This window comes from Pseudoduganella rivuli, from assembly GCF_009674485.1.
Lineage (GTDB): Bacteria > Pseudomonadota > Gammaproteobacteria > Burkholderiales > Burkholderiaceae_D > Rugamonas > Rugamonas rivuli_B.
Window position 1 is genome coordinate 1 of record NZ_WKJJ01000009.1, and the last position, 115,343, is coordinate 115,343.

103 protein-coding genes and 1 other RNA gene (1 of these 104 running past the window's edge) are annotated in these 115,343 nt (G+C 62.2%); 52 read left to right on the forward strand and 52 right to left on the reverse strand.

Going from position 1 to position 115,343, the window contains the following annotated elements; all coding sequences use genetic code 11:
- Positions 1-121, forward strand: a 121-nt coding sequence (locus GJ700_RS15020) for a transposase (RefSeq protein ID WP_195763910.1), incomplete at its 5' end; no start/stop codon positions are given.
- Positions 122-212: 91 nt separating this feature from the next.
- Here GJ700_RS15020 and GJ700_RS15025 read toward each other — a convergent pair.
- The gene (locus GJ700_RS15025) at positions 213-1,454 is read right to left on the reverse strand and encodes a right-handed parallel beta-helix repeat-containing protein (protein ID WP_154375213.1); all 1,242 of its coding nucleotides are present in this window, start codon (positions 1,452-1,454) and stop codon (positions 213-215) included.
- Positions 1,455-1,677: 223 nt separating this feature from the next.
- Here GJ700_RS15025 and GJ700_RS15030 point away from each other — a divergent pair, with 223 nt between their 5' ends.
- The 7 genes from GJ700_RS15030 to yacG all read left to right on the forward strand — a co-directional run bounded on the left by GJ700_RS15030 (position 1,678) and on the right by yacG (position 8,655).
- On the forward strand, positions 1,678-2,955 hold the full coding sequence (locus GJ700_RS15030; protein ID WP_154375214.1) for an HlyC/CorC family transporter: 1,278 nt from the start codon (positions 1,678-1,680) through the stop codon (positions 2,953-2,955).
- A 123-nt stretch (positions 2,956-3,078) separates the two neighbouring features.
- Positions 3,079-4,812, forward strand: coding sequence for a type IV-A pilus assembly ATPase PilB (gene pilB, locus GJ700_RS15035; protein ID WP_154375216.1), 1,734 nt, complete (start codon positions 3,079-3,081; stop codon positions 4,810-4,812).
- A 9-nt stretch (positions 4,813-4,821) separates the two neighbouring features.
- Positions 4,822-6,045 (forward strand): type II secretion system F family protein, encoded by a 1,224-nt coding sequence (locus GJ700_RS15040; RefSeq protein WP_154375218.1) that lies wholly within the window; start codon positions 4,822-4,824, stop codon positions 6,043-6,045.
- Positions 6,046-6,147: 102 nt separating this feature from the next.
- The gene (locus tag GJ700_RS15045; protein ID WP_154375220.1) at positions 6,148-7,017 is read left to right on the forward strand and encodes a prepilin peptidase; all 870 of its coding nucleotides are present in this window, start codon (positions 6,148-6,150) and stop codon (positions 7,015-7,017) included.
- Between the two features lies 1 nt (position 7,018).
- Positions 7,019-7,651 (forward strand): dephospho-CoA kinase, encoded by a 633-nt coding sequence (gene coaE, locus GJ700_RS15050; RefSeq protein WP_371867964.1) that lies wholly within the window; start codon positions 7,019-7,021, stop codon positions 7,649-7,651.
- Between the two features lie 63 nt (positions 7,652-7,714).
- The gene (gene zapD / locus GJ700_RS15055; protein WP_154375224.1) at positions 7,715-8,470 is read left to right on the forward strand and encodes a cell division protein ZapD; all 756 of its coding nucleotides are present in this window, start codon (positions 7,715-7,717) and stop codon (positions 8,468-8,470) included.
- 11 nt (positions 8,471-8,481) lie between these two features.
- Positions 8,482-8,655: a DNA gyrase inhibitor YacG gene (gene yacG, locus GJ700_RS15060; protein ID WP_154375226.1), complete on the forward strand. Its 174-nt coding sequence runs from the start codon at positions 8,482-8,484 to the stop codon at positions 8,653-8,655.
- Between the two features lie 123 nt (positions 8,656-8,778).
- On the opposite strand, the gene GJ700_RS15065 is transcribed toward yacG, so the two are convergent.
- From GJ700_RS15065 to argJ, 3 genes are read right to left on the reverse strand one after another with little or no spacing between them, the layout of a single operon-like run.
- A complete protein-coding gene (locus GJ700_RS15065) occupies positions 8,779-9,186 on the reverse strand; it encodes an NUDIX domain-containing protein (RefSeq protein ID WP_154375228.1) in 408 nt (135 codons plus the stop codon).
- On the reverse strand, positions 9,183-10,055 hold the full coding sequence (locus GJ700_RS15070; RefSeq protein WP_154375229.1) for an ATP-binding protein: 873 nt from the start codon (positions 10,053-10,055) through the stop codon (positions 9,183-9,185). Before GJ700_RS15070 ends, GJ700_RS15065 begins: the two co-directional genes overlap by 4 nt.
- Before the next feature lie 10 nt (positions 10,056-10,065).
- Complete coding sequence (argJ, locus tag GJ700_RS15075; RefSeq protein ID WP_154375231.1) at positions 10,066-11,304, reverse strand: bifunctional glutamate N-acetyltransferase/amino-acid acetyltransferase ArgJ; 1,239 nt, start codon at positions 11,302-11,304, stop codon at positions 10,066-10,068.
- Between the two features lie 302 nt (positions 11,305-11,606).
- Here argJ and GJ700_RS15080 point away from each other — a divergent pair, with 302 nt between their 5' ends.
- From GJ700_RS15080 to GJ700_RS15100, 5 genes are all read left to right on the forward strand, one after another.
- Positions 11,607-12,821: a porin gene (locus GJ700_RS15080; RefSeq protein ID WP_154375233.1), complete on the forward strand. Its 1,215-nt coding sequence runs from the start codon at positions 11,607-11,609 to the stop codon at positions 12,819-12,821.
- A gap of 22 nt (positions 12,822-12,843) precedes the next feature.
- Positions 12,844-13,257: a type 2 periplasmic-binding domain-containing protein gene (locus tag GJ700_RS15085; protein ID WP_154375743.1), complete on the forward strand. Its 414-nt coding sequence runs from the start codon at positions 12,844-12,846 to the stop codon at positions 13,255-13,257.
- A 161-nt stretch (positions 13,258-13,418) separates the two neighbouring features.
- On the forward strand, positions 13,419-14,639 hold the full coding sequence (locus GJ700_RS15090; protein ID WP_154375235.1) for a hypothetical protein: 1,221 nt from the start codon (positions 13,419-13,421) through the stop codon (positions 14,637-14,639).
- 16 nt (positions 14,640-14,655) lie between these two features.
- Positions 14,656-15,063, forward strand: coding sequence for a type 2 periplasmic-binding domain-containing protein (locus tag GJ700_RS15095; protein ID WP_154375237.1), 408 nt, complete (start codon positions 14,656-14,658; stop codon positions 15,061-15,063).
- A 95-nt stretch (positions 15,064-15,158) separates the two neighbouring features.
- Positions 15,159-17,129 carry an ATP-binding protein gene (locus GJ700_RS15100; protein WP_154375239.1) on the forward strand — a complete coding sequence of 657 codons (1,971 nt, stop codon included), beginning with the start codon at positions 15,159-15,161 and terminating at the stop codon, positions 17,127-17,129.
- A 7-nt stretch (positions 17,130-17,136) separates the two neighbouring features.
- Here the strand turns inward: GJ700_RS15100 and GJ700_RS15105 are convergent, their stop codons facing one another.
- Together GJ700_RS15105 and GJ700_RS15110 are read right to left on the reverse strand one after the other, a co-directional pair.
- A complete protein-coding gene (locus GJ700_RS15105) occupies positions 17,137-17,481 on the reverse strand; it encodes an Hpt domain-containing protein (RefSeq protein ID WP_195763911.1) in 345 nt (114 codons plus the stop codon).
- Position 17,482: 1 nt separating this feature from the next.
- A complete protein-coding gene (locus GJ700_RS15110; protein ID WP_154375244.1) occupies positions 17,483-18,121 on the reverse strand; it encodes a response regulator in 639 nt (212 codons plus the stop codon).
- Between the two features lie 182 nt (positions 18,122-18,303).
- On the opposite strand from GJ700_RS15110, the gene GJ700_RS36110 reads away from it, so the two are divergent.
- Positions 18,304-19,218 carry an HDOD domain-containing protein gene (locus tag GJ700_RS36110; RefSeq protein ID WP_195763912.1) on the forward strand — a complete coding sequence of 305 codons (915 nt, stop codon included), beginning with the start codon at positions 18,304-18,306 and terminating at the stop codon, positions 19,216-19,218.
- Positions 19,219-19,258: 40 nt separating this feature from the next.
- On the opposite strand, the gene secA is transcribed toward GJ700_RS36110, so the two are convergent.
- Complete coding sequence (gene secA / locus GJ700_RS15120; RefSeq protein ID WP_154375249.1) at positions 19,259-22,027, reverse strand: preprotein translocase subunit SecA; 2,769 nt, start codon at positions 22,025-22,027, stop codon at positions 19,259-19,261.
- 205 nt (positions 22,028-22,232) lie between these two features.
- Here secA and GJ700_RS15125 point away from each other — a divergent pair, with 205 nt between their 5' ends.
- Positions 22,233-22,715 (forward strand): DciA family protein, encoded by a 483-nt coding sequence (locus GJ700_RS15125; RefSeq protein WP_154375251.1) that lies wholly within the window; start codon positions 22,233-22,235, stop codon positions 22,713-22,715.
- A gap of 9 nt (positions 22,716-22,724) precedes the next feature.
- Here the strand turns inward: GJ700_RS15125 and lpxC are convergent, their stop codons facing one another.
- Both lpxC and GJ700_RS15135 read right to left on the reverse strand, forming a co-directional pair.
- Positions 22,725-23,660 (reverse strand): UDP-3-O-acyl-N-acetylglucosamine deacetylase, encoded by a 936-nt coding sequence (lpxC, locus tag GJ700_RS15130; protein WP_154375253.1) that lies wholly within the window; start codon positions 23,658-23,660, stop codon positions 22,725-22,727.
- A 47-nt stretch (positions 23,661-23,707) separates the two neighbouring features.
- Complete coding sequence (locus GJ700_RS15135; RefSeq protein WP_154375255.1) at positions 23,708-24,550, reverse strand: DMT family transporter; 843 nt, start codon at positions 24,548-24,550, stop codon at positions 23,708-23,710.
- Positions 24,551-24,739: 189 nt separating this feature from the next.
- Here GJ700_RS15135 and GJ700_RS15140 point away from each other — a divergent pair, with 189 nt between their 5' ends.
- Both GJ700_RS15140 and GJ700_RS15145 read left to right on the forward strand, forming a co-directional pair.
- Positions 24,740-25,195, forward strand: a complete 456-nt coding sequence (locus GJ700_RS15140; RefSeq protein WP_154375257.1) for a zinc-ribbon domain-containing protein — start codon at positions 24,740-24,742, stop codon at positions 25,193-25,195.
- A gap of 54 nt (positions 25,196-25,249) precedes the next feature.
- A complete protein-coding gene (locus GJ700_RS15145; RefSeq protein ID WP_154375259.1) occupies positions 25,250-25,723 on the forward strand; it encodes an SET domain-containing protein in 474 nt (157 codons plus the stop codon).
- A 49-nt stretch (positions 25,724-25,772) separates the two neighbouring features.
- Here the strand turns inward: GJ700_RS15145 and GJ700_RS15150 are convergent, their stop codons facing one another.
- The 20 genes from GJ700_RS15150 to rnpB all read right to left on the reverse strand — a co-directional run bounded on the left by GJ700_RS15150 (position 25,773) and on the right by rnpB (position 49,795).
- Positions 25,773-26,276 carry a peroxiredoxin gene (locus tag GJ700_RS15150; protein ID WP_154375261.1) on the reverse strand — a complete coding sequence of 168 codons (504 nt, stop codon included), beginning with the start codon at positions 26,274-26,276 and terminating at the stop codon, positions 25,773-25,775.
- A 178-nt stretch (positions 26,277-26,454) separates the two neighbouring features.
- Complete coding sequence (gene ftsZ, locus GJ700_RS15155; RefSeq protein ID WP_154375263.1) at positions 26,455-27,666, reverse strand: cell division protein FtsZ; 1,212 nt, start codon at positions 27,664-27,666, stop codon at positions 26,455-26,457.
- Between the two features lie 191 nt (positions 27,667-27,857).
- Complete coding sequence (gene ftsA / locus GJ700_RS15160) at positions 27,858-29,090, reverse strand: cell division protein FtsA (RefSeq protein ID WP_154375265.1); 1,233 nt, start codon at positions 29,088-29,090, stop codon at positions 27,858-27,860.
- A 45-nt stretch (positions 29,091-29,135) separates the two neighbouring features.
- The gene (locus GJ700_RS15165; RefSeq protein WP_371867967.1) at positions 29,136-29,906 is read right to left on the reverse strand and encodes a cell division protein FtsQ/DivIB; all 771 of its coding nucleotides are present in this window, start codon (positions 29,904-29,906) and stop codon (positions 29,136-29,138) included.
- A gap of 6 nt (positions 29,907-29,912) precedes the next feature.
- Positions 29,913-30,917 (reverse strand): D-alanine--D-alanine ligase, encoded by a 1,005-nt coding sequence (locus GJ700_RS15170; protein WP_371867968.1) that lies wholly within the window; start codon positions 30,915-30,917, stop codon positions 29,913-29,915.
- 1 nt (position 30,918) lies between these two features.
- A complete protein-coding gene (murC, locus tag GJ700_RS15175; RefSeq protein ID WP_371867969.1) occupies positions 30,919-32,313 on the reverse strand; it encodes a UDP-N-acetylmuramate--L-alanine ligase in 1,395 nt (464 codons plus the stop codon).
- Positions 32,310-33,416, reverse strand: coding sequence for an undecaprenyldiphospho-muramoylpentapeptide beta-N-acetylglucosaminyltransferase (gene murG / locus GJ700_RS15180; protein WP_229507024.1), 1,107 nt, complete (start codon positions 33,414-33,416; stop codon positions 32,310-32,312). The genes murC and murG overlap by 4 nt, the downstream gene beginning before the upstream one ends.
- Positions 33,413-34,624 (reverse strand): putative lipid II flippase FtsW, encoded by a 1,212-nt coding sequence (gene ftsW / locus GJ700_RS15185; RefSeq protein WP_154375267.1) that lies wholly within the window; start codon positions 34,622-34,624, stop codon positions 33,413-33,415. Before ftsW ends, murG begins: the two co-directional genes overlap by 4 nt.
- Positions 34,625-34,627: 3 nt before the next feature.
- Positions 34,628-36,157, reverse strand: coding sequence for a UDP-N-acetylmuramoyl-L-alanine--D-glutamate ligase (murD, locus tag GJ700_RS15190; protein WP_154375269.1), 1,530 nt, complete (start codon positions 36,155-36,157; stop codon positions 34,628-34,630).
- Between the two features lie 14 nt (positions 36,158-36,171).
- Positions 36,172-37,341, reverse strand: coding sequence for a phospho-N-acetylmuramoyl-pentapeptide-transferase (gene mraY / locus GJ700_RS15195; protein ID WP_154375271.1), 1,170 nt, complete (start codon positions 37,339-37,341; stop codon positions 36,172-36,174).
- 2 nt (positions 37,342-37,343) lie between these two features.
- Positions 37,344-38,744, reverse strand: a complete 1,401-nt coding sequence (locus tag GJ700_RS15200; RefSeq protein ID WP_154375273.1) for a UDP-N-acetylmuramoyl-tripeptide--D-alanyl-D-alanine ligase — start codon at positions 38,742-38,744, stop codon at positions 37,344-37,346.
- Positions 38,744-40,291: a UDP-N-acetylmuramoyl-L-alanyl-D-glutamate--2,6-diaminopimelate ligase gene (locus GJ700_RS15205; protein ID WP_154375751.1), complete on the reverse strand. Its 1,548-nt coding sequence runs from the start codon at positions 40,289-40,291 to the stop codon at positions 38,744-38,746. Before GJ700_RS15205 ends, GJ700_RS15200 begins: the two co-directional genes overlap by 1 nt.
- Before the next feature lie 8 nt (positions 40,292-40,299).
- Positions 40,300-42,141, reverse strand: coding sequence for a peptidoglycan D,D-transpeptidase FtsI family protein (locus GJ700_RS15210; protein ID WP_371867970.1), 1,842 nt, complete (start codon positions 42,139-42,141; stop codon positions 40,300-40,302).
- A complete protein-coding gene (gene ftsL, locus GJ700_RS15215; RefSeq protein WP_154375275.1) occupies positions 42,138-42,410 on the reverse strand; it encodes a cell division protein FtsL in 273 nt (90 codons plus the stop codon). The genes GJ700_RS15210 and ftsL overlap by 4 nt, the downstream gene beginning before the upstream one ends.
- Positions 42,407-43,366 carry a 16S rRNA (cytosine(1402)-N(4))-methyltransferase RsmH gene (gene rsmH, locus GJ700_RS15220; protein WP_154375277.1) on the reverse strand — a complete coding sequence of 320 codons (960 nt, stop codon included), beginning with the start codon at positions 43,364-43,366 and terminating at the stop codon, positions 42,407-42,409. Before rsmH ends, ftsL begins: the two co-directional genes overlap by 4 nt.
- A gap of 10 nt (positions 43,367-43,376) precedes the next feature.
- Positions 43,377-43,805: a division/cell wall cluster transcriptional repressor MraZ gene (gene mraZ, locus GJ700_RS15225; RefSeq protein WP_170305550.1), complete on the reverse strand. Its 429-nt coding sequence runs from the start codon at positions 43,803-43,805 to the stop codon at positions 43,377-43,379.
- Positions 43,806-44,451: 646 nt separating this feature from the next.
- Entirely contained in the window at positions 44,452-46,743 is a 2,292-nt protein-coding gene (locus GJ700_RS15230) for a M9 family metallopeptidase (protein ID WP_154375282.1), read from the reverse strand.
- 260 nt (positions 46,744-47,003) lie between these two features.
- Positions 47,004-47,786, reverse strand: a complete 783-nt coding sequence (locus tag GJ700_RS15235) for an AraC family transcriptional regulator (RefSeq protein WP_371867972.1) — start codon at positions 47,784-47,786, stop codon at positions 47,004-47,006.
- Positions 47,787-47,947: 161 nt separating this feature from the next.
- Positions 47,948-49,453 (reverse strand): glycerol kinase GlpK, encoded by a 1,506-nt coding sequence (gene glpK, locus GJ700_RS15240; protein WP_154375286.1) that lies wholly within the window; start codon positions 49,451-49,453, stop codon positions 47,948-47,950.
- Between the two features lie 10 nt (positions 49,454-49,463).
- Positions 49,464-49,795, reverse strand: an RNA gene (gene rnpB / locus GJ700_RS15245) — RNase P RNA component class A.
- Between the two features lie 139 nt (positions 49,796-49,934).
- Between rnpB and GJ700_RS15250 the strand changes: the two genes are divergently transcribed.
- Positions 49,935-51,638 (forward strand): thiamine pyrophosphate-binding protein, encoded by a 1,704-nt coding sequence (locus tag GJ700_RS15250; RefSeq protein ID WP_154375287.1) that lies wholly within the window; start codon positions 49,935-49,937, stop codon positions 51,636-51,638.
- A 48-nt stretch (positions 51,639-51,686) separates the two neighbouring features.
- Here GJ700_RS15250 and GJ700_RS15255 read toward each other — a convergent pair whose 3' ends face one another.
- The 3 genes from GJ700_RS15255 to GJ700_RS15265 all read right to left on the reverse strand — a co-directional run bounded on the left by GJ700_RS15255 (position 51,687) and on the right by GJ700_RS15265 (position 54,081).
- Positions 51,687-52,265 (reverse strand): hypothetical protein, encoded by a 579-nt coding sequence (locus GJ700_RS15255; RefSeq protein ID WP_195763914.1) that lies wholly within the window; start codon positions 52,263-52,265, stop codon positions 51,687-51,689.
- Between the two features lie 81 nt (positions 52,266-52,346).
- Entirely contained in the window at positions 52,347-53,411 is a 1,065-nt protein-coding gene (locus tag GJ700_RS15260; RefSeq protein WP_154375289.1) for a porin, read from the reverse strand.
- Positions 53,412-53,799: 388 nt separating this feature from the next.
- Complete coding sequence (locus GJ700_RS15265) at positions 53,800-54,081, reverse strand: hypothetical protein (RefSeq protein WP_154375291.1); 282 nt, start codon at positions 54,079-54,081, stop codon at positions 53,800-53,802.
- A gap of 181 nt (positions 54,082-54,262) precedes the next feature.
- Between GJ700_RS15265 and GJ700_RS15270 the strand changes: the two genes are divergently transcribed.
- The 7 genes from GJ700_RS15270 to ggt all read left to right on the forward strand — a co-directional run bounded on the left by GJ700_RS15270 (position 54,263) and on the right by ggt (position 61,620).
- On the forward strand, positions 54,263-55,195 hold the full coding sequence (locus tag GJ700_RS15270; protein ID WP_308700684.1) for a MerR family transcriptional regulator: 933 nt from the start codon (positions 54,263-54,265) through the stop codon (positions 55,193-55,195).
- A gap of 136 nt (positions 55,196-55,331) precedes the next feature.
- Positions 55,332-56,447, forward strand: a complete 1,116-nt coding sequence (gene ftsY, locus GJ700_RS15275; RefSeq protein WP_154375756.1) for a signal recognition particle-docking protein FtsY — start codon at positions 55,332-55,334, stop codon at positions 56,445-56,447.
- A 5-nt stretch (positions 56,448-56,452) separates the two neighbouring features.
- Positions 56,453-57,100: a cell division ATP-binding protein FtsE gene (locus GJ700_RS15280; protein ID WP_154375296.1), complete on the forward strand. Its 648-nt coding sequence runs from the start codon at positions 56,453-56,455 to the stop codon at positions 57,098-57,100.
- On the forward strand, positions 57,097-58,011 hold the full coding sequence (gene ftsX, locus GJ700_RS15285; RefSeq protein ID WP_154375297.1) for a permease-like cell division protein FtsX: 915 nt from the start codon (positions 57,097-57,099) through the stop codon (positions 58,009-58,011). Before GJ700_RS15280 ends, ftsX begins: the two co-directional genes overlap by 4 nt.
- Before the next feature lie 337 nt (positions 58,012-58,348).
- Positions 58,349-59,248, forward strand: coding sequence for an RNA polymerase sigma factor RpoH (gene rpoH / locus GJ700_RS15290; protein ID WP_154375300.1), 900 nt, complete (start codon positions 58,349-58,351; stop codon positions 59,246-59,248).
- A gap of 170 nt (positions 59,249-59,418) precedes the next feature.
- A complete protein-coding gene (locus GJ700_RS15295; protein WP_154375302.1) occupies positions 59,419-59,850 on the forward strand; it encodes a hypothetical protein in 432 nt (143 codons plus the stop codon).
- Between the two features lie 18 nt (positions 59,851-59,868).
- A complete protein-coding gene (gene ggt, locus GJ700_RS15300; protein ID WP_154375304.1) occupies positions 59,869-61,620 on the forward strand; it encodes a gamma-glutamyltransferase in 1,752 nt (583 codons plus the stop codon).
- Positions 61,621-61,725: 105 nt separating this feature from the next.
- On the opposite strand, the gene GJ700_RS15305 is transcribed toward ggt, so the two are convergent.
- Both GJ700_RS15305 and GJ700_RS15310 read right to left on the reverse strand, forming a co-directional pair.
- Entirely contained in the window at positions 61,726-62,079 is a 354-nt protein-coding gene (locus GJ700_RS15305) for an antibiotic biosynthesis monooxygenase family protein (protein WP_154375306.1), read from the reverse strand.
- The gene (locus tag GJ700_RS15310) at positions 62,076-63,164 is read right to left on the reverse strand and encodes a cytochrome P450 family protein (protein WP_154375309.1); all 1,089 of its coding nucleotides are present in this window, start codon (positions 63,162-63,164) and stop codon (positions 62,076-62,078) included. The genes GJ700_RS15305 and GJ700_RS15310 overlap by 4 nt, the downstream gene beginning before the upstream one ends.
- A gap of 76 nt (positions 63,165-63,240) precedes the next feature.
- On the opposite strand from GJ700_RS15310, the gene GJ700_RS15315 reads away from it, so the two are divergent.
- The 4 genes from GJ700_RS15315 (at position 63,241) to GJ700_RS15330 (ending at position 67,859) form a co-directional block, all read left to right on the forward strand.
- Entirely contained in the window at positions 63,241-63,933 is a 693-nt protein-coding gene (locus tag GJ700_RS15315) for an ArsR/SmtB family transcription factor (protein ID WP_154375311.1), read from the forward strand.
- A gap of 76 nt (positions 63,934-64,009) precedes the next feature.
- On the forward strand, positions 64,010-64,684 hold the full coding sequence (gene lepB, locus GJ700_RS15320) for a signal peptidase I (RefSeq protein WP_154375313.1): 675 nt from the start codon (positions 64,010-64,012) through the stop codon (positions 64,682-64,684).
- A gap of 56 nt (positions 64,685-64,740) precedes the next feature.
- Positions 64,741-65,478 carry an ABC transporter ATP-binding protein gene (locus tag GJ700_RS15325; protein ID WP_154375315.1) on the forward strand — a complete coding sequence of 246 codons (738 nt, stop codon included), beginning with the start codon at positions 64,741-64,743 and terminating at the stop codon, positions 65,476-65,478.
- On the forward strand, positions 65,475-67,859 hold the full coding sequence (locus GJ700_RS15330) for a CPBP family intramembrane glutamic endopeptidase (RefSeq protein ID WP_154375317.1): 2,385 nt from the start codon (positions 65,475-65,477) through the stop codon (positions 67,857-67,859). The genes GJ700_RS15325 and GJ700_RS15330 overlap by 4 nt, the downstream gene beginning before the upstream one ends.
- Positions 67,860-68,091: 232 nt before the next feature.
- Here GJ700_RS15330 and GJ700_RS15335 read toward each other — a convergent pair whose 3' ends face one another.
- Both GJ700_RS15335 and garD read right to left on the reverse strand, forming a co-directional pair.
- Complete coding sequence (locus tag GJ700_RS15335) at positions 68,092-68,898, reverse strand: NAD-dependent epimerase/dehydratase family protein (RefSeq protein ID WP_154375319.1); 807 nt, start codon at positions 68,896-68,898, stop codon at positions 68,092-68,094.
- 67 nt (positions 68,899-68,965) lie between these two features.
- Positions 68,966-70,537, reverse strand: coding sequence for a galactarate dehydratase (gene garD, locus GJ700_RS15340; RefSeq protein ID WP_154375321.1), 1,572 nt, complete (start codon positions 70,535-70,537; stop codon positions 68,966-68,968).
- 184 nt (positions 70,538-70,721) lie between these two features.
- On the opposite strand from garD, the gene GJ700_RS15345 reads away from it, so the two are divergent.
- From GJ700_RS15345 to GJ700_RS15365, 5 genes are all read left to right on the forward strand, one after another.
- On the forward strand, positions 70,722-71,429 hold the full coding sequence (locus GJ700_RS15345; protein WP_154375322.1) for a FadR/GntR family transcriptional regulator: 708 nt from the start codon (positions 70,722-70,724) through the stop codon (positions 71,427-71,429).
- 212 nt (positions 71,430-71,641) lie between these two features.
- Positions 71,642-74,335, forward strand: coding sequence for a TonB-dependent receptor (locus GJ700_RS15350; protein ID WP_154375324.1), 2,694 nt, complete (start codon positions 71,642-71,644; stop codon positions 74,333-74,335).
- A 54-nt stretch (positions 74,336-74,389) separates the two neighbouring features.
- Complete coding sequence (locus tag GJ700_RS15355; RefSeq protein ID WP_154375326.1) at positions 74,390-75,181, forward strand: rhamnogalacturonan acetylesterase; 792 nt, start codon at positions 74,390-74,392, stop codon at positions 75,179-75,181.
- On the forward strand, positions 75,178-76,698 hold the full coding sequence (locus GJ700_RS15360) for a pectinesterase family protein (protein WP_154375328.1): 1,521 nt from the start codon (positions 75,178-75,180) through the stop codon (positions 76,696-76,698). Before GJ700_RS15355 ends, GJ700_RS15360 begins: the two co-directional genes overlap by 4 nt.
- 5 nt (positions 76,699-76,703) lie before the next feature.
- Positions 76,704-78,554 (forward strand): glycoside hydrolase family 28 protein, encoded by a 1,851-nt coding sequence (locus GJ700_RS15365; RefSeq protein ID WP_154375330.1) that lies wholly within the window; start codon positions 76,704-76,706, stop codon positions 78,552-78,554.
- Between the two features lie 5 nt (positions 78,555-78,559).
- On the opposite strand, the gene GJ700_RS15370 is transcribed toward GJ700_RS15365, so the two are convergent.
- The 5 genes from GJ700_RS15370 to GJ700_RS15390 form a co-directional block, all read right to left on the reverse strand.
- Positions 78,560-80,155 carry a glycoside hydrolase family 43 protein gene (locus GJ700_RS15370; protein ID WP_229507025.1) on the reverse strand — a complete coding sequence of 532 codons (1,596 nt, stop codon included), beginning with the start codon at positions 80,153-80,155 and terminating at the stop codon, positions 78,560-78,562.
- Positions 80,156-80,317: 162 nt separating this feature from the next.
- Positions 80,318-81,202 (reverse strand): SMP-30/gluconolactonase/LRE family protein, encoded by an 885-nt coding sequence (locus GJ700_RS15375; protein ID WP_154375334.1) that lies wholly within the window; start codon positions 81,200-81,202, stop codon positions 80,318-80,320.
- Positions 81,190-82,767, reverse strand: coding sequence for an aldehyde dehydrogenase (NADP(+)) (locus tag GJ700_RS15380; RefSeq protein ID WP_154375335.1), 1,578 nt, complete (start codon positions 82,765-82,767; stop codon positions 81,190-81,192). The genes GJ700_RS15375 and GJ700_RS15380 overlap by 13 nt, the downstream gene beginning before the upstream one ends.
- 37 nt (positions 82,768-82,804) lie before the next feature.
- Positions 82,805-83,716 carry a 5-dehydro-4-deoxyglucarate dehydratase gene (gene kdgD, locus GJ700_RS15385; RefSeq protein WP_154375337.1) on the reverse strand — a complete coding sequence of 304 codons (912 nt, stop codon included), beginning with the start codon at positions 83,714-83,716 and terminating at the stop codon, positions 82,805-82,807.
- A gap of 117 nt (positions 83,717-83,833) precedes the next feature.
- Positions 83,834-84,565, reverse strand: coding sequence for a FadR/GntR family transcriptional regulator (locus GJ700_RS15390; protein WP_154375339.1), 732 nt, complete (start codon positions 84,563-84,565; stop codon positions 83,834-83,836).
- A gap of 325 nt (positions 84,566-84,890) precedes the next feature.
- Between GJ700_RS15390 and GJ700_RS15395 the strand changes: the two genes are divergently transcribed.
- The 5 genes from GJ700_RS15395 (at position 84,891) to GJ700_RS15415 (ending at position 94,736) form a co-directional block, all read left to right on the forward strand.
- The gene (locus GJ700_RS15395; protein WP_154375341.1) at positions 84,891-86,777 is read left to right on the forward strand and encodes a TOL_0244 family TonB-dependent receptor; all 1,887 of its coding nucleotides are present in this window, start codon (positions 84,891-84,893) and stop codon (positions 86,775-86,777) included.
- Positions 86,774-87,313, forward strand: a complete 540-nt coding sequence (locus GJ700_RS15400) for a TOL_0243 family YfiR-like periplasmic protein (RefSeq protein ID WP_154375343.1) — start codon at positions 86,774-86,776, stop codon at positions 87,311-87,313. Before GJ700_RS15395 ends, GJ700_RS15400 begins: the two co-directional genes overlap by 4 nt.
- Positions 87,314-87,315: 2 nt before the next feature.
- Positions 87,316-90,321 (forward strand): sensor histidine kinase, YfiR-like protein-associated, encoded by a 3,006-nt coding sequence (locus tag GJ700_RS15405; RefSeq protein ID WP_154375345.1) that lies wholly within the window; start codon positions 87,316-87,318, stop codon positions 90,319-90,321.
- Between the two features lie 3 nt (positions 90,322-90,324).
- Positions 90,325-92,928 (forward strand): EAL domain-containing protein, encoded by a 2,604-nt coding sequence (locus GJ700_RS15410; RefSeq protein ID WP_154375347.1) that lies wholly within the window; start codon positions 90,325-90,327, stop codon positions 92,926-92,928.
- A 143-nt stretch (positions 92,929-93,071) separates the two neighbouring features.
- A complete protein-coding gene (locus GJ700_RS15415; RefSeq protein ID WP_154375348.1) occupies positions 93,072-94,736 on the forward strand; it encodes an alkaline phosphatase family protein in 1,665 nt (554 codons plus the stop codon).
- Positions 94,737-94,816: 80 nt separating this feature from the next.
- On the opposite strand, the gene GJ700_RS15420 is transcribed toward GJ700_RS15415, so the two are convergent.
- From GJ700_RS15420 to GJ700_RS15435, 4 genes are all read right to left on the reverse strand, one after another.
- Positions 94,817-95,401, reverse strand: a complete 585-nt coding sequence (locus tag GJ700_RS15420) for a TerD family protein (RefSeq protein ID WP_154375350.1) — start codon at positions 95,399-95,401, stop codon at positions 94,817-94,819.
- A gap of 11 nt (positions 95,402-95,412) precedes the next feature.
- On the reverse strand, positions 95,413-96,111 hold the full coding sequence (locus tag GJ700_RS15425) for a TIGR00266 family protein (RefSeq protein WP_154375352.1): 699 nt from the start codon (positions 96,109-96,111) through the stop codon (positions 95,413-95,415).
- A 12-nt stretch (positions 96,112-96,123) separates the two neighbouring features.
- Positions 96,124-96,699, reverse strand: a complete 576-nt coding sequence (locus tag GJ700_RS15430; RefSeq protein ID WP_154375354.1) for a TerD family protein — start codon at positions 96,697-96,699, stop codon at positions 96,124-96,126.
- Between the two features lie 159 nt (positions 96,700-96,858).
- A complete protein-coding gene (locus GJ700_RS15435) occupies positions 96,859-97,902 on the reverse strand; it encodes a DUF475 domain-containing protein (RefSeq protein ID WP_154375357.1) in 1,044 nt (347 codons plus the stop codon).
- Between the two features lie 101 nt (positions 97,903-98,003).
- Between GJ700_RS15435 and nhaR the strand changes: the two genes are divergently transcribed.
- Genes nhaR through GJ700_RS15460 form a run of 5 tightly spaced genes read left to right on the forward strand, consistent with a single transcriptional unit; the run spans position 98,004 to position 104,030 of the window.
- Positions 98,004-98,900, forward strand: coding sequence for a transcriptional activator NhaR (gene nhaR, locus GJ700_RS15440; RefSeq protein WP_154375359.1), 897 nt, complete (start codon positions 98,004-98,006; stop codon positions 98,898-98,900).
- A 59-nt stretch (positions 98,901-98,959) separates the two neighbouring features.
- On the forward strand, positions 98,960-99,958 hold the full coding sequence (locus GJ700_RS15445) for an HlyD family secretion protein (protein ID WP_154375361.1): 999 nt from the start codon (positions 98,960-98,962) through the stop codon (positions 99,956-99,958).
- A gap of 13 nt (positions 99,959-99,971) precedes the next feature.
- Positions 99,972-101,744, forward strand: a complete 1,773-nt coding sequence (locus GJ700_RS15450; protein WP_154375363.1) for an ATP-binding cassette domain-containing protein — start codon at positions 99,972-99,974, stop codon at positions 101,742-101,744.
- A complete protein-coding gene (locus GJ700_RS15455; RefSeq protein WP_154375365.1) occupies positions 101,741-102,865 on the forward strand; it encodes an ABC transporter permease in 1,125 nt (374 codons plus the stop codon). The genes GJ700_RS15450 and GJ700_RS15455 overlap by 4 nt, the downstream gene beginning before the upstream one ends.
- A 10-nt stretch (positions 102,866-102,875) precedes the next feature.
- Complete coding sequence (locus tag GJ700_RS15460) at positions 102,876-104,030, forward strand: ABC transporter permease (protein WP_154375367.1); 1,155 nt, start codon at positions 102,876-102,878, stop codon at positions 104,028-104,030.
- A 111-nt stretch (positions 104,031-104,141) separates the two neighbouring features.
- Here the strand turns inward: GJ700_RS15460 and GJ700_RS15465 are convergent, their stop codons facing one another.
- Positions 104,142-105,191 carry a pectate lyase family protein gene (locus tag GJ700_RS15465; RefSeq protein ID WP_229507026.1) on the reverse strand — a complete coding sequence of 350 codons (1,050 nt, stop codon included), beginning with the start codon at positions 105,189-105,191 and terminating at the stop codon, positions 104,142-104,144.
- Between the two features lie 270 nt (positions 105,192-105,461).
- Between GJ700_RS15465 and GJ700_RS15470 the strand changes: the two genes are divergently transcribed.
- From GJ700_RS15470 to GJ700_RS15505, 8 genes are all read left to right on the forward strand, one after another.
- On the forward strand, positions 105,462-106,805 hold the full coding sequence (locus tag GJ700_RS15470) for a hemolysin family protein (RefSeq protein WP_154375369.1): 1,344 nt from the start codon (positions 105,462-105,464) through the stop codon (positions 106,803-106,805).
- Between the two features lie 12 nt (positions 106,806-106,817).
- Entirely contained in the window at positions 106,818-107,195 is a 378-nt protein-coding gene (locus GJ700_RS15475) for a hypothetical protein (RefSeq protein ID WP_154375371.1), read from the forward strand.
- Positions 107,196-107,197: 2 nt separating this feature from the next.
- The gene (locus tag GJ700_RS15480) at positions 107,198-107,680 is read left to right on the forward strand and encodes a GNAT family N-acetyltransferase (RefSeq protein ID WP_154375373.1); all 483 of its coding nucleotides are present in this window, start codon (positions 107,198-107,200) and stop codon (positions 107,678-107,680) included.
- 17 nt (positions 107,681-107,697) lie between these two features.
- A complete protein-coding gene (locus GJ700_RS15485; RefSeq protein WP_154375375.1) occupies positions 107,698-108,069 on the forward strand; it encodes a VOC family protein in 372 nt (123 codons plus the stop codon).
- 12 nt (positions 108,070-108,081) lie between these two features.
- Positions 108,082-108,471 carry a GFA family protein gene (locus tag GJ700_RS15490; RefSeq protein WP_154375377.1) on the forward strand — a complete coding sequence of 130 codons (390 nt, stop codon included), beginning with the start codon at positions 108,082-108,084 and terminating at the stop codon, positions 108,469-108,471.
- The gene (locus GJ700_RS15495; protein WP_229507041.1) at positions 108,440-109,051 is read left to right on the forward strand and encodes a DUF4256 domain-containing protein; all 612 of its coding nucleotides are present in this window, start codon (positions 108,440-108,442) and stop codon (positions 109,049-109,051) included. The genes GJ700_RS15490 and GJ700_RS15495 overlap by 32 nt, the downstream gene beginning before the upstream one ends.
- 3 nt (positions 109,052-109,054) lie before the next feature.
- Positions 109,055-109,441, forward strand: coding sequence for a DUF5329 family protein (locus GJ700_RS15500; RefSeq protein ID WP_154375379.1), 387 nt, complete (start codon positions 109,055-109,057; stop codon positions 109,439-109,441).
- 159 nt (positions 109,442-109,600) lie between these two features.
- On the forward strand, positions 109,601-110,131 hold the full coding sequence (locus GJ700_RS15505; RefSeq protein WP_154375381.1) for a hypothetical protein: 531 nt from the start codon (positions 109,601-109,603) through the stop codon (positions 110,129-110,131).
- Here GJ700_RS15505 and GJ700_RS15510 read toward each other — a convergent pair.
- The 6 genes in view from GJ700_RS15510 to GJ700_RS15535 are tightly spaced (at most 56 nt apart) and all read right to left on the reverse strand, a layout consistent with a single transcriptional unit that may run on beyond the window.
- Positions 110,052-111,938: a putative bifunctional diguanylate cyclase/phosphodiesterase gene (locus GJ700_RS15510; RefSeq protein WP_154375383.1), complete on the reverse strand. Its 1,887-nt coding sequence runs from the start codon at positions 111,936-111,938 to the stop codon at positions 110,052-110,054. The two genes, GJ700_RS15505 and GJ700_RS15510, sit on opposite strands and share 80 nt — an antisense overlap.
- Positions 111,935-112,486 carry a heme NO-binding domain-containing protein gene (locus tag GJ700_RS15515; RefSeq protein WP_154375385.1) on the reverse strand — a complete coding sequence of 184 codons (552 nt, stop codon included), beginning with the start codon at positions 112,484-112,486 and terminating at the stop codon, positions 111,935-111,937. Before GJ700_RS15515 ends, GJ700_RS15510 begins: the two co-directional genes overlap by 4 nt.
- Before the next feature lie 56 nt (positions 112,487-112,542).
- On the reverse strand, positions 112,543-113,601 hold the full coding sequence (locus GJ700_RS15520) for an AI-2E family transporter (protein WP_154375387.1): 1,059 nt from the start codon (positions 113,599-113,601) through the stop codon (positions 112,543-112,545).
- A 36-nt stretch (positions 113,602-113,637) separates the two neighbouring features.
- The gene (locus tag GJ700_RS15525) at positions 113,638-114,228 is read right to left on the reverse strand and encodes an SCO family protein (protein WP_154375761.1); all 591 of its coding nucleotides are present in this window, start codon (positions 114,226-114,228) and stop codon (positions 113,638-113,640) included.
- Between the two features lie 2 nt (positions 114,229-114,230).
- Entirely contained in the window at positions 114,231-115,133 is a 903-nt protein-coding gene (gene cyoE, locus GJ700_RS15530) for a heme o synthase (RefSeq protein WP_154375389.1), read from the reverse strand.
- A protein-coding gene (locus tag GJ700_RS15535; RefSeq protein ID WP_154375391.1) for a COX15/CtaA family protein crosses the window boundary here: on the reverse strand, positions 115,133-115,343 show its 3' end. 959 nt of this gene lie beyond the right edge of the window; the window shows 211 of its 1,170 coding nt (coding positions 960-1,170); its start codon lies beyond the right edge, outside the window; it ends in the stop codon at positions 115,133-115,135. Before GJ700_RS15535 ends, cyoE begins: the two co-directional genes overlap by 1 nt.

A 115,343-nucleotide genomic window follows, 5' to 3' on the forward strand; every position in this document is an offset into this window, starting at 1 on the left:
TACCGGCCAGCTCGAGGGCATCAACAACAAGATAAAGGTAATGAAACGGATGGCCTATGGCTATCGCGACTCGGAATTCTTCTTCCTGAAGATCAAAGCAGCGTTTCCCGGCAATCCGTGAAGAACCAAAAATAAGCGTTTCCTTTAACAAAAAAGTGGCAGGGACGTGAATTCCAGTTGGAAGTCCCTGGCACTTTTTTCGGAAAGAAGCGCTACGGCTTCCTGGTTCCCGCGGATAACACGGTGACGGCCGGGGCGCCCGTCTGATAGGCGCCGATATCGAGCTTGACTGCCGGCGGCCGTGGCGCCGCGCTGGCCGTGTGCTGGTATTCCATCACGGGCCGCAATGCCACGCCGGTCGGCGGCACGATGGGTTCCGAACCGGCGCCCGTGATTTGCGGATTGGTCAGCGGGTGCAAGTCGTACGCGGCACGGTTCACGAATGCCACCTGGTCCGCCTTGTAATTGGTTTGCAAGGTGGCGGCCGCCTGGCTGGCCAGTGTCCCTCTTCCTGAAAACAGGTTGTTTTGGATGTGCGCCGGCTTCGTGATGCGGGGATGCACGTTGATAAAGATGCCGTTGGCGCCATCGTTGAGGAAGGTGTTGTTGACGATATACAGCGCATCGGCGGCGCCGCTGCTGGCTTCGCTGGCATACGACAGCAGGGTGCTGTTTTCATAAGCCGCCGGTTGCTGGATCACATTGCCGATCACGTACGCCGTGCCGCCATTCGGCAAATCAATTTCATAACTGGGCCGGCCCGCCGCCGTACTGCCCTGCTCGGTTGGAGCCAGGGTGGAAAAGCGGTTGTAAATCACCGTGTTGACCAGTGCGCGGGATTTCAGGTTGTGGCCGATCACCGCATCGTGCGAATAGTTATAGCGGAATACCAGGCTGGCAATGGCGCCGATATACACATTGTGGGTCTGGCCGCTGCCATCGCCGTTGTGGCCGAAGTCATTGTTTTCCAACACGATGTTGGAATTCGGGTTGGCGCCGCACAGGATGCCGTTTTCATTGTCGTGAATAAAGCTGTTACGCAGCGTGAAGTTCGTGCCTTCGATACGGAACGCGGCGCCATTCCTGTCCGGCACCTTGGCGCCAAAGATTTCCACGTTCTCCACCACCACGTTGCTGCCGCCGATCACCCACACGGCCTTCCCTTGCGCATTCTTGCCGGCCGCATCGATTTTCGGGCGGCCCCGCACGCCCCGTATCGTCAGGTTGCTGGTGGCGATGTAGCAGACATTGCCGCTATAGGTATTGGCGCCTTCGATTTCCACGATGTCGCCGGTACGCGCGGCCGCGAACGCGGCACACGGCGTTGCATACGTCTTGCCAGGGCCCGCTGCCAGTACGGCAGCCTGGACAGTGGCGATGGGCGCCAGTGCACACAGCACTGGCAAAAACCGGCCGACCACGCGGCCGTGGATTGTTTCGTGCAAGACACTCATTTCCATCTCCTCATCAGGGGAGATTTAATCTACGCCGAATTTTTCCACGGCCGCGCGCGCCTGCATGGCCCGGCACGGCGGTTCCTGCACGTGTCCAGTCAGCTTGCCGGGTAACACCAGTTGCCTTAAAATCCACGAACCCGCGCCTCGCGGCCACCGCTACGGGCCGGTTCCTGCCCCTGCCGATTGACCATTCCCATGCCTGCTTTTACACGGTGACCCATTGGATACCGTACCCATATGGGCGCAACTGACTGCGCTTGCTTTCCTGATTCTGTGTTCCGCGTTTTTCGCCATGGCGGAAACCGCCCTGATGGCCGCCAACCGGCACCGCCTGCGCCACAAGGCCAAGCGCGGCAGCCGGCGCGCCGTTGCCACGCTGTGGCTGCTGGAACGCACCAATAAACTGCTGTCGCTGGTATTGATCGCCAATACGCTGATCAACGCCACCGCCATCGCGCTGGTCACCGCCATCGTCATCCACACCTTTGGCTATGACGAGTGGCTGGTGGTCGGCTCCACGGCCGCCATGACGTTCCTGCTGGTGGTGTTTGCGGAAATCTCGCCCAAGATGATCGGCGCCACCTACGCGGAACAAATCGCGCTGCCCACCGCCATGCTGCTGCGCCCGCTGTTGTCGGCGGCCCGTCCGCTGCTGTGGTTCATCAACCTGTTCACCAGCACGGTGCTGCGGGTGTTCGGCATCCGCATGGGCACGCCGCTGCACGATGCGCGGCTGTCGCCGGACGAATTGCGCACGCTGTTGTTGGATGGCGGCAACGCCATGCCGCAAAAACACCGCAGCATCCTGCTCAACCTGTTCGACCTGGAAGCGATTTCCGTCGAAGACATCATGACGCCACGCGTGCACATCGAAGCGCTGAACCTGGCCGCCCCGGTCGAGGAAATCAAGCGCCAGCTGACCACGTGCTACCACAACAAATTGCCCGTCTATGAAGGCGAGATCAACCAGATCGCCGGTATCCTGCACGTGCGCAAAGCCATGGCGCTGCTGACGCAGGAAGACGAACTGACGGCGGACCACTTCCGCGCGCTGCTGACGGAGCCGTATTTCATTCCCCAGGATACGGGCGTGCTGACGCAATTACAGTATTTCCAGGAAAACAAGGAACGCCTGGGCATCATCGTCGACGAATACGGCGAAGTGCAGGGTCTCGTCACCCTGGACGACATCATTGAAGAGATGATTGGCGAATTCACCACATCCACGCCGGGCGCCGCACGGGCAGATTCGTTCGCGTGGAGCGCCCAGGGCGACTGCCTGTTGGAAGGTTCCGTGGCATTACGTGACATTAACAAGCGTCTGGGATTAAACTTTTCCCTGGATGGGCCGAAAACCCTGAACGGGATGCTGTTGGAATACTTGCAAGACATTCCGGAAGCGCCCATCAGCGTCAAAACGGGTGGGTGCGTGGTCGAGGTGGTACAAGTGCAGAACCAGTCGATCAAAGTCGTGAAATTGATACGTCCGCGCAGCTGAAACGTCGCCAGGCCGCGCGCACGGTTGGACCGCTCCTTTACAAAAATGATGCCTACAGGCATCATCGGCGGATGGCTTCGAGCCTGACTATCAATCTTGCAGTTTTCCTAACGGCGCGCTTTTATGGCTGCAGTCCAACCCAATCCGGCGTCCAGCCCGCCCTTGCCAGGGCTGGCGCGAGCATTGATGCAGGCGGGCCGCCTGACTCCAGTGCAGGCGGATGCGCTGCAAAAAAAAGCGCAAACGGACAAGCAGCCCTTCATTGACACGCTGCTGGCCAGCGGCTCGATCTCCCCCCGCGACCTGGCGGGCTTTTGCTCGGAAACCTTCGCCTACCCGATGATGGACCTGGCGGCCTTTGCCGTCGACCAGTTGCCGCAGAAAATCATCGAGCCCAAGCTGATGATGGCGCAGCGCGTGGTGGCGCTGTCGAAACGGGGCAACAAGATGGCGGTGGCGATTTCCGACCCCACCAATACCCAGGCGCTGGACCAGATCAAGTTCCAGACGGAGTCGACCGTCGAGCCGGTGATCGTGCCGCATGACAGCCTGCTGCAATTGCTGGCGTCGCTGGGCCGCAGCGCCGAGCAAAGCCTCAATGAACTGGCGGGCGACCAGGAAGACATCCAGTTCGCGGAAGAACAGGAAGCGCCGGCGGAAACCAGCGCCGACCCGGGCGCGACCGACGTGGAAGACGCGCCGATCGTGCGCTTCCTGAACAAGATGCTGATGGATGCCGTCAACCTGGGCGCATCGGATTTGCATTTCGAACCCTTTGAAAAGTTTTACCGCATCCGCTTCCGCGTCGACGGCGTCCTGCTCGAACATGCGCAGCCGCCGGTCTCCATCAAGGACAAGCTGGTATCGCGCATCAAGGTGCTGGCCAAGCTGGATATTTCAGAAAAGCGCGTGCCGCAGGATGGCCGCATGCGGCTGATCGTGTCACCGACGAAAACCATTGATTTGCGGGTGTCCACGCTGCCGACGCTGTTTGGCGAAAAAACCGTCATGCGTATCCTTGACGCCACACAGGCGCAAATGGGGATCGATTCGCTGGGCTATGATCCGGACCAGAAGCAATTGCTGCTCGACGCCATCCACCGCCCGTACGGCATGGTGCTGGTGACGGGTCCGACCGGCTCCGGCAAGACCGTGTCGCTGTACACGTGCCTGAACATCCTGAACCAGCCCGGTATCAATATCTCGACCGCGGAAGACCCGGCCGAGATCAACTTGCCGGGCGTGAACCAGGTGAACGTCAACGACCGCGCGGGCCTGACCTTCCCTGTCGCGCTGAAAGCGTTTTTGCGGCAAGACCCGGATATCATCATGGTGGGCGAGATCCGCGACCTGGAAACCGGCGATATTGCGATCAAGGCGGCACAGACCGGCCACATGGTATTTTCCACGTTGCACACCAATGACGCGCCGTCGACGTTGACGCGCCTGATGAACATGGGCGTGGCGCCGTTCAATATCGCGTCGTCCGTGATTTTAATTACCGCGCAGCGCCTGGCGCGGCGTTTATGCACCTGCAAGCAGCCGGTCGATATTTCACGCGACCTGTTATTGAAGGCCGGATTCAAGGAAGAGGAACTGGACGGCAGCTGGAAACCCTACGGCCCCGTCGGCTGTGAGCGCTGCAACGGCGGCGGCTACAAGGGCCGGGTCGGCATCTACCAGATCATGCCGATCACGCCGGCCATTGAAGCCATCATCCTGGCCCATGGCAATGCGATGCAAATCGCCGAACAGTCGGAAAAAGAAGGCGTCAAATCGCTGCGCCAGTCCGGCCTCGTCAAAGTCAAGAATGGCTTGACCAGCCTGGAAGAAGTGCTCGGCTGCACCAACGAGTAAGGAAAGTATATGGCCACATCGAGCAACGCGGGCGGACCGGTCAAGGAATCCGTGTACGCCTGGGAAGGCAAGGACAAGAGCGGCAAAACCGTGCGGGGCGAATTGCGCGCCGGCGGCGAAGCCGTGGTCAACGTGACCTTGCGGCGCCAGGGCATCATGGTCACCAAGGTCAAGAAAAAGACCTACCGGGCCGGCCAGAAAATCACGGACAAGGACATCACGCTGTTTACGCGCCAGCTGGCCACGATGATGAAGGCCGGCGTGCCACTGCTGCAATCGTTCGACATCGTGGGCAAGGGCCACTCGAATCCGTCCGTGGCGAAAATGATCATGGACTTGCGGGCCGATATTGAAACCGGCACCAGCCTGAACCAGGCGTTCCGCAAATTCCCCCTGTATTTCGACCCGCTGTTCTGCAACCTGGTGGGCGCCGGCGAACAGGCCGGTATCCTCGAAGATTTGCTGACGCGGCTGGCGATCTATAAGGAAAAAACCCTGGCCATGAAGGCCAAGATCAAATCGGCGCTGACCTACCCGGTGTCGATCCTGGGCGTGGCATTCATCGTCACGGCCGTCATCATGATCTGGGTGGTGCCCGCCTTCAAGGAAGTGTTCAAGAGCTTCGGCGCGGACTTGCCGGCGCCGACCTTGTTCGTGATGACCGTGTCGGAATACTTTGTCCAGTACTGGTGGCTGATCTTCGGCAGTATCTTCGGCGCGATTTACTTCTTCTTCCAGGCGTGGCGGCGCTCGCCCAAGGTACAGCGCGCCATGGACGTGCTGATGCTGAAGTTGCCGATTTTCGGCGAGGTGATCAGGAAGGCCACGGTGGCGCGCTGGACCCGGACCCTGTCGACCATGTTCGCGGCCGGTGTGCCGCTGGTGGAATCGCTGGATTCCGTCGGTGGCGCGTCCGGCAATATCGTGTACCTGGAAGCGACCAAGCGCATCCAGAACGAAGTCTCGACCGGCACCAGCCTGACGGTGGCCATGCAAAATGCCGACGTCTTCCCCACCATGGTCACGCAAATGGTGGCCATCGGCGAAGAATCCGGTGCGCTGGATTCGATGCTGGGCAAGGTGGCGGACTTTTATGAAGAAGAAGTCGACGAAGCCGTGGCTTCGCTGTCAAGCCTGATGGAACCGCTGATCATGGTGATCCTCGGCACCATCATTGGCGGCCTGGTGGTGGCCATGTACCTGCCAATCTTCAAACTGGGTTCGGTGGTGTAAGCCCGGTACTGCCTGTCCCGAACCGGCGGCCGTCGCTGACTGCCGCCGGTCTCCCGTATTTCCCTTAATATACGAAGAAAACCAACCAACGGAACCCTACCGATGCAGGAACTCTTGCTGTTTGCCCCGCCCGCCACCCTGATTGCCGCGCTTGCCGCGGGCATCTTTGGTCTATTGATCGGCAGCTTCCTGAATGTCGTCATCCATCGCCTGCCCATCATGGAACAGCGTGAAACCGACAACACCATTGCGGAAATCCGCGAAGAACCGCTGCCCCATACGGACCGCTACGACCTCGTGATGCCCCGCTCGGCCTGCCCCCATTGCGGGCACCAGATCACGGCGCTGGAAAATATCCCCGTCATCAGCTATGCGGTCCTGAAAGGAAAATGCAGCCAGTGCAAGGCCGGCATTTCCATCCGCTATCCGCTGGTCGAAGCGTTTACCGGGCTGGTGTCCGCCGGGCTGGTGTGGCACTTCGGCAGCGGCTGGACCGGCATGGCGGTACTGGTGTTCGCCTGGCTGCTGATCGCCATGACGTTTATCGACCTGGACACCATGATGCTGCCCGATGCGCTGACGTTGCCGCTGCTGTGGATCGGGCTGCTGCTGAACGTGAAAGGCCTGTTCGTGCCGCTGGACGAAGCCGTGATCGGCGCGGCGGCAGGCTATATGGCCCTGTGGAGCGTGTATTGGCTGTTCAAGCTGGCGACGGGCAAGGAAGGCATGGGCTATGGCGACTTCAAGCTGCTGGCCGCGCTGGGCGCGTGGATGGGCTGGACCATGCTGCCCATTATCATCATCCTGTCGGCGGTTTCCGGCGCCGTATTCGGCGTCATCCAGATGATCATGGCGCGCGCCGGATTCGGTTACAAGTTTCCGTTCGGCCCTTACCTGGCGGCGGCGGGCCTGATCGCCATTGTCTACAAGGCGCCGTTGCAGGCATTGCTGGCCGCCGTGCTGGGGCAATGACGTGAGCGCTTTCACCGTAGGGCTGACGGGCGGCATCGGCAGCGGCAAGAGCGTGGTGGCGCGCCTGTTTGCCGCGCGCGGCGCCACCATCGTCGACACCGACCAGATCGCCCACAGCATGACAGGACCCCATGGACCGGCCATGCCGGCCATCGTGGCCGAGTTCGGCGCGCAGTATGCGGACGCACACGGCGCGCTGGACCGCGCTAAAATGCGCGCGCTGGTATTTTCCGATCCGACGGCCAAGGCGCGGCTGGAAGCCATCCTGCATCCCCGCATCCGCGACGCGGCGCTGGCCGCCGCAGCAGCCGCCACAGGCGCTTACGTGATCTATGACGTGCCGCTGCTGGTGGAATCCGGTAACTGGAAGCAGCGCGTGTCGCGCGTGCTGGTGGTCGATTGCCCGGAAGCCGTGCAAGTGGCCCGCGTGATGGCCCGTAATGGCCTGGCGGAAGACCAGGTATTGGCCATCATGGCCAACCAGGCGACGCGGGCGCAACGTGCGGCGGCAGCGGACGATATCATCAATAATGGCGGAGAATTAAGTGCACTGGAGGAACAAGTTGCCCGTTTCCACGATTTATACCTGGCATTTTCAGCAGGAACGATAACAATACCGTCGCAACGTTTGTAATTTCGGCTAGCTTGGTTCAGAATCACGGAATTCTTTCAGGCCCATCTTTAGAGGGAAGTCATTTTGATTGTCTACGAATACCCTTTCAACGAGCGCATACGCACGTTGTTGCGGCTGGAAGACCTGTATGAGAAATTCAAATTCTTTGTGCACCAGGAACACCCGATGCAGCATCACGTCGCGCTGGCGACGATTTTCGACATGCTGGAAGTGGCTGGCCGCGCCGATTTAAAGTCCGATTTACTGCAAGAACTGGAACGCCAGCGTCAAAGTTTGCTGGGTTACCGCTCGAATCCCAATGTCCAGGCCGACATGCTGGATGCCGTGCTGTCCGAACTGGACGCGGTTTCCAGCGCGCTGGTGGCGGCACAGGGGAAAACCGGCCAGAATGTCCGGGACAATGAATGGCTGATGAGCATTCGCGGCCGCACGATTATTCCCGGCGGCGCCTGCGAATTTGATTTGCCGTCGTATTACGCGTGGCAGCAGCGTTCGGCGGAAGCCCGCTTTAACGATATTGCCGGCTGGTTTGGCCCACTGGCGCCATTATTCGATGCCTTGGGCCTGGTATTACGCTTGTTGCGCGATTCCGGCGGCCCCGTGAAAATGATCGCCAATTCCGGCAGTTATCAACAAATGCTGCAAGGCAAGGTTTATCAAATGCTGCGCCTGACGCTGGACGATACGCTGGGCGCGATTCCCGAAATTTCTGCGAATAAATATATGTTGTGGGTACGCTTTACCACGCAGGGGGGCGATTTGAAGCCGCGCCCGCTGGAAGACGATATCCCGTTCGAGCTGACGCTCTGTAATTTTTGAAGTGACGTAACATGACTGCCGTAGTTGAATGCCCGACGTGCTCCGCCAAAGTGGAGTGGACTGAAAAGAACAAATACCGCCCGTTCTGTTCCGAACGCTGCAAACAAATCGACCTGGGCGCCTGGGCCGAAGAAAAATACACGATCCCCGCTGCTCCCCCCGTCGATCCCAACGACGAAGAATAATTCCTGCCCGCACAAAACTAGTCGATATTTTGGGGCCTGGCCCCAAAAGAACTATCGTTCGATATTTTGGGGCCTGGCCCCAAAAGGACTATCGTTCGCTAATGGAACGATAGTCTTCTGCATTTATGGCAGTGCGGTTGGATCGTGGCGGATCTGTTCGAGCCACTCCAGCAGTGGAATCGTGGCTGGCAGCAACGGTTCCACGCCCACCGCGCCCTGCCACGCGAAGGCTTGCCCTTCCAGGCTTTGCGGTTCCCCGCTCCAGTCACGGCTGAGATAGAAGTGCAACCGCACGTGAGCGTGTGGATAAACGTGTTCCACGCCGCACCATTCCTGCGCACTGTGGATGGTTAAACCCAGCTCTTCCAGGAATTCCCGCTTCAGCGCTTCCAGCACGGTTTCACCCGGATCGACTTTACCGCCCGGAAATTCCCAATAGCCGTCATACGGCTTGCCGGCCGGGCGCTGGCCCAGCAGCACGTCGCCGTTCGGCTTGACCAGCACCCCTACCGCCACGTCGACGATACTCATGCCATCTTCCCCGCATGATCCCGCGCGAATTGCCACGCCACGCGGCCGGAGCGGGAACCCCGCTGCAGCGCCCAGCGCAGCGCTTCGCCGCGCGCCTCTTCGACCTGCGCATCCGTGCAGCCGAAGTGCCTGAGCCAGTACGACACGATGTCCAGGTAATCGTCCTGCTTGAACGGATAAAACGACAGCCACAAGCCAAACCGCTCGGACAGTGAAATCTTTTCTTCCACCGTCTCGCCCGGATGCAGGTCGCCATCCTCGTCATGCTTGTAGGTCGCGTTATCGGACATCCGCTCCGGCATCAGGTGGCGCCGGTTCGACGTCGCGTAAATCAGCACATTGTCCGATTGCGCCGACACGGAACCATCGAGCGCGACCTTCAACGCCTTGTAGCCGCTCTCGCCCTCTTCAAACGACAAGTCGTCGCAAAAGATGATGAAGCGCTCGGGACGTCCCGCCACCAGGTCGACGATGTCGCCCAGTTCGTGCAAGTCTTCCTTGTCCACTTCGATCAGGCGCAAGCCGTCGCCGGCAAAGCGGTTCAGGCAGGCCTTGATCAGCGACGACTTGCCGGTGCCACGCGCGCCCGTCAACAGCACATTGTTGGCCGGGCGGCCCGCCACGAACTGGCGCGTGTTCTGCTCGATCGCTTCCTTCTGGCGCGCGATGTTGTGCAAGTCGTCCAGCGCGATCTTTGCCACACTGCGCACCGGCTGCAACTGGCTGGCCGCGCCGTGGCGGCGGCGCCAGCGGTAGGCGAACGACAGGTTCCAGTCCGGCTCGCGCGGCGCCTGCGGCAGGATCGCTTCCACGCGCGCCAGTACCGCTTCGGCACGCTGCAGGAATTGTTCGAGCGACGTGGTAGCCATCGCGGCCATCTCAGGAACGGTAGTCAGCGTTGATGCTGACGTAGTCGTGCGACAGGTCGCAGGTATACACCGTTGCCGTCGAAGCGCCGCGCGCCAGTTTCACGCGCACGGTGATTTCGCTTTGCTTCATCACGCGCTGGCCGTCTTCTTCCTTGTAGTCCGGATTGCGGCCGCCATCTTTCGCGACCCACACGTCATCGAGGTACAGGTTGATCTTCGACACGTCCAGGTCATCGACGCCCGCGTAGCCGATCGCGGCCAGGATGCGGCCCAGGTTCGGGTCGGACGCGAAGAACGCGGTTTTCACCAGCGGCGAGTGGGCGATCGAATAAGCGATCTTGCGGCACTCTTCCACCGACGCGCCGTCTTCCACCGTGATGGTCATGAACTTGGTGGCGCCTTCGCCGTCGCGCACGATGGCTTGCGCCAGGAACACCGACAGTTCCGTCACGGCGGCGGCCAGCGCCTTGTATTCCGGCGAATCGACCGAATCGACCACCAGCGAACCGGCGCCCGTCGCGATCAGCATGAACGAATCGTTGGTCGACGTATCGCCATCGATGGAAATGCAGTTGAACGACTGGTCGGCCGCTTGCTTGACCAGCACGTCCAGCACCGGCTGTGCGACTTTCGCGTCGAACGCCAGGTAGCCCAGCATGGTCGCCATGTTCGGCTTGATCATGCCGGCGCCCTTGGAGATGCCCGTCAGCGTGACGGTGTGGCCGGCGATGTTCACCGTGCGCGACCCGGCTTTCGGCTGCGTATCGGTGGTCATGATGGCTTCCGCCGCGTTGTACCAGTTGTCGGCGGTCAGGCCCGCCACGGCGGCCGGCAAGCCCGCCACGATCTTGGCGACCGGCAGCGGCTCCAGGATCACGCCGGTCGAGAATGGCAAAATTTGCTGCGCATCGCAGCCCAGCAGGCTGGCCAGTTCCGCGCAGGTTTGCTGCGCATTGGCCAGGCCCGCCTCACCGGTGCCCGCGTTGGCGTTGCCCGTGTTGACCAGCAGCGCGCGGATCGGCTTGCCGCCCGCATTCACGGCGGCCAGGTTGGCCTTGGAAATCTGCACCGGCGCCGCGCAGAAGCGGTTCAGCGTGAACACGCCGGACACGGTGGCGCCATCGGCCAGGCGCATCACCAGCACATCCTTGCGGTTCGGCTTCTTGACGCCGGCTTCGGCAAAACCGATATCGATGCCGGCGACGGGCTTCAGGTCGGCAGCGACCGGGAGGGGGGAATTGACGGCCATGGGCGGGTTCCTCGTGTGTTGGAGATGGAAAAGCCGACATTGTAATGCCTGCCGCGCCACGTTGCCGCCGCAAGCAGGCCAGATACGGGCCCGATAACAAAACCACAATGGCAATGCGTATTTTCCACAGAAAAATATCAAAAAACTCACAAAATGAGGTGAAAAATGCCACAAAAATTAGAACTATCGTTCAGTTTTTAGACCGGACGGTTTAACCGCGACGCGAATTCCAATAAGGTTACGTCGCGCACGGCACCGCGCGTGTCCGTACCACCTATAAATACAACACGAGAGCACACACAATGAAAAAACAACTGTTAGCAGCAGCGATCCTCGCGGCGCTGGGTGTACAGGCACAGGCGGCGACGCTGGGAGACGGCAATTTGTCCATCAGCGGCTTCGGCACCCTGGCCGCCGCCAAGAGCGATACGGATACGGCGCAATTTGCCCGTTACAACCAGGCCGTCGGCGTCAAGGACGGTGTACGCATCGGCCTCGATTCCAACCTGGGCCTGCAGGCGACGTACCAGGTCAACGACTGGCTGTCCGGCACCGCGCAAGTACTGACCCGCAAGAACACCAGCACCAGTTTCACCACCGACCTGACCTGGGGCTTTGTCAAAGCCAAGATCAACGATGAAATCAATGTCCGCGTCGGCCGCGTGGTGATGCCGGCCTTCCTGATTTCCGATTACCAGAATGTCGGCTATGCCAACACCATGATGCGTCCGCCGGTCGAACTGTATGGCCAGCAACCGCTGGAAAGCATGGACGGCGCCGACGTCAATTACCAGCACGCGTTCGGCGATACCAACCTGACGGTGCAGGCGTTTGCCGGCACCAGCAGCGGCAAGCTGTTCCTGGCCGCGGCCGGCGGCTCCGTCGCCAAGTACCGCGCACCGCTGGCGGGCATCAGCATGACGGTCGAACACGGCCCCGTCACGTTCCGCGTCGGCCACGCGTCGGCCAACATGCACAGCGATGACATCACGCCGATCAATACGCTGGCCGCCACCCTGAAATCGGTCGGCTTCGCGCAACTGGGCGAGGACATCGGCCTGGTCAGCGGCAAGCGCATGACGTTCACGTCCGTCGGCGCCATCGTCGACTGGAACAACGTCCTGGTGCAGACGGAATATGCACAGCGCCGCGCCAAGGAACCTGTGTATGTGCCGCAAACCAACGCCTGGTACGTGCTGGCCGGCTACCGCTTCGGCAAGGTGTTGCCGTACTACGCGCACGCCGCGTCGGAAGGCGCCGGCACCAAGGTCACCGTGCCTGCCGCCCTGACCCGCATCCCGCCGCTGAACGCCGCGGTCACCAACCTGCTGACGGCGGCCGAACAATCGTCCGACCTGGTCGGCGTGCGCTGGGATTTCGCCAAATCCATCGCACTGAAAGTGCAGGTCGACCGCGTCAAGCCGAAGGTCAAATCCGGTGCACTGATCTTTGCGCCGGCCGCAGGCCAGAAAGACAGCGTGACCGTGGTCGCCGCTGGCGTCGATTTCGTCTTCTAAGGTTGAGGTGATACAAATGCACATGCAAATCAAACAGTTGATGGCTACCCTGGCCGCCGCCGCACTGGCTTGCGCCACCCTGCCCGCCGCCGCTGAAACCGTCGTGATCGTCAGCCAGAAAAACCCGGCCACCCGCATGTTTGCGGAACAGGCATCGCAATTCTTCCTGGGTAAATCGAACATGTTCACGCCGATCGACCAGGCCGAAGGTTCGCATATCCGCAACGAGTTTTATCAAAAGCTCACGGACAAGGATGCGGCCCAGGTCAAGGCGCTGTGGTCGAAGCTGGTGTTTACCGGCAAGGCCACACCGCCCAAGGAATACAAGTCCAATGCCGAGGTGAAGAAGGCCGTGGCGGAAGATCCGAAAGCCATTGGTTATATCGACAAGTCCGCCGTGGATGACACGGTGAAAGTCATCCTGACCCTGCAATAAGCAATTTGTCATCGAAACAACCTCAGCGTCCGGCTTGCGCGCTGGACGTTGAGGAAAAACCACATGGGATACCGGTCTGGTGCGAGTTTCCTATGTGCAGGATGAAAAATTCGCTAAGGTGACAAACGCGCCAACCGGCGCTGCGACTTAAAGAGGACTGGATGAAACGACTGACCCTGGCAACTTCTGTTCTGGCCGCGCTGATGGCCTTACCACACGCGCAGGCGGCCCTCGTCGATGACGGCAAACTCAGCATCAGTGGCTTCGGCACTCTCGGCGTGGCGAAGAGCGATACCGACAAGGCGCAATTCGTGCGCTACAACCAGGCCGAAGGCGTCGCCGATGGCTGGCGCCTGGGACTGGACACCAATCTTGGCTTGCAAGCCACGTACCAGATCACGGACCAGCTGTCCGCCACCGCGCAAGTCCTGACGCGCCAGAACACCAGCCCGACCTTTACCAGCGACTTGACGTGGGCGTTCGTCAAATACCGCGCCACCGATGAAATCAATGTGCGCGTGGGCCGCGTGCAATTGCCGACCTTCCTGATTTCCGATTACCAGAACGTGGGCTACGCCAACACCATGATGCGCCCGCCGGTGGAACTGTACGGGCAAGTGCCGCTGGAATCCATCGATGGCGCCGACGTCAACTGGCAGCACGCGTTCGGCGACACCAACGTCACGGTACAAGCCGTGGTCGGCACGTCGTCCGGCAAGCTGTTCCTGCCGGCCACCGCGTCGGTCGCCAAGTACCGCGCTCCGGCCATGGGCGTCAGCATGTCGGCGGAATATGGTCCCGTCACGGTGCGCTACGCGCACCTGCAAACCACGCTGCACAGCGATGACATCGTCCCCATCAATTCGCTGACCGCCACCTTGTCTGCGGTCGGTTTCAAGCAGTTGGCGGCCGACTTCGGCGTCACCGGCGCCGGCAAGAAAATGAAATTCGATGCGGTCGGCATGACGATGGACTGGAACAACATCGTGCTGCAAGGCGAATTCGGCGCACGGCGCGCCATCGATCCGGTCTACATCCCGCAAACGGATGCGTGGTACCTGATGGGCGCCTACCGCATCGGCAAATTCCTGCCGTACTATGCGCACGCATCGGTCAAGGGCGCCAGCACCAAGATCACGCTGCCGGCCGGCTTCCCTGCCAGCGGCGCACTGTCGGCTGCCGTACGGGGCCTGCTGCAAGCGTCAGAACAGGACAGCAACCTGGTGGGTGTGCGCTGGAACTTCGCCAGCTCCGCCGCGCTGAAATTCCAGGTCGACCGCGTCAAACCGAAGACCAAGACCGGTTCGCTGATTTACGGTCCGGCCGCCGGCCTGAAAGACTCGGTGACGGTGATCGGCGCCAGCCTGGATTATGTGTTCTGACCAACGGAGGCATCCCATGAACAAACTGCTTGCCAGCCTCCTGGTTGCCGGCGCCGCCTTGTCCGCCCTGCCGGCGCAAGCGGAAACCGTGGTCATCGTCAGCCAGAAAAACCCCGCCACCCGCATGTTTGCGGAACAGGCGTCCCAGTTCTTCCTGGGGAAGTCGAACATGTTTACGCCGATCGACCAGGCTGAAGGTTCCCAAATCCGCAATGAGTTTTACCAGAAGCTGACCGACAAGGACGCGGCCCAGGTAAAGGCCATCTGGTCCAAGCTCGTGTTTACCGGCAAGGCCACGCCGCCCAAGGAATACAAGTCCAATGCGGACGTGAAAAAAGCCGTGGCGGACGATCCGAAGGCCATCGGCTATATCGACAAGTCGGCCGTTGATGACACGGTGAAGGTCATCCTGACCCTGCAATAAAGGGCGAACTGCGCGCCGCTTCGCACCGGCCCCTGCACATCGGGTATATTGCTGGCTTCGCGGGACGGCTGGCGTCCCGATTGCAGGGAGTCGGAATGAGCCTGTCGCTGCGCGCGAAATTCGTCGTTTTAAGTGCCATCGTGCAGGCGGTGGTGGTCGCGCTTTTGATCGGCAACAGCCTGCGCCTGATGGACCAGGCCGTCAACCGCAACGCCGTCAGGGTCGCCCACGAATATGCGGTGACCCTGAACCTGACGCTGAGCCCGTATGCCAACACGGGCCGCCTGGGCGAACTCACCAATTACTGGACTGAAATGCTGTCCGATCCCCAGGACAGCTTCATGCGCTATATCGTCATCCTCGATGCGCATGAGCGGCCCGTCACCACGGCGGGCCAGCGCCCCGCCGAATTGCCCGCCATCCTGCGCTCCGGCGGCGGTGACGGCTTCAACAGCGTGCGCACGTGGCAGCAAGGCGATACGCTGCACGCGCGCGCCCCCATCCTGCTCAAGGATAACAAGGTCGGATCGCTCAATTTCGGCCTGTCCACCAGCGAACTGGCCAAGGCGCGCGATGAAGTACTGCTGCAATCGGGCCTGATTTCGCTGGCCGGCCTGGGGCTGGGCATCCTGCTGTTCTACATGTTTTCGCAAGGCATAGGCCGGCGCCTGCGCACGCTGACGGCACAGGCCGAACACATGTTCAAGAGTACGTTCGGCCGCCCGCTGCCCGATACCGCCGGCGACGAAATCGAAGTGTATGCGCGCTCGCTCAATACCATGGGCGCCGCGCTGCGCGAACGGTTGCAGCAGCTGGAAGCGTCCGAACAGCGCCTGTCGGAATCGGAAGCGCGTTTCAAATCGCTGTTCGACATGACGCCGGTGCCGCTGACGGTAACCGACCGCAGCGGCCGCATCATCGGCACCAACCAGGCGCTGGCGCGCGTCTTCGGCTATGGTCCCGAGCAATTGATCGGCCGCCGCTCCAACGAAGTCAAATTCTGGTCGGAACCGGGCGAACGGGAACGGGTGTGGCAACTGTACATGCGCGACGGCGCCGTGTATGGCGAAATCGCCGGTATCGTGCTGAAGGATGGCACCCCCGGCAAAGTGGCGATCTGGTCGTCCACCTTCACGCTGGGCGGCGCCGACGCCATCATCTGGGCGCTGCTGGACTTGACGGCCGAAGTCAAGGCCAAGCAAGACCTGGAAGACTTGAATGTGTCGCTGGAAACCCGTGTGCGGGAGCGTTCGGCCGACCTGGAAAGCGCGCTGGAAACCTTGCAGCAAACCCAGCACGACCTGATCGCGTCGGAAAAAATGGCGTCGCTGGGCTCGCTGGTGGCCGGCATTGCGCATGAATTGAATACGCCGATCGGCAACAGCCTGCTGGCGTCCACCGCGCTGGCCGACAAGGTCCACGCCTTCGAGGCCCAACTGTCCGGCGGCACGCTGCGCCGCACGGCGCTGAGCGCCTACATGGATGAAGTGCGGATGGCGTCCGGCCTGATCTCAAGTTCGCTGCAAAAGGCCGCCAACCTGATCGCGTCGTTCAAGCAAATCGCGGTCGACCAGACCAATGACCAGCGCCGCGAATTCAACCTGCTGGCCGTGGTGCTCGACACCATGGCCACGTACACGCCGCGCCTGACGCGCGCCCATTGCACGGCCACCTATGACATTCCGCCGGCGCTGGAACTGGATTCGTATCCGGGCAGTTTTTACCAGATCTTCACCAACCTGCTGAACAATGCGCTGGCCCATGCGTTTGAAGGCCGCGATCATGGCGCCATCACGATCCGCGCGGTGGAACTCGATGGCGCCATGGTGGAAATCACGTTCAGCGACGACGGCGCCGGCATGCCGGAAGACGTGCGGCGCCACGTGTTCGACCCGTTCTTCACCACCAAGATGGGACATGGCGGCACGGGACTGGGCATGAACATCGTGTACAACCTCGTGACCGGGGGACTGGGCGGGCGCATCGCCGTGGAATCCAGCCCGGGCAGGGGCACCACGGTGCGGGTGACGGTGCCGAAAAGTTCGCCCGCCAAGTTGAACCAGTGAGCCGGGTTTAATCCGACAGGCTCTGCCGCACTTCCTCTTCCACCAGGCTGAACAAACGCGCCACTTCCGCGCGAGCCAGCGGCAGCACCGCCTGTTCGTCATGCTGCGCAAAACGCTCCAGCGCCTGCAGCATGTCACCGAATTCGCTGGCGCCCACCAGCAGCACGCTGGTCTTCAGTGTATGGCAGGCGCGCGCGGTGCGCTGGCAATCGCCGCCGGCCAGCGCCTGCTGCAATTGCTCATGGATGGCGGGAGTGGTGGCCAGGTAAATGCCGGCCAGCTGGCGGTAGCCGGCCACATCGCCGCCTACTGTCGCCAGCAGCTTGGACGGGTCGATGTGCCGGTAAGCCATGCTAGGAAACCTGGGCGGCGTGGCGCATGCGCTTGCGCATGGTCTGGGCGCAGCAGGCGCGCACATAGCCGCGCACTTCATCGAAATTGACAGGTTTGGGGAAAAACACCACGCCATCCGGCACGCCGCCACGCTGTTCCAGCGCATCCGGTTCCAGCGACGACACGATGGCGATATTCATGTCCGCCAGTTCCGGATAGCCCAGGATGGTCTTGATGACTTCATAGCCATCGATACCTTCCATCACGATGTCCGCCAGCAGGATATCCGGTTGCGAACGGGCGATTTCAATCAGCGCCTGGTACCCGTTTTCGCAAAAACGCACGGCGATCGGCACGTCCCACTGCGCCAGCTGGCGCTCGAACAGGGCGCGCTGCATGGCATTGTCCTCGATCACCAGCACGGACACGGGCGCATGGACGTCCGGCATGGCCGTTGGCGCCGGCGCAGCGGCCCGTGCAAAGCCCGTTTGCGGCGCGGCTTTATAGGCATGCACGGCAGCCAGCGGGATGCGCCGGTGGCCGCCCTTGGTTTTCCATGCTTCGATCACGCCAGCTTCCACCAACTGTTGCACTGAAGACACCGAGATACCCAGCAATTCCGCTGCTTTCTGTGTTGTGCATACCTCGTCAGCCGCCATTGCCATCCTCTGAATTAGTAACCTCACCGCTGTTTCGCGGCTTCGATAGAAAAAACAAATTAATCAAATTTGCTGAATTTGCGAAAAATTCGATAAAATTGATCCACTGCAATTATGCATTGCCCATTATGAACCCGAATCGGCGCACAGCAAAGCCGCAGCCGGTATCTGGAGAAGCCGCCATGAATGACCTGATTGATTTCGCCGAGTTAAAAGCCGCCGGCCTGTTGCCGTCTCCCACGCGGGACACGCTGGAACTGATGCAACTGTGCCAGTCCGGCGATGACGATACCGGTCCGCTGCTGGACCGGATTGCCGACGTTCCCGCGCTCGATTATGCGGTGCGGGCACTGGCCGGCCAAAACGGCCGGGAAGGCACGCTGGCGGAGGCGCTGAATACCGTGGGGGCATTTCCCACATCGCAGCTGGCGCTGGCGCTGGATTTGCTGCACCAGCACCGCCGCGGCGCGTGCGCGGATTTCAATTACACCCGCTACTGGTCGCACGCGTTTGCCATGGCGTGCGCGGCACAGGCGCTGACGTCGGAAATGCCGGTCGCGTCCGGGCCGGAACTGTTTTGCCAGGGCTTATTGGCGGGTATCGGCAGCCTGGGACTGGCCAACGCCCGTCCCCGCTCGTACGCCAAACTGTTGCGCGATTGCCGCGAAGCGCCGGTATCGACCTTGCTGCGCCGCGAATCGGCGCTGTATGGCTACAGCCACTTGTCGATGGGCGCCGCCCTGCTGCGCAGCTGGCGCCTGGGCCATATCTATTCCGATGCCGTGCTGTGCCAGGAAGCGCCGCACATGGCCACCGACCGCCACACGCGCCATCTCGCGCGCCTGCTGCAACTGGCTTCCTGCATGGCAGGCCTGTACCTCGCGCAGCCAGGCGAGCGCAAGGCGCTGGTCGCGGAAATGGCTGCCACCAGCAGCCGCTTGCAACTCGACACGCGCGTGCTGCTCGACATCGTCGATGTCGCCAATGGCAACTGGCGCCAGTGGTGCAATGCGCTGGATTTGCAGGAGCACCTGCCGCTGGCCATGCAAACAGCGCCAGTGGCCACCATACCAACCACCGCCGCCGCCGCCGCGTAACACCTGGGGCTGAAAAAAACCGGGGCAAGCCCCGGTTTTTTTACGCCAGCTTGCCGTGGCAAGCCTTGTATTTCTTGCCGCTGCCGCACGGGCACGGGTCGTTGCGGCCGGTTTTCACGCCCAGGCTCAGCTGCGCCTCGATTTCCGTCGAGATGCCGCCCTGGCTGCTCGGCGCCAGCAAGTCTTCCGGCGCCGCGTCCGGGTTGAAGTCGGCGTGCTGGTAGCGCACGTTTTCCACGTGCGCCGCCTGCATGGCCGCTTCGGCCGCGTCGATTTCCTCGCGGGTCTGGATGCGCACCGTCATCACCAGGCGCACCACTTCGTTCTTGATCAAGTCCAGCATGGTGCCGAACAGTTCGAACGCTTCGCGCTTGTATTCCTGCTTCGGATTCTTTTGCGCATAGCCGCGCAGGTGGATACCCTGGCGCAGGTGGTCCAGCGCCGCCAGGTGTTCACGCCAGTGGCTGTCCACGCTTTGCAGCATGACGTTGCGCTCGAAGCCGCCAAACGATTCCTTGCCCACCACGTCGACCTTGGCCTGGTACACGGCATCGGCCGCCGCCAGCACGCGTTCGACGATGTCGTCGTCCGTCAGGTTCGGCTCGGTGGCCAGCATCGATTGCAGCTGGACCGGCACCATCCATTCGTTGGCCAGCGCATTTTCCAGCCCGCGCAAGTCCCACTGCTCTTCCACGGATTCGGCCGGCACGTATTCGCGCACCACGTCCGTGAACAAGCCCTGGCGCAGCGACGTGATCATTTCCGAGATATCGGTCGCTTCCAGCAATTCGTTACGCTGCTGGTAAATCACTTTACGCTGGTCGTTGGCGACGTCGTCGTATTCCAGCAGTTGCTTACGGATATCGAAGTTGCGGGCTTCGACCTTGCGCTGCGCGGATTCGATCGAACGCGACACGATGCCCGCTTCGATTGGTTCGCCTTCCGGCATTTTCAGGCGGTCCATCACGGCGCGCACCCGGTCGCCCGCGAAGATGCGCAGCAACGGGTCGTCCAGCGACAGGTAGAAGCGCGACGAACCGGGGTCGCCCTGGCGCGCGGCGCGGCCGCGCAACTGGTTGTCGACGCGGCGGGATTCATGGCGCTCGGTGCCGACGATGTGCAGGCCGCCGGCCGCCACGACTTTTTCGTGCAGCGCCTGCCAGCCATCGCGCAATGCCTTGGCTTGCGCAGCCTTGTCGGCATCGGACAATTCCGGATTGGCGTCGATGAACTTGATCTGGTTTTCCACGTTACCGCCCAACACGATGTCGGTACCGCGGCCCGCCATGTTGGTGGCGATGGTGATCGCTTGCGGACGGCCCGCCTGGGCAATGATTTCCGCTTCGCGGGCGTGCTGTTTCGCATTCAGCACGTTGTGCGGCAACCCGGCGCCGGTCAGGATGCCCGACAGCAGTTCCGAGTTTTCGATCGACGTCGTGCCCACCAGCACGGGCTGGCCGCGCTCGTAGCAATCGCGGATGTCGATCAGCATCGCGTTGTACTTCTCGTTGTTGGTCTTGTAGACCTGGTCTTGCTTGTCCTTGCGCTGCGACGGACGGTTCGGCGGAATCACCACGGTTTCCAGGCCATAGATTTCCTGGAATTCGTACGCTTCGGTATCGGCGGTACCCGTCATGCCGGCCAGCTTGCCGTACATGCGGAAGTAATTCTGGAACGTGATCGACGCCAAGGTCTGGTTCTCGTTCTGGATCTTGACGCCTTCCTTGGCTTCCACCGCCTGGTGCAGGCCATCGGACCAGCGGCGGCCCGTCATCAGGCGGCCCGTGAATTCGTCGACGATCACCACTTCATTGTTTTGCACCACGTAGTGCTGGTCCTTGAAGTACAGCGCGTGCGCGCGCAGCGCCGCGTACAGGTGGTGCACCAGCGTGATGTTGGCGGAATCGTACAGCGATGCGCCTTCCGGCAGCAGGCCCATCTTGACCAGGATGCCTTCGGCTTTTTCATGGCCCGCTTCGGTCAGCAGCACCTGGTGCGATTTCTCGTCCTTCGTGTAATCGCCCGGCACTTCGATCTTGCCTTTGCCGTCCGGGGTTTCCTCACCCACCTGCAAGGTCAGCAGTTTCGGCACTTCATTGATCTTGTAGTACAGGTCGGTATGGTTTTCCGCCTGGCCGGAAATGATCAGCGGGGTACGGGCTTCGTCGATCAGGATCGAGTCGACTTCATCGACGATGCCGAAATTCAGTGCGCGCTGCACGCGGTCGCGGGCTTCGAACACCATGTTGTCGCGCAGGTAGTCGAAACCGAATTCATTGTTGGTGCCGTACGTGATGTCGGACGCGTAGGCCGCCTGCTTGGTGGCGTGTTCCATCTGCGACAGGTTGATGCCGGTGGTCAGGCCCAGCCAGCCATACAGCTTGCCCATGGTGTCGGCATCGCGCTGCGCCAGGTAATCATTGACCGTCACGATATGCACGCCCTTGCCGGACAGTGCATTCAGGTAGGCCGGCAAGGTCGCGGTCAGCGTTTTACCTTCACCGGTACCCATTTCAGCGATTTTTCCGTAATGCAATACCATGCCGCCGATCAGCTGCACGTCGAAGTGGCGCATCTTGAAGACGCGCTTGGACGCTTCGCGGCAGACGGCGAACGCTTCCGGCAACAGGGCATCGAGCGCTTCGCCGTTGGCGATGCGGGCCTTGAAAGCAGGGGTTTTAGCTTGCAGCTCGGCATCCGACAGCTTTTCCATGGCCGGCTCGAGTGCATTGATTTCGCGTACCGTTTTTTGATATTGCTTGAGCAGTCGCTGGTTGCGGCTGCCGAAAATCTGGGTCAGTAAGGACATTGGTTAACGCCGTTAAAAGAGCTATCGTGTGTAAATACGCGGTTGTTTGCGGCTTGCCAGGGGCAAAAGACCGGTGATTTTATCATGCCGCCAGAGCCACGCATGGGCCATGTTGGGCCACATTGGGACGGAAGGCATTTTAACAATAGTGCAGTGAGCGGACAGGCCGTTAAAAAGCCCCGCGTCGTGTGGTAAGGTGGCGCCCATGCGTTTTACGAATTCCTACATCAAGTCGCGTGCCCCGCAGGAAGCCACCAATTTTCTCAAGCGGGACAACAAGCTGGCCGCCCTGCTGCCGGCCGTCGAGCGCATGGCATCTTTACAACAGGATTGCGCCGCCACCCTGCCCGCCATGTTCAGCCAGTGCGACGTGCTGGCGTTCGAGCAGGGCGTGCTGCTGCTGTCCGCACCGAACACGGCGCTGGCGGCCAAACTGAAGCAGCAAGTGCCGAAATTGCAGGATGCGCTGCTGAAGCGGGGGTGGCAAATTAACAACGTTCGCCTGCGCGTGCAAATGATGAAGGCGGTGGAAATCAAGCCGGAAACGCGCCCGCTGTCGCTGTCGACAGCGGCCGTCGATGCGTTTGATTCGCTGAGCCAGACTTTGGAGCAGAGCAAACAAAACGCGCCGCTGATCGCGGCGCTGCAGAGAATGGTGCAAAAACGGCGCGAGCGGCCGGATTACTGATTTCCGGGGTTAATTCGGTTCCCACTCGTGCGTCATTTGCCGCACGTACGATTCCGGCGCGCTGGCCAGGCTGTCATAGGTGACGATTTCATACGCATCCGGGTGCTTCAGCAATTCGCGCAGCAGCAGGTTGTTCATCGCGTGGCCGGACTTGTGCGCTTCATAGCTGGCCACCAGCGGGTGACCCACCAGGTACAGGTCGCCAATTGCGTCGAGGATCTTGTGGCGCACGAATTCATCGTCGTAGCGCAGGCCATCCGCGTTGAGGATGCGGTATTCATCCATGACGATGGCGTTTTCCAGCGAACCGCCGCGCGCCAGGCCGATGCCCCGCAACATTTCCACGTCTTGCATGAAGCCGAACGTGCGGGCGCGGGCAATCGCTTGCACATAGGTGACGTCGCCAAAGTCGACCGACGCGTATTGCGCCGTGCCATCCACCGCCGGGTGGTTGAATTCAATGAAGAAGTCCAGCTTGAAACCGTTGTGTGGCGACAGTCTCGCCCATTTTTCACTGGCGCCCTTGCCGTCGCGCACTTCGACCGGCTTGATGACGCGGATGAATTTCTTGGCGGCGTCCTGTTCCTGCACACCCGCCTGCTGCAGCAGGTAGACGAACGACGACGCGGAACCGTCCATGATGGGGATTTCTTCCGCGCTGACGTCGATGTACAGATTGTCAATACCGAGGCCGGCACAGGCCGACATCAAGTGTTCGACGGTGGACACGCGGGCGCCATCCTGGATCAGCACGGACGCCATGCGGGTATCGCCCACGGCCATCGCGCTGGCGGGGAATTCCACGACCGGGTTCAAATCCACGCGGCGGAACACGATCCCGGTGCCGGCGGCGGCAGGATGCAGGGTCAGCACGACTTTGGTGCCGGAATGCAGGCCGACACCCGTGGTCGTGACTTTTTCTTTGATAGTGCGTTGTTTTAACATCCCAAAATTATAGCGAAGTTGGCGGGTGAGCGTTCCGCCAGCCATTTTTATGGATGTTCGGACTCCGCATGCACGGCTTCGCGCCGCACCAGGTAAATGCCGCTGGCAATGATGATGGCGGCGCCGATCAACGTGTAGGCATCCGGCAGGGTTTGCCACAGCAGCCAGTCGATCGCCACGCCCCACGCCAGCGCCGAGTATTCGAACGGCGCGACGGTGGACGCCTTGCCGCGGCTGAACGCCACCGTGATCGCCAGTTGCCCGAGGAAGCCCGTGATGGCCAGCGCCACGATCACGATCCAGTCCTGCGGCCGGATCGCCACCCATTGGTCCCCGATCATCGCCAGCGAACCGATCGCCATCATCACCAGCAGCCAGAACATGATGTGCTCGTTGGCGTCCGTGCGGCTGAGGATGCGGCTGGCAATGGCCGACACGGCATAGCAGGCGGCCGAGCCCAGCACGGCCAGGCCCGCCACGGAAATAAAGCTCGCCCCTTCCGGGCGCAGCACCACCAGCACGCCGATCAGGCCCACGACGATGGCGCCCCACTGCCGGCCATCGACTTTTTCCTTGAGGATGAACACGGATAACGCCGTGATCAGCGCCGGTGCAATGAAGAAGATCGCATAGGTATCGGCCAGCGGCAGGAATTTCAGCGCATAGGCAAACGACGTCAGCATGCCGATGCCCAGCACGCCACGCAGCAATTGCAGCGACCAGCGGATCTTGAAGATGCCGCCGAATTTGCCACGGTACGCAATGTAGGCGCACACCAGCGGCAGGGAAGACAGGGAACGCAGCGCTGTGACTTGCATGGCCGGGTAGGTTGCAGACAGCACTTTCATGGCCGTGTCCATCAGCGAGAACATGGCCACCGCGGTCAGCATCGCGTAGATGCTGCGCAGGTTTTCATTTGGGGAAGTCAGGATGGCTCCTTGCTGATACAGAGCACTTGATTATAACAACGCAACTTGATTACTGCCGGTGCCTGAAAAATCGCCAACTGTGACAAAGCGCGGATTTTTACGCCATGTCGGCCCGCTATCATTATGTAAATACATTTTTCGAGGATCGTTATGCCGTTTTGCCAGCATTGCGGCTCGCAGGCGTCCGACACGACAGATTTCTGCTACAACTGCGGCGCCGATGTCACGGCCGCCACGCTTGCCCTGCCCGCCATTTCCGATGCGTGGCGCACGCGCTTTGCCTTGCTGCACAAGGCGGGCGGCGCCGCGATGCCGCAATCGATCGCACTCACACTGTCGGAGCGCGCCGTGGTGCGCTTCAACTTGCCGGCATTCGTGCTGGGTCCGGTTTATTACATCGCCATGGGCATGTGGAAAAAAGGCGTAACGCTGGCGCTGCTGTCGTGGGTGCTGGTCTTGCTGGCGCGCCTGCTGCTGGACGCACTGGGCCTGGCGCACGGCGGACTGGCCGCCATGGCCTTCCTGATCCCGCCGCTGCTGTACGCCACGCGCGCCAACATCGATTACTTTACGCGGGTCGTGCTGCATGACGATGGCTGGGTGTAACGACTGACAGTGCAGCGGCTGACAGTCCTTGCCCGAACTTGGTAAGATGGGGCCATGCGCACCCCACTCTATATCGTCAAAGAATCCCCCGTCCACGGCCGCGGCGTGTTTGCGCGCCAGCCCATTGCAGCGGGCGAACGCATCATTGAATACACGGGCGAAATCATCAGCAGCGACGAATCCGCGCGCCGCGCGGAAGCGTCCGGCGGCCCCGTCAATCACACCTTCTTTTTCAGCCTGGCCGACGGCAACCTGATCGATGGCGGCAGCAACGGCAACGATGCGCGCTTCATCAACCACTCGTGCGATCCGAATTGCGAAGCGTATGAAGAAGATGGCCGCGTGTTCATCCACGCGTTGCGCGACATCGAACAGGATGAAGAACTCAACTACAACTACGCGCTGATCTATGAAGCGCGGCATACGCCGGCCATCAAGAAAGCGTTTGCCTGTTATTGCGGCGCGGCCAATTGCACGGGTGTGATGCTGGCGCCAAAAAAACGCAGCCGGAAAAAAGCCGCGGGATAATGAACAACGGCGCCACACGGGCGCCGTTTGTCATTGGATCAGTCTGGAATTACAGCTGGCCCAGCAGGGTTTCAGCGTTCGACTTTTCGAACTTGCCGCCTTCTTCGATGTTCAGTTGCTTGACCACGCCGTCTTCCACCAGCATGGAGTAGCGCTGCGAGCGGGTGCCCATGCCGAACTTGGAAAAGTCCGCGTCCAGGCCCAGTGCTTTCGAGTAGGTTGCATTGCCGTCAGCCATCATGCGGACGATGCCGGTGGCTTTCTGGTCGCGGCCCCAGGCGCCCATGACGAACGCATCGTTCACGGAGATGCACCAGATTTCATCCACGCCCTTGGCTTTCAGCGCTTCGGCGTTTTTCACGTAGCCAGGCACGTGCTGTGCCGAGCAGGTTGGGGTGTAGGCGCCAGGCAGCGCGAAGATCGCGATCTTCTTGCCTTTGACCAAGTCTTCCACCTTGAAGGTGTTCGGGCCGAGGGAGCAGCCTTCGGTTTCGGTTTCGATGAATTCGGACAGGGTGCCTTCCGGCAGTTTGTCGCCAATCTTGATGGTCATTTCAGTGACTCCTCTTTAGTTTTCAAAAAAAAAGCCGCGCAAGCGCGCGGCATGCCCTGGCACAGACCCGCAAGTATGCCAGAGGTTCAACAAAAACGTTTGGAGCAGTCAAAAACGTGCGGCGGGTTGCGGCATGGAGTTACCGCACCCGTCCGCCAGACTTTTTACATCAGCCTGATCAGTCAGCCTGTTTGCGCAGGAACGCTGGAATGTCGTACGTTTCCATGCCATTTTTTTCCATGGCGCGCACTTGCTCGGAAGCCGATTCACGGCGCCACACGGCCGGCGCTTTCATGCCGTCCAGTGCGGAACCGCCGCCGCTGATGCCGCCACCCATGGTGACGGTACCGGTGGCTGCCGCGCCGCCCAGCGATGCCGATGGCATCAGCGGGCCGGTGCCGGTGCGCAGCACAGGCTGCTGTACCAGTTGCACGTGTTTCTTGGCTTTGCCCAGGCCGGTCGCCACCACGGTCACGCGGATGGTGTCGCCCATGGACTCGTCGTAAGCGATACCCTGTGCGATCGACGCGTCCGGCGCCGCGAAGGCGCGCACGGCGGCCATGACTTCCTTGATTTCCTTACCCTTCAGGCCACGCGACGCCGTCACGTTGACCAGCACGCCGCGCGCGCCGGACAGGTCGACGCCGTCCAGCAGCGGCGATGCCACTGCCTGCTCGGCTGCGATACGGGCGCGGTCCACGCCGGACGCCGTTGCCGTGCCCATCATGGCTTTGCCCTGCTCGCCCATGATGGTCTTGACGTCGTTGAAGTCGACGTTGATGTGGCCAGGCACGTTGATGATCTCGGCAATACCGGCCACCGCGTTGTTCAGCACGTCGTCGGCGTGCTGGAACCACTCGATCAGCGATTCATCTTCGTAAATCTCTTCCAGCTTTTCGTTCAGGATCACGATCAGCGAGTCGACGTTGGCGGCCAACTGCTCCAGGCCCTCTTCCGCGATATCCATGCACTTCTGGCCTTCGTGCGAGAACGGCTTCGACACCACGGCCACCGTCAGTGCGCCCTGGGCTTTCGCCACTTCCGCCACGATCGGCGCCGCGCCGGTGCCGGTGCCGCCGCCCATGCCGGCAGCAATGAACACCATGTGCGCGCCGCGCAGCGCGTCTTCGATGCGCTTGCGCGATTCTTCCGCCAGCTGGCGGCCCACGTCCGGCTTCATGCCCGCGCCCAGGCCGGTCTCGCCGATCTGGATGACGTTGTCGGCTTTCGACGTCGACAGCGCTTGCGCGTCCGTGTTGGCGGCGATAAATTCGACGCCGCTCATGCCCTTGTTGATCATGTGCTGGACCGCGTTGCCACCAGCGCCGCCGACGCCGACGACCTTGATGACAGTACCCAGTGATGCGTTATCGACCATATCGAACTCCATGATGTGCTCCTGATTGATGCTGCTTGCCGCGCTGCCAGTCTCTACAGCCCGCGCGGGCAAACTGCGATGTTATATAAAAAATCTGTCCGTTTTTGAAAAAATCTTTTTTGGTGCTGCTTTTTTTAAATTGCTGCCCAATGCTTTGTTACGCGCTTACCACAAACCTTTACTGCTGACCGCCACACGGCGTCTCAGAAGTTCCCGAGGAACCATTCTTTCATCCGCTGCCACACCGCTTTCACCGACCCATCCTGGCGCGTCACGATGTGGCCGCGCAGGTACTGCTTTTTCGCTTCCAACAGCAGGCCCAGCACGGTCGCGTAGCGCGGGCTGCGCACCACGTCGGCCAGCTGGCCACGGTAGTCCGGCGTGCCCAGGCGCGCCGGCTTCAGGAATATGTCTTCCGCCATTTCCACCATGCCCGGCATGATGGAGGTGCCGCCCGTCAGCACAATGCCCGACGACAGCACGCCTTCGTAACCGGATTCGCGCACCACCTGGTGCACCATCGCGAACAGTTCTTCCACGCGCGGTTCGATCACGGCGGCCAGTGCCTGGCGCGACAGGTTGCGGGGACCGCGGTCGCCCAGGCCCGGCACTTCCAGGTGTTCGCCCGGGTCGGCCAGCACTTGCTTGGCCACGCCATAGCGGATCTTGATTTCTTCCGCTTCCGACGTCGGCGTGCGCAGCGCCATGGCGATGTCGTTGGTGATCTGGTCGCCTGCGATGGGAATGACCGCGGTATGGCGGATCGCGCCATCCGAGAACACGGCCACGTCGGTGGTGCCGCCACCGATATCGATCAGCACCACGCCCAGTTCCTTTTCGTCCGGGGTCAGCACGGCGTCCGCCGACGCCATCGGCTGCAGGATCAGGTCGGACACTTCCAGGCCGCAGCGGCGCACGCACTTGACGATGTTCTGCACGGCGCTCACCGCACCCGTGACGATGTGCACTTTGACTTCCAGGCGGATGCCGCTCATGCCGATCGGCTCGCGCACATCTTCCTGGCTGTCGACGATGAATTCCTGCGGCACCGTATGCAGCAATTGCTGGTCGGTCGGGATATTAACCGCCTTGGCGGTTTCAATGACGCGCGCCACGTCGGTCGCCGTGACTTCCTTGTCCTTGATGGCGACCATGCCGCTGGAATTGAAGCTGCGGATATGACTGCCCGCAATGCCCGCATAGACGTTGCGGATCTTGCAGTCGGCCATCAGCTCGGCTTCCTCCAGCGCGCGCTGGATCGATTCCACCGTGGCTTCGATGTTCACCACCACGCCTTTTTTCAGGCCTTTCGATTCGTGCTGGCCCAGCCCGATCACTTCGTGGCGTCCATCGCCCATCACCTCGGCCACGACCGCCACCACCTTGGAGGTGCCGATGTCGAGACCGACGATCAGGTTTTTCGCGTCTTTTGTCATCTGTGTTTGCCTGTATGCTTGAATTCTTTTGCTTAACGCCCAGCTTTAACGCTTTGCTTTGCCTTCCGGCGGTATCTTCAGTCCCTGTGCACTCAACGCCAGGCCATTCTGGTAACGCATGTCGATCGCTTCGATATTCGGCACCCGCGCTTCCAGCTGTGGCCAGATCCGCACCAGCCGGTCGACCCGCTCTTTCAGCATGGTCTTCGACTGTTCGCGTCCCAGTTCGACGCTGACGCCGTTATCGAGCTTGACGGTCCACGCATAGCGTCCAGACAGGTCCAGCCCTTCCGGCACCAGCTTGGCAGGTGCAAACCACGCCTTCAATTCGGCAAACCGTTCCAGCACTTCGTGCTCGCTGCCTTCCGGTCCGGAAAACGCAGGCATCTGCTCCTGGTCTTCTTCCGCTTCCGCCAGGTTGGCCGTGAAGACATCGCCCTTGACCGACAGCAGGCGTCCATCTTCGCCCCAGGTTCCCATGGCTTCATGTTCTTCCAGCGCCACGATCAATTGATCCGGCCACTCGCGCCGCACGCTGGCGCGGCGCACCCATGGCACCGATTCGAACGCCTGGCGCACCGTATCGAGGTTGGCCGTGAAGAAGTTGCCCTGGATGCGGCCCTCGGTCCCGGCGCGCAAGGTCAGGTGGTTCACGTGGCGCAATTCCGCCTTTTCCACCGTCTCGATGCGGATCGTGCGCAAGTCGAACATGGGACGCTGCGACACCCACCACACGCCGGAAGCCGCGCACGCGAGCGCCACCGCGGCGTACAGGCCGGATGCCGTTGCGTTCAGGGCTTTCACGTCATGCCACACTATTCATTACCCCTTGCTTGCTTCAGTTGCTTTCGTACCGATCTTCAGCCGCGCCGTGCGCAGGATTTCCACGCACAAGTCTTCATAGCTGACGCCATCGGCACGCGCGGCCATCGGCACCAGCGAATGCCCCGTCATGCCGGGCGACGTATTGACTTCCAGCAGGAACGGGCGGTTATCCGACGCGCGCAACAGCACGTCGACCCTGCCCCATCCTTCGCAACCGACCGCGCGGTACGCTTCCACGGCAATGCGCTGCATTTCAGCAGCGATGGCGCCGTCCAGCGGAGCCGGGCAGAAATACCTGGTATCGTCGGTGAAGTACTTGTTCTGGTAATCGTAATTGCCATCCGGCGCGACGATTTCCACGATCGGCAGCGCGCGGGCGCCGTTACCGGCGCCCAGCACGGCCACCGTGAATTCGCGGCCAGTGACGAATTCTTCCGCCAGCACGGCGTCGTCCAGCGCGGCGGCCGCGTCATACGCCGCCTGCAGGCCGGCCGTTTCCGTGACCTTGGTGATGCCGATGGTGGAACCCTCATGCGGCGGCTTGACGATCAGCGGCAAGCCCAGGTCCGCCACAACCTTGCCCAGATCCGACTGGGCGTTCAATACCGCGTACTTCGGCGTCGGCAAGCCTTGCGCCAGCCACAGGATCTTGGTGGTGATCTTGTCCATGCCGACCGAGCTGGCCATCACGCCGCTGCCCGTGTACGGAATGCCCAGCAATTCCAGCGCGCCCTGGATGCTGCCATCTTCGCCATAGCGGCCGTGCAGCGCGATGAACACGCGGTCGAATTTTTCGCCGGCCAGTTCCGCCAGCGAACGCTGGCCCGGGTCGAATGCGTGCGCATCGATGCCCTTGGCTTTCAGTGCGGCCAGCACGCCGCTGCCGGACATGTTCGACACTTCGCTCTCGGCCGAGCGGCCGCCGAACAGCACGCCGACCTTGCCGAACGCCTTCGCCTCGTCAGCAGGCAATGGGATAACAGGTTGTTGTGGAGCGCTCACGTTATGCAGCCTTCTGATAAGTCGTCAATTTATTCGGTACGCCGCTGATGGAACCCGCGCCCATCGTCAGCACCACGTCGCCATCGCGCACCACGTTCATGATGGTTTCCGGCATGTCGGCAATGTTTTCAACGAACACCGGCTCCGCCTTGCCGCGGGCGCGGATCGCGTGCGCCAGCGCGCGGCCATCGGCCGCCACGATCGGCGCTTCGCCGGCCGCATACACGTCGGCCAGCACCAGCACGTCGACCGAACTGAGCACGCGGGCGAAATCTTCAAACAGGTCGCGCGTGCGCGAATAACGGTGCGGCTGGAACGCCAGCACCAGGCGGCGGCCCGGATAGGCGGCGCGCGCGGCGGCCAGCGTGACTTCCGTTTCCACCGGGTGGTGGCCGAAATCGTCGACCAGCGCGAAGCTGCCGCCACCGGGAATGGCGACGTCGCCATAACGGGTGAAGCGGCGGCCCACGCCGGCAAAGCCGGCCAGCCCCGCCTGCGTGGCGGCATCATCGATTCCGATTTCACGGGCAATCGCGATTGCCGAGCACGCGTTTTGCACGTTGTGCATGCCGGGCTGGTTCAGCACCACATCCAGGTCGGGATAGCCTTCCTGCAGCACGGTAAAGCGCATCGTCACGCCATCGGCGCGCGCATTGACGGCGCGCACTTCCGCGTCTTCATGGAAACCGTACGTCGTGATCGGCTTGCTGATGTGCGGGATGATGGAGCGCACGTGCGGATCGTCGATGCACAGCATGGCGCGGCCATAGAACGGCAGGCAATTGGTGAATTGCACGAACGCTTGCTTCAGTTTTTCGAAATCGTGGCCATAGGTTTCCATGTGGTCCGCGTCGATGTTCGTGATGACTTCGATCATCGGCGCCAGGTTCAGGAACGACGCATCCGATTCGTCGGCTTCCGCCACCAGGTAGTCGCCCGTGCCCAGTTTCGCGTTGGCGCCGGCTGCCGTCAGGCGGCCGCCGATGACGAACGTCGGGTCCAGGCCACCCTGCGCCAGCACGGACGCCACCAGGCTGGTGGTGGTGGTCTTGCCATGGGTGCCGGCAATCGCGATGCCGCGCTTCAGGCGCATCAACTCGCCCAGCATGACCGCGCGCGGCACGACGGGAATCTTGCGCGCGCGCGCCGCGATCACTTCCGGATTGTCTTCCTTGACGGCGGTCGACGTCACCACGGCATCGGCGTTGCCGATGTAATCGGCCGCGTGGCCCTGGTGCACGGTGGCGCCCATGTCGGACAGGCGCTGCGTCACCGCGTTCGCGCCCAGGTCCGAGCCCGACACGTTGTAACCCAGCGTCAGCAGCACTTCCGCGATGCCGCTCATGCCGCTGCCGCCGATCCCGACGAAGTGTATGTTTTTGACTTTGTGCTTCACTTATTTACCCGAATTCGTTCCAAACTTTTCAAGGACGCGTGTTCCAAAATATCCGCGATGGCGTCGTTCGCATCGCGCTTGCCCACGGCGCGCGCGGCATTGGCCATGGCCAGGCACGCGCTGCGGGTCAGCGTTTCCAGCAAGGCCGCCATGCTTTGCGCATTCAATTCCGTTTGCGGCATGTGGATCGCCGCATTTTGCTTTGCCATCCAGCGTGCGTTGTCGCGCTGGTGGCTGGTGGTCGACGCCACCAGCGGCACCAGCACGCTGGCCACGCCGGCCGCAGTCAATTCCGACACCGTGATGGCGCCCGCGCGGCAAATCACCACGTCGGCGTCCGCATAGGCGCGCGCCATGTCGTCGATGAACGGCACCACGGTCGCCGCGACACCCGCCTTGGCGTAGCCGGCTTGCAGCGCATCGATATTGGCCTTGCCCGACTGGTGCGTCACCACCGGGCGGCGATCAGGCGGGAGCAGCGCCAGCGCCGCCGGCAACGCTTCATTCAGCGCCCGTGCCCCGAGGCTGCCGCCGACCACCAGCACCCGCAGCGGACCGCTGCGGTCCGCGTAGCGCAATGCCGGCGCCGGCGTATCGATGATCTCCTTGCGCACGGGATTGCCCGTCACGGCAGCCTTGCCGGCCGCGCTGCCGAAATCGGCAGGGAAGCCGAAACACACCTGCTGCGCCATCGGCGCCAGCGTCTTGTTCGACAACAGCAGCGCCGCATCCGCATTGACCAGCACCAGCGGCACGCCGCGCAGGCGCGACATCAAACCGCCCGGCACCGTCACGTAGCCGCCCATGCCCAGCACCACGTCCGGACGACGAGCGCCGAGATACGCGAAACAGTCGGCAAACGCCTTGACCATGCGGAATACGCCGGTCACCGTGTGCTTCAAGCCTTTGCCGCGCAGGCCGGAAAAATGGATCGCATCCATCGCGATGCCGTGTTTCGGCACCAGGTCCTGTTCCATGCCGTGCGACGTGCCCAGCCAGCTGACGTCCCAGCCGCGCGCGCGCATGGTCTGCGCAATCGCCAGCCCCGGGAAAATATGCCCACCGGTACCCGCCGCCATGATCATCAATTTACGCTGCGTCATACTCGGCCACCCCGCATCAGCACGCGGTTCTCGTAGTCGATCCGCAGCAGGATCGCCAGGCCGACGCAGTTGATCACGATGCCGGTGCCGCCATAACTCATCAGCGGCAACGTCAGGCCCTTGGTGGGCAGCAGTCCCAGGTTCACACCCATGTTGATGAACGTTTGCACGCCGATCCAGATGCCGATGCCTTTTGCCACCAGCCCGGCAAAGGTCTGGTCGATGGCGATGGCCTGGCGGCCGATATCGAAGGCGCGCTTGATCAGCCAGTAGAACATGGCCACCACCACCAGCACGCCGGCCAGCCCCAGTTCTTCGCCGATCACGGCCATCAGGAAGTCCGTGTGCGCTTCCGGCAGGTAGTGCAGCTTTTCGAGGCTGCCGCCCAGGCCCACACCAGCGAATTCGCCACGGCCAAAGGCGATCAGCGAGTGCGTCAACTGGTACGCCTTGTCTTGCGCATTGCCCTCTTCCCACGGATTGAGGTACGCAAAGAAACGGGCGCGCCGGAACGGCGACAGCGCAATGATCGTCACGAAGATCGTCACCAGCATGGCGCCGATGCCACCGAACCAGATCGCATTGATCCCGCCCAGGAACAGGATGCCCATGGCGATGCAGACGATCACGCCGAACGCGCCCAGGTCCGGCTCCAGCAACAGCAGCATGCCGACAAAGCTGACGGCCAGCGCCATCGGCATGAATCCCTTGGTCAGCTTGTGCATGTATTCCTGCTTGCGCACCGTGTAGTCGGCCGCGTACAGCACGATCACGACTTTCATCAGTTCGGACGGCTGGAAGTTGAACACTTTCAGCGTGATCCAGCGCTTGCCGCCGTTGACCGACACGCCGAGGCCCGGGATGAACACCAGCATCAGCAAGCCCAGGGTGGCGATGAACAGGTACGGCGCGGTCCGCTGCCACGTGGCGATGGGTATGCGGAACGTGAACAGCGCGGCCATGATGGCGATCGCGATGAAGATCCCCTGGCGCACCAGGAAGTAATTATTCTTGTACGCCGCATACTTGGGCGAATCCGGCAGCGCGATCGATGCCGAATACACCATCACCATCCCCAGCAGCAACAGGATCAACACGACCCATACCAGCAACTGGTCGTACTCCATCATCTTCGACGGGCGCGCGCGGCTGTCGATCGCCGTCGAACCGGAAGATGAACCGAAGCGGAATGGCAGCTGGAAGGCCATGGATTACAGCTCCTGTCCGGCGTCCAGCGCCACGTCGCGCACGGTGTCGATAAACACCTGGGCGCGATGCGCATAGTTTTTAAACATGTCCAGGCTGGCGCACGCGGGCGACAGCAGGACAGCGTCGCCCGGCTGCGCGAGTTTGGCGGCCAGCTTCACGGCTGCCGGTAAATCCGTGCCGCAATCGACCATCGCGTCGGCCGCCAGCGCGCCGTTCGCTTCCAGCGTGGCGCGGATCGCCGGGCCGTCACGTCCGATCAGCAGCACGGCGCGCACGTAGCGCGACACCGGCTCGGCCAGCGGATCGAATTGCTGGCCCTTGCCATCGCCGCCGGCAATCAGCACCAGGCGCTGGTGCGCGCCGCCGAAGCTCTTGCCCAGGCCATTCAGCGCGGCCACCGTGGCGCCCACATTGGTACCCTTGGAATCGTCGTAATACTCGACCTGGTTGATCGACCCGATCAATTCCACGCGGTGCGGCTCGCCCTTGTATTCACGCAAGCCATGCAGCAGCGGCGCGAACGGCAAGCCGATGGCGCGGCACAGGGCCAGCGACGCCAGCGCATTCGACGCGTTATGCAAACCACGGATTTGCAGCGCGTCGGACGGCATCAGGTTCTTGATCGTGGTCGGTACTTCAGGAGCCGGTTCATTCTTGCGGCGCTTCTTCGGTTCCGCATCCTCGTCCGGCACCGCCGTGGCCAGCCACGTCACATTGCGCTCGTTGTGCAAGCCAAAGCTGTCCGCCGCCACCGGCTCGTTCAGGCCGAACGTGACATTCCTGCCGACCGGGTCGGCCATCGCCATGACGACGGCGTCGTCGCGGTTCAGGACGCGCACCGTGTCCGCGCCGAAGATGCGCGCCTTGTCCATCGCGTACGCATCCATCGAGCCGTGCCAGTCGAGGTGGTCCTGCGTCACGTTCAATACCGTGGCCGCATGCGCGTTCAGGCTGTACGTCGTATGCAGCTGGAAACTGGACAGTTCCAGCACCCAGGCCTGCGGCAGTTCATTGGCGTCGATGACTTCGCGCAGCACGTCCAGCGCCGCCGGCGAGATGTTGCCGGCCACGCGCGCCGTCAGCCCGGCGCGCTGGATCAACTGGCCCGTCAGGCTGGTCACCGTGGTCTTGCCATTCGTGCCGGTAATCGCCACGACCTTCGGGTCGTAGCCAGTGGAGGCTTTCAGCGCGGCCAGCGCCTGCGCAAACAGTTCGATCTCGCCCCACAGCGGGATTTTTGCCGCCGTGGTGGCCGAGACAATATCAATCAATTCGCGGCCGGGAGCAAGGCCGGGACTGGTGACGGCGAAGTCCATGCCGAACAACAGTTCCATGTTCAGCGGGCCGGAAACGAATTCCGCGCCGGGCACGCTGTCCTTCAATGCGGACAGGCGTGCGCCGACCGCGTCGGCGGAACGGGTGTCGGCCACGCGCACGTGCGCACCCTGGCGCGCCAGCCAAAGCGCAATTGCCAGGCCCGATTCCCCTAGGCCCAGCACCAGTGCTTTTTTTCCGTCGTAGAGCTTTTCCATATCAGCGCAGCGCATCAGCGTAACTTCAACGTCGACAACCCGAACAGCACCAGCATCATCGTGACGATCCAGAACCGCACGACGACCTGGGTCTCTTTCCAGCCTTTTTGCTCAAAGTGGTGGTGCAGCGGCGCCATCAGGAACACGCGGCGTCCCGTGCCATAGCGTTTTTTCGTGTACTTGAACCAGCCCACCTGGATGATGACGGACACGGTTTCCGCGACGAATACGCCGCCCATGATGAACAGCACGATTTCCTGGCGCACGATGACGGCGATGGTGCCCAGCGCGCCGCCCAGCGCCAGTGCGCCGACGTCGCCCATGAACACTTGCGCGGGGTGCGTGTTGTACCAGAGGAAGGCCAGCCCCGCGCCGGCCAGCGCGCCGCAAAAGATGATCAATTCGCCGGCGCCCGGGATGTACGGGATGAACAGGTATTTCGAATACACGGAACTGCCGGTCAGGTAGGCGAACAAGCCCAGCGCGGAACCCACCATCACGGTGGGCATGATCGCCAGCCCGTCCAGGCCATCGGTGAAGTTCACGGCATTCGACGAACCGACAATGACGCAATACGTCAGCGCGATGAAGCCCCAAACGCCCAGCGGATAGCTGATGGTCTTGAAGAACGGGACGATCAGGTCGGCCTTGGGCGGCAAATCCATCGAGAAGCCCGACTGCACCCACTGGAAGAACAGTTCGAACACTTTGGCCGGCGTCGGCGCGGACACGGAAAACGCCAGGTACAGCGCGGCGCCGATGCCCACCAGCGATTGCCAGAAATACTTTTCAGCGGAGCGCATGCCTTCCGGGTCCTGGCGCACCACCTTGCGGTAATCGTCGACCCAGCCGACGGCGCCAAAGCCCAGGGTCACCACCATCACGGGCCAGATCAGGCGATTGGACCAGTCGCACCACAGCAGGGTCGACGTGCCGATCGCGATCAGCACCAGCACGCCGCCCATGGTCGGCGTGCCGTGTTTTTTCAGGTGGGTTTGCGGACCATCGGTACGCACGGCCTGGCCATATTTCATCGCGGTCAATTTGCGGATCACAGCCGGACCTGCCCACAGGCCGATCACCAGCGAGGTGATGGTCGCGAACACTGCGCGCGCAGTGATGAAATTGAACACGCGCAGGGGACTGAATACGTCCTGGTACGTTTGTGCGAGCCAGAGCAGCATGATTAGTGTGTTTCCTTTGTAGCTTGTTGTTGCCCAATCAAATGCTGCACGGCCCGTTCCATTTTCATGAAGCGGGAGCCCTTGATCAATACAGTTGCATCCGGCGTTACCTTTGCTGTCAGTGCGGACAGCAGCGAGTCGAATGTTTCAAAGTGCTGCACGCCACTTACCGTGCCCATATGGCGTGCCAGCTCTCCAGTGACGAGCACATGCTCGATACCCTTGGCGGCGGCATAGGCGGCAATCTCTTCGTGGAATTCGCGGCCCTGCTCGCCCACTTCACCCATGTCGCCCAACGCCAGCACGCGAGGCGCCGGCGCTTTGGCCAGCACATCGATTGCGGCCCGGACCGAATCCGGGTTGGCGTTGTACGTGTCGTCAATCACCACCGCGCCATTGGCGGCAGTCTTCTTTTGCAGGCGGCCCGCGACCGGTGCGAAATGGTCGAGGCCCTGCTTGATCTGTTCCACTGGAACACCCGCCGCATAGGTGCAGGCGACAGCGGCCAGCGCATTCAATACATTGTGTTCGCCGGCGGCTTGCAAGCCGACATAGAACTGCTCCAGGTCGCCGTCGGCTTTACGGATGGAGATGAACATCTGGCTGCCGAAATCGCCGGCGCGGTGCGAGCACGAGACGTCCGCCTCCTTGTTCAGGCCGAAGGTCAAGGTGCGGCGGCCCGCGCTCAGTTCCTGCCACACATACGTGTATTCATCGTGGCGGGGGAACACGGCCACGCCATCGGCCGGCAACGCTGCCAGCACGGCGCCGTTTTCTCGGGCCACGGCTTCCACGGTATGCATGAATTCCTGGTGTTCGCGCTGCGCATTGTTGACCATGGCGATGGTCGGCTGCGCAATGGCGGCCAGGCGGCCGATTTCGCCCGGATGGTTCATGCCCATCTCGATCACCGCCGACTGGTGCTGTTCGTTCAGCCGGAACAAGGTCAGCGGCACGCCGATTTCATTATTCAAATTGCCGCGCGTGGCCAGGCGGCCTTCGTCGCCATGGCTTGCCGCCAGGATGGCTGAAATCATTTCCTTGACGGTGGTCTTGCCATTGCTGCCCGTGACGCCGATCACGGGAATGCTGAAATGCCCGCGCCACCAGTTCGCAATGCGGCCCAGCGCCTGCAGCGTGTCCGGCACGATCAGCGCCGGCAGCGGGAAGCCGTCCGGCACCTGTTCCGCGACAACCGCCGCCACGCCTTTCCCCGCGCACTGCGCGAGGAAATCATGGGCGTCGAAGGTCTCGCCGCGCAAGGCGACGAACAGCGAACCGGCCGCCACGGTGCGGGTGTCGGTCGAGACGCCTTCAAAATGCACATCGGCGCCGTGCAAGACGGCGCCCGATCCACTGGCTGACGTCAGGGCTGGCAAAAGCTGGCTCAGTGTCGCGCGCATCAATTCGGCCTCATCATCGTCAGTCGCGCGCTCAATGCCAGTTGCGCGTGGTCAGCATCGGAAAACGGCATCTTGCGGCCCTTGATTTCCTGGTACGGTTCGTGGCCTTTACCGGCCAGCAGGATCACGTCCTGCTTGCCCGCGTGCTTGACGGCGGACAGGATCGCGGCGGCGCGGTCTTCCACCGCCTGGAACACGGACGAAGGGTGGTTCGCATCCATGCCGGCCACGATTTGCGCGATGATCGCGTGCGGATCTTCGCTGCGGGGATTGTCGCTGGTGACCAGCACGTGGTCGGCCGCCTGCGAAATCTTGCCCATTTGCGGACGCTTGCCCGGATCGCGGTCACCGCCGCAGCCGAACACGCACCATAGCTGGCCGCCCCGCTCCTGCGCCACCAGGCGCAACGTGGACAGGGTCTTTTCCAGCGCGTCCGGCGTGTGGGCGTAATCGATGACCACCAGCGGCGCATCGGCGCCGCCGACCTGCTGCATGCGGCCCGGCGCGGGCACGATGGCTTCGATGGCGTCCACCGCCGCGCGCAAGGCAGTGCCTTTCGCCAGCAGCGCGCCCAGCACCGCCAGCGCATTGCTGATATTGAACTGGCCCACCAGCTGCGTGCGCACGTGCGCCGAACCTTGCGGGCAATCCAGGTGGAATTCCGTGCCGGCGCTGCGCGTGCGCACCTGCGTGGCGCGCAGCATGGCGACATTGGCGATATCCGGCTGCGCGGCGGCTTCCTGCAAGGTGTAACCCATGACGGCAATCTCGCCGGCGGCGGCGCGGGCCGCCAGGCGAAGGGCAATGCGCAGTCCCGCCGGATCGTCGAGGTTGACCACGGCAGTTTTCAAACCGGGCCAGTCGAACAGCTTCATCTTGGCCGCTTCATAGGCCGCCATGCTGCCGTGATGGTCCAGGTGGTCGCGCGTCAGGTTGGTGAACAGCGCCGTATCGAAGTGCATGCCGTCCGTGCGGCCCAGGTCCAGCGCGATCGACGTGACTTCGATGGCCAGCGCCTGCGCACCCGCATCGCGGCTTTCCGCCAGCTTTTGCGCCAGCAGCACGGCGTCCGGCGTCGTGTAACCGGTCGGATCGAAGTCCGCTTCGCCCCGCGCGCGGAACATGCCCACGCCCAGCGTGCCGATCACGGCAGTCTGGCTGCCCAGGCGGCTCATGGCCTGGCCCAGCCACACGGCGCACGATGTCTTGCCGTTGGTGCCCGTCACGCCCACCGTATACATGGCGGCGTCGGGCTGGTTGTAATACGCGTGGGCGATCGGCCCGGACTGGCGCTTCAGGTCCGCCACTTCCAGGTGCGGCACGTTCCACGCGCCATCCCACTGCGCGCCCGCCGCTTCCAGCACCACGGCGCACGCGCCCTGCGCAATCGCGGCGGCGATATAGTCGCGGCCATCCTTGCCGTCGCCCGGATAGGCGAAGAAGACGTCGCCCGCCTGTACGCGGCGCGAGTCCGATGTCAGCTTGCCCGCCTTGTCGCCTACCGCGGCTTGCTGTTTGATCCAGTTACTGATGTCTGTCGGGTTCATGTTCTGCATTACATGGCCTCCGGTCCGCTGTCGGCTGGCACCACGATTTCTGTCACGTTCGAATCGGGCGGCACATTCTTGGAGCGCAGCGCGTTGGCGGCGACGGCGGCGAAGGTGGGCGCGGCAACCTGGCCGCCATAGTGGCCGCCCTGGGTTGGTTCATCGATCATGACGGCGATGACGAAACGGGGATTCGACATCGGCACCATGCCGGCGAACGAACCAATGTATTTACGGGGCATCGCATAGCGGCCGTTGACCACTTTATAAGCGGTACCGGTCTTGCCGCCCGCACGGTAGCCGGCGATTTGCGCCTGCTTGGCGGTGCCGTCCTTGCCGGACACCACGGTTTCCAGCATTTCGCGCATCTGGCGCGCCGTCTGCGGCTTGATCACCTGCGTGCCCACCGGCGGCGCCGCGACTTTCTGGAACGACAGTGGAATGATGTCGCCGTCGCGCGCGAAGATCAGGTAGGCGCGCGCCAGCTGGATCACGGACACGGAAATACCGTTACCGTAGCTCATGGTGGCCTGCTCGATCGGACGCCACGACTTGTACGGGCGCACGCGGCCCGCCACTGCGCCCGGGAAGCCCCATTTCGGCTGCTGGCCAAAGCCCACCTTGGTGAACATTTCCCACATTTCCTGGGCTGGCATCGACAGTGCGATCTTTGACGTGCCGATGTTCGACGACATTTCGATAATCTGCTGCACATTGATGACGCCATGGGGCTTGGTGTCCGTGACGGGCGCGCCATTGATGACAAACCTACCAGGCCCCGTATCGATATACGTGCTTGGCTTGATGCGGCCGGTGTCCATTGCCAGCGCCACCGTGAACGGTTTCAGAGTCGAGCCAGGCTCGAACGTGTCCGTCATCACGTGGTTACGCAACACTTCACGCTCGCTGCCACGCAAGGTGCGCGCTTCCTTCGGTTCGAACGTCGGATAGTTGGCCAGTGCCAGCACTTCACCGGTATGGACATCCAGCACCACAGCGGCACCGGCCTTGGCCTTGAACTTTTCCACAGCATTCTTCAGCTGCGTGAACGCGATATACTGGATCTTGCTGTCGACCGACAGGATCAAATCCTTGCCTTCGTGCGGCTCATTGATGGTGCCGGCATCTTCCACGATGTGACCCAGGCGGTCCACGATCACACGGCGGCTGCCCGGCTTGCCCTTCAGCCACGACTCCTGCGCCTTTTCCATGCCTTCCTGGCCCACGTCTTCCAGGTCGTTGAAGCCGATCACGTGCGACATCACGCCACCCTGCGGGTAGTAGCGCTTGTACTCCTTGCGCATTTCAATGCCGTCCAGCTTCAGCGCCGTGATCTGGTGCGCCACGTCCATTTCGACCTGGCGCTTCAGGTACATCAGCACCTGCTTGTCCTTGTCCTTGTCGTCCGGCTTGCGCTTGGCGTCGACTTGCGCCTGCTTGGTTTCCAGCTTGCCGCGCAGTTCGGCTTCCGACATTTCCAGCAACGTCGCCAGCGCGCGCAGCTTGTCCGCCGGTTCTTTCAGCAATTCGCTCGGCACGCCCCACACGCCACGCACTTCGGCGGAGGACGCCAGCACCTGGTTGTCGCGGTCGCGGATATTGCCGCGCGTGGCCGGCAATTCCAGGGTGCGGCCATAGCGCAACTCGCCCTGGTCTTGCAGGAACTGGGTCGACAAGCCCTGCAGCCAGATGGCGCGGATGCCCAGCGCGGCAAAGGCGGCAAACAGTGCGAACAGCACGACGCGCGAACGCCATGGCGGCAGGCTGACCGCCAGCATGGGGCTCTTGGAAAACTGCACGCCCTTGGAACGGGCCACGCGCGCGCTGTTAGCTCCGCCGGAACGCATCATTGCTCACCTGCCGTCAGGTATTGCGTACGGTTCGCCGTCAACTGCGTCATGTTCAGGTCGCGGCGCGCGATTTCTTCGATACGGGCGTGCTTGCCCAGCGTGGACTGGTCCAGCTGCAATTGCGCCCAGTCGACATCGAGCTGGCGCGCCTGGCGCTGCGCGCGCTCCAGGTCGATGAACAGGTGGCGCGCCTGGTATTGCGCATTGACCAGCGACAGCGCGCACGCTACCAGCAAGGCGGCCAGCACGGCATTGACCTTGAAACTCATGCGGCGCCTCCAGCCAGTTTGCGGGCGACGCGCATGACGGCGGAACGGGCGCGCGGGTTGGCTTCCACCTCTTCATTCGAAGGCTTGATCTTCGCCAGCAACTTCATTTCCGGCTGCGGCAAGTCCACTGCGCGGATCGGCAGGCGCCGGTCCGGCTGCGGCACGTTGGCCTTGCTGGCAAAGAAGCGCTTGACCATGCGGTCTTCCAGCGAATGGAAGCTGATGATGGCCAAAATGCCGCCCGGCGCCACGCAGTCGTAGGCCTGGCTTAAACCGGCCTCCAGGTCTTCGAGTTCCTGGTTGACGTGGATGCGTATAGCCTGAAAAGTCCGGGTGGCCGGGTCTTTGCCTTTTTCACGGGTCTTGACCGCCCCTGCCACGATACCGGCAAGCTGTCGTGTGGTTGAAATCGGCTCGATTTCTCGGCGAGCAACAATCGCCTTTGCAATCTGAAAAGCAAACCGCTCTTCGCCATAATCCCTGATCACCTTTTCCAAGTTTTCGGCGGATTCCACCGCCAGCCATTCGGCCGCCGACTGGCCGCGCGTGGTATCCATGCGCATGTCCAGCGGACCGTCATTGCGGAAGCTGAAGCCCCGGGCAGCATCATCCACTTGCGGCGAGGAAATGCCGAGGTCCAGCAAAATGCCATCGACCTGGCCAATGCCGCGCTCGGCAAGCGCAGCGGCCATGGTGGCAAAACTGTCGTGGACAATGGTGAAGCGCGGGTCATTGATTTGTTCGGCGGTGGCGATCGCCTGCGGATCCTTGTCGAACGCGATCAACCGCGCCTGCGGTCCCAGGCGCGACAGGATCAGCCGTGTATGGCCGCCGCGGCCAAACGTACCATCTATATAAATACCGTTGGCGCGCTCGCCGCCCAGTTCGAGGGCGTCGACCGCTTCATCTAACAGCACCGTACGATGCTGGAATGCTGGCACCGCAGTAATCGTCATTGAGCGGGCCTTAGAAAGAAAAATCCGACAGGGCATCGGGCATCCCTGCCTCGATGGTTTGCGCTTCGTTATCGGCGCGCTTGGCCGGATCCCAGATTTCGAAGTGGGTCATCATGCCGGACAGGATCACGTCGCGGCCCAGGCCCACGGCGTCGCGCAGTTCAGGCGCGACCAGGATGCGGCCGGCGGAATCCATTTCCACGTCCACCGCATTGCCCAACAAAATACGCTGCCAGCCACGGGCCGACATCGGCCACGCGGCGATCTGGTCGCGCTTGGCTTCCCAAACATGGCGTGGATACATCAGCAAACAGCCGTCCGGATGCTTGGTAAGCGTGAGGCGTCCTTCGCACTGGAGTGCCAGTGCGTCGCGATGCCGGGCAGGAATAGACATCCTGCCTTTCGCATCGAGAGTGATCGCGGAAGCGCCTTGAAACACGGTTGACCTTTGATGACCTGAGAATTCGTTGAGCCGGTGTGCATGGCGCTGACCCCGCCAAAAAATCCCACAAAACTACACTTTTTCACACAGTTGACCACTTTAGAGGATGGCAAGATAGTGGTCAAGCGCTTTCCAATTGGAAAAAAGGAGAAATTATGAATGAAATTAAGGACTTAGCGCCGACACCTGAACCAGCGTCGAACTAAAATATGCCGTGAAATTAGATACTTAGCATGAATACTGCAAGTGGTACCTCATCTGTTTTCACCCCGTTTTCCTTTTCATAATTACAAAATGCCTGTCAAGAAAAAAATTAAAATAAAGTCATACAGTTGCCATCAGACAACAGACTAGTAGCAAGCTAGCGACACGGGAAACTGGTACTTGACGGGCAGTTGACAGGTGTTTAGGGGGTCAATTCTTGCTGAAACTGGCGCGCCGGCGCACTTTGCAGCTACCGGGCTGAATGGCGGAGTTTGTTCTGGACGAAGTGAGAATTTACTTTAACAACATTAACTTGTATATACAATTGAATGGTAGAAACTATCCATTCGGACTGCCGCTATTATACGCCGCCTTCTACGGCAAACCCCGTCCCGGACACGCTGCCGGGACGGGGTTGCTTCATATTACCTAGTCGACATTATTCGTAAGTCGCCGACAGCGATACCCCGCTGTAAGGCCCCTTGGCGTCGATCGTCACGTAATACCAGCGGTTCGCCAGCGGCGACGCCACCGACACATCTTCCGCGTTGCCAGTCTTGACGGACGAGTAATCCGCATTGCCCGGCACCGGCCAATGGTCCGCCGCCACGTACAGGTCGACGTCACCGGTACCGTTGCGGGTGGCCAGCTTCAGGTTTTTCGCACCGACCGGCAGCATCAGGGTGAAGTACGAGCGGTAGCCGCTGGCATTGCCGATATTACGGATCACGCAATTCTTGCCCAGTTGCGTATTGGACGCGCAATTCGGCAAGTTCGCACCCGGATCGTCGTTCGGCAGCGTGGGTTCGCCCGCCGTGGTGGCCGCATCGGCCCAGGCGGCAAATTCCGCGTCATACGCGGTGCCGATCTGGCCCATGAAGGTCTGGTAGCGGGAATAATCGCCAATGCGGAACTTGCCCAGCACGTTATCGACGTCCGGCCGGTGTTTTTCCATCATGAAGCGCGCCGCCATATACCCCCAGCGATACGCCCGGTTCTGGTAATCGGACATGCTGTACGTATTGTTGAAGATGTCCGACAGCTTGTACGTGCGGCTGCGCGCCATGTCGATGGCCGGCTGGTTATTGTTTTTCAGCGACAGGTATTCCGCGATGCCTTCGATCCACCACACGGTCGGCACCGACGTGCCCAGCGTGAAGTCGCCATACATGTCGAAGCGGCCATCGAGGTAGTGCACGTATTCGTGCTCCAGGTTCCACACCTTGAAGGTCGGGCGCAGCCACGATGCTTCGTGCGCAATGAAGCGCGCCTGGTTGCCGGCGGCGGCCGGGTCGCCTTCCAGGTACATGCCGCCATTGTCTGTGCTGATGTTATACAGCTTGCCCGCGTACTTGTTGTAATTGGTGTAATCGTCGAACACCACCAGTTCCAGCGACGTGTTGTTGTCTTGCGCCACCGGCGTGCGGTTGGTTTTCAGCATCGCGTGCACATAGCCCTCTTCCGTGGCCAGCGACGTGCACACTTCCTGCATTTGCGCTTCCGTCATGTCCTGCGCGCGCAATTTCAGTGTCGGGCTGCACTGCTTGCTGTATTTGAGGATGGTGTCGGCCAGCGTCTTTTCATAGTTGCAGGTGCCGTACTCCGCGCAATTGGCATTGTCGTAATACTTGACGGCATCGGCCGCCGCCAGCCACAGGTCGCTGTCCGCGCCCGTCATGGTGCTGGTGGCCAGCGTGTTTTTCACCTGCACTTTCACGGCCGGCTTCAAGCCTGCGTATTGCATGAAGCGGAAGTTTTCATTGGCCGTATCGCTGAGCTGATACGCATAGCCCGTGCCCAGCAGCGCGGACTTGTTGTTGACGATGAAGGCGTTCAGCGTATTGGCGTAGGAAATATCGTTTTGCAGCAACTGCACGCCGGCCGCATCACTGTGGGCGCGGAACAGCACGGTCAGCGCGCCAGTCAGGCCGCCGCTGGCGCTGCTGTTTTTCAGCGCTTCCACGGCGGTCGGATAACCGCTGCGGTTGGTGAAGCGGGTGATGACGACTTTCATACTGGGCAGGAAGTACGCTTCGTCATGCATGTTGGTGACGAGACGCAGCACTTCGCCCGCCGTGGTGGGCGCCGCCGCATTCGGCTGGTACAGCGCGTTGCTTTCGATCAGGCGGACCAGCGGCAGGCGCAGCGCGGTTTTCAGGCTGGCGGACGGCTCGGGAATCACGCCGCTGCTGGCCACGTAATAACCGGCGCGCAGGTACAGCACCAGGTTCACCACGGCCATGTTGGTGGCGTTATAGCCTGGCTGCAGTTGCGTCAGGCGGCTCACCACCGCATTCATGTTGGCGGCCGAGAAGATCGTGGCCGCTTGTGTACCGGCCACGGAAAACAGCGGGTACGTGCACTCGTAATCCGGCAAGCCCACCAGGTAATCGGCCAGCGCCGCACCGCTGTACGTGGCCATCTTGTTCATGTCCTTGCAATCCGGCGTGGCGGCCAGCGTCGTGGCTTGTTTGGCGGACTGATTGCGGGGCAACAGGTCGGTGCGAGGCTTGTTGGTGGGCGACAAGTTGTAGCGCACCTGCTCTTCCGATGGCGGCAGGGTCTGGCGTTCGCGCGGCATGGGCGGCTGCGTCAGGCGGCCGTTATGGTCATGGGCATTGTTCTGGGCCGGCACCGGCTGGCCGCCGGCAAAGGCCGAACCGGCGGCAAAGGCCAGGGCGACCGCGAGGGCGATCGGGGATACAGTGTGCAGCGAAAAACGTTGGTGCATGGGATACCGCTCCTTCAGGCTAGTTGGATGGCGCCATCGGGTCGGCCGCCCCGGGCAAATGCATACTAGCGTGGCAAGCTTGCAGGAAATACATCCCGCCGGAGCGGGATGCGCGGTTCGTCCTATTTAGACAGGAAGGCTGACAGGATCGGCACAGGCGCTGCGCCGAAAAAACCACATCGGGGCCTGGCCCTTTCACATTGGGGCCTGGCCCCTTTTGTACTATCGTTCGCTTAGGATTTGATAGCTTTACGCGTGTTTTACATCAGCGCCGCCAGCAGCGATTCCTTGGCGGGTGCACGGCCGTTGCCGTTTTTGCACTGTGCGCGGTATTGCACCGGCGTTTGCCCTGTGAGCGCCTTGAACTGGCGGGAAAAGGCGCTGTGGTCCGTGTAGCCGCACTCGCCCGCGATATCGGCAATGCTGCGCTCGTGGTCCGATTCGATCATCGCCAGCGCACCGTTCAGGCGCGACTGCAATAGCAACTGGCGCGGACTGTAGTGGAACACGCGGCGGAACAGCCGCTCGACGCGCGCCAGCGGCAGACCCGCATCGTGCGCCAGCGCCTGCAGGCACAGCGGTTCGCGGTAATGTTCGCGGATATGCGCGGCAATCCCGGCAATCTTGCGGTAAACCGGATGGTGTTCGTCCGCCAACCCCAGGTCATGCGACGTACCGACCAGGCCGATAATGGCGCCAGCCTCATCGCGCAGCGGCGTCTTATGCGTCAGGCACCAGCCATGGCGGCGGTTGGGATACAAGTGCAATTCCAGGTGCTGCTTGATGGTGCAGCCAGCTTCGATGACTTGCCGGTCTTGCGCCAGGTACGCTTGCGCCAGGGGACGCGGATGCACTTCCAGCACGGTCTTGCCCGCCAAATCCTGCTTGTGGCGCAGGCCGCAGCGGCGCACCAGCGTATGGTTGGCGGCAAGGTAGCGCCCTTCCCGGTCCTTGACGAAAAATGCCACGTCCGTCAGCGCATCGAACAGGGTTTCGATGGCTGCCAGTTCGACATTGAATGGCCGTTGCGGCCCGCTTTCCACGCCCACATCTCCTCCATGCCCGCACATTCTTCCTGGTAAGTGGGAAAGTATAGGCAGATCGACAATGGCACGGCAATCGTGCGCGCGACCGCAGCGCGATTCCGCCGCAAAGTGTTGCGGGCAAGCATCAGGGTTTTAACAATGTTGCCGATAAAGGCTATTTACAGCGGCGCATCCCAGTCGCGAGCCCGCTGTACAGCCTTGGCCCAGCGCGCCAGCAATGCCTGGCGCTGATCCGCGCCCATCACCGGTTCGAAACGGCGCTCGCACTGCCACTGCGCAGCAATTTCCTGGCGGCTTTCCCAAAAACCCACGGCCAGCCCCGCCAGATAAGCGGCGCCCAGCGCCGTGGTTTCCGTGACTTTCGGCCGCACCACGGGCACGCCCAGCAAATCGGCCTGGAATTGCATCAGCATGTCGTTGCGGGCCGCGCCGCCATCGGCGCGCACTTCCACCACGGGGATTTTGCGGTGCGGCAGCGCCACGTCCTTTTGCATCGCCATCAGCAATTCCGCGCTCTGGTAGGCAATCGATTCCACCGCCGCGCGGGCAATGTGGGCGGCGGTGCTGCCCCGGGTCAGTCCCAGCAGCGAACCGCGCGCATACGGATCCCAGTGCGGCGCGCCCAGTCCCGTGAAAGCCGGCACCAGCATGACGCCGCCGCTGTCCGGCACGCTGGCGGCCAACGGCTCGACGTCGGACGATTGTTTGATGATGCCCAGGCCGTCGCGCAGCCACTGCACGGTGGCGCCGCCCATGAACACGCTGCCTTCCAGCAAGTAATCGACGTCACCATCGACACGCCAGCCCACCGTCGACAACAGGCGGTTGTGCGATACGGGCGCGTGACGGCCCGCATGCATCAGCATGAAGCAGCCCGTGCCATAAGTATTCTTGACCATGCCCGGCGTATGACACGCCTGGCCAAAGGTGGCCGCCTGCTGGTCGCCCGCGATGCCGGCCACGGGAATCGCGGCGCCAAACAGCGATTCCTTCGTGTTGCCCACTTCCTCGCTGGACGACACGACTTGCGGCAGCATTTCTTCGGGGATGTCGAACAGGTGCAGCAAATCCGCGTCCCACCGCATCAGGTGGATATTGAACAGCATGGTGCGCGACGCATTCGACACGTCCGTCACGTGCACGCCGCACAATTTCCACGCCAGCCAAGTATCGATGGTGCCGAACGCCAGTGCACCGTGGCGCGCCCGTTCGCGCGCGCCGGGCACATGGTCCAGGATCCACTTGATCTTGGTGGCGGAAAAATACGCATCGAGCTCCAGGCCGGTGCGTTCGCAAATCATCCTGGCTTTGCCGTCGGCGCGCAATTGCTCGCACATGGCGGCGGTACGGCGATCTTGCCAGACGATGGCGGGCGCAATCGGTTCGCCGCTCTTACGGTCCCAGACGATGGTGGTTTCACGCTGGTTGGCAATGCCGATGGCCAGCACCTGGTGCGGGTCGACGTGATGGTCGTGCAGCACCTTGCGCGCCACGGTGATCTGGCTGTTCCAGATTTCGTTGGGGTCGTGTTCGACCCAGCCGGGCTGGGGGTAATGCTGAGGAAATTCCTGCGCGGCGCTGCCGCACAGCGTGCCCGTATGATCGAACAGAATCGCGCGCGAACTGGTCGTGCCCTGATCCAGGGCCAGGATATATTTCTTCATCGGTAGTAATCAGTGAAGCAAGCCGATAGGCCGGATTTTGTTACGGCACCCGAAGGTGCTATGACAGCCATTCCTCTAGGCGACGGATTACTCCGCCGCTCAAGCTTTCTACCCGCACGCTCCGCGAGCAACATCATCGCGTGCCTATTTGAAATTGCACCAGGTGGAGGTTACCGCGTTTCACCGTAACTTAATACGCTCGTCTCTGTGGCCCTATTCCTCGCCTTATATCCTTGCGGACTTTCAGCGGACGGCCGTTAACCGTCACCCCGCTCTGTGGAGTCCGGACCTTCCTCCCGCGGTGGCATTGCTGCCCCCGCCAGCGACTGTCTGGCTTGCTTCCGGGCATATTGTACCAAACGCGCGGCGCGCTTAACGGATTACGTCCCATTTTGTGAAATTTGATGTCGCTCTTTCAAAAGCCGCCACGCATGGCGAAGCATAGAATGCCGCATCGGATCCACTATAAGGTACAACCACCATGACGCATCCTTCCCGCAGCGGCGGCCAGATCCTGGTCGACGCCCTGAAAATCCACGGCGTGGACACGGCTTTCGGCGTGCCCGGTGAAAGCTACCTGGACGTGCTGGACGCATTGCACGACTCCGGCATCCGCTTCATCATCAACCGCCAGGAAGGCGGTGCAGCGTTCATGGCCGATGCCTACGGCAAGATGACGGGCAAACCCGGCATCTGCTTCGTCACCCGCGGTCCGGGCGCCACCAACGCATCGATCGGCGTCCACACGGCATTCCAGGATTCCACCCCGATGATCCTGTTTATCGGCCAGGTCGGCAGCGACTTCATGGACCGCGAAGCGTTCCAGGAAGTCGACTACCGCCGCATGTATGGCCAGATGGCGAAATGGGTGGCGCAAATCGACCGCGCCGACCGCATCCCGGAATACATGGCGCGCGCGTTCCAGGTGGCCACCAGCGGCCGTCCCGGCCCGGTGGTGCTGGCCCTGCCGGAAGACATGCTGACCACGCAGGCCGCCGTGGCCGATACGGGCTGCTACCAGCCAGTGCACGGCGCGCCATCGGCGCCACAGATCGCGCAACTGCGCGCCATGCTGGCCGAGGCCAAGCGCCCATTGCTGATGCTGGGCGGCGGCGGCTGGACCGAACAGGCGTGCGCGGACATCACGCGCTTTGCCGAAGCGAACAAGCTGCCGGTATCGTGCGCCTTCCGCTTCCAGGATTTATTGGACAACAACCACCCCCACTACGTGGGCGACGTCGGTATCGGCATCAACCCGAAACTGGCGGCCCGCGTGAAAAATGCGGACGTGCTGATCGTGGTCGGCCCGCGCCTGGGCGAAATGACCACCAGCGGCTATGAGTTGCTGACGTCCCCGGTGCCGAAACAGCGCCTGGTGCACATCCACGCCAGCAATGAAGAGTTGGGCAGCGTCTACCAGGCCGAACTGATGATCGGCAGCGGCATGCCACAAGCGGCCGCCATGCTGGCGGCGATGGAGCCGGTCGATGCCGGCGCATGGCAGGGCTCGGTGGAAGAAGCACGCGCGGAACTGGCGGCATGGCAGTCGCAGCCGGCCATTTTCAAGGATAACAACGCCCCGTTGAACCTGTGGCAAGTGGTGCAGGAGATCGACCGCATGACGCCGCCGGACACCATCATCACGAATGGCGCCGGCAATTACGCCACGTGGGCGCACCGCTACCACCGCTACGGCGCCATGCGCACCCAGCTGGCGCCCACCAGCGGCGCCATGGGCTACAGCGTGCCGGCCGGCGTGGCAGCGAAAATCATCGATCCATCCCGCACCGTGGTGACGTTTGCCGGCGATGGCGAATACCTGATGAATGGCCAGGAACTGGCGACGGCGGTGCAATACAACGCGGGCGTCATCATCCTGGTCTTTAATAACGGCATGTTCGGCACCATCCGCATGCACCAGGAACGCCACTACCCGGGCCGCATCTCGGGTACGCAATTGCACAACCCGGACTTCGCGGCGCTGGCCAAGGCGTTTGGCGGCCACGGCGAAGCCGTCAACACGACGGAAGAATTCGCCCCGGCCCTGGAGCGCGCGCTGGATTACACGCGCAGCAAGAACCTGCCGTTCGTGATCGAGTTGCGCTATGACGGCAACCTGATCACGCCGGGGGCGACGCTGGATACCATCCGCAAGCAGGCCGAAGCGGCTAAAGCGGGGAAATAAGCCAGCCTGTGGCCGCGGCGCGCAATGCGCCCGGCCGCCATGGCCGTGTCAGGCCGATTGCGTCTCGCGCGCCGCCGCGGGACGCGCCGGCGGCTCATGCGGCGCACCCGGCGCCGCCGGTTTACCGGCCGGTTCCGGCGTTTGCGGCGGTTGCGGCGCCGCCTTCTTCGCCGGGCACGGCTTGCACGGCGGCGGGTTGCGTCCGAAATCCGTGACTTTCTTCAACCGGGCAGGCGTGTCGGGCTGGCCGCAATGGCCGCCATCGAGCACGAACGTGTCGCCATTGTCCGCGAACGTCCCGCTCAAGGTTTTTTCTTCCCCTTCCACCTGGAGGGTGAAAATCATCTTGTCACCTTGCGGGCCGACCTGTACATCGTCGGCGATGATCGGCCAGCTCAGGCCACCGGCCGTGTATTCATAAATGACCGTATCGACTTCGGCAAAGCGCTGCACTGTCAGGCGCTGCCCGCCGAATTCCCCGCTCTCCTTGTGGATGCACAAGTCCGAATACACCGCCATCCCGTAGCGGAAAAGACCAGGCGCAGGCTTGCCGGTCATTTTGGGTGCGGCGATCGCAACGCACGACGCCATCAGGACGATGGCCACAAGACGGTGAATTGTTTTCATAATTGCATTGCAACATAAAAAACGGCGGCTTGCCAACGCAAGCCGCCGTTTTCAGGCTGCTAAATCTCTACAGGGTAGAAATTAGAAGGTGTGCTTGATGCCCAGGTTGAAGGCTTTGTCGCCCGAACCAGCTTCGGTGTTGTTGCCAACGGTATAGCTGGCGCCGCGCTTGTTCTTGATCTTGGCGTAAGCAGCGTAGGTGCTGGTGCGCTTCGACAGGGCGTAGGAGTAGCCCAGTGCCCACTGGTCAGCGTCGCGGTTCGCGGCTTCGTTGTCGTCCTTGCGGATGTACGAAGCGATCACGGTGCCGTTGGCGCCAACTGGTGCGGTCAGGCCAACCAGAATCGTGTCGCTGTCTTTCGAAGCGGCAACAGCTGCGGCGGTGTACGCGGTTGGGTTAGGGATCGGCGAAGTCAGCGCGCCTTTGTCATCCTGGTAAGCCAGGAAAGCCTTCACGACACCGAAGTCATAGTTGGCGGCAGCCAGGGTGCTGTGGCCGATGCCGACTGGCACGGCGCCAACGGTGTTGTTATTGCGGTTGTTGTAAGCAACGCGTGCTTTCAACGGACCGTTTTCATACGACAGGCCGGCGCCCAGCTGGCGGCCAGCGTTGGCTTGCGATTGCTCGCCCACGCCGTACTGGAATTCAACAGCGAAACCGCTCAGCGATGGCGATTTGTAGTTAACAGCGTTGCTGTAACGTACGTTGCCGCCCGATGCACCGAACAGGTTCTTGGCGGAACCAGCCAGGCCGGCTGCGAATGGGTCAGCCACTTGCGACAGGGCGTTGTAGATTGGGGTGTACTGACGGCCCAGGGTCAGGGAACCGGCTTCTTTCGAAACCAGGCCAACGAACGACTGGCGCTGGAACAGGCCAGCTGCGTCGCCTACGCCGGTGTCGGCTGCAAAGCCGCCTTCCAGCGTGAATACTGCGGACAGGCCACCGCCCAGGTCTTCCGTGCCACGGAAGCCGATACGGGAAGCGCTACCAACACCACTGGTTACCTTCGTTACGTTACCTGCTTTGCCACCGCGCTCGCTCACCAGGCCGGCATCAACGATACCGTAGATGGTGACGCTGGATTGCGCGTGAGCTACGCCGCTCATTGCACCCAGAACTGCCAGGGAGATCAGAGTTTTTTTCATTACGAGTTTCCTTCAGTTTGTGTTGCAAAAATGTGTAAAGCCGGCATTACTGCAGGCCTGTATTCTGTCCTTGTCAGCGCACTATCGTGATGCGCTACTTATGCGTGTCAGCATTCCCCGAATGCCGTGTGTTGTGGCGGATATGCTACACAACACTCACTTTATCTTGGCCCTTACCGCCGACTTTCCGAAGCGTCAACGCTTCGGAGGCGGCACTATACTGGCCGTTTGACATTCAATCAAGTGTCAGCCTGGCACCCGTGCGGCCCTGTGGGACACGGGTTCTGCTCGTTGTGCGCAGCAGCGGGAAAGCGTGGCTAAAACTGCAAATTGAAGCAAAACGCATCATTTATACATTAATTTTGCTAATTTTGCTTGTATTCATTTGTTATAAGTATTTTCCGCAATAGCAAATCTGTGCCCTTATTTTGTGCGTCCGCTCTATTTCGGTGCGGCAACAGAAAAATCCCTGGCTTGATTCGCCCGCGATCTGGCCTATCGTTAACATAAGTGCCCCGCCGTCTTCCTCCTCGCTCCCGGCCCGGATGAATACCAGTACAGCCGGAAACAACAATAGCCAGATTTTTTTCACATATTTTCCAAGTTTTTTGTCCAGCACAAAACCGGCACATTGCAGCGAATCCTGCCCATAGTTCTGCATGGCCGCCATGTGTCGTGGACAAGGGGTTTAACTGGCGTTTTCAGAGGGAAAACCACAGGTTTACCGCCCCACTTTCTCTAGCGAAACGCGAGTAGAATGCACTCGCACAACGGGGATGGCCCCGACAAAAACAGTACACGGCTCCCCCAAACCCGTAGCCGATTTAAGGAACATGAACACTGAGGCCCCATTGACTGTCCCCAGTACGATCAGCGATGTCGAACGCGACACCGGTGTCGCCAAAGAAACCTTGCGCGTCTGGGAGCGCCGCTACGATTTCCCGCAACCGCTGCGGGATCCGTTTGGCGAACGCGTCTACCCGACCGACCAGGTGGTCAAGCTGCGTCTCGTGAAAAGGCTGATCGACCTGGGCTTCCGTCCGGGCAAAGTGATCGGCTACAGCCCCGAAGAATTGCAGGCGCTGGCCGAAAAAGCCGCCGACAACAGCAAATCGCGTACCCGCACGCCACATCATCCGGAATTGCAGGTCTACCTGGATTTGTGCAAATCCCATCAAATGGATGCATTGCGCCGCAAACTGTCGCAGGCGCTGCTGGTCATGGGGCTGAAAAGCTTCGTCATCGACCTGGTGACGCCACTGACGGCGCTGGTGGGCGATGCGTGGGCTTCGGGCCGTTTCGCGGTATTTGAAGAACACTTGTTTGCCGAATCGCTGCAAATGGTGATGCGCAGCGCGATCTTTTCCGTACCGCAGGCAAATACCAACCACAATGGCGCGCCGCGCCCGCGCATCCTGCTGACCACGCTGCCGCAAGAGCGTCACGGCCTGGGCTTGCTGATGGCGGAAGCGCTGTTTACCGCCGAAGGCGCGCACGCGATTTCGCTGGGCACGCAAACGCCGGTCCCCGACATTGCCGATGCGGCCCGCGCGCTGGGCGTCGATATCGTCGCCCTGTCGTTGTCGGCATCGATGAATCCGCGCCAGGCGCTCGACGGGCTGAAAGAATTGCGCGCTCGCCTGCCGGCCACGGTGGAAATCTGGGCCGGCGGCCATTGCGCCGTCCTGCGCAAACGTCCGCCGCCATTCCTGCGCGTCTACGACTTGCCGGAAATCGCTTCCGGCATCAATGACTGGCGCCTGCGCGTCCGCAGCCAGGGCTGATGGCCCGCCCCGGCCGGTGGGCGGCGGCCGGCCGCCTCGCCCCCGGTTAGCGCTGCGGTAGTAGCGCTCTGGTAGAATACCGGCTGATTTTCCGGCGCCCTGCCGGATCCGCTTGAAGCCCCCCTACCGCACACCAATGTTCAGTTTCTTCAAGAAAAAGACCGCTCAACCCGATCCCGCAGTCACTGCAGCGCCGCAGGCGCCGGCTGCCGTTCCCGTTTCGACGCCCGTTGTACCGGAAGCCACTGCCGCCGCCGTACCGGTTGCCGCCCCGGCGCCGGTCCCGGCCGCCCCGCTGGCGCCGGAAACGCAGCCGCCCATCGATACCAGCGCCATGGCCATGCCGGAACAGGACAAACCGTCGTGGATGTCGCGCCTGAAGGCAGGCTTGTCGAAAACGTCGGCCAACCTGTCGCTGCTGTTCGTCGGCGCAAAAATCGACGACGACCTGTATGACGAGCTGGAAGCCGCCCTGCTGATGTCCGACGCCGGCATCGACGCCACCGAATACTTGCTGGCGGCGCTGAAACGCAAGGTCAAGGAAGACAAGTTGCTCGATGCGGCCGCCGTCAAGCAAGCGTTGAAGGCGCTGATGGTGGAAATGCTGCTGCCGCTGCAAAAGCCGTTCGAACTGGGGCGACACCAGCCGCTGGTGATGATGATTTCCGGCGTCAACGGCGCCGGCAAAACCACCACCATCGGCAAGCTGGCCAAGCATATGCAAATGCATAACCAATCCGTGCTGCTGGCGGCCGGCGACACGTTCCGCGCCGCCGCCCGCGAACAGTTGATGATCTGGGGCCAGCGCAACAATGTCACCGTGGTCTCGCAGGAATCGGGCGACCCGGCCGCCGTGTCGTATGACGCCGTGCAATCGGCCAAGGCGCGCGGCATGGACGTGGTCATGATCGACACGGCGGGCCGCCTGCCGACGCAGTTGCACCTGATGGAAGAACTCAAGAAGATCAAGCGCGTGATCGGCAAGGGCCTGGAAGGCGCGCCCCATGAAACCTTGCTGGTCATCGACGGCAACACGGGCCAGAACGCGCTGGCGCAAGTCAAAGCCTTTGACGATGCGCTGCAACTGTCCGGCCTGATCATCACCAAGCTCGATGGCACGGCCAAGGGTGGTGTGATTGCCGCCATTGCCCGCGTCCGACCGGTGCCCGTGTATTTCATCGGCATCGGCGAGCGCATCGAAGATTTACAACCGTTCAATGCGGCGGAATTCGTCGACGCCTTGCTGGGATAATCCCGATGATCGAATTCCAGCACGTGACCAAGCAATACGGGCCGGACGCGACCGCGCTGCGCGACGTCTCGCTGACCATCAACAAGGGCGAACTGGTGTTCCTGGCCGGCCCGTCCGGCGCCGGCAAATCCACCTTGCTGAAAATGATCGCCGCCATGGAGCGCCCCAGCTCCGGCCACGTGATCGTCAATGGCCAGGATATCGGCCGCCTGAAAGCTGCGGGGGTGCCTTTCCTGCGGCGCAACCTGGGCCTGATCTTCCAGGAACAGCGCTTGCTGAACGACCGTTCCATCCTGGCCAACGTCATGATGCCGTTGATGGTGACGGGCGCGCCCCGTGCTCAGGCGGAACAGCGGGCCCGGGCGGCACTGGATAAAGTGGGCCTGGGCGACCGCACCAACTCGCTGCCGCTGGCGCTGTCCGGCGGCGAACAGCAGCGCGTATCGATTGCGCGCGCCATCGTCAACCGTCCGCAAATCATCCTGGCCGACGAACCCACGGCCAACCTGGACCGCGCCAGCGCGGAACGGGTGTTCGATGCACTGCGGGCCTTCCACTCGGTCGGCGTGACGTGCGTGATTTCCACCCACGATGAAGTGGTGCTGGATGCGGCCGCGCGCGTCATCCACCTGCGCCAGGGAGCCCTCGAATGACCAACTGGTTCCGCCAACATGGCTTCGCACTGGCCGCCGCGCTGGTGCATGTGCGCCGCGCGCCCGGCAGCTTCCTGTTCAATATCCTGGTGGTGGCGATTGCGCTGGCCTTGCCCTTCATGGGCATGACCTTGCTGGACAATGTGCGTCCGCTGTCGGAACAACTGTCGGTCGATCCGGAAATCAGCCTGTTCGTCAAGCAGGACGTGCCGCGCGACCAGGCCGCCACGCTGGCCACGCCGCTGCGCGAACTGGCGCGTGACGCGAAAATCATCTTCGTGCCGCGCGAAAAGGCGCTGGATAACCTGAAAGACAAGAGCGGCCTGTCCGACGTGCTCGCCACCTTGGGTGACAACCCGTTGCCGGACAGCTACATCGTGAAACTGGACGCCTTCCGCACGGCCGCCACCGGCCTCGACGTGGACGTGCTGGCTGAACAGATGCGCCTGCTGCCCGGCGTGGACACGGTGCAAATCGATTCCGCGTGGGTCAAGCGCCTGGCCGCGCTGATCAATATCCTCAAGCTGGCGCTGATGCTGCTGGCGGCCACGCTGGGCACCGTGGTGGTGGCGGTGGTGTTCAACACCATCCGCCTGCAAGTGTTGACGCAGCGGGAAGAAATCCTCGTGTCCAAGCTGATCGGCGCCACCGATACCTTCATCCACCGCCCCTTCTATTACACGGGCGCCCTGCTGGGCCTGTGCGCGGGCGGACTGGCGCTGGGCGGCGTGGCGCTGGCGCTGGGACCGCTGAATACCGCGATTGCCGAGTTTGCGCGGCTGTATGCGTCGGAATTCCGGCTGGCGCCGCTGTCGGCCTTGCCGGCCGCGGGGCTGCTGGCGTTATCGGCCAGCCTTGGCCTGGTTGGCGCCTCGCTGTCCGTGCAGCGCCATTTGGCCAAACTAAGTTAACTTATTGCCGACATGGCGGCTTCCGCTGGGCGGCTTTTACAAAGCCGCCTGCGTGCGTTCACGCACAGTCGTTCTCTACCTTCCGCCGATATCCTGACGCTATTGACAAGCCTCAAACGTTGTAAATTAACTACGATTTGGTAAAGATCATCGCGTAGACTGCATCGATAGACGATTGCTATTAATTTCATTGCTACAGGCGATTGGCACTCGCCAAGGGAGAGTGCTAATATATGTCCGACTCCCGTGTTTCTTGATGCAACGCAACTGTTAAGCAAGCTTTAAGAGACACGGCGCAAGATGCTTCCAACTAAATACGCTTTGAGCGAGGAAAAGAATGACGACGATGACCGCAACTGCTGCGCTGGTACCTGCCAGTAAAAACGCACTCGGCCTCGGGTTCAGTGGCAACCTGGGGAACCTGGACGCCTATATTTCGGCGGTCAACCGCCTGCCTATGCTCAGCCACGACGACGAAGTGCGCCTCGGCCGTAACCTGAAGGAAAACAATGACCTGGGCGCCGCACAGGAACTGGTGCTGTCGCACTTGCGCCTGGTGGTATCGATTGCCCGTGGCTATCTCGGTTATGGCTTGCCGCATGCCGACCTGATTCAGGAAGGCAATATCGGCTTGATGAAAGCCGTCAAGCGCTTCGACCCGGATCAGGGCGTGCGCCTGGTGTCGTATGCGATGCACTGGATCAAGGCGGAAATCCACGAATACATCCTGAAGAACTGGCGCCTGGTGAAAGTGGCCACCACCAAAGCCCAGCGCAAGCTGTTCTTCAACCTGCGCAGCCACAAGCAGGGCCTGGATGCGATGACGCCGGCCCAGATCGACCAGCTGGCCAAGACGCTGGACGTCAAGCGCGAAGAAGTGATTGAAATGGAAACGCGCCTGTCCGGCCGCGATATCGCGCTGGAATCGCCGACCGATGATGAAGATGACAAGTTCGCGCCGATCGCTTACCTGTCGTCCGAGCAGAGCGAACCGACCCGCGTGCTGGAAGCGGAGCAAGTGACGCGCCTGCATTCGGAAGGCCTGGAAACCGCGCTGTCGAAACTGGACGCCCGCTCCCGCCGCATCGTGGAAGCGCGCTGGCTGGCCAACGATGATGGTTCCGGCGCCACCTTGCACACGCTGGCGGAAGAATTCGGCGTGTCGGCCGAGCGTATCCGCCAGATCGAAGCGGCTGCGCTGAAGAAAATGAAGACTGCGCTGACGCCGTACGTTTGATCAGATATTCCGCACCGCACAACGCCCCTGGCGTAGAATTGCCCGTAAAGCAATTCTCCCAGGGGTTTTGCTTTTCCGGCGCCATCTCAACCGTGCGCCTATTTTGATGTAATTTGGTTAATATTTTCACCCGTCAGCCAACCCTTGTTTTACGGCCCAAGGAGATGAATATGCAGCCTGGTTTCATCAGTTCGCTATGCAGCGCCATTGTCTGCGCCGGCATCATTGCCGCTTGCGGTATCAGTCCCGCGGAAAGCGGTGGCGGCCCGGCCAAGCCAGTCAGCCAGACCTATGTGCTGGCCCCCGGACAGACCGTCAACCTCGCCCCCAACACCACGCTGAAACTCGACAAGGTCAACGACAGCCGCTGCCGCCCCGGCGCCGTCTGCGTGTGGAAGGGTTACATCAGTTTCACGTTTATCCTCACGCACGGCGGCCAGTCCAGCCAGTTCGTGCTGGCGGAAGACATGCCGAATGGCAGCAATAACGCAACGCAGCAAGGCTTGAAATTTACTCTCGGGACGCTGGAGCCGGCCGAGCCGACACCGCTGAATGCGCCGCCGCCGGCATATAAGGTAAGCTTACGGGTGGATATTTCCTAGAGCAAACTACCCGAGCCTATGACCCAGACCGCTACCCGCACCGTCCTTCGTCCACTGACCCTTTCCCTTCTCATCGCCGCGCTGCCGGCAGCCGCCTGGTCCAAGACCCCGGTGGCCACCGGCACCGGCGGCGCGGTCGCCACCATCAGCGAACCCGCGTCGCAGGCCGCGATGGCCATCCTGAATAAAGGCGGCAACGCCGTCGATGCCGCCGTGGCGGCCGCCGCCACGCTGGGTGTGACCGATCCGTTCAGCTGCGGCATCGGTGGCGGCGGCTTCATGATGATTTATCTGGCAAAAGACAAGCGCGTCATCACCATCGACCACCGCGAAACGGCGCCGGCCAATTTCAAGCCCACCGTCTTCCAGCAGGACGGCAAGGAAATCCCGTTTGACGAAGCCGTGGCCAGCGGCATGTCGGTCGGTGTGCCGGGCGCCGTGCGGGGCTGGCATGAAGCGCTGGACCGCTATGGCTCCATGTCGCTGAAACAGGTGCTGCAACCGGCCATCGCGGTCGCGCAAAACGGCTTCAAGGTCAACGACAACTTCACGCACCTGGTGAAGGAAAACGAAGCGAAATTCGCGCTGTTCCCCGCCACCGCACAACTGTACCTGCGCAACGGCAAGGCGCTGCCCAGCGGCACCCTGCTGCGCAACCCGGACCTGGCCAGGGCGTACCGCGAACTGGCGGCCGGCGGCGTCAAGGTGTTTTATGAAGGCAAGATCGGCCGCGCCATCGTCGATACCGTCAACCACCCGGGCGGCAAGGTGCGTCCCGGCGCCATGACCATGGCGGACCTGGCCAACTATGAAGCGCGCCTGCGCCAGCCGATCCGCTACACCTACCGCGGCTATGAACTGGCCGGCATGCCGCTGCCGTCCAGCGGCGGCGTGGCGATCGGCGAAGCGCTGAATATCCTCGAAGGCTACGACTTGAAATCCATGCCGCGCGATAAGGTCGAACACCTGTACATGGAAGCAGCCCGCCTGGCATTTGCCGACCGCAATGCCTACCTGGCGGACCCGGAATTCGTCGAAGCGCCCGTCCAGGGGCTGCTGAGCAAAGCCTATGCGGCGCGCCGCCGCGAATTGATCGACCCGACCCGCGCCGGCAAAGTCGCCACGGCAGGCGATCCGTATCCATTCCAGCAAGACCAGAGCGTGCCGCTGCGTCCCGTTACGGCCAAGCTGCTGGCAGAAGGTGCGCATACCACGCACCTGACCGTGTCCGACAAGGACGGCAACATCGTCGCCTACACGTACACCATTGAATCATGGGGTGGCAGCGGCATCACGGTGCCCGGCTACGGCTTCCTGCTGAACAATGAAATGACGGACTTCGATTTCTCCGGCCCCCATCCGAACGTGCCGGAAGCGGGCAAGCGGCCCCGTTCCAGCATGTCGCCGACCATCGCGTTCAAGGATGGCAAACCCGCGTTTTCCATCGGCAGCCCGGGCGGCGCCACCATCATCACCACGGTGCTGCAATCGATCGTCAACCACATCGACCTGGGCATGACGATGGACCAGGCCATCGACGCGCCGCGCCTGTCGGAACGCAATGGCGAAGCCACCCATATCGAGCCGGGTTATTCGGGGACGCCGGCCGCGCTGGCGCAGGAAAAATATGGCCGCCGCTGGGCGGCGGACGTGGCGGAAATCGGGGCGGCCAATGCGCTGGTGTTCAACGCCGATGGAACGGTGACGGCCGTCAGCGAGGGCAAGCGGCATGGCGTCGGCAGCGCGCTGGTGCAGAAGAAGGGGCATTGAGCAGCTCCGGGACTGACATCGAGACGCCGCTGTAACCGCCCGCCTGCATGCGTCAACACGGTGCATGCATGGCGGCATTGTAAATGCCGCCCTACGGGTTTTGCGTCACGTGTCGGCGGCGTGCCTCGCCCTGCTGTCCTGCGGCGCCTGTTCCCTGTCCCGCAATCCATAATCGCGGATCACGCCGGCAATCCGCAAGCGGTACTCGTCAAACACGCCGCCGCGCCCCGCTTCCTGCGCGGCGCGGTGCGCTTCGATATTGCGCCACTGCAGGATGGCTTCCTCATCGCGGAAAAACGACAGCGACAGCATCTTGCCCGGGTCCGTCAAGCTCTGGAACCGTTCCACGGAAATGAAGCCATCGATCTGTTCCAGCAGCGGCCGCAGCTTGGCCGCCAGGTCCAGGTAATCCTGCTTGCGCCCTTCGTGGGGCCACACTTCGAAAATCACGGCGATCATGAACGCTCCTTGAACACGGGAATACGGGCATTGACGGACGGGCGGTAATGCCACGCGAGCGGCGGCAGCGGTCCCCGCGCCAGCAATACGCCCAGCGCGGCGCAGGCAATGGTTTGCGACAGCGCCTGCCCCGGGCAGGCGTGGGCGCCATGACCATAAACATACAACGGCGCCGCGGCTTCCGCCGCCCTGCCCGCCGCGGCCAACAGCACGAGGATCGGTTGCCCCGGCTGCACGTCGGCGCCGCCAATGCATACCGTTTCCGCGACAAAGCGCCGCGTATTGTGGATGGGCGGATCCTCCCGCAGCACGTGCCGCACCAGCGCCGCCAGGTCGCCGTCATGCCGCGCGCCTTGCGCCAGCGCCACGACGGCATTGCCGATCAGTCCCGCCGTCGCTTCATAGGTTTGCGACAGCAAGCCCGCCAGGTTGGCCAGGATCGCGTCGGCCCGCTTCCAGCCTGCCGCTTCCGCCTCGGCCAGCACCAGCGCCAGCAAGCTGCCCGGCTGCGGCAATTGCACCAGCGCGCGCAAGCTGTCCAGCAGCGCCTGTGCCGCGCCATGCGCCCGGTCCAGCTGTACTGCGCTGCTGAGCGGCGACAGGCACGCGACGAATTCCTCCATCCATGCCGCCACCTTCGCCGTATCGGCAAAGCCCAGCAAGCGTGCCACTGTTTGCACCGGGACGGCAAATTGCCAGTCCGACAGGCCGGCCGCCGTCTGCACCGGATAATGCTCCGCCAGCGCCACCGCGGTTTCCCACGCCGTGCGCTGCACCTGCGCCGCGTCCAGCGCCGCCAGCGCGCGCTGCAACGCCAGCTTGGGCGCCGCATGGCGCGCGCCGTCATTCATGCGCACCAGTTCACCGAATACGTGGCCCGCCGCGCCGCCCGCAATCGCCGCAGGCACCGGCTCCGCAACCGGACGCACGCGGCATGCCGGGTGGGTTAACACTTCCATCACGGTAGCAGGATGCGCCGCCAGCCACAGGCGCAAATCGTCGTCGTAATGCAGCCCGGGACGCGCCGCCAGCCGGGCGTAATACGGGTACGGTTGCTCATGCGTGACTGCCGCGATGGCGTCCATTCGCTTCTCCTTTGCGTGATTGATGCGTTGCAGTATGCTGCACGTGAACGCGGGATAATTCGATGGAGAGCGAAACATGGATGCAGCGGAACCTGGTGGTGCGGATGGACGACTGGCCCGGATCGCGGGCGCGATCGCGGAACCGGCGCGGGCCCGCATGCTGTGCAGCCTGCTCGACGGCCATGCGCGCACGGCGACCGAATTATCCGCCGTGGCCGAGGTCAGTCCGTCCACCGCCAGCGCCCACCTGGCGCGGCTGAAAGAAGAACACCTGGTACGCCAGCTGGCGCAGGGCCGGCACCGCTATTACCAGCTGGCCGACGCCCAGGTGGCGACCGCGCTGGAAGCGCTGCTGGTGGTGGCGGGCGTGCCGCGCCCCCGCTTTCAACCCAGCACGCCGGACCGCCTGCGCCGCGCCCGCACCTGCTATGACCACATGGCGGGCCAGGTCGCCGTGCAATTGCACGACCGGCTGGCGGAACAAGGCTGGCTGCGCGACGAAGCCGACGGCTATGCACTGACGGCCAGTGGCGAACAGGGTTGCTCGGCACTGGGCATCGACGTCGCGGCGCTGCGCCGGTCGCGCCGCCGCTTCGCCTGCGCATGCCTCGATTGGAGTGAACGCAAGCCGCACATCGGCGGCGCGCTGGGCGCCGCGCTGCTGCAACTGGCGTTGAAAAAAGGCTGGGTGGAACAGGACCTGGACAGCCGGGCGCTGGCCATCGCGCCGCAGGGAGAAAAACGCATGCTGGCCGCCGTCGGCGCGTGAGCCGGGGCTGCCTAAGCACGGTTTAAGATTTGCCGACGATGATGTTTGCACCACACATCACTATTGAGGTAAATCAATGAAAACCTGGGTACGCGACAATAAAGGATTTATCGCCTTCATGTTGATGTTCGGCCTGTTCCGTACCGCGGTGGCCGACTGGAATCCCATTCCCTCCGCTTCCATGCATCCGAATTTGCTGGAAGGCGATGTCGTCTTCGTCAACCGCCTGGCGTTCGACTTGAAAGTGCCGCTGACCGACGTCGTCGTCACGCACCTGGGCGAGCCGCAGCGCGGCGATATCGTGACGTTTTCGTCGCCGTCCGACGGCACACGCCTGATCAAGCGCATCATTGCCGTGCCGGGCGATACGGTTTCGATGGAAAACGACCGCCTCACCATCAATGGCCAGCCCGCGTCGTACACCTTGCCGCAAGATGGCGTGGAAGCCATCGCCAATGTGGGCAAGCTGCAAGCTGTGCAAGTGACGGAAAAAGCAGGCGCCGCGGAACACCGCATCCAGCTGTTGCCGGAAATTCTGTCGGGCAAGCGCAGCTTCGCCCCGATCACCATCCCTGCCGGCCAGTTCATGATGCTGGGCGATAACCGCAACAACAGCAACGATTCGCGCTACATCGGCCTGGTGCCGCGCGAATTGCTGATCGGCCGTGCGGAACGTGTGCTGGTCTCGGCGGATATCGAAGGCAACTGGAAACCCCGCACCGATCGTTTCTTGATGGCATTAGGCCACTAACCGCGATTGCCGCCCCGCCTTATAATTCATGCAAACTTTTGCGGAACGGGGCGGCAATGATTGACTTCCAGGGACTCACCAAATCGTATGGCGGCTTCGAAGCCGTCAAACCGTTGACCATGCAGGTGCGGCGCGGCGAAGTGTTCGGCTTCCTGGGGCCGAACGGCGCCGGCAAGACCACCACCATCCGCATGCTGATGGGCATCCTGGTGCCCAGCGCGGGCCGCGTGCTCGTCGACGGCCTCGATTGCCAGCTCGATGCGGCCGAAGTCAAACGCCACGTCGGCTACCTGCCTGACATCCCCACTTATTACGACTATCTGCGCGGCCGCGAAATCCTGCAATTCGTGGCGGAGATGCATGGCTATTCGCGCTCGGAAGCACGGGGCCGCGCGCACCGCATGCTGCACGAACTGGGGCTCGACGAGGCGGCGGAAGAATTCGCCGTCAATTACTCGATGGGCATGAAGAAAAAACTGGGGCTGGCGTGCGCGCTGGTGCACAACCCCAAGGTGCTGGTGCTGGACGAACCGATCAACGGCCTCGATCCGCGCGCCTCGCGCGACGTGCAGGAGCGCCTGCTGGCCGCCGCCGCCCAGGGCACGACAATCTTCGTGTCGACGCACTTGCTGGACATGGCGGAAAAGCTGTGCGACCGCGTCGGCATCATCCACCGCGGCTCGCTGGTCGCGTGCGGCTCGCTCGATGAATTGCGGGGCGCCGCCTCGAGCGGCAGTTCGCTGGAACAGGTGTTCCTGAAGATTACCGACGAAGCCGGCGAGCCGACGCAATGACGTCCCCGATGCCGAACAGCGCGGCCCGCTCCGTGTGGCTGCTGACCCGCGTGCGCCTGCTGCGCATGTTCAACATGGTCAATGCGTTCAGCCTGCGCAAGAAGAAAGGCGCGCAACGCACGGGCACGCAGCGCAAGCGTACCGTGTACTGGATCCTGTCGCCCATCGTGGGCGCACTGATGATGGTCGGCGTCATCAATATCCTCAACGGTTCCATCGTCAACCTGCACTGCGCCATCGACCACTCGCAAGCCTGCATGAAGGCCGTGACCTTGAAGAACAACCCGGCCGTGCAATACCTGATCATGGACCACCTCAAAGCCACGGCATTCAGCACCAAACTGGCCGCCGCCGCGACCCTGCAAATGCTGATGCTGTGGCTGGTGGCCGTGCTGATGCCGCTGAGCAGCCGCGAACTGGCGCAGGCGGAATGGGACCTGGAATGGCTGGTCACGCTGCCCGTACAGCGCAAGGCACTGTTATGGGGCCGGCTGCTGGAGCGCACCGTCGCCAACCCCAGCGGCGTGATGTCCGTCTGGCCGGCCTGCATCGTACTGGCGTGGTATGGCGGCCATGGCTGGCTGTCGGTCTTCAGCGGCCTCGTCGCCGCGTGCCTGCTGCTGATGCTGGCCGCGCTGGCGCGCACACTGGCCGATACCGGCATGCGCCTGTCGCTGGCGCCGTCGCAATTGCGCAACCTGCAAGCGCTGGCGTCCGTCGTCTGCCTGCCCATCATGTACATGGCCATGTCGTATTCGATGATGGGGTATGGCTCCTTCACCTACGACTGGGCGCGCCACTTCCCCGCCTGGACATTGTGGACCCCGCCCGGCCTGGCCGTGCAGGCGCTGACGGCGCACACGTTGCAGCAGGCAGCCATGGCGGCCACCTTGCTGGCGGCGCAAACCTTTATCCTGATGATGGCCGGCGTGGCCGTGCTGCAGCACCAGTTGCGCGCCGGCGTGGTGGGCGGCGGTTCGCGTGAAAGCACGACGCGCAAGGCCAGCACGGCCGCGCCGGCTGATGACGATGGCGCGCACCAGGGACTGCTGGCCCGCCTGCAGCACTGGGGTACGACGTTGCAGCGGCGCGAACTGCGACTGCTGAGCCGTGACCGCAACTTCCTCGTGCAAAGCTTGCTGGTGCCGGTGGTGATCGTGGGCAGCCAGCTGGTGTTCAACAACCAGTTGCAATCGTTCGCGCAAATCGGCGAAAACCAGCACCTGATGGCGGCCGTGGCCTTTGGCATCGGCAGCTACGTGCTGATGCTGTCCGCGTTCCAGACGCTGAACACGGAAGGCAATGCACTGTGGATGCTGTACACCTTCCCCCGTTCGCTGGAAAGCATGTTGAAGGAAAAGGCCCGGCTATGGGGCGTGCTGGCGCTGTCGTATCCGCTGCTGGTGTTTGCCGCGGGCCTGTATTTCAAGCCCGTCTTCAGCTGGCAGCTGGCATGGCTGGCCATGATTGCACTGGCCGGCGTGGTGATTTTTTCCGGCATTGCCGTGTCGCTGGGCGTGTTCGCCTGCGACCCGCTGGCGCAGGAAACCCATGCCCGCATCCGTCCCACATATTCGTACCTGTACATGCTGCTGTGCAGCCTGTATGTGTACGGCATCTACGCGCAGGAATGGCTGCAGACCATCGCCATCATGGTGTTGACCAGCGGCCTGTCACTGGCGCTGTGGCAAAAAGCGCGCGACGCCCTGCCCTATCTGCTGGACCCGGCCGCATCGCCGCCGCCCCGCGTGGCGCTGTCCGACGGCTTGATCGCCGCGATTACGTTCTTTGTCACGCAATTGCTGGCGTTGCTGCTGCTCACGCGGGGCAAGCCTGCCAATGCGCGCGACGTGGCGCTGGCGTTCGCCATGGCTGGCGCGTTCGTGTATGGCGCCATGCGGCTCGTATACTGGCGCTACAAGACGGCCGGGGTACCGTCCGTGCTGGCCATCGTGCTGCATGGCAGCGCGGCGGCAGCCGTACGCGATGCATTGAAAACAGGATTGGTGGCGGGCGCGGTTGCCAGCGCCTTCGGCTATGCGTATCTGCACATGCTGCAGGGGACGGTGTGGCAGCGGGAACCGGTGACGGGCTCGCTGTGGTTCATCGCCATGGCCGTGCTGGCCGCCCCCGTGTTCGAGGAATTCATTTTCCGCGGCTTGATCCACGCGGGATTGCGGCGGCTGCTGCCGTCGCTGGCGGCGGCGCTGGGCAGCGCCGCGATTTTCGCCATCGTCCATCCATCCGGTTCGATGGTGCCGGTATTCGTGCTGGGCCTGTGCACGGCGTGGGCGCATGGCCGCAGCACGTCACTGCTGGCGCCGATGGTGGTGCACGCCATCTATAACCTGACGATCGTGGGGTTGCAAATCCGCTGGTAACGCATCTGCGCCAGGGCGCAATGGGGCAAATGAGATCGTGCACGCGTTTTACAACAGCGTGATCGTGATGTTGCAGTTTAAGTTCTGATTAGCAGCCGACGCAGGCTGCGGCGCCTATTCCGTAGGGCGGTTTGGCGCGAGCCAAGCCGCCATGCCAGCGTTACCACCAGCGCTTGCCATAGCGGCGGCGCGCACATGGCGGCTTGATGAAGCCAATCCGCCCTACGGATTTTTACTTGTACATCGGCCCGTCATTAATAAAGCCGCCGCCCTGGTACAGGGTCGCCGCATCGTCCGGCGCCGGATATGCGCCCGTGTCCGGGAACATGTGGCGGAACTGGCGTGAACTGTCTTTCGGGTGGAAGCCGATATGGCCCGCCTTGCGGTTATCCCACCACACGCCATCGTTGTCCGACATGCCGTACAACACGGTGTGGCCGACGCGCGGCGCCATCAGCGAGCAGCGCAGCGATTCCACCAGGTCTTCGTAGCTGAACCACGTCACCATCATGCGCGGGTTTTTCGGTTCCGGGAACGACGAGCCGATACGCAGGCAGACGGTCTCGATGCCGGCACGGTCCCAGTAATAGCGGGCCAGCTGTTCGCCAAACACTTTCGACAGGCCGTACATGGAATCCGGGCGGGTCGGGCTTTCCGCATCCAGGTGTTCCGTGGTCTTGTGGAAGCCGATCGCATGGTTCGAGCTGGCGAACACGATGCGGCGCACGCCATGCTTGTGGGCCGCTTCGTACACGTTGTACGTGCCCTGGATGTTCGCGAACATGATGTTTTCGAACGTGTTTTCCGTGGAAATGCCGCCGAAGTGCAGCACCGCTTCCACCCCTTCCAGCAAGTTCAGGACGGCAGCCTTGTCGGACAAATCGCAGCGGACGATTTCCTCGCCTTCGCGCGCTTCGCCCATGTCGCTGATATCGGACAGGCGCACGACGTCGGCCCAGGGCTTGATGCGGTCGCGCAGGATTTTACCGAGGCCGCCGGCGGCACCGGTCAGCAAAATGCGTTTGAATGGTTTGCTCATAGTCTGTTCCCCTTCAATCCAATTCTAGTTGTACGATGTCGTATGACGATATTATGCCATAACGTTATCAGGTCACTGGCGCCGGATTAAACAGTACTAACGCATTGTGCAATTTCCACTGCTCGGCCCAGGTTTTGCGGCCGCTCGCGACATCGAGCATCAGCCGGAACATTTCCCAGCCCACTTCGGCAATGGTGGCTTCGCCGCTGGCGATGCGGCCCGCGTTCACGTCCATCAAATCATGCCAGCGCCGGGCCAGGTCGTCGCGCGTGGCGACCTTGATCACCGGGCATTCCGCCAGGCCGTACGGCGTGCCGCGGCCCGTGGTGAAAATGTGTAAATTCATGCCGGCCGCCAGTTGCAGGGTGCCGCAAATGAAATCGCTGGCCGGCGTGGCCGCGTAAATCAAGCCCTTTTGCTTCAGCTTTTCGCCGGGCGACAGCACGCCGGAAATCGGGCTGGAACCGCTCTTGACGATGGAACCCATGGCTTTTTCCACGATATTCGACAAGCCGCCCTTCTTGTTACCCGGCGTGGTATTGGCGCTGCGGTCGACGCCGCCCCGCTTCAGGTATTGGTCGTACCAGTCCATTTCGCGGATCATCGCATTGGCCACGTCGGCATTGATGGCGCGCGATGTCAGCTGGTCGATACCGTCGCGTACTTCCGTCACTTCCGAGAACATCACCGTGGCGCCGGCGCGCACCAGCAAGTCCGTCGCATAACCGACGGCCGGATTGGCCGTCACGCCGGAAAACGCATCGCTGCCGCCGCACTGCACGCCCACCACCAGTTCCGATGCGGGCACCGTTTCACGGCGGCGGCGGTTCAATACGTCCAGCTGCTGTTCCGCCTTCGCCATGATGGAATCGATCATCGAGTGGAAGCCCACGTGGCCCTGGTCTTGCAGGCAGACCAGCGCCGGTTCGAAGTCCGGGTCCGCTCCGGCCGACTGGATGGCAATCGAGCCTTTCGGGAACAGGCGCTGCGGCTGCAGCTTTTCGCAACCGAGGCTGACCACCATGGCCTGGCCGCCGAAGTTCGGGTTCAGGCTGATGTTGCGCAGCGTGCGGATCGGCACGTCGGCATACGGGGCGTCGATCGCCACGCCGCAGCCATACGTATGTTCCAGTCCCACCACGTCGTCGACATAAGGAAACTTCGGCAGCAACTCCGCCTTGATGCGCTTGACCGCATGCTCGACCACGCCCGCCACGCACTGCACGGTGGTGGTAATGGCGAGGATGTTGCGGGTGCCCACGCTGCCATCCGGATTGCGGAAGCCTTCAAACGTATAGCCTTCCAGCGGGTCCATCGCCGGCGCCTTTTGGGTCGCGATCGGCAGGCCCGTCAACTCGCGCGCCGGCGGCAACGTCACCTGCGGTTCCGCGATCCAGCTGCCCGCTTTCAGGTCGGACGATGCATAGCCGATCGTGACGTTGTAGCGGATCACCGGGTCGCCCTGGGCAATGTCGCGCAACGCGACTTTGTGGCCTTGCGGTACCGCCTCCAGCAACGTGAGGCCGTCCGGGAACACAGCGCCCGCCTTCAAACCTCCGTCATTGACAACGATGGCCACGTTGTCGTTTTCGTGCATCAGGATGTAGCGCGGGCTGTTCGCGCTGGACGCTGCATTCATGTGTCTTTCCTTCTTGGGTGTTGTGTTCCGTCCAATTCAGTATGCCCCAGAAAAAAAAATTTGGCTAGTCCAGATTGCATATTTGGTCTGACCACCTTAGAATGGCCTGACCAAATTATGAAATTGCTCAAGACGCCTTACAAAATCGCTCAGCAAGTCGATCAATCTTTCAGTGACCCAGGCCATGAACGCACTTCAAAAAAAACACGGCGCAGCGCAGGAAACCACGGGCCACGAGCCACGGCTGTACCGCGTGGTGGCCGACCGCATCCAGCAACTGATCGCGGAAGAGCGCATCCTGCCGGGCGAACGCCTGCCGTCGGAGCGGGACCTGGCCACCAAGCTGTCCGTCAGCCGCGCCTCGCTGCGCGAAGCGCTGATTGCGCTGGAACTGGGCGGTGCGATCGAGGTGCGGGGCGGTTCCGGCGTCTATGTCAGCGAACTGCAACAGGACGCGGCGCTGCCGGAAGCCGGCCCGGGTCCGTTCGAAGTGTTGTCGGCACGCCGCCTGATCGAAGCGGAAATCGCCGCCATTGCGGCCCGCGTGGCGACCGACGGCGCGATCGATGCGATATTGAAAGCCGTACAGGAAATGGAAGCCAGCCACGCGAACAAGGCCAGCAATGAACACGCCGACCGCAACTTCCACCTGGCCATTGCGCGCGCCACGGGCAACAGCGCGCTGGTCGGATCGCTGTCGTATTTGTGGGACCAGCGGGGCCACCTGTGGCACCGCCTGAAAGAACACTTCCAGACCGAGGAATTGCGTCAGGAAACCCTGAAAGATCACCGCCACATCTTTGAAGCGATTGCTTCGCACGATGCGGCCGCCGCGAAAAAAGCCATGCGCGCCCATCTGGAGCGCGTGACGAGGACTTTTTCGCGCGGATGAGTTTTGCAATACCCGGGACCGTACCGCCTCACAGAAAAGACGGACACCCGAAAGAGTTATCGACCGTGTGCAAGCTCGGCGCCCAGGCAGGCGCCCTCCTGGCAACGGCACGGAGTACGCGAGGTGCTCCAAGTAGCGAATGGCGACGGCGGCAAGGTGCCGCAAGTAAACGCCGCGCATAACTTTTCTTGAATTTTGAAGGAGACATAACTATGAACAAGCCTTGCCCTGCGCAGCCACGCCTGTTGCTGACGTCCATCACCCTCGCCGTGCTGACCCTGGTCAACTCCGTCCATGCAGAGGAAATGCAGCGCGTGGAAATCACCGGTTCGTCCATCAAGCGCCTCGCGGCTGAAGCAGCGCTGCCGGTGTCGTCCATCAAGGCGGAGGAATTCGTCGAGCGCGGCATGACCACCCTGGCGGACGTGATGATGGCGCTGCCGCAGTCGGCATCGCTGGCGCCGTCTAACGCCGGTTCCGGCACCAACATCAACTTGCGCGGGTTGGGCGTGAACCGCACGCTGGTGCTGTTGAACGGCCGCCGCCTGGCGAACGAGGCGATTGCCGCCGGGTATGCCAACCTCGACGTGATTCCCATGAGCGCCCTGTCGCGCGTGGAAATCCTGCGCGACGGCGCATCGTCGATCTATGGTTCCGATGCGATCGGCGGCGTGGTCAACTTCATCACCAAGCGCGACGTCGAAGGCGGTTCCGTCACGGCGCAATACATCCAGCCTGAAAAGAATGGCGGCGGCGACGAACAGCGCGTCACGCTGACGTACGGCATGGGCAACCTGGCCAACGATGGCTGGAACGTGTACGCCACCGTCGACGCCCACCAGCGTTCGCGCCTGGCGGCAAAAGACCGCGCCGACCTGTCGTCGGCTGCCAAGCTGACGGAACTGGGTCGCGCCCCGACCCTGGGCAGCGGCGGCAACGCCACCCCGGCCAACTTCACGACGGCCACCAACAAGACCGCGCAAAACCCGTACTACTCGGCCGGCTGCCTGGCGCCATCGTCGATTCAGGGCGCAAAAAACACGTGTATCCTGAACGCCAACGAATATGGCACCGCACTGCACGCCAACCAGCAGGTGACGTTCTACACCAAGGCCACCAAGCGCTTCTCGGAAGACCACACGGTCACCATCGATTACGCGCTGGGCACGGAACAGATCCTGGCCGCGCGTAACCCGACCAATGCGGTCGCCGTCAATGGCGTGTCCGCCATCCTGCCATCGAGCAGCAAATGGTATCCGGGCGGCGCCGGCGGCGTGCCTGCCGTGGCGGGCCTGAAAGGCGAACCGCTGACCGTGACGTGGGCAGTGGCCGACTATGGCGTGGCCGTACAAAAAGACAAGCAGATCAACCAGCGCCTGGCGGTCTCCGACGAAAATCGCTGGGGCAACTGGGATACCCGTGCCGGCCTCGTGATCGGTATCAGCGACCGTGAAAACTATTACCAGAACGGCTTCTTCCGCGGCCAGGGCTTGCTGGACGGCCTGAAATCCGGCGCGCTCAATCCATTCGGCCTGCAAGACCAGACCGGCCTGGATTACCTGAAATCGGTTTCCGTCGACGGCCAGAAAAACCGCGATTCGCGCACCACGTACACGGGTGTCGACTTCAACGCCAGCCGTCCTCTGATGAACCTCGCCGGCGGCGAAATGAACGTGGCCGTCGGCCTGGACTTCCACCGCGAAACCACGCGTGACGACAAACTGGCGATCCAGAATGACGTGACGTACCTGAACTCGAGCGCATCGCATGGCGAAGGCGCGCGCAACGTGGCCGCTATCTACGCGGAGATCGACATCCCGCTGACCAAGCAGCTGACCCTGAACTTTGCCGGCCGCGACGACCATTTCAGCGACTTCGGCAACACCTTCAATCCGAAAGCCAGCTTCCGCTACGAGCCTTCGAAACAGCTGATGTTCCGTGGTTCGGCCAACACGGGCTTCCGCGCACCGACGCTGTTCGACGCTTACGGCTACCGCCTGCCTGGCGCCACCACCCGCACGTCGGCCAAGTGGGATGACCCGGTACTGTGCCCTGGCGGCACGCCAGGCATGGCTGGCACCGGCAAGGCATTGCCAGGCTATGTGGCGTCGGAAGTGTGCAACGCGACCCTGCCGAAGCAGACCGGTTCCAACGCCGACCTGCAACCGGAAAAATCCAAAGGCTGGACCCTGGGCGTGGTGGTCGAGCCAACCAAGTCGCTGACCCTGTCGGCCGACTACTGGAACATCCGCATGACGGACATGCTGGCCAACCTGCCGGAGCAGGTGTACTTCCTGTACCCGGACAAGTACAAGTCGTTCTTCGTGCGTAACGCCGACGGCACCATCAACTACATCAAGAATGTGACGATGAACCTGGGCGGCCAGAAGGCGGCCGGTATCGACCTCTCGGCATCGTATTCGTTCCCGCGCTCGTCGACCTGGGGCGACTTCAAGGTGCAGCTCGACGGCACCTACCTGACCCAGTTCGACAACCAGCTGGAAAAGGATTCCGAGTTCGTCTCGAACGTGGGCCGCTTCGGCCTGGCCAGCAACGGCACCACCAGCAGCTTCCCGATCATCACGTACCGCTGGAAGCACACGCTGAAGCTGAACTGGGCGCTGGGCAACTGGTCGGCACAAATGACGCAGAACTACAACTCGAAGTATGAAGACCAGAACCTGGTGGCGCAGCAATACTGGCGCGACATCAATTCGTACAAGCCATGGAACCTGACGGCGACGTACAAGGGCTTCAAGAACATCGTGATCACGGGTGGTGTGACGAACCTGTTCGACTCGGCTCCGCCGGCAACCAACCACAGTGGCTATTCGTTCGGCTACCTGAGCAGCGCTGCCAGCCCGATCGGCCGTTCGTATAACCTGCGCGCGACTTATAACTTCTAAGCATACGGGCCACGGCGCTGGTCCCATCCAGCGTCGTGGCCCAACGGGGATCCGATGAAACTGAATTCCATGACCGCGGCGCTGGCATTGTATGCAGGCGCCGCTTTTTCCATTCACGCCGCGGAAAACAAACCCGTGCGCTTCATCCTGGTGGGCGATTCCACCATGGCCACGGCCAGCGGTTACGGCGACGCGTTCTGCGCGCGCGTCATCCGCGCCGACACGTGCATCAACCTGGCCAAGGGCGGCCGCAGCTCCGGCAGCTTCCGCGCCGAAGGCCGCTGGGATGAAGTGCAGGGTTTGCTGAAAGGCGCCAGCGCTTACCGCGCCACCTACGTGCTGATCCAGTTCGGCCACAACGACCAGCCGGGCAAGCCCGGCCGCTCGACGGACCTGGTGACGGAATTCCCCGTCAACATGACGCGCTACGTGCAGGAAGTCAAAGCGCTGGGCGGCGTTCCCGTGCTGGTGACGCCGCTGACACGCCGCAGTTTCAAGAACAAGATCCTGGAAAACAACCTGGCGCCCTGGGCGGACGCGATCCGCAAGGTGGCGGCCGAACAGCAGGTTGCGCTGCTGGATCTGAATGCGGACAGTGTCGCCGCCGTGCAAGCCATGGGCGAAGCGGAAGCCGATACGCTGGCGGTGGAACCCAAGCCCGCCGCCGCTCCCGCCGCCACCGCTGACCTGGCCAAAGTCGAACCCGCCGGCGCCGCAAAAAGCGCGTTCGATTACACGCACGTGGGACCGAAAGGCGCCATGTACTTTGCCCGCATGGTCGAGCGTGAACTGAAGGCGGCATTGCCGGTCACGGCCACGCAATTCCGTCCCGAGGGCCAGCCATGACGGTGCGCCGCCTGGCTTGCCTGCTGGCCACATTGGTGGTGCACGGTGCAGTCCACGGCGCCGATGCGCAACCTGCGGCCCGGGACAGCAGCACGGCTGCCGGTCCCACGGCCGCCACCGGCACGGCCCGCCCGCAATTGACGGCCGCGCAGGCGGCGCAATTCACGTACAAGGAAGTGTTGAAATACGTGGGCGTGGCGGGCAGCGAGAGGGTCGACCCATGGGACCCGCTGGCCGATCCGCTGGCCACCAACGCACCGTTCACGCCAACGTATATCGTCAATGCGAAAGCGCCAGCCGATGGCGTGCGCACGTTTAACACGGTGCAGGCGGCCGTCTCGCGCGCACTGCTTGACGCCGGCCAGCGCAAGCGCGTCTACATCCTGGTGAAGCCGGGCGTGTACCGCGAACTGGTGTACGTGCCGGCCGCCTCCGTAGCCATCACCTTGTATGGCGAAGGCAGGCAAGCCGCCGACACCGTCATCACGGCCAGGCTGGACGCCGCCGTCGCGGCGGACGCTTACGCGGCGCAATATGGTCCGCATTTCGCGCAAGCGCACGCGGACGTGCAAGCCATGCACGCACTGGTCAGGGAGCGCGCGGCGGCGGGCAAAGGCAATATCGGCACCGGCGGCTCGCAAACCATGTGGGTGCAAAACCACGGTTTCCAGGCCCGCAATCTCACCATCGCCAACGGCTACAACAAGGACACCGGCAATGCGCGCGAAGAATGCGGCGAGCGACCGTGCGGCCGCAGCGACGTGAACCCGCAACAGAACGTGGTGCACCACCAGGCCGTGGCGCTGCAAGTGGAAGGCGCGGACAAGGTGCAGTTTGAAAATGTACGCCTGATCGGCTTCCAGGACACGCTGTACCTGAAAAACCGCGACGTCCACCAGCGCCAGCGCGATACGGTGCGCAGCTTCTTCCACAACGTGTACATCGAAGGCGATGTGGATTTCATTTTCGGCGACAGCACCGCCTATTTCCTCAAATCGGAAATCCGCACGCTGGGCGACCGCACCACCGCCTATGTCGGCGCCCCCAACACCAGCTACCTGTCGAAATACGGCTTCGTGTTCGACCAGTCCGCGTTCACGCATGACGGTTCGAAAAACGCACTGGCCGGCCAGTTCTTCCTGGCGCGCCAGTGGTTCCACAACCAGAAGTGCACGCCGTACGGCAAGGTCCCGGTGGAGGGTTACCGCTGCGTCCTTGGCGACGTCAGCGCCTATGCCGCACCGAACGGCACCATCACGCCGAACGTGCTGGAAACCGTGGGCAAGATGGTGGTGATGAATTCCCGCATCGGCCGCCACATCAACCGTGAGCGCCCGTGGTCGGACTGGAACCGCAACGGCACGCTGCCCTACCGCCCCGCGCAATTCAATTCGGACGATTACTGGGCTAACCTGAAGGCGGCCGGCATCGATCCCGTGAAAGACCTTGGCTACCAGCGCGCGCCGCAGCCTGCCGCGCCCTTCCTGGCCGAATACAACAACATTTACGAAAATTAAACACCATGAAATTCACCATCAATCATTCGCGCCGCACGCTGCTGAAGACCACGCCGGCTGCAGCCATGGCCCTGGCTGGCGCGCCCGCCATCGCCGCCACCGAACCCGATCCGTGGCTGCGCGCAGCGGAGATCGCGAAGAAGCTGGCCAACCCGACGTCGTTCCGCAAGCAGGATTTCCTCGTGACGGATTTCGGCGCCGGCCAGTGCCAGCTGACGAAAGTCAAGGCGTGGGTCTCGCATGACGACGAAGCGCTGATCGATACCCCCGTCAAAGGTTCGAAGGATTGTTATCCGGCTTTGCGCGACGCGATTGCCGCGTGCCACAAGGCGGGCGGCGGGCGCGTGGTGATCCCCGCCGGTAACTGGTATTGCGCCGGCCCCATCGTGCTGCTGTCGAACGTGAATGTGCATTTGAATAAAGGCGCGCACGTCTATTTCAGCAACAACCCGGAAGACTATGCGAAATATGGCGAATTCGATTGCGGCAAGAACGGCAAGCTGGTGATCACGCGCTGGCAGAGCAACGATTGCCTGAATTTCGCATCGATGATTTACGCCTATGGCCAGGACAATATCGCGCTGACGGGCGACGACTGGACCAGCATCCTCAATGGCCAGGGTGGCGTGCCGTTCGCGGACAGCCCGGATTGCTGGTGGACGTGGAAGGGCAAGAACCGCACCATCAACGCGGTGTCGCAAACCAATACGCCCGGCTACAAGCCCGGCTCGATCGCGGCCAACATGGAAAACCCCGTCAACCCGAAATCCCTGGCGGACGTGGCGCCCAACCTGACGGACGATGAGCGCAAGCTGATCCAGGGCGACGGCAATAAATGGCGCGCCGATGAACACTACCTGCCGGCGCTGTCGGAGGCCGGCGTGCCGCTGCCGCGCCGCGTGTTCGGCCTGGGCCACTTCCTGCGTCCGTCGATGATCCACATCATCGGCTGCACCAACGTGCTGCTGCAAGGCTACCAGGTGACCAACACGCCGTTCTGGCAACACCACCCGGTCCACTGCCGCAACATCGTGCTGCGCAACGTGAACATGAACAGCCACGGCCCGAACAGCGACGGCTTCGATCCGGAATCATGCGACCACGTGCTGATCGAAGGCAGCATGTTCGACACGGGCGACGATTGCATCGCCATCAAGGCGGGCAAGAACCAGGATACGCAATACGGCCCGTCGCAAAACATCGTGATCCAGAACTGCACGATGCACGCGGGCCATGGCGCTGTCACGCTCGGCAGTGAAATGGCGGCCGGTATCCAGAACGTGTATGCACAAGACCTGGTGTTTGAAAACAAGCACTGGAAAACCAACCCGCTGAACACGGCGATCCGCCTGAAGACCAACATGAACCGGGGCGGCTACCTGCGCAATTTCTACGTGCGCAATATCTCGATCCCGAACGGCGTGCAAACGTCGCCGTCGTTCTATGCATCGCTGCCGGGTTCCCCGATCGCGTCGCGCACGGTGGCCACGGCGGCCGGCGCCGTCGTCACCTTCGATTGCGACTACACGCCGACGGCGGACAGCGTGCGTACCCGTCCGCCCGTGGTCAGCAATGTGCACATCTCGAACGTCAAGGTCGGCAATGTGGACACCAAGGACGGCAGGAAAGCATCGTGCTACCAGGCGATTGTCGTGCTGGGACCGGTGGCGTCCGACTACAACGGCCCGCAACCAATGCCGGCCGTACTGCCCGTCACCAACGTGACCGTCACCGACTGCGATTTCGGTACGCCGGTGAACGACAAGGCGCCGTGGTACCTGTACAACGTGAAAGGCTTGAAGCTGAAGAATGTGACCATCGGCGGCAAGGTGCACAACGCGGAGCTGGCGGGCTGACGGGGTCAGTTGGCCGGGCTGACGCGGAAGTAATCGATCTCCGCGTAGCCCGCGGCGGTGGCCGGCGCAATGCTGAACAACCCCATTTGCGCCCCCACCCAGCGCCCCATCGCCGCCGTGAACGGCTGGCCAACCGTGGTGTACGCCACGCCATCGGCGCTGTACGAAAACCGCGTGACGCCGCCCTCCGCGACTGCCATCCGCAGGTGCACGGAATTGCCCGCCAGCGGCGCAACGGCCTCATCCTTTTCAGTGCACGCCTTGTTGGCCTTGTCACAGCCGGCGGCAACCACCATCAACTTGCCGCCATGACGCCGCACACCAATCCAGCGGTAATCCATGCCATACATCAGCAAGCCCGCCTTGCCGCCTTCGGCCAGGCCGGCGCCATCAACCAGCGCATCGACGGTAAAACGCTCGGCAGGCAGCTTTTGCAGCAGCACGGCGGGCGCATGCCACAGGTTGCGCGCACCCGCCGCATCGCTCCACGCCTGCAGGCGCAACCAGCCCGGGCGCACCGTCAGCGAATACCACTCGGGCCGCCAGTTGGCATTCCACTGCCACTGCAAGCCCAATACCGGCGCATTGAATTCATCGGACGATGGCGGCATCGCCATGCGCGTATCCGCCGCCACCGGCGGCCGGTACGTCATGACCGGCTCGCCCGTCCCTTTACCCTCGCGGTCGATACCGATCACGGGCCAGCCATCCTGCCACGCCATCGGCTGCAAGTGCACGACACGGCCATAGGCCCGCTTGTCCTGGAAGTGGTAAAACCAGTCTTCGCCCTGCGGCGTACGGACCCATGCGCCCTGGTGCGGACCATTGACGGGAGAAATGCCCTGGGCCATGACGATGCGGTCTTCGTACGGCCCGTCGATGCGGCGCGAGCGGAAGACGGATTGCCAGCCTGTTTCCACGCCGCCGGCCGGGGCGAATACGTAGTACCAGCCGTCGTGCTTGTACAGCTTGGGCCCTTCCAATGTGCGGTAATTCGGCAACTTGTTGCCATCGATGACCACCGGACCCGCTTCATCGAGCATGCGCGAGCCGTCGGGCGCCATGCGGCGCAACGTCAGCACGTTATTGAAGCCCGCGCGGCTTTTCGCCCAGGCGTGCAACAAATACGCCTTGCCATCGTCATCCCACAGCGGCGTGGGATCGATCACGCCCTTGCCGGCCAACAGCAGGCGCGGCTCGCTCCACGGCCCGGTAAAACCCGTGGCGGTCGTCACGTACACGCCGACATCCGGGTCCGGATAAAAAATCCAGAATTTGCCATCGTGGTAGCGCAGGCATGGCGCCCAGACGCCGTCGCCGTGGCGCGGCTGCGCATAGACGTCCAACGGCAGTTGCCGCTGCACCGCATGCCCCACCAGTTCCCAGTGCACCATGTCGCGCGATTGCAGCAGCGGCAAGGCGGGCGAACTGTTGAAGCTGGACGACGTCATGTAATACATGTCGCCGACGCGGATCACGTCCGGGTCGGAATAGTCGGCATGCAGGATGGGGTTGGTGTAGACGGGGGATGGCGGCGCGGCATGCGCACCAGGTGCGAGGAAAGACAGCGACAACGCGGCGATGCGGAGGACTGCGTTCAATGCTTGCTCCTGCGTTCGTGAAACGTAGGGCGGTTTTGCCGGAGGCAAAGCCGCCATGCCTGCGAAACGGTGCGGCAGGAGCTGGTGGCGGCGCTTGCATGGCGGCTTTCGCCTGCAGCGAAAACCGCCCTACGGAAACCAGCCAACACTCCGGCGCGTGTCCTAGCCTCTGAAAGGAACGTCGGCGATCCCTTTCACACCGGGCCGCAGCGTAATCACCGCCCCGCCCCAGCGTGCATCTTCCGGTTTGCCGGAGACAATCGACGTCACCAGCAGCGTCTCCATGTCAGGCCCGCCGAATGCGCACATCGACGGTTTCAGCATCGGCAAATCGATGCGGCGATCCAATTTTCCACTGGGCGTAAACCGCAGCAGGCAACCGGCATCGTTGGCGCACGTCCAGTAGCAGCCATCGGCATCGACGGCGGCGCCATCGGGACGGCCCACCTGCTGGTTCAAATCCGCAAACACGCGGCGGTTCGACGGCGTGCCGGACTCCGCATCGAAATCGAACGCCCACACCAGGCGGCGCTGCGGATGCGAATCCGATAAATACATGGTGCGGCTGTCCGGCGCGAAGGCCAGGCCGTTTTGCGTCAGCAAGCCATCGACGAACGGCGCGGACAGCGCGGCGCCGTCATGCGAATACAGCACACCGGCCGGATTGGCGGCCGCCATGTCCATGAACATGGTGCCGGCCCAGAAACGTCCCTGCCGGTCGCAGCGGCCATCGTTGAAGCGCAAGCCTGGACCGAGGCCGCCGGCATGGCACAGCAGGGTTTCCGCCGCGCTGGACGATTCGCCCAGCACCAGCGTGTACAAGCCCGATTCCATGCCCGCCACCAGGCCGCCGCCGGCACGGGGCGCGATGCACGCCACCATTTCCGACGTGGTCCAGCTGCGCAGCGCACCGCTGGCGCCGTCCATGCGCCAGACCGTGCGTTGCGGGATGTCGACCCAGTACCAGGCGCCGGCGACGGCGTCCCAGACCGGGCTTTCACCCGTCTTGCAAATGAGATCGCTTATTTGATGGATCACGCGTTCCATACCAGGTCGCCGTCTTCCACGCGCGGGATGGCCAGCGGGTTATTGTCCAGCAGCGCCGCAGGCAGCAGCTCGGCCGGCACTTCCTGGTAGCACACCGGACGCAGGAAGCGGTCGATGGCGGAGGCGCCCACCGACGTCGAACGCGGATCGGACGTCGACGGGAACGGGCCGCCGTGCACCATCGAATGCGCCACTTCCACGCCGGTCGGGAAGCCGTTGAACAGGATACGGCCGGCCTTGCGCTCCAGCGTCGGCAACAGCTTGCCGGCAAAGCCGATGTCGGCGCCGGTGGCGTGCACGGTGGCCGTCAACTGGCCTTCCAGGTGTTCGGCCACGCGCAGCACTTGCTCCTGGTCGCGGCAACGGACCAGCAGCGAGCATGGGCCAAAGATTTCGCTTTCCAGCTCCGGGTTCGACAGGAAGGCGTCGGCGTCCACTTCATACAGCGAAGCGATGGCGCCGCACGGCAAATCGCCACCCAGGCCCGAGGCCAGCAGTTTCACGCCGGGAATCGACGCCAGCTTGTCCACGCCGGACGTGTAAGCCGAATGGATGCCCGGGGTCAGCATGGTTTGCTGCGCCTTGCCGCCCAGGAAACCCACCGCCGCATCGACGAATTGCTGCAGCGCCGGGCTGTCCACGCCCACCAACATGCCGGGGTTGGTGCAGAACTGGCCTGCGCCCAGGGTCAGCGAATCGGCGAAAGCCTGCGCGATTTTCGGCGCGTTTTCCAGTGCGCCCGGCAACAGGAATACCGGGTTGATCGACGCCATTTCAGCGTAGACGGGAATCGGTTCGTGACGGGCATTGGCCGTGCGCACCAGCGCCAGGCCACCCTGGCGGGAACCGGTAAAACCAACCGCCTTGATGGCGCGATGCGCCACCAGGTTCTGGCCCATGGTGGCGCCGGAGCCGATCAGCATCGAGAACACGCCTTCCGGCATGTCGCATTCGATGGCGGCTTGCTGGACAGCTTTGCCCACCAGTTCCGACGTACCCAGGTGGGCCGAGTGCGCCTTGACGACGACCGGGCAGCCTGCGGCCAGTGCCGACGCGGTATCACCGCCTGCCACGGAAAACGCCAGCGGGAAGTTACTTGCGCCGAACACGGCCACCGGGCCCACGGCAATCTTGCGCAGGCGCAGGTCGGGACGCGGCGGTACACGTTCCGGCAGGCGCGAATCCAGCGTCGCGGTCAGGAAGCGGCCGTCGCGCACCACCTTGGCGAACAGGCGCAACTGCGTGCAGGTGCGTCCGCGTTCGCCTTCCAGGCGGGCTTGCGGCAGGCCGGATTCCGCCATCGCCCGTTCGATCAGTGCAGGACCGAGGTCCATGATGCGGTCGGCGATGGTTTCCAGGAAGCGCGCACGCTGTTCCAGCGAAGTTTCACGGTAACGGTCAAACGCCTGTTCCGCCAGCTGGCAAGCTTGCTGCAACTCGTCTTCGCCACCCAGGCCGAACGCAGGTTCGATCTGCTCGTTGCGGGACGGGTCGATGGCTTTGACAGTGCCTTGCTGGCCGCGAACGGTGGTTCGGCCGATGATCATTTCACCAGAAATCTGCATGTGTGCTCCTAGAATGTTGCGGGCTTGTGGCCCTGAATTATTGGGCGCCTTGTGCGCGTATCAGTTTGTCCAGCATGTCGCATTCTGCCTCAGTCAGGTCCACCAGTGGTGCGCGGACCGGACCTGCGTCATGACCCACCAGGCGGGCGCCGGCCTTGACGATGCTGACGGCATAGCCTGCTTTGCGGTTACGGATCTCCAGGTACGGCAGGTAGAACTCGTCCAGCATGCGGTTTTGCTCGGCATGGTTGTCGGTAGCGACAGCGTGGTAAAAGTCCATGGCCAGTTTCGGCATGAAATTGAACACGGCCGAAGAATACACCGGAACGCCCATGGCTTTGTAGGCCGCAGCATAAACTTCCGCGGTCGGCAGGCCGCCCAGGTAGCTGAAACGGTCGCCCATGCGGCGCCAGATCTGCATCATGCGCTCGATATCGCCAATGCCGTCCTTGAAGCCGATCAGGTTCGGGCAACGGTCAGCCAGCTTTTCCAGCGCGTTCGCGTCCAGCTTGCAAACGTTACGGTTGTACACCACCACGCCGAAGTTCACGGATTTGCAGACTTCTTCCACGTGGGCGATCAGGCCGTCAATCGGAGCTTCCGTCAGGTAGTGCGGCATCAACAGGATACCGGCCGCGCCCAGGCGCTCGGCTTCCTGCGCATAACCGATGGCAACGCGGGTAGGACCGCCGGCGCCGGCCAGGATCGGCACTTTGCCACGGCAGGTGTCGACCGCGGTCTTGATGACTTCGCTGTACTCAGGCTGGGTCAGCGAAAAGAATTCACCGGTGCCGCCGGCGGCGAACAGCGCGCTGGCGCCGTATGGCGCCAGCCATTCCAGGCGCTCCGCGTAGGTTTTCTTGTTGAAATTGCCTTGGGCGTCGAAGTCCGTCACCGGGAACGATGGCAGGCCGGACGACAGGATGGTTTTTAATTCATTGGGTTGCATGACATCTCTCCAGGTTTTCGGTGATCAGCGGCACCATGCTCGCTTGTTGTATGACATCGTACAACTATAACGATGACGAGGCAAGCGATGAACGTGAATTATTTTCGGGTGTGGCGGTTAGGCGGCGCCGGCGATGCTTTCCTGGGCCTTGCGCAGCCGCTCGCGGCTGTTGGACAGGTGCGTGCGCATGGCCGCGCGGGCCGCTTCCGGGTCCTTGCGGCTGATCGCGTCGTAGATATCCTCGTGTTCGCGGTTGACGCGTTCCAGGTATTGCGCGGGATCGTCATGCGCCAGGTGCGCGGTATTGACGCGGGCGCGGGGAATGATGTGCGTGCCCAGGTCCGTCAGGATATCGACGAAATAGCGGTTGCCCGTGGCTTGCGCGATCAGCAGGTGGAATTGCACGTCCGCTTCCACGGAACCGCCGGAACGGATACGGGCCAGCGCCTCCCCCATCGCCGCCAGTTGCGCGTCGCTGCGCCGCGACGCGGCCAGCCACGCGGCTTCTGTTTCCAGGCTGATACGCAATTCCAGGATGGCCAGCACATCGCCGATGGTGCGCACGGTATCGGCGGAAATACGCAGCGGTTGCGCCGGCGGTTCCAGCACGAAGGTGCCGATGCCGTGTTTGGTTTGCACCAGTCCCGCCGCCTGCAAGTGGGAAATCGCTTCCCGCACCACGGTGCGGGACACGCCATGCATATCCATGATGACCGATTCCGTCGGCAACTTGTCGCCGGGCTTCAGTTCGCCGCCCTTGATGCTTGCCGTGATGGCTTCCACCAATCCTTGCGCAAGGTTGCGGTGGCGTTTCTTCGGAGGCTGGAAGGCGGCGGCGATGTCGTTCATGGCGATGGCGGAGCGGATTTTGTACTTCTTACGATTATAGCAGTTGTATGACGACCATCCGCAAAGGTTTGTTCACGACAATTTTCATATCCGTGTTGCCAATATCCAAAGGGCAAAAACCATTTTCAATAGCTTGCTGCAAGTAGCGACTGCGTAATTCCCTCACGAATGATCTCCCTGCACAGATCGCTAAAAAAAGCATCACAAATTTTCCGCGGATGCACGATTGAACGGCTTTTCCTTTTATCTTCATTTCGATGTTTAATTGGAAACAGCAGCCCCAGAAAATGGCTGCCGGCAGCAATGCCGAAGACAGGAGGTAGGGATGGCAGCGCAAAACCTGATCGTTAAGCGCACCGCATACCTGATGCTGTGCCTGCTGGCGCCGCAGCTGGCGTGCGCGCTGGAAGCGGAACAAAACAATGAATACTTCCAGATGTCGCTGGAAGAATTAAGCGGCTTCCGCGTGACGTCCGTATCGAAGAAAGAAGAACGGCTGGCCGACGCCGCCGCCTCCGTGTACGTGATCACGGCCGACGCCATCCGGCGTTCCGCCGCCCACAGCCTGCCGGAAATCCTGCGGCTTGCGCCCAATCTGCTGGTGGCGCGCATCAGCGCCCAGCAATACGCCATCACGGCGCGCGGGTTCAATTCCAGCACGGCCAACAAGCTGCTGGTCATGATCGATGGCCGCACTGTGTATACGCCGCTGTATTCCGGTGTGTTCTGGGATGCGCAAACCACGATGCTGCCCGATATCGACCGCATCGAAGTCATCAGCGGCCCGGGCGGCACGATCTGGGGCACCAATGCCGTCAATGGCGTCATCAACATCATCACGAAAAACACTGGAAAGACCACCGGCGTCCTGGTGCAGGCAACCGCCAGCGGCGATGTCAGCGGCGTGGCCGTGCGCCAGGGCGGCCAAATGGGAGATGGCCATTACCGCGTGTATGCGGGCGGCGACCGCTGGCAACATGACCAGCGTATCAACGGCGTGCCCCTGTCCGACTCCTGGCGGCGCCAGCAGGCGGGCTTCCGCACCGACTGGCGCGGCGCGCACGGCGACGTCAGCCTGATGGGCGACCTGTACCGGGGTACAGAAAACCTCGGGGGGCCTGTCGAGACCGCGCTTTCCGGCGCCAACCTGCTGTTGCACTGGGAGCGCCCACTGGAGAACGGTGCGCGCTTCAGCATGCAGACTTACCTGGACTATACGGGCCGCGACATCCCCCGCACGTATGGCGAATCGCTGACGACGGCCGATGGCGAAGTGCGCTACACGGTCAGCCGGGGCGGCACGGAAACCGTGATCGGCGCCGGTTACCGGCTGGCCCGCGACAACGTGCGCAATTCTCCCTTGCTGTCCTTCCTGCCCGCGCGGCGCGTGATGCACTGGGCTAACCTGTTCGCGCAGCAGCAGCGCGAACTGGCGCCAGGCTGGCGGCTGATCGGCGGGATCCGGGCGGAATCGAATGACCACACGGGCGTGGAATGGCTGCCCAGTGTCAAGCTGGCCTGGAATCCCGGCGAGCGGCACACGCTGTGGGCCGGCCTGGCGCGCGTGGTGCGTGCGCCATCGCGCCTCGACACGGATTTGTATTCGCCCGCCAAGCCGCCCTATTTCTATGCAGGCGGCGCGAATTTCCAGTCCGAACTGGCCAACAAGGTGGAAATCGGGTGGCGCGCCACACCGCAGCCGTCGCTGACCTGGTCGGCCACGCTGTTCCACAGCCGCGACCACCGCTTGCGCAGCGTGCGCGCCACGGCTGCCGGCAACGTGCTGGATAACCAGATTGCCGCCCGGAGCACGGGCCTGGAAGCGTGGGGCAGCTGGCAACCCGTCGCCGGATGGACGCTGGATGCAGGCGCGCTGGTGCAGCACCAGCAATGGCAAGGACCCGTTGCCGCGGCACCGCCCGGCAACGATCCGCGCCGCCAGTTCAGCGCCGCCTCCAGGTGGAATATCGGCGCCGCCTGGGAAGCCGACGTGGCCGTGCGCCATGTCGGCGCGCTGGCGACACCGGCCGTCCCGGCGTATACGGCAGTGGACTTGCGGCTGGGCTGGCGCGTGTCGCCGACAATGGAATTGCGCCTGAGCGGAACCGACCTGTTCCATAAGGGACACGTGGAATTCCGCTCCAGCGCGACCACCGTTCCCATACGCATCGAACGCACGGTGGCGCTGACCTTGACGGTGAACTTGCCATGATCACGACCCGCCGCACGTTCCCGTTGATGGCCGCCATGCTGTGGGCGGCGGCGGCCGATGCGGCAGACACTGCGCAGGCCGACGCGGAAGCGAAGATCAAGGCCAGCTATATCTACAAGCTGGCCGCCTATATCGACTGGCCGTCCACCGATGTGGGCGCACCATTTACGATTGGCATCATCGACGCCGACAACGTGGCGGAAGAGCTGAAGAAACTGAGCGCCGCCTATCCGCTTAAAAGTCGCCCGGTCCAGGTGCGCCAGCTCGCAGCGGGCGCCGCTCTGTCCGGTTTGCAATTACTGTATATCGGCGAGCACTCGGCGCGCAATGCGCGTAACCTGTTTGACAGCATCGCCACGCTGCCGGTTCTGACCATGACGGAATCGGCCGGCGCATTGGCGGCCGGCAGCATCATCAACCTGGTGCAGGTTGATGAACGCATCCGCTTCGAAGTATCGCTGTCCCATGCGGAAGCGCGCCGCCTGAAAATCAGTTCGCGCCTGCTGGACGTGGCTTACCGGATCGAAGGACGTTGATCATGAAACGCTTACTGCACGTACGCTCCATCAGCAAGAAACTGCTGTTGCTGGTGCTGGCGGCCAATCTCAGCACGTTGCTGATGGCAGGCGCCGCCCTGCTCTACCACGATTTCCACGAAGCACGCGCCAAGACCGCGGCGGAACTCAATGCGCTGGCAAACCTGCTGGGCCAGGGCAGCGTCACGGCGCTGGAATTTTCCGACGCCAAGGTTGCCAGTGAGAACTTGGCGAATTTGCGGGCGGCGCAAAACGTCACGGCGGCCGCCATCTATACCAGCAAAGGCGCGCTGTTTGCCAGCTATGCGCGCGATCCGGCGCAAGCGAAGCTGCTACCTGCGAAACCGGGCACCGACGGCGTGTATTTCAATGGTGCGGAATTGACGATCTTTAAGGCCATCGCCGGCACCCAGGAACCGGTGGGCACGGTCTTCGTCAAGGAACAGCATGACTTGTCCGGCTGGCTGCGCGATTACCTGGTCATCCTGGGCGCCGTGCTGCTGGCCAGCCTGGCGTTCGGCTTGGCAATTTCCACGCGGCTACAGCGCTGGATTTCCGGCCCCGTGCTGGCGGTGGCCGACGTTGCGCACCAGGTGATGGAGCGGCACGACTTCAAATTACGCGCGCCGAAGACCACGGAAGATGAAGTGGGCCAGCTGGCCGACGCATTCAACGGCATGCTGCAGACGCTGGAACATGAAATGGCGGAACGCAATGCGGCGGAACTGGCCGTGCGCACGCTGAATGAAGACCTGGAACGGCGCGTGCATGAACGCACGGCGGAATTGGAAGTGGTCAATAAAAACTTGCAGGTGCGCACCGATGAAGCGGAAAGCGCCAACCGCGCCAAGGCCGACTTCCTGGCCAACATGAGCCATGAAATCCGCACGCCGATGAACGGCATCCTTGGCCTGGCGTACTTGCTGGACCGGCGCCACCTTGACAACGAATCGTCGGAAATGGTGCGCAAGATCCGCAACGCGGGCCGCTCGCTGCAAGCCATCATCAATGACATTCTCGATTTTTCCAAGATCGAAGCGGGCCGGCTGGAAATCGAACACACGCCGTTCCGGCTGGCCGATGTCTGCGACAACCTGGCCGCCATCATGGCCGCCAACGCGGGCAACAAGGAAATCGAACTGGCGATCGCTCCCGCGCCTTACATCGGCGGCAACGTGCTGGGCGATGCGCTGCGGCTGGAACAAATCCTGATCAACCTGACGGGCAACGCCATCAAGTTCACGGAACGGGGCGGTGTGAAAGTCAGCATGACGCTGCTGTCGCAGGACGAGCGTACCGCCACCGTGCGTTTTGCCGTCAGCGACACCGGCATCGGCATCCCGCTCGACAAGCAGGCGCACATCTTTTCCGCGTTTTCACAGGCCGATGCGTCGACCACCCGGCGCTTTGGCGGCACCGGCCTGGGCTTGACGATTTGCCGCCGGCTGGTGGAAAAAATGGGGGGCAACATTGGTGTCATCAGCAGTCCCGGCAAAGGCAGCGAATTCTGGTTCACGGTGCCGTTCCCATGGGTGCAGGACACGGAATTCGCCCCGTCGGAACTGGCGCAGCTCGATATCCTGGTGGCGGACGACAGCGACATCGCGCGGGAAAACCTGGTGCAGACAGTGCGTTCCGTGGGCTGGAACGCCACCATGGTCGACAGCGGCGAAGCCGCATTACAAAAGGTGATGTCGCGGCAGGCGCAGCATGGCCATTACGACGTGATGCTGGTGGACTGGAAAATGCCGGGCATCGACGGACTGGAACTGGCGACGCGCCTGCGCAACACCTTGCACGACACGTCCACGCCCATCGTGCTGATGGTGACGGCATTTTCGCAGGACGAATTGCTGCGCCAGCCGAACATCGATTGCGTCGATGGCGTGTTGAGCAAGCCGGTCACCAGTTCCGCGCTGTACAACGGCGTGGCCAATGCGATGCAGCGCCGGGGCGGCGCCATCCCCGCCACCGTGCCGGCGGCGGACAACCAGCGCATCTCCGGCATGCGCGTGCTGGTGGTGGACGACAGCGACATCAACCGCGAAGTGGCGCTGCGGATCTTGCAGGCGGAAGGCGCGCACGTGGAACTGGCCAATGATGGCGCTTCCGCGCTGGGCTGGCTGTGCGCCAACCCGAATGGGGTCGATATCGTCCTGATGGATGTGCAAATGCCGGGCATGGATGGCTACGAAGCGACACGGCGCCTGCGCTCCACACAAGCGGGCCGCGACTTGCCCGTGATTGCGCTGACGGCGGGCGCGTTCAAGAACCAGCAGGACGCGGCGCGGGCGGCCGGCATGGATGCCTTTGTCGCCAAGCCGTTCAACGTCGATGATTTGATCGCCACCATCCTGCGCCTGACCAAAGATCAGGACGGCGCGGCTGCGGCATCCGCGAAACCCGCTGCCGCACCGCAAGCGACCGCCGACGTCTGGCCCGGCATCGCATTGCAGCAAGGCCTGGCGACGTGGCGCGATGAAACCGCCTACCGCAAGTTCCTGCGCAAATTCGCCGCCGACTATGGCCGCAGCGGCGCGCAGCTGGAAACCTGGTATGCGCAAGGCGATACGGCTGCGGCGCAGGCCCTGACCCACAAACTGAAAGGCGCCGCGGCCAGCCTGTCGCTGACGGACGTGGCGCGCACGGCGGGCGACCTGGAACTGGCCGAGCATGAAGGGGGCGATATCGCGACGGCCTTGCGCGCGCTGCAGGATGCGCTGGCAATTGCCTGTGCGTCGATCATCGCCTATGCCGGCGCCGACACCGCCCCCTCGCCAGAGATGTCAGGCGGCGGCGATACTGGCGCCCTGTTGCGCGAATTGCTGCTGGCGCTGGACACCGATTCGCCTGACCGCGCCAGCGCCGTATTGAACCGGCTGGCGCCGCTGATTTCCAGCAGCGCCACCGCGCAAATACGCGGCCGTATCGACGATTTCGACTTCCGCGCCGCGGAAGCGCTGGCCCTGGGCCTGGTGACCGAACTGGGGCTTGAATTGGAGGAGTAGGACATGTTACCGGGACCGATTTTGATTGTCGACGACGAACCCAGCAACCTTGCTGTACTCAAGCAAATCCTGGGCGACACTTATACGCTTGCCTTCGCGCGCAATGGCGTCGATGGCCTGGCTGCAGCGCACAAGCATCGGCCCATCCTGGTCTTGCTCGACGTACAGATGCCTGGAATGGATGGCTATGCAGTGTGCCGCGCACTGAAGAGCGACCCGCGGACGGAAGACACGCCCGTGATCTTCGTGTCGTCGATGGGGGAAGTCGGTGACGAAGCGGCCGGCTTCGCATGCGGCGCCGTCGACTACCTGACCAAGCCCGTGTCGCCCGCCATCGTGCATGCGCGCGTGCGCACCCACCTGTCGCTGGTGCGCGCGGCCGCGCTGGAACAGGAGCAGGCCAAGACTGCGCGCCTGAGCCGCATCCACGCGGTACTGTCGGGCACCAACAGCGCCATCGTCCGTATCCACCAGCCGCAACCACTGCTGCAGGAAGCTTGCCGGATTGCCGTATCCCACGGCGGCTTCGGACTGGCGTGGATCGGTGTGGCCGGCCCCACTGGCAAGATCGCGGTCACCGCATCCGAAGGCGAGGCCGCCGGCCAGGCCGACGTGCAGCAATCCGCTTCGGGCGTGATTCGCCATCTGCTGGGCGGCGGCGCGACGGTGGTTTGCAACGACGTGCGCAGCCCGGATGGGTTTCCCCAGTGTTGCGAGGATGCCGAGGCGCGCGGTTTCGGCTCCATGGTGGGCTTGCCCCTGCATTCGCCACGGGGCGTCAACGGCGCGATGCTGCTGTATGCACAGGGAACCGATATTTTCGACCCTGAAGAAATGAAATTGCTGGGCGAACTGGCGGGCGACATCGTGTTTGCGCTCGATGCCATTGCCAACGAACAGCGCGCCAACTACCTGTCGTATTACGATGCGCTGACAGGTTTGCCGAACATGGAACTGTTCCTGGACCGGCTGGAACAGATCGAACAAAACGCGTTCCACAGCGGCGGCGGCGCCTTCGTCATCGTGTTGAACCTGGAACGCTTCAAACAGGTCAATGACACGGTGGGCCGGCATGGCGGCGACGAGGTGTTGCGCGTGATTGCGCGGCGGCTGGGCGAAGACCTGGGGCGGCAGTGCACGGTGGCGCGGGTGGGCGCCGACAACTTTGCCGTGGCCGGCGAGCGCGGCATCGATGAAAACGTCAACGCGCTGTGCGCCACCCTGCTCAACCTCGTCAGCGAACCCATGACGGTGCACGGCTCGACCCTGCAATTGGCGGCGCGCCTGGGCGTCTCCGTGTACCCGGCCGACGCCAGCGATTCGGAATCGCTGTTCAAGAACGCGGAAGCGGCGCTACGGCAAACCAAGGCGGTGCTGGCGCGCTTCCAGTACTACTCGCAGGAATTGAACGCACGGCTGGCGGAAAAAGCGGAACTGGAACGCTTGCTGAAGGAAGCCATCGACGGCGGCCAGTTCACCATGTATTACCAGCCGAAAGTGGACTTGCACACCGGTCAGATCGGCGGCGCGGAAGCGCTGATCCGCTGGCAGCACCCGGTCATGGGCACCGTGTCTCCCGACCGCTTCATCCCGCTGGCCGAAGAAACCGGCTTGATCGTCCCCATCGGCGACTGGGTGATCCGCGCCGTGTGCGCGCAACAGGCACAATGGCAACGCGAAGGCCAGCGCATCGTGCCGGTGGCGGTCAACCTGTCGGCGCTGCAATTCCGTGAAAGCAATGTGCTGCAAATCATTTCCGGCGCGCTGGAACAGCATGGCCTGGACCCGCGCTGGCTGGAAGTGGAATTGACGGAATCGCTGGTCATGCATGATCCACATGCGGCGCAGCAAACCATGCGTGATTTTGGCAAACTGGGCTTGCACATTTCGCTGGACGATTTCGGCACCGGCTATTCGTCGCTGGCCTACCTGAAGCGCTTCCCCTTCCAATACGTGAAAATCGACCGCGCCTTTGTCACGGAAATCAGCAACAACCCGGACGATGCCGCCATCGCCACCGCCATCATCGCCATGGCGCACAGCCTGCGCATGAGTGTGATTGCGGAAGGCGTGGAATCGGAAGCGCAAATGCAATTCCTGCGGTCGCGCCAGTGCGATTACCTGCAGGGCTATTACTTCAGCCGCCCCTTGCAGGCGGCGGAATTCAACAAGATAGTCCAGGATAGCAAACAATTGCCCTTGGCCAGCGACCTGGACAGGCCGGAACACACGCTGCTCCTCGTCGATGACGATGAAGCACTCCTGGCCGGCATGCAGCGCACTCTGCGGGGTGAAGGCTACCGCATCCTGTGCGCCACCTCCGCGTCCGAAGCCATGGACTTGCTGGCGCTGCAGCCGGTCCAGGTCATCGTCTGCAACCAGCTGGCGCAGAAACCGGACCGCAAACCGGTGCTGGGTTCCGCCGCGCGCATGTACCCGGACACCATGCGCATCGCGCTGAGCAGCCAGCAACAACTGGGCGCCGTGCTGGATGCGGTCAACAGGGGAGAAATCTACCGTTTCCTGACCAAGCCATGGGATGAAGACATCCTCAAGCGCACCATCCGGGAAGCATTCCAGCGCTACCGGCCCGCCGTCTGCGCCTGAACCCGCCCTCCCCGCGAAGGCGGGGAGCAGGTGGGACGTCCGCGGCCGATTGTCCGCTTGTCCATTGGCCCGCGTGTCATTACTATTCAACATTGCCGCCCTATCATGGCGGCTTCCCGTCGACCAACCTGTCCAGCCTACGAATGCCTACACTGACCCGGTGTTTCACCCTGCTTGCCCCCCTTTCCCTGTCCATCGCGGCCCATGCAGCCGCCCCGGCCCCGTCGCCATCGCCCAAGCTGGTGGTGGTCATGGTGGTCGACGGCCTGCCCAATGAACAAGTGCTGCGCTACCGCAGCCAGTTCGGCGCGGGCGGTTTCCGCCGCCTGATGGAACAAGGCGCCTACTTCCAGAACGCGCACCAGGCCCATGGCGTGACAGTGACGGCGGTCGGCCATGCGGCCGTGCTGACGGGGGCGTATCCGTACATGCACGGCATCGTCGGCAATAACTGGGTCAACCCGGCCACCAAAGAAAGCATGTATTGCACCGAAGACCGGACCCATACCTATTTGGGCGTGAAGACGCAGCCGTCCGACGGCACGTCGCCGCGCAACCTGCGCGTCAACACGGTGGGCGACGAACTACGCTACAGCAATGGCAACCAGTCGAAAGTTGTCACGGTCTCCGGCAAGGACCGGGGCGCCATCCTGTTGGCGGGCAAAGCCGGCACCGCCTATATGTACGCGGACGATACCGGCCAGTTCATGACGTCGTCGTATTACATGGCGTCGTACCCGCAATGGGTCACGCGCTTCAACGACGCGAAACCGGCGGACCAGTTCTATGGCAAGAACTGGACGCCGCTGCTGCCGCCGGCGGCGTACGAACACGATGCCGACGACGACCTGGTGGCGCCGCGCGCAGGGGGGGAAGAGCGCAACCGCTTCCCGTTTGCCATGGCCAGCGAGTCCGGCCAGCTCGACGCGAAATATTACAACCGTCTGCGCTCGTCGCCGTTCCTCGACAAGCTGACCCTGGACTTCGCGCGCGCCGCGATTGCCGGTGAAAACCTGGGCAAGAACCCGGCCGGCGTGCCGGACGTGCTGGGCATCAGCCTGTCCAGCCACGATTACATCAACCACGCGTACGGGCCGGAAAGCCGCGCCTCGCACGACCATTTACAGCAACTGGACCGCCTGCTGGCGGGCTTCTTTACGGACCTGGACAAGACCGTCGGCCTGGAGAACACCCTCGTCGTGCTGACGGCCGACCATGGGTTCCCGAATACGCCGGAGTTTTACCAGTCCCGCAAATTCGATGCCGGCCGCGTCGATGGCAAAAAACTGGTGGCCGACCTCGACGCCCACCTGGCCGCCACGTTCAAGCTGACCAAACCCGTCACCGCCTACCTGCTGCCGAATATCCACCTCGACTATGAACAGATCGCGCAGGCCGGCCTGAAACGCGAAGACGTGGAACAGGCCGCCGTGCGCTGGCTGGCCAAACAGCCCGGCATCGCCGACGCGTATGGCCGCACGCAACTGGAAAACGGCACGGTGCCCCGCACCCGCATCGGCACGCTGATGCAGCGCGCGTGGAACCGCGACAATTCCGGCGACGTGCTGCTGGTGATGAAGCCGTACTGGATCATCGGCGGCGGCAAACATGGCACCACCCACGGCGCACCGTATGCCTACGACACCAACGTGCCGCTGTTCATGATGGGCAAGCAATGGATCAAACCGGGAGCGAGCGGCGTCTACACGGAAGTGCAGGACATCGCACCGACCTTGTCCTACCTGCTGAAAGTGCGTCCGCCAGCGGGCGCGGAAGGCCGCGTACTGGCGGAGTTCCTGCAAAAATAAAAAAAACGGCAGCCCCCTCTGACAAAGGCTGCCGCGAAAGAGACGCGCCATGGGGAACGCGCCCCGGGAACGCTTTACGGTTAGTTCAGGTGCGCCGCGATTTGCGGCAGCAATTCATCGAACGTGCGGCCGGTGCCGTTTTCACCGATCGCATGCATTTTCCATTCGCCGTTGTGGCGGTACAGCTTGGCCATGATTTGCGCCGAGTGGTTGCCCTGCACGGACAGGTTGAAACGCGCGACTTCCTTGCCGTCGGCCGCGTTGATCAGGCGGCAGTAGGCGTTTTCCACTTGCGCGAAGCTCTGGCCCGTGAAGCTGTTGACGGTGAAGACGATGCTCTTCACGTCGGCCGGCACCGACGACAGCGACACGCTGATCTGTTCATCGTCGCCATCGCCGGCGCCCGTGCGGTTGTCGCCCGAGTGGTTGATACTGCCGTCACGGCTCTTCAACTGGCGGAACCACACCACGTCCAGCGGACGGTTGTTGGTGTCGAACAGGACGCACGAGGCGTCGAGGTCGATTTCCGCCTTGCTGCCGCCGAAACCAAAGAACCCCTTGGATTTGACGGCATCCCAGCCCAGGCCCATCACCACGCGGGACAACGTGCTGCCCGCTTCTTTGTCCAGAGAAATCTTCTGGCCCTTTTGCAAATTCACTGACATAACACCTCCTGTTACGAACTTTGAGGACCGCGCACCCAGGCCAGGAAGCCATTGCGGTTACGCGAACACACGAGGATCTTTCCCTGACCCGAGAAGCGCAGCACCATCCCTTCGCCGCTGGTCACACTGTTGACCAGGTTGCCGAAGAAGCCGCTGCTGCGGTTGGTCGTCACCGACATTTCATAGTGCAGGCTGCTGTCCCAGCACACCACGTGCGAGTTGTCGATGATGACGTCCTTGCCTGGCGCCACGTCCAATAAGGAAATGGAACCGAAGCCCGATACCGCCACCTGGCCGCTGCCCGACGTTTCCGTGATGAAGAAACCGCCGGACTGGGCGAACAGCGCGTTGCCCAGGCTTTGCGTGCGCACATTCAGTTGCACGCTGGAGCTGGCAGCGACGAATGCGCCGTCGCTGATCATGTATTGCCGCTGGCCCACGTCCATCACTTGCATGGCGCCCGGCAAGGTCGGCGACAGCAGGCAATCGCCATCGCCCTTGGTTGCTTCAATATGCTGCTGGAAGAACGATTCACCGTTGGCAAAGGTGCGCATCAACGCGCTGCCCAGCCCACCGCTCATGCGGCCTTTCAGCTCCAGGTTGGACTCCATCATGACCATGGCATCCGATTCGCAATAAATCTTTTCGCCATGGCGCATCGAGACATGCAGGAAGGGATCGACATCCCCTGTCACGGTAAATACTGGCATGATCTCTTACCGTTAAACGTTCACGCCGAACGACGACGCCAGTGCGCCCAGGCCGCCTTTGTAACCCTGGCCGACCGCGCGGAATTTCCAGTCGCTGCCGTTGCGATAGACTTCGCCAAAGACCAGCGAGGTTTCAACGGAACCGTCTTCCGACAAGTCGAAGCGGGCGATTTCCTGGCCGTTGGCCGCGTTCACGCAGCGTACGAAGGCTTTCTGGACCTGGCCGAAGTTCTGGCGGCGCGCTTCCGCTTCGTGGATCGTCACGCACACGGAAATCTTCTCGATTTCAGCAGGCACTTTCGACAGTTCCACGGTCACGGTTTCATCGTCGCCTTCGCCGGCGCCGGTGCGGTTGTCGCCCGAGTGGGTCACGGAACCGTCGGACGATTTCAGGTTGTTGTAGAAGATGAAGTCATTGTCGCCGCGTACTTTCCCATCCGCTTTCAGCAGGAAGGCCGAGCTGTCGATGTCGAATGCGGCGCCGTCGGTGTTGCGGACATCCCAGCCCAGGCCCACGACCAGTTTCGACAGGCCGGGAGCTTCTTTGCTCAGGTTGACGTTACCGCCTTTTTGCAGACTGATTGCCATGATGTGTTACTCCTATGAAGTTTTAACTCAAGTGTCTGAACACCTTGCTGCATCAGCGGCGGGCCGGTGTTCAATGGGCACGCCGCTATTCTTGTTACCGACTGCTCAAACAGCAGCCAGCGCTTGTTTCTTGTACCGGATCGACGACCAAAGTGAATCTCACGCTATGGTTAGCGCCTGCCGTTTCTTATACTGGACCGACGACCAAAGCGACGCGCCAATGAAAGCCACACCAATCAAGCCCGTGAAGATTTCCGGGATGTGGAACTTGATCGACAGCAGCATGATCACGGCCAGGATGCCGATGGCGTAGTGCGCGCCGTGCTCCAGGTACACAAATTCATCCAGCGTGCCTTTCTCCACCAGGTAAATCGTCAGCGAACGGACGAACATCGCGCCAATCGCCAGGCCCAGCATGATGATCACGACGTCATTCGTGATGGCAAACGCGCCAATCACACCGTCGAAACTGAACGACGCATCCAGCACTTCCAGGTACAGGAAACCGCCGATACCGCCGCGTTTGACCATGTCGCCCACGTTGGTGCCGCCTTCTTCTTCCGCTTCCAGCAGGCTGGACAAACCATCCACCGCCACGTAAATCAGCACGCCCCACAGGCCGGCGATCAGCACGATCAATTTCTGACCTTCTTCCACCATGCCCAGGCAAGCCAGCAATGCGCCGATGGTGACCATGACGGAGACCGACGACATCTTGCCCAGCGAACCCAGCTTCTTCTCGAAGTTGCCCAGCCAGTGGGTTTCCTTTTCCTTATCCAGCAGGAAGTTCAGGAACACCAGCAACAGGAACGCGCCGCCAAATGCCGCCACTTCCGCGTGGTGATTGGTCAGGTGCATCGAATACGCTTTCGGGTCGTTCAGCGCCAAGGTCCAGACTTCCGCCAGACTGATATCGGCCGCCACCGCGACAATCACCAGCGGGAACAGCAAGCGCATACCAAACACGGCGATGATGATGCCCACGCCCAGGAACAGTTTTTTCCAGAACGCGTCCCACGTTTTCAAGACGGAGGCGTTCACCACCGCGTTGTCGAACGACAGCGATACTTCCATCACGGCGAGAATCACCGCGATACCCAGCGCCGTCAGTGCGCCGCCCCAGCCCGTGTGCTGGTATCCCCACCAGCCTGCAACCGCAAGGCAGATGAAGGAGACAATGAATGAAACCCTGAAATGTTTCATTGTTTTTTCCTTTCGTGTTGATCAATGTCAGGCAGTGTAAAGAAAACACGCGAATAGAAAAATGGAAGATAATCGAAGGATTACTTCGCAAAAACAGAACCATGAAAACCGCAGGCATCAACTTCAGGCATCTTTATTTCTTCTGGGCAGTGGCAAAGGAAGGCAGCGTGACGCGCGCCGCCGAGCGCCTCGGGCTGGCGATCCAGACTGTCAGCACGCAACTGGCGTTGCTGGACCAGTCGCTGGGCAAGGCGCTCTTAACCCAGCAGGGCCGCCGCCTGGTGCCGACCGAAGCGGGCCGCGTGGCGCTGGATTACGCGGACCAGATTTTTCAACTGGAAGACCAGTTGCAGCAGGCGCTGTCCGATGTGGATGCGGGCCGCATGCGGTTGACGGTCGGCATTTCCGATTCGCTGCCCAAGCTGGTGGCCTATCACTTGCTGGCCACGACGCAGGCACTGGAAAAGCCTGTCAAGCTGATCTGTATGGAAGATGAATATGATGCGCTGCTGGCCGACCTGGCGCTGAACAAGCTCGACGTGGTGTTGACGGACCGCGCCGTGCGCGCCACACCGAGCTTGCGCGTGTTCAGCCACCTGTTGATGGAGAGCCAGATGCAGTTATACGGCGTGCCCAAACTGGCGCGCCGCTACCGGCGCAACTTCCCCCTTAGCCTGCATGGCGCGCCGTTGCTGATGCCGACGCGGAACAATGCGCTGCGGGGCCGCATCGACGCATGGTTCGTGCAGCACGGTGTGCGGCCCGACGTGGTGGGGGAATTTGAAGACAATGCGATGCTGAACACCTTTGGCCGCAACGGCATGGGATTGTTCTTTGCCCCCGCCGTACTGGCGCAGGACATGCGCGAACAGTTCGACGTGGACCTGGTGGGACAGGCGCCGGAATTGCGCGAACAGTTTTATGCGATTTCCAACGAGCGCAAGATCAAGCACCCGGCAGTGGAGGCGATCCTGGAATCCTTGCAGGCAATGTCGTAACGCAACGCAAGGCCCGGGAGTATCATTTTGGAATGCTGACTTGCGCGAGGGGTTGTATTTTGAACAAGAGACCCATCATTGCCGCCGCCGTGCTGTCGCTGATCGCCCTTGGCTGGGCCGCGTGGCATGTCACCCGCCCCGCTCCTGGCGCGGGGCCGCTGGTGTTGTATGGCAATGTGGATGTGCGCCAGGTGTCGCTGGCGTTCAATGGCAGCGAACGCATCGCCAGCCTGGCCGTGCAGGAAGGCGACCATGTGCGCGCCGGGCAAGCGCTGGGTAAACTCGACACGAAGACCCTGGAACTGAAGCTGCAGCAAGCCCGCGCGCAATCGGAAGCCCGCGTCCAGGCGCTGCACCGGTTGCAAACCGGCAGCCGCCCGGAAGAAGTGGCGCAGGCGCGCTCCCACACGGCGGCATTGCAGGCGGAAGCGGAATTCGCGCAGCAACAGTTGAACCGGTTGACGTCGCTGCAACGGCAAATGGCGGGCGCCGTCAGCCAGCAGGATATCGACAATGCCGCCGCGCGCCGCAAGGCCACGCAGGCGCAGGTGGAAGGCGCGCGCAAGGCGCAGGAACTGGTGCAGACCGGGCCGCGCAAGGAAGACATCGCCCAGGCGCAGGCGCAGGTGGAGGCAGCGCGCGCCGATATCGCCCTGCTGGAACACCAGTTGGCCGAAAGCACGCTGACGGCGCCGCAGGCAGGCGTGGTGCGGGCGCGGCTGATGGAAGCGGGTGACATGGCATCGCCGCAGCGCCCCGTTTATACGCTGGCCATCACGGACCCGAAATGGGTGCGCGCTTATGTCAGCGAAGCCGACCTGGCGTGGGTGAAACCCGGCGTGGCCGCCGCCATCGCGATAGACAGCCTGCCAGGAAAAGCCATCGCCGGCCGCGTCGGTTACGTGTCGTCGGTGGCGGAATTCACGCCGAAGACCGTGCAAACGGAGGAATTGCGCACGTCGCTGGTGTATGAAGTGCGCGTGCTGGCGGAAGACAAGGAAGACCGCCTGCGGTTGGGCATGCCCGCCACGGTGCGGCTGGCGCGCGGCGACCGTTGAGTGCATGCCCATCATGGCTACCGCATACGCGCTGCAAGCGGCCAACCTGCATAAAGCGTTCAGCCCCAAGCACGGCGGCGCCGTTGCCCATGCGCTGCGGGGCGTGTCGCTGGCCGTGGCGCCGGGCGCGCTGACGGCGCTGGTGGGCCCGGATGGCGCGGGCAAGACCACGTTGCTGCGCATGGCGGCGGGCTTGCTGACGGCTGACCACGGGACGTTGCACGTACTGGGCATCGATGCGGCGCGCGATCCGCAACAGATCCAGGAACGCATCGGCTACATGCCGCAGCGCTTCGGCCTGTATGAAGACTTGAGCGTGCAAGAAAATCTCGACCTGTACGCGGACTTGCACGGCGTGCCGCGAGACATACGGCGCGAACGCTATGCGCAATTGCTGCACATGACGGACCTGGGGCGCTTTACCGCGCGCCCGGCCGGCAAGCTGTCCGGCGGCATGAAGCAAAAGCTGGGACTGGCCTGCACGCTGGTGCGGTCGCCGGAATTGTTGTTGCTGGATGAGCCGACGGTCGGCGTCGATCCCCTGTCGCGGCGCGAGCTGTGGGACATCGTGCGGCAACTGGTCGACACGCAGGGGCTGACGGTGCTGGTCAGCACGTCGTACATGGATGAAGCGGAACGCTGCGCGCATGTCTGCGTGCTGCACGAGGGCGTGGTGCTGGCCGCCGGCGAACCGGAACAATTGCGCGCCAAGGCCGATGGCCTGTGCCACCTGGCCACGCCGCCACAGGGCATTGCCGCCCGCACCTTGCAGGCGCGCCTGCTCGATGCCCGCGCGGTCGTGGCCGATGCGGTGCCGGAAGGCGGCAAGGTGCGCTATATGCTGCAGCCAGGCACCCCGCCTCAGCATGCCGGCGGCACGCTGGCGGCGCTGCTGGCCGGCGTGCGGACGCAGCCCGTTCCCGCGCGGCTCGAAGATGGTTTCATGCTGATCTTGCGCGGCATGGCAACGCAGGACGGCGCCGGTACGGCGGATATTGAGGGCGCAACACCCGCATCACAGGGCGACGCGGCGGCCCATGCCCCCATTGTTCCCGTCATCGAAGTGCGCGACCTGGTGCGCCGGTTCGGCGACTTTACCGCCGTCGCCAGCACCACCTTCGACGTGCGGCGCGGTGAAATCTTCGGCTTACTGGGACCGAACGGCGCCGGCAAGACCACCACCTTCCGCATGCTGTGCGGCTTGCTGCCCGCCACCAGCGGCACCTTGAAAGTGGCAGGTGTCAACCTGCGCCACGCCCGGGCCGAAGCGCGCCGCAAGGTGGGCTATGTGTCGCAAAAGTTTTCGCTGTACGGCAACCTGACCGTCGCGGAAAACATGCGCTTCTTTGGCGGCGCCTATGGTTTGACGGGCGCCCGCTTGCGCGAACGCACGGCCGCGATGCTGGCCCAGTTCCAGCTGACCGGCCATCAGGACGCGCCCAGCGGACAGCTACCGGGCGGGTTCAAGCAGCGGCTGGCCATGGCCGTCGGCTTGCTGCATGCACCGGACATCCTGTTCCTCGACGAACCCACCAGCGGCGCCGACCCGCTGGCGCGGCGCGCATTCTGGCGCCGCATTACCGCGCTGGCCGCCAGCGGCGTCACCATCATCGTCACCACGCACTTCATGGAAGAAGCGGAATACTGCGACCGCATCGTGATCCAGGATGCGGGCCGGCTGCTGGCATTGGGCACGCCGCGCGACGTGCGCGCGCAGGCGGGCAATGCCGACGGCATGGAACAGGCGTTCATCGCCATTGTCGAAAAGAACAGGGAGAACGCATGAAGTCCCTGTCCCTGAACCGGCTGGCGGCGCTGGTCCGCAAGGAATTCCGCCAGTTGCTGCGCGACGCCAGCAACCTGGCCATCGGCATTGCGCTGCCCATCGCACTGATCCTGATCTTCGGCTATGGCTTGTCGCTGGACGTCAAACACGCGCCCATCGCCATCGTGATGGAAGACTCGTCCCCGGCCGCGCATGACGCGGTGGCGGGATTGTTGCTGTCCGACGCGTTCGCCCCCGTCATGCTGGCCTCCATGCATGACGCGGAAACGCTGATGCGCGAGCGCAAGGTCGATGCCGTGGTGCGCGTGCCATCCGATTTTTCGCGCCGCAAGGCGGCGGGCGACGCCCGCATCCAGTTGCTGCTGCATGGCGCGGATGCCAACCGCGCCGGCATCATTTCGCGCTACGTCACCGGCGCGCTGGCGCAGCCGCGCCAAGCCGACCGGCTGGGTTCAAGATCTCCAGGCGACGTGGGCATGGCCGTCATCGAACAGCGCATGTGGTTCAACGCCGCCAATACCAGTACGTGGTACCTGGTGCCGGGCCTGATCGTGCTCGTGATGACGCTGGTGGGCGCATTCCTGACCGCGCTGGTGATGGCGCGTGAATGGGAACGGGGCACGCTGGAAGCGCTGTTCGTGACGCCGGTGCGGCCCCTGGAAATCCTGCTGGCGAAGATCATCCCGTATTTCATGGTTGGCATGCTGGGGCTGGTGCTGTGCCTGTGCGCGGCGCGCCTGCTGTTCCACGTGCCGCTGCAAGGCTCGATAGCGATCCTGTTGCTCAGTTCGATGCTGTATTTGTTGGTCGCGGTCGGCATGGGCCTGGTGATTTCCTCCGTCACGCGCAACCAGTTCCTGGCCAGCCAGGTGGCGCTGCTGTCGAGCTTTATGCCATCGCTGATGCTGTCCGGTTTCCTGTTTGATTTGCGCAGCGTGCCGGCCGTGATCCGCGCGGTGGGCGGCATCCTGCCCGCCACGTACTTCATGGAATTGATCAAGACGCTGTTTTTGGCGGGGAATGTGTGGCCGCTGATTGCGCGCAATTGCGCGGTGCTGGCGTTGTATGCGGTGGTGTTGCTGGCGGTCGCGCTGGCGGTCACGCGCAAGAAACTGGATTGAAGGAGCCGCCATGGCCATTTTCATTGCGCTGCTGCGCCGTATCGCCAACATGTGTCACAAGGAATTCCTGGCCGTGCTGAAGGATCCGGCCAGCCGCGCCATCTTGATTGTGCCGGCGCTGGTGCAAAGCATGCTGTTCGGCTACGCGGCCACGTTCGACCTGACCGATGCGCCGTATGTGCTGGTGGACCAGGACCGGGGTGCGGCGGCGCGGGACTTCGTTGCCCGCCTTGAAGGTGGCGGCGTGTTCCGCCGTGTCGCCACGCTGGCCGGGCCGCAGGACATCGCCCGCCTGATCGAGACCCACGACGCCATGGCGGCCATCGTCATCGCGCCGGATTTCGAGCGGCGCTTGCAGGCGGGCGCCGCCTCGCCGATCCAGCTGATTGTCGACGGCCGCAATTCCAATACCGCGGGCGCCGCCGCCGGCCACGTTGGCGCCGTGACAGCGGAATTCAACCGGCGGTGGCGCGAACAGCATGGCGGGGCCTCGGCCAATCTCGCGGTGAACCCGGCATCCCTCCCGCCCACGGTGGAAACGCGCGCCTGGTATAACCCGAACCTGCAAACACGGTGGAATATCCTGCCCGGCCTGATCGCGGGCTTGTCGATGCTGCAAACGCTGCTGCTGTCGGCCTTGTCGGTGGCGCGCGAGCGGGAGCAAGGCAGTTTCGACCAGTTGCTGGTGACGCCGATGTCGCCGCTGGAAATCATGGCGGGCAAGGCGCTGGCGCCCGTGCTGATCGGCCTGGCGCAATCGACCATCATCCTGCTGGTGACGTTGCTGTGGTTCCGCGTGCCGATGGCAGGCTCTGTCTTCACCCTGTACGCGGGGCTGGCGCTGTTCACGGTGGCCAGCGTCGGCATCGGGCTGTCGATTTCCGCCGTGTCGCTGAACATGCAGCATGCCATGCTGTACACCTTCGTGCTGATCATGCCGATGATGCTGTTGTCCGGCCTGACGACGCCGATCCGCAACATGCCGGAATGGATGCAGACGCTGACCATGGCCAATCCGCTGCGTTTCGCCATCGACCTGGTGCAGCGCGTCTACCTGGAAGGGGTGGGATTGCGCGTGGTGGCGGGCGATTTGCTGCCGCTGGCCATCATTGCCGCCATCACGTTGCCGCTGGCCGCATGGCTGTTCCGCAACCGGCTGGTATGACGGCCAGCGATGGAAGACGGCCGCTGCCAAAGGAACAGCAAGGCGGCCGTGGCGCCAGTCAATGCCGGTGGCGTGCGCCACCGGCATGGTTGAACTGGACAATTGAAGCGTTTACTGCGCGAGGCCGGTGCGCGCACCGGCGGTGGCGATGACCTTGGCTTTCACGTCGGCGGCCGGGATCGCAGTGTACGTATAGCCGGTCGAGCCATACGATTGCGTGGTGCCCCAGTTGGTGGCATTGACGGCGCCGCTTGGCGTATCCCATGTGATACCGGGGCCGACGTAATTGTTACGCAATTCCCAGTAACCGATCTGGCTGCTGTCGCGCGAAGTCACCGGATTCTTCACGTTTTCAAAGTAGTTTGCCTCGATCAGTGACAAGCCGCCCATGCGCACGTTGATACCGGACGTACCCACATTATTGAAGTAATTGTTGAAGATATGCGTCTGGCCAAAGCGTTGCAGCGGCAAGCGCGACTTGACGTTTTCAAAACGGTTGTTGTGGTACGTGGTGCGGGCATTCACGTTGGCGGTATCGCTGTCGCTATAGCCATTCAGCGAAACCTTCTGGTAGTTGTAGACGTGGTTGTACGACACCGTGATATGGTGCGCACCTTTTTTCATGTCGATGCCGCCATCGAACGATGCGTCGCCGGCCCCCGAACACGACGTCAGGGATGCAAAGATCGTGTTGTGATCGATCCAGATATTGCTGGGCTGGCCGGACGACATGCCTTCGATGGAAATCGAATCCGCCGCTTCGCCCCCTTGCAACAAGCCGATCATCATATTTTGCACGATGATGTTATGGGCATTGCCTGCAATATGGATGCCGAAATTCGCGCTGGAATCACTGGCGCCGCGGATCGTGATGTTGCTCTTGTTTTTCACTTCCAGCGTTTGCGCCGGTTTTTGCCATTGGGCGCACACGTCGGTGATTTTGGTGAAGTCGAACTTGCCCGTGTAATTCAGCACCAACCCGGCATTGTCGGTGTAGGCGTCGATCTTGGCCTGCATTTCCGCCAGCGTGGCGACATTGACAGCGGCCTTGCCGCCCCCGCCTGTGGTAGCGGCGCCATAACCGACCGGTCCGGCCGATGCAGTCCCGGCCGCTGCCAGCGCGGCTGCCATGAACAGCGTTTTCAGTTGCATAACCTTCATTCGCATATCTCCTGTCTCGTTGTCATTTGATGTTGGGTGGTGGGCCGGCCGGGCGCCACGGACAGAATGCATTTTTTACAATAAAAAGTCTATATGGCCTGACCAAAATACAACATTTGGACTGACCAAAATAAATATTTGGCTAATCCATTTTACTTATTGGCCTTACCAAATAGCACCAGCGTCGGAGAAAATGCCAAAACAGCATCCAGTCGTCTGCCGGCTCGGCTAAGATAGAGGTTTCAACGACGGTCGCGTAATGCGATTCATATGGTTAATCTATTGCTCGTTCTGCTCGCCCTGTTCCTGGTCGCGCTGAACGGTTTCTTTGTTGCAGCTGAATTCGGTATTGTTACCCTGCGCCGCACCCGCGTGCGCGCCATCGCGAAAACACAAGGCCTGCGCGGCCGCACTTTGGCCAAGGTCCACGGCGAACTCGACGCCTACCTGTCGGCCTGCCAATTAGGTATCACCCTCGCATCGCTGGGCCTGGGCTGGGTCGGCGAACCCGCCTTTGCTTCGCTGCTGGAGCCGCTGTTCCCCGTGCTGGGCGTCACGTCGCCGCAAATCGTGCACGGCATTTCGTTTGTCTTCGCCTTCGTCACCATCTCGTTCCTGCACATCGTCGTCGGCGAACTGGCGCCCAAATCGCTGGCGATCCGCATGCCCGAAGCCATCGGCTTGTGGAGCGCCCTGCCCCTGTACGGCTTCTACTGGGCCATGTACCCGGCCATCTGGGTCCTCAACCAAAGCGCCAACATGGTGTTGAGAATTGCCGGCCTGTCCGGCGCCGGCGGGCATGGCGATTCGCACTATTCGACCGAAGAATTGAAGATGATCCTGCGCACCAGCCAGCCGGGGGAAAAGTTCAACAAGGATGAACGCAATATCCTGGCGCACACGCTGGAGTTTTCGCAAATGTCCGTGTCCGACCTGATGCGCCCGATCCACGAAGTGATCGCGCTGCACGCGTCGAAACCGCTGGAAGAAAACCTGCAAACCGTGGTGCGCAACCGTTTTTCCCGCTATCCGTATTACGACGAAGACGGCGAGACCGTGCTGGGCATGGTGCACTTGAAAGACTTGTTCTTCGCCGAGCAGTCGGGCAAGGACCTGGCGTCGCTGACGCCGTTCGTGCGCCCGGTGGAAACCTATTCGGCCCGTACCCCGGCCCTGGAATTGTTCCGCCGCCTGAAGGACGGCGCACCGCACTTTGCGCTGATCGGTGAAAAGGGCAAGCGCCCGGTCGGCTTCCTCACGCTGGACAACTTGCTGGGCGCGATGGTGGGCGAAATCCACGACGAATTCCGCCTCAATGAAAACGACTGGCTCAAGCAGGAAGACGGCGCGCTGGTCGGCAAGGCCAGCCTGCCGATCGTATCGCTGGAACGGGCGCTGGGCCTGGACATCGAAAACGAAGAGATGGGCTTGCAGGACATCGAATCCGTCGGCGGCCTCGTCATGCTGAAGCTGGGCGATATCCCGAAACAGGGCCAGCGCGTGGAATTCAACGGCTTCGACATCGTGGTCAAGAAAATGAACGGTCCCCGCATCCTGCTGGTGAAAGTCATCCCGCGCCAGCCGCGGCATAGCGAATCCGACGAACAAGACTGATCGATCCGGCCGATGGAAATCCTCGTTGAACTGCTGTTTGAATTCCTGATTCAGCTTTTCGGCGAGCTGCTGGTCGAAGTGGGCCTGCAATCCATCGCCGCCCCCTTCCGCAAGGAATCCAGTCCCTGGCTGGCCGCCATCGGCTACGCGTTTTTTGGCGCCGTCGCCGGCGCCATCAGCCTGTGGCTATTCCCCGATCACATGGTGGTCAATGTCAAACTGCGCCTGATTAACCTTGGCGTGACGCCGATTGCCACCGGCCTGTGCATGTCGTTGCTGGGCGCGTGGCGCGCGCGGCGCGGCCAGGACTTGATCCGCATCGACCGCTTTTCCTATGGTTACCTGTTCGCACTGTGCCTGGGGCTGGTGCGTTTTTATGGAGCGTCGTAACCATGCAGATCCGGCCAGCGCTTGAATCCGACCTGCCCGCCATGCGGGAGATTTTCCAGGCTGTCGTCGCCACTGGCGATACGCTGCCGTTTTCTTCGTCCATGCCGCCGGAGACCTTTCACAGCCACTGGTTCGGTGCGCACCGCGCCTATGTCGCTGCCGATGACAGCGGCGTCATCGGCATGTACAAGGTCGGGGCGAATTATCCCGACCTGGGTTCCCATATCGGCAGCGCGACGTATCTCGTCTCTCCTGCCGCGCAAAGCAAGGGCGTGGGCCGGGCACTGGTCACGCACAGCATCGAGCAAGCGCGCAGCGACGGCTTTATGGCCATGCAGTTCAACTATGTCGTCAGCACCAATGCGCCGGCCGTGGCGCTGTATGAAAAGCTGGGCTTCGCCATCGTGGGCACCTTGCCGCAAGCCTTCCGGCATGCCACCCTGGGACTGGTCGATGCCTATGTAATGTACAAACCGCTGCAGTAATCCACCTGGAGAACAGCATGGAACTTGGAAATTTCTCTGTCAGCCTGGCCGTCAAGGATATCGCTGCTTCCCGCGCGTTTTACGAAAAGCTGGGCTTTACCGTGTGGGGCGGCGACCAGTCAAAAAACTGGCTGATTCTCAAGAACGGCAGCACGATCATCGGCCTGTTCCAGGGCATGTTCGACAAGAATATCCTGACCTTCAATCCGGGCTGGGACAGCGACGCCAATACCTTGCCGGCATTTCCCGATATCCGTACCGTGCAGCACAGCCTGAAAGCGCAGGGTGTGCCGCTGCTGAGCGAAGCCGACGAAACCACGTCCGGGCCGGCCAGCTTCATGGTGGAAGATCCGGACGGCAACCAGATCCTGTTCGACCAGCATGTGTAACGGGAGCACGCCATGATCAAAGGTTCCTGCCTGTGCGGCGCAGTGCACTGGACGTTCGATGGCCAACCGGATGGCGCGACCGCATGCAATTGCACGGCGTGCCGCCGTTACGGCACGCTGTGGGCTTACGACTATGAAAACGAAGGGATCCACGTTACCGGTCAAACGCGGCCCTTCGTTCGCGGCACCGCGCTGGAATTCCACTTTTGCCCGACATGCGGCTGCATCGCATTCTGGCGCGGCCTGCGCATCGACGAACTCGGACGCCGCCGCATTGCCGTCAATTTGCGCCTGGCCGAACCGGAAGCGGTGGCGGCCATTCCGATCGATCATTTCGACGGACTCGATACTTTTGACGATTTGCCGCGTGATGGGCGCTGCGTGGCGGATTACTGGTTTTGACGGCGCTGCTTCAGCAGTTGAAGGGGATCGGTGCATGACTGCAAATTCATTCGGGGACCTGATCACCATATTGCAGCAGCGCTTCGAAAAAAACATGCCACGCCACCCGGCACTGGACTGGCACGCCGTGCAAGCCAGGCTGGATAGCCATCCTGAACATCTGCGCGCCTTGCAGGCAATGGAAAACACGGGCGGTGAACCCGATGTCATTGCATATGACGAAGCCACCGGCGCATGCACGTTTTGCGACTGCGTATCGGAAAGCCCCGCCGGCCGGCGCAGCCTGTGCTTTGACGATCAGGCGCTGGAATCCCGCAAGCAAAACAAGCCTGCCGGCAGCGCCATGGCGATGGCCGCGGCGATGGGCATTACGATGTTGACAGAGGACCAGTATCGCGAATTACAACAACTGGGCGAATTCGACCGGAAAACTTCCAGCTGGATTCAAACCCCGTCAAACATCAGGAAACTAGGCGGCGCACTGTTTTGCGACCGCCGCTATGATCACGTCTTCACTTATCACAATGGCGCGGAATCGTACTATGCGGTACGGGGATTTCGCGGCCAGCTCAAGGTTTAATCAATGAAAAAACATCTGCTGGCGATGGCCGCCCTGGCGACCATCATCGTTGCCAACGCCACCGCTGCCCCAACTGCAGCACCGGTGCGCGCGGAAATCGACGGGCTGCTCGGCAAACTGCAAACCTCCGGCTGCCAGTTCAACCGCAACGGTTCCTGGTACAGCGGCGCGGAAGCGAAATCGCACTTGCTGCGCAAGCTGGAATACTTCGAAGACAAAAGCAATGTAAAAACCACGGAACAGTTCATTGAACTGGCCGCATCGAAGAGCAGTTCGTCCGGCAAGCCATATCAGGTCAAATGCGGTAACGCGGCGGCCGTACCGAGCCAGCAATGGCTGAGCACGGAATTGAACGCTATCCGGGCGTCCACCGCCCACGGCAAACCATAACCCGCGATGCGCTCCCTGCCATTTCTCTTGACACTTCCTCTTGCTTGCGCGGCGTCGCCACAAGTACTGCTCTCGGCCCACACAGAGTCCAAACTGAAGGGAGGTATCACGCCTCCGGACGCAGTGGCACAACTCATTCTTCGCAATGAGCCTGATGACGTGGCATGGCTGCACGAATGCATGACTGAAAAAGGGTTCGGAAAGAAAGCTACTGCTAAATTCTTTACCGCAAAAGCACTCCACCTGAACGGAGACGGTGTCACTGATTACTTTGTCCGGCCCGCTCTTCGACCGTACTGCCAGGCGTTTTATGGGGCACACCTGTTCCGATACTGGTTCATCATCGGCCATCGCATGCAAGGCAAGACGACGTACAAAATCGTGTTCAAGAACGGTGGAGATGAAGCACGTATCCTGGCCAATGTGACCAATGGCTACCATGACCTGGCGTTGATAGGGCATACCGCTGCCGAAGCGTACACGACCACGTGGCGGTTCAATGGCAAGCACTACGCACAGGCAGGCTGCATTCGGCAAGTCATGGGAGACAATGGCTGGACAGGCGACTCGCCCTGCCCCGCCATTGACGACAGCTCAGACAGCGACGAGGTTACCGCAACACCCCCAGATCCATCACCACCCCGCTCTTCAACATCGCCACCATCCCCACTTCCGGCAGCGGGCGGCTGAAGTAGTAGCCCTGGATTTCATCGCAGCCTTGCGCCGCCAGCAGGCGCAACTGGCCTTCGGTTTCCACACCTTCGGCGATGGTGCGCAAGCCCAGGCTGTGGGCGAGGCGGATCACGGCGGTGACGATGGAGCGGTCTTCCGCATCGTTGACCAGGCCGCGCGTAAAGGACTGGTCGATCTTCAGCTTATCGACCGGGAAGCGCTTCAGGTAACTGAGGTTCGAATACCCGGTGCCGAAGTCGTCGATGGCCATGGCAATGCCCACTGCTTTCAGGCGGTGCATCAGCGCGATCGACGCTTCCGGGTCATCCATCGACAGGCTTTCCGTCAATTCGAATTCCAGCAGCGATGGTTCCAGGTCGTACTTTTCCAGCATTTCCTGCAACATCGGTTCCAGGCTCTGGTGCGAGAATTGCGAAGCGGCCACGTTGACCGCCACCGGCACCACCGGCACGCCGGCATCGATCCATTTGCGCAACGTGGCGCAAGCCTTGTCCAGCACCCACGAGCCGATGGCCGTGATCAAATTGCTTTCCTCCGCCACCGGGATGAATTGCATCGGCGGCACCAGCCCCAGTTCCGGCGATTGCCAGCGCAGCAACGCCTCCAGCCCAATGACGCGGCCGCTGGCCAGGTCGATTTGCGGCTGGTAGTGCAGCACGAATTCATCGCGCTGCAATGCGCGCAATAACCCCTGCTCCAGGGTCACGCGCGCGTCGAGGCGGTTCTGCATTTCCTGCGTAAAGAACTGGAAGCCATTGCGACCCGCTTCCTTGGCCCGGTACATCGCGATATCCGCCTGGCGCAGCAAGTTTTCCGCCTGCGCGCCATCTTCCGGGAACAGCGACAAGCCCATGCTGCCCGTGATCACATGTTCCTGCCCTGCCAGCATCACCGGTTTGGCCAGGTTGTTGCCGATGCGTTCGGCGATCATGCCGGGGGTGGTGTCACCCAGCGGGCTGTCGAGCAGGATGACGAATTCGTCGCCGCCCAGACGCGCCACCGTGTCGAATTCCCGCACGCTGTGGCGCAGGTTTTCCGCGACAGCGCGCAATAAATCGTCGCCCACCGCATGGCCCAGCGTATCGTTGACTTGCTTGAATTTGTCGAGGTCGATGAAGATCACGGCCAGCCGTTCGTGCCGGCGCTCGGCACGCTTGATCGCATGGCCCAGGCGGTCCAGGAACAGCGCGCGGTTCGGCAAGCCCGTCAACTGGTCGTGCGTGGCCTGGTGCTCGATGGCTTTTTCGTGCAGGCGCCGTTCCGTGACGTCGTGCGCCACGCTCATCACGGCATCGGCATTGTTGAACCAGATGCGGCTGGCAAAAAATTCCACTTCGACCTGTTCGCCATCGAGGCGCGCCACGCGCAGCGCCTTGCGCGGCACCAGTTGCGCCATCGCGATATCGCTGTAGGTGCCGGCCTGGGCCTGTTGATGGCAATCGGCGGCAATCCGCTCCATGGCTTGCGTGCCCAGCAACTGGTCCGGCGCATGGGCGCCAAACAAGTGCAGCGCGGCCGGATTCATGAAGATGATCTTGCCGTCCGCGTGGATCCAGATCGCATCGGGGATCAATTCCACCAGCGTACGGTAGCGCGCTTCGCTTTCCTCGATATGGGTGTTCAGCTGGCGCAGGTTCTGGTTGATGTCATACAGCTCCCGGCTCTTTTGTTCGAGCAGGGTTTCCGCTTCCTTGCGGGCCGCGCGCTCACGCAACAGGCTGCGCGACGCGACCGTCGGCACCGCCACTTGCGGCGCCAGGGGGAAGCCGGGCGGCGCTGCGCCGCCTGTGTCTAACTGAGTCATACGGCGTCGAGTTGCAGGTGGAAACGGGTGCGGTGCAGGTTGCCTTCTTTTTCCAGGTCAGTGCGGGTGACCTTGATCGGTTCCTGGAAGTGCGCGATACAGCCATCGATCAGGCCGGCCGCCAGGTCGGCAAAGCCGCGCGGCGAGCTGTACAGCAACTCCAGTTGATCCGGTGCAGGCCGTGTGCACGGCAGTGTCGGCAGTTCCGCGTCCGGGTACAGCTTGCGCACTTCGACGTGGATCACGTCGTCGATGCGGCTGAGGAAATCAAACACGCAATTGGCGTCCTGGAACAGCACCGGATACGACTCCGAGAAGCGCTGGAACAAATGGTGGCCAAACAGGTGGATCAGCGCGGGAATCGGCATGCCGGTGGCATTGGACAGCGCCATCACGAGCCGCACCAGTTCCGCGTGGTCATAGGTGCCAACCGACGTGTACGCGCCATCGTTCGGCAAGTCCGCTTCCGTGATGATGCGATCGAGCATGTCCAGGCCCATGCGGGACTCGACCAATTCCATAAATTCCGTAAAAACAACGCCCTTCATGGCGGTCTCTCCCGTAGGTTTCCCAGCCGCCAGTATAAACGTTGCAGTGGACAACGTCAGTTCGTCACATTTGAACCTTCGTCGACACTGCTGGTCCAGTTGCGTAATAACCCCATGGCCACCGCCAGCAAGGTCGGACCGATGAACAAACCGACAAATCCGAACGCCAGCACGCCCCCCATTACGCCAAGCAACACTAGCAAGAATGGCAAGCTGCTGCCGCGGCTGATCAACATGGGCTTGACCACGTTGTCGACGCCGGAAATGAGGAACACGCCCCACACCACCATGAAGATCGCCCAGCCCGTGCTGCCCTGGTTGAACAGCCAGACTGCCGCGCCGCCCCAGATCAGCGGTGGTCCGACGGGGACCAGCGAAAACAGGAATGTCGCCACGGCCAATAGCGCCACGCCGGGTACGCCGGCAATGAGGAAACCGGCCGCCGCCACGGCCGCCTGCGCCAGCGCCGTTCCCAGCAGGCCGTACATGACGCCCCGGACGGTACGGCTGACGGTATCGGCCACTTCCTCCGCATGTTCGCCCATGATTTTCACCATCCCCGTGCGCAGCGCCGCCAGCAGCACCAGGCCATCGCGGTACAGGAAGAAACAAACGAACGCGGCCAGGCTCACTTGCGCCACGCCGCTGCCCAGCACCATGCCGCCGCCCAGGACGATCTTGCGGGCCGGCTCCATGTAGCGCTTGGCCAGCGCCATCATTTCATCGCGGCTGCCGATCAGCTTGCGCAGGTAGGTGTCCGCCTGTTCGCCCACCATGGGGATGTCTTTCAGCCACGCCGGCGGCTCGAATGTGCCATCGGCCATCGCGTCGCGTACATGGTCCACCACTTCCCCCGCATGGTCGGCGATATTCCACGTGACCAGGGCCAGCGGCAGGATGATCACCAGCACCAGCGATACGGTCATGATGGCGGCCGCCAGTGTCTTGCGCTGCCGGCAGCGGTGCAGCAGCATCAGGAACAGGGGCCAGGAGGAAATTGTGATGGCGGCGGCAAACAGGATGGCCGCCAGGAAGGGGTGCAGCACCACCAGGCAACCGATCACCAGGAAGATGACGGCAGCCAGGCGGGTGTAGGGTTGAAAACGTTTTTCCAAGGCGGTTCCCCGGTGTTATCCAGAGAACCTACTGTATCAGGAAAGCAGCAATTTCAGGTCGTGAACGATGGCAGCGGGATCCTGCTTGTCCCGCACGTACAGGCGGATCTTGCCATTCTTGTCGAACACGAAGGTTGCCGCCGTGTGCTCGATGGTATAGCTGTCCGGCGTCTTGCCGGGCACCTTGTTGTAGATGACCTTGAATTCCTTGGCGGCCGCAGCCGTCTGCTCCGGCGTGCCGCGCAGGCCGACGAAGCGCTTGTCAAAGCCCGGCACGTATTGCTGCAGCAATTCCTGCGTATCGCGTTCCGGGTCCAGGGTCACGAACAGGACTTGCACCTGGTCCGCCTGCGGGCCCAGCTGCTGCATGACATTGGCCATGTTGGCCAAGGTCGTCGGGCACACTTCCGGGCATTGCGTAAAGCCGAAAAACACGGCAATCACTTTGCCCTTGTAGGTGTCCAGCGTGACAGGCTTGCCCGTATGGTCGGTCAGCGACAGTTTTTCCGCATAGCTCAGGCCCGTCAAATCCGTATTCTGGAATTGCAGTTTGTCCGGGCCCTTGTTACAGCCGGCGACGGACAGCGCCAGGGCTGCGGACAACATCACGGCAAGCAGTTTTTTCATCATTAAATTTTGATGTAATGGTCCACCAGCAGCGCGGCGAACAACAGGGACAGGTAAATGATCGACCACGCGAACGCCTTGCGCGCCACCAGGTCGCTGTAGTGGCGGTGGATGCGCCAGCCATGCCACAGGAAGATGGCGTTCAGCACGATCGCGCTGGCCAGGTAAATCAGGCCGCTCATCTTGACGGCGAATGGCAGCAACGTCGTTGCCGCCAGTGCGATCGAATACAGCCAGACATTGAATCCCGTGAATTGCATGCCGTGCGTGACGGGCAGCATCGGCAACCCGGATTTCGCATAATCGTCGCGGCGGTACATGGCCAGCGCCCAGAAGTGCGGCGGAGTCCAGACAAAGATGATCATCACCAGCAGCCACGCCTGCATCGGCACGTCGTTGGCGACCGCAGCCCAGCCCAGCGCGGGCGGCATGGCGCCGGACAGGCCGCCAATCACGATATTTTGCGGCGTGGCGGGTTTCAAAATCATCGTATAGATGACGGCATAGCCGACAAAGGTGACGAAGGTCAGCCACATCGTCAGCGGATTGACCAGTGCATACAGCACCCACATGCCGGCGCCGCCAATCACGGCTGAAAACACCACGGTTTCCATCGGCGAGATTTCACCCTGCGCCATCGGCCGGCGGGCCGTGCGGGCCATGCGCGCATCGATTTCACGCTCGACCAGGCAATTGACGGCAAACGCCGCGCCGGCCAGCAGCCAGATGCCGAGGGTGGCGGCCACCACGACTTTCCAGTCAGGCAACGATTCGCTGGCCAGGAACATGCCGATGACGGCGCAAAACACCGCCAGTTGCGTGACGCGCGGTTTCGTCAGCGCCCAGTATTGGGATATGCGGGACATGCGATGGCTCGGTTTATGGGTAACAGTCTGGGTCGTCATTACTGGTGCCTGGAAGGCGCCGCTGCGCGCAAAGTGTTGATTTCGCTATGCAGGGCCGTGTCGAATTGATGCTTAGCCCGGTAGTTTAACATGGCCAGCATCAAGACCAGCATCGCCGCGCCGCCGTTATGCAGTACGGCGATGGTCAGCGGGAAGTTCAGATAGATGGTGGCGATGCCCGTCACCACCTGCACGCCCAGCACCGTGGCG

Bases quoted from the DNA above. Each gene is read 5' to 3' on its own strand.
- GJ700_RS15255 (WP_195763914.1), bottom strand. From the start codon at position 52,265: ATGAAAACAATTCACCGTCTTGTGGCCATCGTCCTGATGGCGTCGTGC.
- glpK (WP_154375286.1), bottom strand. From the start codon at position 49,453: ATGAAGAAATATATCCTGGCCCTGGATCAGGGCACGACCAGTTCGCGC.
- ftsL (WP_154375275.1), bottom strand. From the start codon at position 42,410: ATGAGTTTCAAGGTCAATGCCGTGCTGGCCGCCTTGCTGGTAGCGTGC.
- GJ700_RS15260 (WP_154375289.1), bottom strand. From the start codon at position 53,411: ATGAAAAAAACTCTGATCTCCCTGGCAGTTCTGGGTGCAATGAGCGGC.
- yacG (WP_154375226.1), top strand. From the start codon at position 8,482: ATGACTGCCGTAGTTGAATGCCCGACGTGCTCCGCCAAAGTGGAGTGG.
- GJ700_RS15150 (WP_154375261.1), bottom strand. From the start codon at position 26,276: ATGACCATCAAGATTGGCGACAAACTGCCGGAAGGCACCCTGTCCGAA.
- ftsY (WP_154375756.1), top strand. From the start codon at position 55,332: ATGTTCAGTTTCTTCAAGAAAAAGACCGCTCAACCCGATCCCGCAGTC.
- GJ700_RS15515 (WP_154375385.1), bottom strand. From the start codon at position 112,486: ATGAAGGGCGTTGTTTTTACGGAATTTATGGAATTGGTCGAGTCCCGC.
- GJ700_RS15140 (WP_154375257.1), top strand. From the start codon at position 24,740: ATGCCGTTTTGCCAGCATTGCGGCTCGCAGGCGTCCGACACGACAGAT.
- GJ700_RS15280 (WP_154375296.1), top strand. From the start codon at position 56,453: ATGATCGAATTCCAGCACGTGACCAAGCAATACGGGCCGGACGCGACC.
- GJ700_RS15045 (WP_154375220.1), top strand. From the start codon at position 6,148: ATGCAGGAACTCTTGCTGTTTGCCCCGCCCGCCACCCTGATTGCCGCG.
- GJ700_RS15525 (WP_154375761.1), bottom strand. From the start codon at position 114,228: ATGAAAAAACTGCTTGCCGTGATGTTGTCCGCAGCCCTGGCGCTGTCC.
- GJ700_RS15475 (WP_154375371.1), top strand. From the start codon at position 106,818: ATGGAAATCCTCGTTGAACTGCTGTTTGAATTCCTGATTCAGCTTTTC.
- GJ700_RS15350 (WP_154375324.1), top strand. From the start codon at position 71,642: ATGAACAAGCCTTGCCCTGCGCAGCCACGCCTGTTGCTGACGTCCATC.
- nhaR (WP_154375359.1), top strand. From the start codon at position 98,004: ATGAAAACCGCAGGCATCAACTTCAGGCATCTTTATTTCTTCTGGGCA.
- murG (WP_229507024.1), bottom strand. From the start codon at position 33,416: ATGACGCAGCGTAAATTGATGATCATGGCGGCGGGTACCGGTGGGCAT.
- GJ700_RS15105 (WP_195763911.1), bottom strand. From the start codon at position 17,481: ATGGCTTACCGGCACATCGACCCGTCCAAGCTGCTGGCGACAGTAGGC.
- GJ700_RS15085 (WP_154375743.1), top strand. From the start codon at position 12,844: ATGCAAATCAAACAGTTGATGGCTACCCTGGCCGCCGCCGCACTGGCT.
- GJ700_RS15125 (WP_154375251.1), top strand. From the start codon at position 22,233: ATGCGTTTTACGAATTCCTACATCAAGTCGCGTGCCCCGCAGGAAGCC.
- GJ700_RS36110 (WP_195763912.1), top strand. From the start codon at position 18,304: ATGAATGACCTGATTGATTTCGCCGAGTTAAAAGCCGCCGGCCTGTTG.
- GJ700_RS15430 (WP_154375354.1), bottom strand. From the start codon at position 96,699: ATGGCAATCAGTCTGCAAAAAGGCGGTAACGTCAACCTGAGCAAAGAA.
- GJ700_RS15250 (WP_154375287.1), top strand. From the start codon at position 49,935: ATGACGCATCCTTCCCGCAGCGGCGGCCAGATCCTGGTCGACGCCCTG.
- ftsZ (WP_154375263.1), bottom strand. From the start codon at position 27,666: ATGGAGTTCGATATGGTCGATAACGCATCACTGGGTACTGTCATCAAG.
- murD (WP_154375269.1), bottom strand. From the start codon at position 36,157: ATGGAAAAGCTCTACGACGGAAAAAAAGCACTGGTGCTGGGCCTAGGG.
- GJ700_RS15025 (WP_154375213.1), bottom strand. From the start codon at position 1,454: ATGAGTGTCTTGCACGAAACAATCCACGGCCGCGTGGTCGGCCGGTTT.
- GJ700_RS15200 (WP_154375273.1), bottom strand. From the start codon at position 38,744: ATGCGCGCGACACTGAGCCAGCTTTTGCCAGCCCTGACGTCAGCCAGT.
- ftsX (WP_154375297.1), top strand. From the start codon at position 57,097: ATGACCAACTGGTTCCGCCAACATGGCTTCGCACTGGCCGCCGCGCTG.
- GJ700_RS15345 (WP_154375322.1), top strand. From the start codon at position 70,722: ATGAACGCACTTCAAAAAAAACACGGCGCAGCGCAGGAAACCACGGGC.
- GJ700_RS15455 (WP_154375365.1), top strand. From the start codon at position 101,741: ATGAAGTCCCTGTCCCTGAACCGGCTGGCGGCGCTGGTCCGCAAGGAA.
- GJ700_RS15330 (WP_154375317.1), top strand. From the start codon at position 65,475: ATGACGTCCCCGATGCCGAACAGCGCGGCCCGCTCCGTGTGGCTGCTG.
- pilB (WP_154375216.1), top strand. From the start codon at position 3,079: ATGGCTGCAGTCCAACCCAATCCGGCGTCCAGCCCGCCCTTGCCAGGG.
- garD (WP_154375321.1), bottom strand. From the start codon at position 70,537: ATGAATGCAGCGTCCAGCGCGAACAGCCCGCGCTACATCCTGATGCAC.
- ftsA (WP_154375265.1), bottom strand. From the start codon at position 29,090: ATGACAAAAGACGCGAAAAACCTGATCGTCGGTCTCGACATCGGCACC.
- GJ700_RS15145 (WP_154375259.1), top strand. From the start codon at position 25,250: ATGCGCACCCCACTCTATATCGTCAAAGAATCCCCCGTCCACGGCCGC.
- GJ700_RS15485 (WP_154375375.1), top strand. From the start codon at position 107,698: ATGGAACTTGGAAATTTCTCTGTCAGCCTGGCCGTCAAGGATATCGCT.
- mraY (WP_154375271.1), bottom strand. From the start codon at position 37,341: ATGCTGCTCTGGCTCGCACAAACGTACCAGGACGTATTCAGTCCCCTG.
- cyoE (WP_154375389.1), bottom strand. From the start codon at position 115,133: ATGACGACCCAGACTGTTACCCATAAACCGAGCCATCGCATGTCCCGC.
- GJ700_RS15265 (WP_154375291.1), bottom strand. From the start codon at position 54,081: ATGGCGGCCATGCAGAACTATGGGCAGGATTCGCTGCAATGTGCCGGT.
- GJ700_RS15400 (WP_154375343.1), top strand. From the start codon at position 86,774: ATGATCACGACCCGCCGCACGTTCCCGTTGATGGCCGCCATGCTGTGG.
- GJ700_RS15315 (WP_154375311.1), top strand. From the start codon at position 63,241: ATGGATGCAGCGGAACCTGGTGGTGCGGATGGACGACTGGCCCGGATC.
- argJ (WP_154375231.1), bottom strand. From the start codon at position 11,304: ATGGCCGTCAATTCCCCCCTCCCGGTCGCTGCCGACCTGAAGCCCGTC.
- GJ700_RS15470 (WP_154375369.1), top strand. From the start codon at position 105,462: ATGGTTAATCTATTGCTCGTTCTGCTCGCCCTGTTCCTGGTCGCGCTG.
- GJ700_RS15465 (WP_229507026.1), bottom strand. From the start codon at position 105,191: ATGAAGGTTATGCAACTGAAAACGCTGTTCATGGCAGCCGCGCTGGCA.
- GJ700_RS15295 (WP_154375302.1), top strand. From the start codon at position 59,419: ATGCAGCCTGGTTTCATCAGTTCGCTATGCAGCGCCATTGTCTGCGCC.
- GJ700_RS15360 (WP_154375328.1), top strand. From the start codon at position 75,178: ATGACGGTGCGCCGCCTGGCTTGCCTGCTGGCCACATTGGTGGTGCAC.
- GJ700_RS15365 (WP_154375330.1), top strand. From the start codon at position 76,704: ATGAAATTCACCATCAATCATTCGCGCCGCACGCTGCTGAAGACCACG.
- GJ700_RS15205 (WP_154375751.1), bottom strand. From the start codon at position 40,291: ATGAACCCGACAGACATCAGTAACTGGATCAAACAGCAAGCCGCGGTA.
- GJ700_RS15305 (WP_154375306.1), bottom strand. From the start codon at position 62,079: ATGATCGCCGTGATTTTCGAAGTGTGGCCCCACGAAGGGCGCAAGCAG.
- GJ700_RS15070 (WP_154375229.1), bottom strand. From the start codon at position 10,055: ATGGCTACCACGTCGCTCGAACAATTCCTGCAGCGTGCCGAAGCGGTA.
- GJ700_RS15210 (WP_371867970.1), bottom strand. From the start codon at position 42,141: ATGATGCGTTCCGGCGGAGCTAACAGCGCGCGCGTGGCCCGTTCCAAG.
- GJ700_RS15090 (WP_154375235.1), top strand. From the start codon at position 13,419: ATGAAACGACTGACCCTGGCAACTTCTGTTCTGGCCGCGCTGATGGCC.
- GJ700_RS15395 (WP_154375341.1), top strand. From the start codon at position 84,891: ATGGCAGCGCAAAACCTGATCGTTAAGCGCACCGCATACCTGATGCTG.
- GJ700_RS15405 (WP_154375345.1), top strand. From the start codon at position 87,316: ATGAAACGCTTACTGCACGTACGCTCCATCAGCAAGAAACTGCTGTTG.
- lpxC (WP_154375253.1), bottom strand. From the start codon at position 23,660: ATGTTAAAACAACGCACTATCAAAGAAAAAGTCACGACCACGGGTGTC.
- secA (WP_154375249.1), bottom strand. From the start codon at position 22,027: ATGTCCTTACTGACCCAGATTTTCGGCAGCCGCAACCAGCGACTGCTC.
- GJ700_RS15500 (WP_154375379.1), top strand. From the start codon at position 109,055: ATGAAAAAACATCTGCTGGCGATGGCCGCCCTGGCGACCATCATCGTT.
- GJ700_RS15110 (WP_154375244.1), bottom strand. From the start codon at position 18,121: ATGGCGGCTGACGAGGTATGCACAACACAGAAAGCAGCGGAATTGCTG.
- GJ700_RS15415 (WP_154375348.1), top strand. From the start codon at position 93,072: ATGCCTACACTGACCCGGTGTTTCACCCTGCTTGCCCCCCTTTCCCTG.
- GJ700_RS15335 (WP_154375319.1), bottom strand. From the start codon at position 68,898: ATGAGCAAACCATTCAAACGCATTTTGCTGACCGGTGCCGCCGGCGGC.
- rpoH (WP_154375300.1), top strand. From the start codon at position 58,349: ATGACGACGATGACCGCAACTGCTGCGCTGGTACCTGCCAGTAAAAAC.
- GJ700_RS15390 (WP_154375339.1), bottom strand. From the start codon at position 84,565: ATGAACGACATCGCCGCCGCCTTCCAGCCTCCGAAGAAACGCCACCGC.
- GJ700_RS15040 (WP_154375218.1), top strand. From the start codon at position 4,822: ATGGCCACATCGAGCAACGCGGGCGGACCGGTCAAGGAATCCGTGTAC.
- GJ700_RS15100 (WP_154375239.1), top strand. From the start codon at position 15,159: ATGAGCCTGTCGCTGCGCGCGAAATTCGTCGTTTTAAGTGCCATCGTG.
- GJ700_RS15410 (WP_154375347.1), top strand. From the start codon at position 90,325: ATGTTACCGGGACCGATTTTGATTGTCGACGACGAACCCAGCAACCTT.
- GJ700_RS15480 (WP_154375373.1), top strand. From the start codon at position 107,198: ATGCAGATCCGGCCAGCGCTTGAATCCGACCTGCCCGCCATGCGGGAG.
- GJ700_RS15495 (WP_229507041.1), top strand. From the start codon at position 108,440: ATGGGCGCTGCGTGGCGGATTACTGGTTTTGACGGCGCTGCTTCAGCA.
- lepB (WP_154375313.1), top strand. From the start codon at position 64,010: ATGAAAACCTGGGTACGCGACAATAAAGGATTTATCGCCTTCATGTTG.
- GJ700_RS15065 (WP_154375228.1), bottom strand. From the start codon at position 9,186: ATGAGTATCGTCGACGTGGCGGTAGGGGTGCTGGTCAAGCCGAACGGC.
- GJ700_RS15355 (WP_154375326.1), top strand. From the start codon at position 74,390: ATGAAACTGAATTCCATGACCGCGGCGCTGGCATTGTATGCAGGCGCC.
- GJ700_RS15080 (WP_154375233.1), top strand. From the start codon at position 11,607: ATGAAAAAACAACTGTTAGCAGCAGCGATCCTCGCGGCGCTGGGTGTA.
- GJ700_RS15325 (WP_154375315.1), top strand. From the start codon at position 64,741: ATGATTGACTTCCAGGGACTCACCAAATCGTATGGCGGCTTCGAAGCC.
- GJ700_RS15510 (WP_154375383.1), bottom strand. From the start codon at position 111,938: ATGACTCAGTTAGACACAGGCGGCGCAGCGCCGCCCGGCTTCCCCCTG.
- GJ700_RS15375 (WP_154375334.1), bottom strand. From the start codon at position 81,202: ATGGAACGCGTGATCCATCAAATAAGCGATCTCATTTGCAAGACGGGT.
- GJ700_RS15310 (WP_154375309.1), bottom strand. From the start codon at position 63,164: ATGGACGCCATCGCGGCAGTCACGCATGAGCAACCGTACCCGTATTAC.
- GJ700_RS15135 (WP_154375255.1), bottom strand. From the start codon at position 24,550: ATGCTGACCGCGGTGGCCATGTTCTCGCTGATGGACACGGCCATGAAA.
- ftsW (WP_154375267.1), bottom strand. From the start codon at position 34,624: ATGGCCTTCCAGCTGCCATTCCGCTTCGGTTCATCTTCCGGTTCGACG.
- GJ700_RS15490 (WP_154375377.1), top strand. From the start codon at position 108,082: ATGATCAAAGGTTCCTGCCTGTGCGGCGCAGTGCACTGGACGTTCGAT.
- ggt (WP_154375304.1), top strand. From the start codon at position 59,869: ATGACCCAGACCGCTACCCGCACCGTCCTTCGTCCACTGACCCTTTCC.
- rsmH (WP_154375277.1), bottom strand. From the start codon at position 43,366: ATGACGATTACTGCGGTGCCAGCATTCCAGCATCGTACGGTGCTGTTA.
- GJ700_RS15230 (WP_154375282.1), bottom strand. From the start codon at position 46,743: ATGCACCAACGTTTTTCGCTGCACACTGTATCCCCGATCGCCCTCGCG.
- GJ700_RS15380 (WP_154375335.1), bottom strand. From the start codon at position 82,767: ATGCAGATTTCTGGTGAAATGATCATCGGCCGAACCACCGTTCGCGGC.
- GJ700_RS15420 (WP_154375350.1), bottom strand. From the start codon at position 95,401: ATGTCAGTGAATTTGCAAAAGGGCCAGAAGATTTCTCTGGACAAAGAA.
- GJ700_RS15450 (WP_154375363.1), top strand. From the start codon at position 99,972: ATGGCTACCGCATACGCGCTGCAAGCGGCCAACCTGCATAAAGCGTTC.
- GJ700_RS15460 (WP_154375367.1), top strand. From the start codon at position 102,876: ATGGCCATTTTCATTGCGCTGCTGCGCCGTATCGCCAACATGTGTCAC.
- GJ700_RS15435 (WP_154375357.1), bottom strand. From the start codon at position 97,902: ATGAAACATTTCAGGGTTTCATTCATTGTCTCCTTCATCTGCCTTGCG.
- GJ700_RS15425 (WP_154375352.1), bottom strand. From the start codon at position 96,111: ATGCCAGTATTTACCGTGACAGGGGATGTCGATCCCTTCCTGCATGTC.
- kdgD (WP_154375337.1), bottom strand. From the start codon at position 83,716: ATGCAACCCAATGAATTAAAAACCATCCTGTCGTCCGGCCTGCCATCG.
- GJ700_RS15095 (WP_154375237.1), top strand. From the start codon at position 14,656: ATGAACAAACTGCTTGCCAGCCTCCTGGTTGCCGGCGCCGCCTTGTCC.